This is a genomic window from Thiogranum longum (assembly GCF_004339085.1).
In the GTDB taxonomy this organism is placed as follows: domain Bacteria; phylum Pseudomonadota; class Gammaproteobacteria; order DSM-19610; family DSM-19610; genus Thiogranum; species Thiogranum longum.
In genome coordinates this window covers 736,266-851,608 of the sequence record NZ_SMFX01000001.1, presented here as the reverse complement: position 1 = coordinate 851,608, position 115,343 = coordinate 736,266, and the positions used below count along the sequence as shown (strand labels likewise).

The window sequence follows — 115,343 nt, the reverse complement described above, 5'->3', positions numbered from 1 at the left end:
TTATAAAGAATTAACTGGCAAAAACAATTGAACATTCGATCCCTGCTTCCCTGGCCCGGTCTGGTGCTTGCCGCACTGATGGTACTGTACCCTTCTGCTCAGGCCTCCCCTGCAGCGTTCCCCACCAACCTTTTCGGCTACCAGCAGACCCTTCAATCCGACACCGCTATCTTCGGACAATGGGTCCAAGCGCTTGAAAGGCATATATTAATCGATGTGCCGGAAGGCGACTGCTCAAGCGCAAAACTGGATCGCTGCCACTTGCGGAACTGGCTGACATTTCTCGAATCTCTCAAGCATTTGCCACGCGACAAACAGCTGGAGGCCGTAAACCGGTATGCCAACAACAAGCCCTACGTGCTGGACATAGACAACTATGGCATCGAAGACTACTGGGCGGTCCCAAAGGAATTTCTCTATAACAACGGTGACTGCGAGGACTACGCCATCACCAAAATGTTTTCGCTGCTATGGCTCGGATTTGACCAGGACAGCCTGCGCATTGTGGTATTGCAGGACACCAACCTGCGGATTCCACACGCGGTACTGGCCGTTGCGGACCATGATGATATCCTGATCCTGGACAACCAGACCAGCGAAGTCATCTCGCACCGGAAAATCGTGCACTATGCACCGGTATACTCGATCAACGAATCACACTGGTGGATCCACCTGAGTAACTGACACGGACGCAACGATCATTTGAACCAGACAGATACACAACAGATCCGCAAAGGCATACTGATACTGGCCAGCATACTGCTGGTGGGCGGTCTGCTGATCAATGCCTATGTCAACAGGGAAAGGCAGCGTGACCTGGATGACTGGGCCATTCGCCTCGGGCTGGTGGCCGAAACACGCGTTGAAGCTATCGAAAGCTGGCTGGGCAAACAACGTGGAACACTTGGCGAACTGGCCAACAATGCCTCCGTGCAACTCTACCTGTGGCAACTCTCGCAACGCGAACAAAAAGAAAATTCCGCCGAGCCCGCACAACTGACCTACCTGCGCAATCTGATTATCGCCAGCGCCGAACGTTCCGGACTTGCTCCCGATAGCGGACAACCGGCCATTCCGGCCAATCTGCCGCAGCGCCATGACACGGGACTTGCACTGTTCGATAACAACCGGCGTCTTGTTGCCGCTACCCGGGGCATGCCGGAGATCGGCAAGGCCTTCCAGCTTGCCCTCGACAAGGCACTACAAACCGGCGAAACACAATACTCTCAACTGGTCACCGACTCGCACGACCGTGTACTGTTTGGTATCGCCGTTCCTGTTCCGGTCGTCATCGGCGCCGAATCCGGCCAGAGCCACAGCGGTATTGTGTTCGGTGTGTATAGTGCAGCACGCAGCATCTACCCGTTGCTGCGCCGCGGTGTACCGGTGGCGCCCAGCGATGAATCGCTACTGGTTACAAAACAGGACGCGCAGGTCGTCTACCTGTCGCCGACAGCCTCGGGCGGCATCCCGACACGCAAGACACTCCCTCTCGATCGTGAAGGACTTGCGGCCGCCCGCGCGGTCATGCAACCTGGTCAGTTCGGTGAATTTACCAATTACCGGGGTGAACCGGTACTTGCCACCAGCCGCCCGCTACGTTCACTGCCATGGGTTCTGGTGCAAGAGGTCAACGCCGCCCAGGCACTGCAGGAGTCCAACCGCCACCGCCGTTCGCTGATTATCACTTTCTCGCTGTTGCTGTTTTTCATTGCCGCCATTCTGGTCGCCGCCTGGCGGCATGGCAGCAGCGTACGCGCCATGCAGGATGCCGATGAACTGCGCGCAAAAACCCACGAACTCCAGAACCAGACCGAACTGCTGCACGCTGTAACCGACAATACCGAAGCGCATATCCTGCTGCTCGACGAACAGCAGCAGGTTCTGTTCGCCAACAGCCTCATCGCCAGCACGACAGGCGCAAGGCCACAGGAACTGGTTGGAAACTCCCTGACAGGCGTACTGGGACCGGCGAATGCCGCGCCGTTAAACCGTCTTGTTGAACAGGTGCAGTCAGACCGCAAAAGCCATCACGATACGCTTGAACTCACGCTCACCGAAACAACACGAACCTTTCAGTGCTCCGCGATTCCGGTCGATCGGGTTGGCAAACGCGACAATGCCGTATTACTGGTACTGCACGACATCACGGACTTGCAGCAGGCACAGCAGAAACATGCCGAACTGCTACGCCGCCTGGTCGCAACCCTCATGCATGTCGTCGATCTGCATGACCCCTACTCCGCCGATCACACCGCACGCATGGTGGAAGTTGCCAATGCAGTAGCTGCCGAGCTGAACCTCGACGAACAACAACGGCAATCCCTCGACCTCGCCGCAAGCCTGGCCAACCTGGGCAAGATATTTGTTCCAAAGGAAGTTCTGACAAAACGTTCGCCACTGACCGAGGCAGAACAGGCACTGCTGCAGCGCCACGTCCAGTTTGGCGTGGAGTTGCTCGAGGACCTGGACTTCGATGGCCCGGTACTCGACACCATCCGCCAGAAGCAGGAACATATGGATGGCAGCGGTTATCCCGATCACCTGCGTGGCGACGAGATTATTCTGACCGCACGCATACTGGCGGTAGCCAATGCCTTTGTTGCGCTGGTCAGCCCGCGCGCCTACCGGCAGGCTGTGAGCATCGAACAGGCACTGGACCAGTTACTGCAGGAAGCCGGCAGCAAGTATGACCGTCATGTGGTTGCAGCCCTGTTCCATGTCGCCGAGAATCGCAGCGACTGGTCGGACTGGGTTGATAATACGAACCAGGACTAATCGTCATTGCGAGCGTAGCGCGGCAATCTCACACAGACTGGCACCTGGCCAGAAAGATTGCCGCGCTACGCTCGCAATGACGAATTATTCCGGCCTTGCTTATAATTGCAGCCCGCGCAAACGCTGCCGCATGTCCCGATGAATCCCTTCCAGGCGTTCGCGATTCTCGCCGGGTAAAGTGTCCAGCGCTCCGACTCGCTCGCCATAACCTGCCGTCACCTCCAGCAGACGTTCTACACAACGCCCCAGGTCTGCACGCCGCAGGCCGATGTTATGCGCAAACTGTATACACGCTGCCTGCAGGGGGTCGTCCTCGTCCGGGTGTTCACCGTATTCCCCGAATGTCACGGCGCACAGCATGTTGTGCATACTATAGGCCCGCATGGGCGTCGGATCGTAGACAGGTGAAAATTGCGCCTTGCCTTCCGCGCCGATAAGCGACAGGTTCTCGAGGTGCATATCACCGTTGCCCGTTAACAGGGCCAGCAACAGACGCTCCAGCAGATGTATTCTTGCGGTTTTTTTATCCGCCATCAGCAAGGGTTCCGCCAGGTCTATCACTTTGCCGATGCGATCCAGGGAACCGTCCGTGTGCCGGACAATATCTCTGGCACCGGAGGCCAGCAGTGAATACAGGCTTTCCATCGGTAACGGGTTCCCGTCATCACTGCGGTCGAAGCGCTCCACCGCCAGCGCCGGTAGCCCGCCAACTTCGGCAAACCAGTAACGCGGCGTTTTAAAACCGGCTTCGCGATGCAGATCGAGCGCCAGCGCCTCGAGTGCAGCAAGCCCGGGGTACGCCTGGGTACGTTCGATCTTGAGCACCACATCGATACGATCATCGCGCGCTATACGATTTGGCAGACTGATGCGGCCGTCCCAACCTTCCGCCGGTATCGCCACCAGTAACTTGGGGATTGCACCACCCACCGACGGTGTCGGTCCCAGGCTTTCGAGAATAAATCGTGCATCCGCATCCAGCCAGGAAATCATGTCCTTGAGCGAGAAACCGAAACGATCGCCGATCGGTACCAGTGGACCGCTATCATCGCTGGTATACCAGCGCTGCGCGGCATCGTCATCGGGGAATACATCGACATGACCGATCCCGCCGTGACCGGTATGGGCCAGCAAGGCAAGATCCGCCGCAAAGCCACTGCCCGGCTCAACACCCTTCTCACGTAAAAAAGCCAGCATCAGCTTGCGCTGGAAATTCTGCTCATCGGCGGGAGGTATTAATGCGCGAAAGCGCGGATGCAACGAACCACTCTGGTGGTGAACTATGGTTGTTTCTGCAAACAGTTGTGGTGAATAAACCAGGCTCAGGCCAGGCAGACCACTGTCCACGAAGTCCGCCGTATAGGAAAAGCGTGCCTCGGTGTCTGTGACATAGAGACTACCCATCTTCACCGCTTGCCCGCCGGCCCGGGTCCAGATACTGAACTGCACATCCTGCATCAGAACAGATCACCCCGCGTCAGTTTTTCCGTAAAGTCACTGTCCGGTACCAGCGTCAACCTGAGCCCCACCGCACTGGCCAGTCTGGCCAACGTGGCGAGATCCGCGCGCCCTGTTCTTTTAATACGGGAAATACTGGAATCGGGAACCGAAGCGCGCTCGGCCAGCTCGCCCTGCGACCAGCCACGGTCCTGTGCCTGACGAAGAATATCCTGCATCAGACCAGCAACCACGGTGTCATGTTTTTGAATAGATATGGTCATATGTGACAAGTATAGCCCAGATTTATACTTGTCAATACTGCTAAATTTAGTATTATTTTATATAGTTTTAGCGTTATTGCTAATTTATATGGCGAAAATTAAGAAAATTTCCGCACGTATACACGATATTACCTACTGGGACTGACGGCGCTGACGCCGACGCTGACGTATCTGGTAGAGCGTCAATACCGGCCCGGAGATTACATATAACAGGAAACCGAAAAACAGCACACTGGGCGGGTGGCTGGAAATCACTACAAACACGAAAACCGTAAGCACCAGTGCCACGAACGGCACCCGATTCTTGAAATCGATTTCCTTGAAGCTGTAGTAGCGCACGTTGCTGACCATCAGTGCACCCATGGCGGCGGCCAGTACTGCACCAACCATCCACATATCCTCACCACTGAGGTTATTGTCTTCACTGAACCACACCAGTCCGGCCAGCACAGCGGCAGCCGAAGGACTCGGCAATCCCTGAAAATAGTGTTTGTCTGCACTGCCAACCTGGGTATTGAATCGTGCCAGGCGCAGTGCTGCACCGGCGGTATACACAAACGCCGACAACCAGCCTAACTTGTTCCAGATCCAGCCCTGCTCGATCATGCTGCGCAGCGCCCACTCGAAAATAATCAGTGAAGGCGCGAGTCCGAAACACACCATGTCCGACAGGCTGTCGTACTGGACACCGAATTCACTCTGGGTATTGGTCAGGCGTGCAACACGGCCATCGATTCCGTCCATAACCATGGCAACAAAGATGGCGATCGCCGCCACCTCGAAGTTACCGCTCATGGCCGACACAATGGCGTAGAACCCGGCAAACAAACCTGCCGTGGTAAACAGGTTGGGAAGGAGATAGATACCCCTGCGACGAGGTCGGGTCTGCTGTTCTTCGTCCATACTGTTGCCCGGGCGCGAAGCCTATTTGTGGACCAGAAGGGCTATTACATCAGATCCGGCCCGTACGTGCGAGCCGGCCTTTACCTGCACACGACTGTTACACGGCAAATAGATCTCGACCTGTCCGCCCATCGGGATAAATCCACAGCGCTGCCCCTGCCCGAGCCGTTCTCCTATACCCACATAGCAGCGCGGCAGATTGTGCAAGGGACTGCGATGCATGACAATCACCAGGTCATCATCCTCGTCGGTTTTCAGCCACACGCCGTGTGGTCGGTCGGCACCCCCATCGTATGGCGGCTTCATGACTTTTCCTTCCACCGGACTACGCGTGCTGTACACACCAATATGGCTCATATTGATCAGGACGCGAATTGCATCACGATCCAGATACGGATCACGAACGTTTTCCACCTGAGAAACAATACCATCGGCAGGGCTCACAACGGCAAGCGGACTCGCCGGTATATCGCGATACGGATCCCGGTAGATAAACAGGACAAACAGGCAGAGCAGCCAGAAAGGCGACGACCAGAGCCAGCCGACGGCATTTCCGACAACAAACCCGGTAATGGCAAACAGCAGAAACGGCAACCAGCCGGCACGGGAAAAGTAGGGGTAACGGCCTGTCGCCATAGCGTGGGGCTCGGAAAGAAAAGGGGCTGCAACGGCAGCCCCTGTGATTACGGGTTAGTTGACTTTCTTGTCGACAATCTTGTTATCACTGATCCAGGACATCATGCTGCGCAGCTTCTGGCCAACCTGTTCGATCTGGTGCTCACGACCCAGGCGACGCTTGGCCTTCAACGTGGCGGCGCCGGCCTGGTTCTCCAGGATAAACTCGCGGGCAAACTCGCCGTTCTGGATTTCTGTCAGGATGCGTTTCATCTCCGCTTTGGTTTCCGCGGTAACAACGCGTGGACCACGGGTCAGGTCGCCGTACTCGGCGGTATTGGAAATCGAGTAACGCATATTGGCGATGCCGCCTTCGTACATGAGGTCGACGATCAGCTTGAGTTCGTGCAGGCACTCGAAGTAAGCCATTTCCGGCGCATAACCCGCTTCGGTCAGGGTTTCAAAACCGGCCTGTACCAGCGAAGTCGCACCACCACACAGCACAGCCTGCTCACCGAACAGGTCCGTTTCGGTCTCTTCCTTGAAAGTCGTCTCGATCACGCCTGCACGGCCACCACCATTTGCCGAGGCATACGACAGGGCAATATCCCTGGCCTTGCCACTGGCATCCTGGAATACTGCAATCAACGACGGTACACCGGCGCCCTGTGTGTACATGGAGCGCACCAGGTGGCCGGGCCCCTTGGGTGCGATCATGATAACGTCGAGATCGGCGCGCGGTTCGATCTGCTCGTAGTGAATATTGAAACCGTGCGCAAACGCCAGTGCCGCGCCCTTCTTGATGTTGGGTTCGATCTTGTCGCGGTACAACTTTGCCTGGTGCTCGTCAGGCGCGAGAATCATCACCACGTCGGCGCTCTTGACGGCATCTTCAATCGACTTCACGGCCAGGCCGGCGTTCTTCGCCTTGGCTTCGGAAATCGAACCTGCGCGCAAACCGACAGTAACGTCCACGCCGGATTCCTTCAGGTTGTTGGCATGTGCATGCCCCTGTGAACCGTAACCGATAATGCTGACCTTTGAACCCTTGATGATGGAAAGGTCTGCATCCTTGTCGTAATAAATGTTTAGTGCCATAGCTCTGTACCCTGACTGGATTTTAAATGTGTTTAAACATGCAAGGCGCGTTCACCGCGCGCTATACCCGTTACACCCGAGCGCACCACTTCGATGATGTCGGTCGCCGGGATTGCTTCAATAAAGGCATCCAGCTTGCCGCTGGTGCCGGTGACTTCGATGGTATACAGGGCGTCGGTGACATCGATGATACGTCCGCGGAAAATATCCGCCATCCGCTTGATCTCCTCGCGCCCGTTGTCCACGGCGCGCACCTTGATCAACATCATTTCACGCTCGATGTGCTCGCCTTCGCACATATCCATCAGCTTCACCACGTCGATCAGCTTGTTCAACTGTTTGGTGATCTGTTCGATGATCTGGTCGGTGCCGGTGGTCACCAGCGTCATGCGCGACAGCGAGGGATCTTCAGTCGCCGCCACCGTCAGTGACTCGATGTTATAGCCACGCGCCGAAAACAGCCCGGCCACACGCGACAGTGCGCCCGCTTCGTTTTCCATCAGTATGGAGATGATATGCCGCATCGTTACACCAGTATCATTTCGTTCAGGCCGGCGCCGGCCGGGATCATCGGGTATACATTCTCGTTCGGGTCAATCAGAAAATCCATGAACACCAGGCGATCTTTCAGCTTCATGGCTTCCTTCAGTGCGCCCTCGACATCTTCCGGCTTGCTGATCTGCATGCCGACGTGCCCGTAGGCCTCGGCCAGCTTGACAAAATCCGGCAATGACTCCATGTACGAACTTGCGTAGCGCCCCTGGTAAAAGAATTCCTGCCACTGACGCACCATACCGAGAAACCCGTTATTCAGGTTAATGATCTTGATTGGCAACCCGTACTGCAGGCAGGTCGACAGTTCCTGGATGCACATCTGGATGCTGCCCTCACCGGTGATGCAGGCCACGGTGCTTTTGGGATGCGCGATCTGCACGCCCATCGCCGAGGGCAGGCCGAAGCCCATGGTGCCCAGCCCACCTGAATTGATCCAGCGGTTCGGCTTGTCGAACTTGTAGAACTGCGCGGCAAACATCTGGTGCTGACCCACGTCCGAGGTCACAAAGGCATTGCCCTTTGTCACCTTGTACAGGGTTTCGACCACCGCCTGCGGCTTGATGTGCTCGCAATCGGTACTGTATTTCAGGCAATCCATGGCGCGCCATTCGTTGATCTGCTTCCACCAGGCCTTGAGCGCTGCCGCATCCGGTTTCACCTTGCTGGTAATCAGCTGGGCGATCATTTCCTTAAGGACCTGGTCAACCGGTCCGACGATCGGTACATCGACACCGACATTCTTGGAGATACTGGCCGGGTCGATATCGACGTGAATGATCTTCGCCGAGGGACAGAATTTTTCAACATTACCGGTGACACGGTCGTCGAAGCGCGCGCCGATCGCAATCAGCACATCGCAGTTATGCATGGACATGTTGGCTTCATATGTCCCGTGCATGCCCAGCATGCCGACAAACTGCTTGTCCGTCGCCGGGTAGGCGCCAAGACCCATCAGTGTGTTGGTAATCGGGAAGTTCAGCAGCTTCGTCATCTCCACCAGCTGCTTACTGGCATTACCAACCACCACACCACCACCGGTGTACAGCATGGGCCGTTTCGCCGACAGCATCAGGTCAACAGCTTTTTTGATCTGCCGCGGGTGCCCTTTGGTGACCGGGTTGTAGGAACGCATTTTGACGCGCTTCGGGTAATGGAACTCCGCCTTCAGCGTACTGACGTCCTTGGGAATATCGACCACCACCGGGCCAGGTCGACCTGTGGTCGCGATATAAAATGCCTTGCGGATGGTGAGCGCAAGATCCTTCACATCCTTGACCAGGAAGTTGTGTTTCACACAGGGGCGCGTGATGCCGATATTGTCGACTTCCTGAAAGGCATCGTTACCGATCAGCGCCGTCGGCACCTGGCCACTGAAAATCACCATTGGAATTGAATCCATGTAGGCGGTGGCAATACCTGTCACCGCATTGGTCGCACCGGGACCCGAGGTCACCAGCACTACGCCGGGACGGCCGGTGGAGCGCGCATAGCCATCCGCGGCGTGTGTGGCAGCCTGTTCGTGGCGCACCAGGATGTGCTCGACCTTGTCCTGCTGGTCAAGTGCATCATAAATCGGCAACACCGCGCCGCCGGGATAGCCAAACACATGCTTGACCCCCTGCTCTTCGAGGCTACGTACAAAAATTTCCGCGCCAGTCAGCTCCACCTGTTTTGTCTCCCGGGTGCAGGCAAAAAATAAAAACCAGAAAAAAAGCCCGTATATCGGGCACATGCACAAAAGTGCAGGTTCAGAACTGGCTAATATTGCCACCCTTTTCAGACAGAATCCAGACCTGTTTTTGATGAATTCACCCGCCCCCCTCAACGTTTTCCTCCCGCGGCCGTGAACCCATTACTTGCCGCGCACGTATCCGCGTGGTAAGTATCTGAAATACGACGACAACCAAGGGGATTTACATGATTGCTAAGACACTCATCGGAGGCATCCTGTTACTGGCCATGGCCGGTGCCCAAGCCGCCATGTATAAATGGAAAGACGAACATGGCAACACCCAGTTCGGCCAGTTCCCGCCTGCCGGGGTCGAAGCCAAACGGATGAAAACACCGCACGCCCCCGCTTCGTCGTCCGGTAAATCCGGCCCCGGCCTGCAGGACCGCGTCAAGGCGCTGGAGGAAAAACAGGGCCAGGATCGGGAAAACGCACAGATGGCGAACCAGGAAAAGGAACGTGCCGCGCAGCTGAAACAGAATTGCGACAACGCGCGTAAAACCGTGCAACTGCTGGAACGCGGTGGTAACCGTCGTTATCGCATGCCGGACGGCAGCGTCCAGCGACTTGACGAGAAAGAAACCCGTCGCCGTATCGATGAATCAAAGAAATATCTCAAGGATAACTGTTCCTGAAGCCCGGCCATGACGGAGGAGACCGAACATGCCCCTGCTTAAAATCCAGACCAATCAGGCCATTGATGAAACAACGGCAAAAACCCTGATCAAAGACGCCTCTGCACGCGTCGCCGAACTACTGGGCAAACCCGAGCGCTATGTCATGGTCAGCCTCGAACACAACCCTGACATGGTATTCGGCGGCAGCGACGAGCCGCTCGCCTACCTGGAGCTGAAAAGTATCGGCCTGCCAGAATCACGGACGGGCGAACTGTCGAGCGGCCTTTGCAAGCTGCTCAATACCTCCCTGGACCTCCCCGCCGATCGTGTCTATATCGAATTCGCCGATGCAGCCCGCCACATGTGGGGCTGGAATGAAGGGACCTTCCAGGAATGACGATGTGTTTCAAGCACAGGGCCACAACTCGAAGCCACCTGACTCGAAGCCACCCGGATAAAACCTATACTCCCCCAACCCCGACCGCTACAATCCCGCCCCTGACCCCTACTAATTGATAAAATCCGAATGAAAGTCTCCCGCTTCCCTCTCTCCACGGTAAAAGAAACCCCCGCCGACGCCGAAATCATCAGTCACCAGCTGATGATGCGCGCCGGCATGATCCGCAAAATCGCTGCCGGCCTGTACAGCTGGCAACCCCTTGGCCTGCGCGTGCTGCGCAAGGCCGAAGCCATCGTACGTGAGGAGATGAATGGCGCCGGTGCGCTGGAGCTGCTGATGCCCGCCGTGCAACCGGCAGAACTCTGGCAGGAATCCGGCCGCTGGGAACAGTATGGACCGGAACTGCTGCGTTTCACCGACCGCCATAACCGTGAGTTCTGCATCGGCCCGACCCACGAGGAAATCATCACCGACCTGGTGCGCCGGGAAGTGCGCAGCTACAAGCAGCTACCGCTCAACTATTACCAGATCCAGACCAAGTTTCGTGACGAGATTCGTCCGCGTTTCGGCATAATGCGCGCGCGCGAATTTCTTATGAAAGATGCCTACTCCTTCCACATCGACAAGCCCTCGCTGGATGAAACCTACCAGCAGATGTACGACACCTATACCCGCATCTTTACCCGACTGGGACTCGACTTCCGCGCCGTGCGTGCTGACAGCGGTTCCATCGGCGGCGCCCTGTCGCATGAGTTCCATGTGCTGGCGGATTCCGGTGAAGACGCCATCGTATTTTCCAGTGCAAGTGGCTATGCCGCCAACCTGGAACTGGCCGAAGCCTTGCCACCTGCCGGGGAACGCCCCGCACCGGGTAAAGCAATGCAAACTGTCGATACGCCCGGCGTACATAGCATCGAAGACGTCTGCAAGGCACTGGATGTCAATCCGGAACAAACCATTAAAACGCTATTGGTTGAAGGTGCCGACGGCGGCGTAGTGGCACTGTGCCTGCGCGGTGATCACACCCTGAATGAAATCAAGGCGGAAAAACTGGAGCAGGTGGCGCAACCCCTGACCCTGGCCAGCGACGAGCAGATTCGCGCAGCCGCCGGTTGCGGTGCCGGTTCACTCGGGCCGGTCGGAGTGGATATCCCCGTCATCGCCGACCGGGCAGCTGCGCATCTGGCCGATTTCGTGTGCGGCGCCAATGTCGATGGCCAGCACCTGACCGGCGTCAACTGGGGCCGTGACTGCCCGGAGCCACAGGTCGCCGACATCCGTAATGTGGTTGAGGGTGACCCCAGCCCGGACGGCCAGGGTGTGGCAAAAATCGCCCGCGGCATCGAGGTAGGCCATGTATTCCAGCTCGGAGACAAGTACAGCCGTGCCATGAAAGCCACTGTACTGGACGAAAATGGTAAGGAAATCATCATTCAAATGGGCTGCTACGGGATTGGCGTGTCACGCGTCATCGCCGCTGCCATCGAGCAGAACCACGACGAGCAGGGCATTCGCTGGCCTTCGGCGTTGGCGCCCTTCCAGGTGGCGCTGCTGGGCATGAACCGCAAAAAGTCCCAGCGGGTACGCGAAGCCTGCGACGCGCTCTACGAGGAAATGCTGGCCGCCGGCCTGGATGTCATTTTTGATGACAGAGAGGTAAGGCCCGGGGTCATGTTTGCCGATATGGAACTTATTGGCATACCGCATCGGGTGGTAATTGGTGAAAAAAATCTGGACAAGGGGCTGGTGGAGTACAAATCGCGCCGTGGTGGCGACAACCAGGATATTGCGCGTGACGGGATTATTGACTTCCTCACGTCACAGCTGGCCCAGGGAAGATCTGATTAATTCGTTATCCCGGCGTATTAAATCGTCATCACGGCGCATGCCGGTTTTTCTGCTGCCTTTGCTCACCCTCCTGTACTGTAGTCTTGCCGGTGCCGCCACCCAGGAACGCCCCGATGACGAAATGCGCGAGCTCCTGATTCACGCCGTGCAATCTTCCGACAGCTTCGAGGACCGTTTCCACGCCGAGGTCTGGCTGACGGACATGTCGAAGCGGCTGGCACGCAAAATCCCCGACCCTGAAGAACGCTTGCTGATCCTGAAAACCGCGCACTATGAAGCGACTCGCGCCAACCTGCCCCCTGAAATGGTACTGGCGCTGATCGAGGTGGAAAGTAACTTCGACCACTTCGCGATATCACACGCCGGCGCGCGCGGCCTGATGCAGGTGATGCCATTCTGGCTGGACGAAATCGGCCGTCCCGATGATGACCTGTTCGATATTCATACCAACCTGCGTATGGGTTGTACCATTTTGAGGCTTTATCTCGACCGGGAAAAAGGTGACCGCACGCGGGCGCTGGCGCGTTACAACGGTAGCGTGGGAAAGACCTGGTACCCGCAACGGGTGTTCAGCGCCCTGTCAAAACGCTGGTATCGTCTGTAATCAAGGGCTCCGATCGACTAACCACTTTTTGTAATTCCAGGCCCTTACGCTAAGCTAGGTCTAACGCACAGGATGTAGCAGGCACAGGAAGTTGTAATAAATGCCTAAAAACACGTTTCGTATGCTCATGGCCGCATTGGCCGGCAGTGTCGCTTTTATTGCAGCACTGCTGCTACTGGATATCCCTGCACGAATCATAACGGGTAACCACGCGCAAATCGCTATCCAGTTCCTCGATGCCATGCGTCCGCCCATGCTGGCTATCGAGAAAGCCGAAGGCTCCTCGTCAATGCCTGCCGCCATGGCGACATTCACCCAGTCTGCCACTGAACTGAGAAAACGCGTCGCACAATACCTCGAAGCTTCACAATACAATCAGGTATTGCATGAACATGTCATACAGCTCTCCCGGGTCATCGACAAATGGCTGAATAATGAAAAAGCCCTGTGGGAATATCGTATCAGCCTGGTTGAAGCAAGAGACAGTCTGGAGAAACTGAAACAGCTGGAACTACGGCATGAAGCGGCCATCGACGAATTCCTCAATGCCATGGAAGTCCTCGCGCTTGGTGAGCAACCCATCCACCAGGATATAGACCGCGGCCGGCAGGCCAGTCAGATACTGCAGATACTTGCCATTCTGCTTGTCCTTTACCTGCTGTCGCTGATTATCCTTTTCCAGCACATGACCCGGAAAGCCCTGCTCTCCTCGTTTCACGAAGTCCAGCAAGCCCGACATAATCTTGCACAACAGGTCAGTGTTCGCACACAGGAGCTGGAACGGAGCAACAAGGAACTGGAATCCTTCAGCTACGCAGTCTCGCATGACCTGCGTGCACCGCTACGCAGCATCAACGGTTTTTCGGAAGCGCTGCTGGAAGACAACAGCGATCAGCTGGATGACACCGGCAAGGATTACCTGAGACGCGTGTCCGCTGCCGCACGGCATATGGGTGAATTGATCGATGCCATGCTGGTCCTGTCACGTGTAACACGCAAGGACATCCGTCACTCCGATGTTGACCTGTCAAAGGCCGTGACGGAGATTGCCGGGGAACTGCACAATCAGGACCCTTCCCGCACGGTTGAATGGCGGATCAGTGATAACCTGCACACCGAAGGTGATATTGATCTGCTACACATCGCGCTGGAAAACCTGCTGGGTAATGCCTGGAAGTACAGCAGCAGAAACACCGGCACTACCAGTATTGAATTTGGCGCCATGGAACAGAAGGGCGAACAGGTTTTCTTTGTCCGGGATAACGGTTGCGGCTTCAACACCGACTACTCTGACAAGCTGTTCATGGCTTTCCAGCGCTTGCACGGCAAGGAATATGAAGGCACCGGCATAGGGCTTGCCACTGTCCAGCGCATCATCCAGCGTCACCAGGGGCGCGTCTGGGCTGAAAGCACGATGGGAGAGGGGTCAACGTTTTACTTTACCCTGGGCTGAAGTCGATACACCACCCATCAACCGTATAAACGACTGTACAGACCGTCCGACCTGAGTAACTCCCCGTGCGTACCCTGCTCGGCGATCTGACCATTTTCGAATACGTAAACATGGTCTGCCTGTTTCACCGCGCTCAGGCGATGCGCAATAATCAACACGGTTCGACCTTCCAGGAACGGCTTCAACGCCTCGTGCAGACGCGCTTCGGTTTCGGTATCCAGTGCCGAGGTGGCTTCATCGAAAATAACCACCTGCGGGTCATTGAGCAGCAGGCGGGCAATCGCCAGACGTTGACGCTGACCACCGGACAGGCGCACACCCTGCCGACCCAGTTGTGAATCGAGCTGTTGTGGCATATCGCGCACCACATCCTCCATTTGTGCCGCTCGCAATGCTTCCCATAACGACTCATCCGGGTAGTCGCGCCCCAGTGTCAGGTTGTTACGCACTGTGTCATTGAACAGTACCGGGTGCTGCAACACCGTAGCCACATGCTCGCGTACTACTTCGAGTCCGATTTTCCGGACAGGCACACCATCAAAACAGATCTGACCCTGTTGTGGCTGATACAGGCCCAGTAACACCTGCACCAGTGTCGACTTGCCACCGCCACTGGCGCCCACCAGCGCGACACGCTGACCGGCCTCGATATTCAGACTGACACCGTTCAGCACCGGTTCATCGGGACGGTAGGAGAAATGAATATTGTCCGCCTGAACCGAGACGCCACGTCTGCCCTTGAACGGATTCCGCTCTGTGGGATAGCGGGGCTCCTCGCGCAAATCGAGCAGGCTGTTGATGCGCTCCAGTGCGGCGCGCGCACTGTAGAAGGCATACTGGATATTCAATACTTCCTGGACCGGTCCCATCATAAACCACAGATAGGCGAATACCGCCATCATCTCGCCTATGCTGAGTCCTGAATAAAGCACCATCAGCATACTGACTGCGCGAAACAGGTCGAAGCCGACCAGAAAAACAAAAAATGACAGGCGGCTGGCGGCATCGCTTTTCCACGAGAAGGCGGCTGAATCATGCTTGATCTGCCGTGCACGCTCGATGACGCGTTTCAGGTAGTAACCTTCGCGGTTGGAAGCACGTATCTGTTGAATGGCATCCAGCGTTTCCGTCAGCGCGCCCTGGAAAACTTCGAAGGCCTGGTTCTCACGACGTTTGAGCTGTTTGACCTGCTTGCCCAGTGATACAGTGAAGTACACGACAACCGGGTTCAGGAACAGGATCAGTAACGCCAGCTTCCAGTGCATCCACAACAACACCCCGGCGGCGCCAATCAGTGACAGCACCGCGATCAGGAACTTGCTCACCGACATGCCGATGAAGGTATCGATGGCATTCAGGTCAGTCACGAAATGTGACGTCACCTCGCCGCTCCCCATAGCCTCGTACTCGGCCAGTGAAATTCGCTGCAAGCGTAACAACAGATCACGCCGTATACGGAACACAACATCTTTGGAAATAAAACTGAACTCGCGTAATTGCCACACGGTAAATATCACGCTGGCGAAACGCATCGCGATGGTGGCAAGTAATATTGCGGTGATATATAGCACCGGCCCGTGCCAGCCTTCCGGGAACAGCCGGTTCATTGTGCTGACCAGCGTTGCAGGCTCCTTGAGCAATACTTCGTCAACCAGTAACGGCATCATCAGGGGCAATGGCACACTGACCAGCACGGCCAGCATGGCAATAACATTCGCCCACACCAGCTCACGCCGGTGTTCACGGACAATACGCATCACACGCTCCCAGGTGTAATGCTCGTCTGTGGTTTCTGTATTACCCGCTTCAGCCATGGCTCTTCTCGAACATGGCCATGGACTCCACGTGCGCCGTATGCGGAAACATGTCCATAACACCGGCTGCAACCAGCCGGTAACCGTGTTCGTTGACCAGCAGACCGGCGTCACGTGCCAGTGAGCCGGGATGACAGGATACATAGACAATACGTTCGGCACCCAATGCCGCGATATGTGGCATCATTTCCTGTGCGCCGCTGCGTGGCGGATCGAGCAGGATACGGTCGTATTGTTGTTGCATCCAGCCCTGGCCGGCCGGATCCTGTGTGAGATCGACAGCATGGTATTCGACGTTATCGATGTCGTTTCGCGCGGCATTTTCCCGTGCGCTTTTCACCAGCCTGACATCACCTTCCACACCGGCAACCTGTGCAGCGTTTCGCGCCAGTGGCAAGGTAAAATTACCCAGCCCGCAGAACAGGTCCAGCACCTTGCTGTCACTGTCCGGTTCCAGTAGTTCCAGCGCCTGGCGAATCATGGCGCGGTTGATGTCAGCATTGACCTGGGTGAAATCCGTTGGCTGGAACTGCATCTCGATATCATGGTCCTGCAAGTGATAGGACAGTTGTGAATCCTCCGGCCACAATGGCGCAACCGTGTCCGGCCCGCCCGGCTGCAACCAGACATGCAGACCGCTTTGTTCTGCATAGTCTTTCAGACGCTGTGTATCACTGTCTGACAGGGGGTCGAGGTTGCGAAATACCAGTACCGTGGCCTGCTCCCCGACCGCTACTTCGATCTGCGCAATACGTTCACGCGCCTGCAGGCCCTGGATCATCCCGGCCAGCTCGTCGAGACGTTCACCGACCGAAGGGTGCAGGACTTCACAGCGCCGGATATCGGCAAGATACGGTTTACGCTTTTCCCGGAAGCCGACCAGCACCCGACCCTTCTTGCGCACGAATTTCACACCCAGCCGCGCCTTGTTACGATAACCCCAGGCTGGCCCGGTCAGTGCTTCGAGCACCCGCTCGGGCGTGACTTTACCGATACGCTCCAGGTTATCCAGCAGGGTCTGCTGCTTGGTCAGTATCTGGCTGGCGGGTGCCTGGTGCTGAAGGCTGCAACCGCCGCAGATTTCAAAATGCGCACACTTTGGCTCGACACGCTGATCCGAAGCCTGGAACAGTTCGCACAGCTTGCCTTCATCGTGTTTGCGTGATTTGGCCGTGTACAGAAAACTCAGTTCCTCACCTGGCAGAGCGCCATCAATAAAGACCGCCTTGCCCTCGACGTGCGCTACGCCGCGCCCGTCGTGGGTCATGGATTCGACCGTGACCCGCACCGGGTAGTTGGGCAGTTTGGGTTTTCTGCGACGTTTACTCATGGCTGCCAGTGTTGCAGAAATTCAGTAAAGTGCGGCTTGTCTTCCTGCACCAGTGTTTCCCGCAGCAATTCCAGCTCCTGCTCGTAGGCCTTGTGCGTCAGGTGGCCGCGGATCAATTGAAAACGCAGGTAAACCAGCCAGGTGTTCAGCACATCGGTTTCGCAATAGTTGCGGATTCCCTCGACCTCGCCGGCGTGAAAGGCGTCCCATACTTTCGCACCGCTCATCCCCATCTTGCCGGGAAAACCCAGCATGGTCGCCACCTCGTCGAGTTTGGCACTGGCCCGCATCTGGTAGCCGGCCAATACATCCATCAGGTCAGTATGACGCGCGTGGTAGCGACTGAGGTAGTTATTCCACTTGAAATCCCGGTCATCTTCACCGGTATCCCAGTAGCGCGGCGCCTGCACGCCGTGTAATAAGGAACGATAGTGCAACACGGGCAGGTCAAATCCACCGCCGTTCCAGGACACCAGGGTGGGCGTAAACTTCTCTACACCATCAAAAAACCGCTGTACCAGTTCCGCCTCACCGGCATCCGGCTCACCCAGTGACCAGACCTTGAGCTTGTCCTTGTGGCGCAGCACGACGGAAATGGCGCAGATCCGGTGCAGGTGCAAGGGCAGAAATTCACTGCCGGTGGCTTGCTGGCGCAGGTGAAACATGGCCTTGGCGACATCGGCATCATCAAGATCGGGCAAGTCATACAGCTTGCGGCCACTCTCGATGTCCGGAATGGTCTCGATATCGAAAACAAAGATATTATTCATACGAGGGTCGGCAAGCTCTGTTGCCCGCTTCCTTTATGTGACCGGTTACTTCCAGCAGGCCTGCCATTATAAGGCCAAATTCATACTTGCGGTAATCAGCGCCGGTTACCCGGGTGCCGGAGTCAGCTTGACCTAAATCAATGACAGGAGTGGCCGGCCGGCGCTTAAGATAGCCATTAATGATTGACACACACCAGTCAAGGGAGTGTGCTACGGATGGTTTTTTCATAACTCATGCTGAATTCACCAGTAATACATCATCGAGCACAGCTGTTTTACCGGCAGTTCGTCGCTGTTCCAGCCTGGCTGGCTGGCTGCTTGCTGCTGCTGGCGGCTACGATCAGTACCGCTTTCGCTGACCCTGTAGACGACCTGGCCCGAACCTTTTTCCCGCAGGCAGACCAGGTCGGTGAGTTCCAGGGTGATCCACTCGCGGCACCGGTCTACAAGGGTGACCGCCTGCTGGGCTACGTACTGCGCACCACAGACATTGCAGCCATCCCTGCCTATTCCGGAAAACCGATCACCCTGCTGGTCGGCCTCGGACTCGATGGCCGGATTACCGGCCTTCAGATCATCAAGCACTCCGAACCCATCCTGGCCGCCGGCATCTCCGAGAAGCAGCTGAAACACTACGTTGACCAGTACCGTGGAATATCGGCCCGCAAACGGGTCAAGCTGGGAGGCGTGGAGCGAAAGGGTTACGTGACCATAGACGGAATTACCGGTGCGACCATTACGGCCATGGTCATGAACGCAACCGTAATGAAAGCGGTCAACAAGGTTGCCCGTTCACGTGGAATACCCGTGCCGACCAGTGGCTCAGCGTCGACAGCGCCGGTGGTCGCGCCTGCTGCCGAGGCAACAGAAAACCACCCGGCCCCGGCCTGGTGGATGGGTGCGACCCATGAGCCTTTCTGGGTCTCCGTATGGCGTGTACGCCTGTGGCAGATCACGGTACTGTGTGTCGCACTTGGCGTGCTGGTTTTTATACTGTTGTTCCAGGACTGGCTGACCCGGCGACCAGCACTGCTGAAGTACATCCGTACCGGGTACCTGGTTTTCACCCTGTTTTTCATCGGCTGGTACAGTCTGGCACAGCTTTCAATTATTCACGTGTTGACTTTTATCAATGCCATTCTGCATCAGTTCAGCTGGGAAGCCTTCCTGGTCGATCCCCTGATATTTATTCTGTGGGGTTTCGTGGCACTGACACTACTGCTGTGGGGACGCGGTGTGTATTGCGGCTGGCTGTGCCCGTTTGGCGCCCTGCAGGAATTGATCAGCAAGATAGCCCGGTGGCTGAAAATTCCTGAGTATCACTTTCCGCCAGTTGTACATGAACGCCTTACCGCACTGAAATATATTATTTTTGTGGCACTGTTTGGCCTGTCCCTGCAATCCATCGGCTACGCCGCCATGGCCGCCGAAGTGGAACCTTTCAAGACCGCGATTGTGTTGCACTTCAACCGGGATGGTGTGGTACTGGGCTATGCCCTTGCCCTGCTTGTTATAGCGGCTTTCAACCGCAAGTTTTACTGCAAATACCTTTGCCCGCTTGGCGCGGCACTGGCCATCCCGGCACCCCTTCGCATCTTTGACTGGCTGCGACGTCGCAAGGAGTGTGGCCGACCCTGCCAGATCTGTGCCCGGCAATGTGAAGTCCAGGCGATACGGCCAACCGGCGAGATCAACCCCAATGAGTGCCACTACTGCCTGGATTGCCAGGTAACGTATTGGGACGATCACAAGTGCCCGCCACTGTCGGAAAAACGTATCAGAAGGGAGAAAAGTAAAGCGGCACTGGAACGCATCAGAGGCATGGAGAAATGATGCTTGTGCAGCCGATGCTGTTTCACCGGTCAATTGATATAGATCAAGGCCTGCAATATTGATCTATGTAGGATGCCTGCAGTAAGTCAACCTGAAGAAAGGGAGAGAACGATGGACAGATCAGCAGTTTCCCGTATTGCGGCCATGAGCGTGCTTTTGCTCAGCTCGCTTGGCGCACATGCCAAGGATTCCGAACACCCGGGAACCACGCCGGGAGAAATGCGCTACAAGGGCGCACCTGTTCCGGAACAGATGCAGTCAAAAGATGTGATCACCCCCGGCGCCCCTGCCCTGACAGAGGCAGAATTTTCCAAGGCCAAGAAGATCTACTTCGAGCGTTGTGCCGGTTGTCACGGTGTACTGCGCAAGGGCGCGACCGGCAAACCGCTGACCCCTGACATTACCCGGCCCAAGGGTCTTGATTACCTGAAAGTGTTCATCAACTTCGGTTCCCCGGCCGGTATGCCGAACTGGGGATCATCGGGTGCGCTCTCGCCTGATGAAGTCACACTCATGGCCAAGTATCTTCAGCACGAGCCTCCGATTCCGCCTGAGTTCGGCATGAAAGAAATGAAGGCGACCTGGAAGGTGCTGGTTGACCCGGAGAAACGTCCGAAGAAGAAGATGAACAAGTACAATCTGGACAACATCTTCTCGGTGACGTTGCGTGATGCCGGACAGATTGCACTGATTGATGGTGATACGAAAAAAATCATCAACGTGATCGATACCGGTTATGCGGTACACATCTCGCGTTATTCAACTTCAGGACGTTACCTGTTTGTGATCGGGCGCGATGCCAGGGTCAATCTCATCGACCTGTGGATGAAGAAGCCTGATAACGTGGCCGAAATCAAGATCGGGCTCGAAGCGCGTTCCGTGGAGACCTCCAAGTACAAGGGCTATGAAGACAAGTACGCCATTGCCGGCGCCTACTGGCCACCACAGTATGTCATCATGGATGGCGACACCCTGGAGCCGCTGAAAATCGTATCCACCCGCGGCTACACGGTTGATACCCAGGAATACCACCCGGAACCACGCGTGGCTGCCATTGTCGCCTCTCACGAGCACCCCGAGTTTATCGTCAACGTGAAGGAAACCGGCAAGGTACTGATGGTCAACTACGAGGATATCAACAACCTCAAGGTCACCACCATTGGTGCAGCACGTTTTCTGCATGATGGTGGCTGGGACTCCACGCACCGTTACTTCCTGACAGCGGCCAACAAATCGAACAAGATTGCAGTCATCGACTCGAAGGAAGACACGCTGACAGCCCTGGTCGATGTCACCAAGATCCCGCATCCGGGTCGTGGCGCCAACCTGAGTGATCCAGAGTACGGTCCGGTCTGGGTAACCAGTGCACTGGGTAATGATCATGTCACCATGATTGGTACAGATCCGGTGACCCACAAGAAAAATGCCTGGAAAGTGGTACGCACCCTGAAGGGCCAGGGCGGTGGTTCCCTGTTCGTGAAATCACACCCAAAATCAAAGAACCTTTGGGTTGATTCACCACTGAACCCGGACAGCAAGATCAGCCAGAGTGTCGCCGTGTTTGACGTGGACCACCTCGACAAGGGCTATGAGGTCCTGCCGATTGCTGAATGGGCCGGTATCAAGGGTGACGGACCGAAACGTGTTGTTCAGCCTGAGTACAACAAGGCCGGTGACGAGGTCTGGTTCTCGGTGTGGAGCGGCAAGGAGCAGGAATCCGCCATCGTGATCGTGGATGACAAGACCCGCAAACTGAAGAAGGTGATCAAGGACAAGCGTCTGGTTACACCGACCGGCAAGTTCAACGTGTATAACACCATGCACGATATCTACTGATCCGGCTTGCGCTGAAACAGACGGGAAGGGGAGGTCACTCCCCTTCCCGTTTTTTTATGCGTTCAGATATCCCATTTCCTGTCTGATTTCGACATATCGAATGTATCGAGCTGCTGTGAAATTTCTTCCCGGCTGGCGTCCAGTATATGACTGGCCATGGGTAAAAAGAAATCCTCCTCCTTTTCATGATGTTTGATCATCCGGTCTTCCAGCCGAGTCATACAATCCAGAACAAGGTCCGAGTTCCTGGACTTGATGACCTGCGCCATGTCCGTAACAAGACGGACGATGTCATCATGCTCCTCCCGAAGGGCCACTGTCGGTCCCTGGGGAGCATGGCTTGCCGCTTCATAGGCGGAGTACAGCACTTCCTCTTCCAGGGCCATATGGCGCTTCAGGTGGGCAACCATTTTCATGAATAGCACGTCAGTTGTCTGCCAGTCCTCGACTTCAATCGCTTCCATACAACGGGAAATGAGATTCTCGTACAGTGAATGTTCGTGTGTCAGCCAGTTGTCTGTGCTGCCCATGGAGCCCCCTCCCGTAATTGCATGGTGCTATAAGAATCCCCCGGGCCGGACGAGTCAAGGGGACGGCCGCGAACCTCCGGGTGTTGCCCCTTCCCGAACGGCTTTCAACATCCTGTATTAGACTCAATATAAACCCTTGACCTATATCAAGGACAGCAAAAACCCCCACCTCCAATATAAGCCCAATAGTGCCGCATGGGCGGGCGGGAGTTCGTCACCACAGACAATGGGGTATTCGGGAGATATCGGTTGAGCATACAGGCAAAAATTTATCTGGTTGGTGCAGGACCTGGTGATCCGGATCTTCTCACGGTCAAGGCACAGCGTTTGATCCGGTCAGCTGACACTGTGGTTTACGACCGGCTGGTGTCACAGGAAGTTCTCGACCTGATACCTCACTCCGCTTCCAGAGTGTACGTCGGTAAAGTAACCGGTCACCACACCCTCAGCCAGAAAGAAATCAATGCCCTGCTGGTAGACCTGGGCAGGAAACGCCAGCGTGTGGTGCGTCTGAAAGGGGGCGACCCCTTTATTTTCGGTCGTGGCGGTGAAGAGGCACTGGCGCTGGCACGCAACGATATCGCTTTTGAAGTGGTACCGGGCATTACTGCGGCACAGGCCTGTGCTGCTTATGCGGGTATCCCCCTGACCCATCGCGGTCTTGCCCGGGGGGTGCAATTCGTCAGCGGGCACAGCAAGAATAACGAAACACTGGTACTTGACCAGGCGGCCCTGTCTGACCCGGAACAGACACTGGTGATTTATATGGGTCTCGCAAACCTGTCCCGGATCATCCGTGATCTTGTCGAAGCCGGCCGGCCCGGAGATACACCGGCGGCGATTGTCGAGCGCGGCACCACCTCAAACCAGCGCACTGTCATTACCACTGTCGATGAACTACAGCAGGCTGTAGAACAGCACGCGATCACGTCACCGGCCATGCTGATTATCGGCCAGGTCGTTTCACTGGCGGAAGAACTGGAATGGTTTATGCCGTGGGCGAAGGAAATGGAACTTAAATATGCCTAGGGTGATTCTGTTTATCACCATGTGCACCTTGACGATGTCTGCTACGGCGGAAGCCGTTACCGCGCAACGCCAGACCGAACTGCGTAACCTTGTCCACCAGGACTGCGGTTCCTGTCACGGGATGCGATTGACCGGCGGACTGGGGCCTGCGTTAACACCGCAGGCACTGCAGGGCAGGAACCACAAATCCCTGTTTACGACCATCCGTTCAGGACGGCCCGGAACGCCCATGCCGACGTGGCAGCCGTTACTCACCGACGCAGAGATCAACTGGATTGTCGACTACCTGAAAACACCGGAGACAACACAATGAGATCATTGCTGGCTACCCTCCTCGCGTTTTCCCTTGCAGGCAGCGCACTGGCCGGCGATCTGCGCGGCACGGGTGATCTCGGCGTAGTGGTGGAACGTGCCAACGGTAAACTGCTGGTCGTTGAACACACCGGCGATACCCGTCTCTCGGAAATCGAGGGGCTCGGCGACCTGTCTCATGCTTCTGTCGTGTTTTCACGAGATGAACGCTACGCCTATGTGTTCGGCCGCGATGGCGGGCTGACAAAGGTGGACCTGCTGAAGGGCCGCATAGTAAAGCGGGTGATGCAGTCCGGCAACAGTATCGGTGGTGCTATCTCACAGGACGGGAAGTGGGTCGCAGTGTCCAACTACAAGCCGGGGGGGGTGCGAATCTTCGACGCGACTACACTTGAGATGGTCGCCGATATCCCCGCCGAATATACCCCGGGCAAACTCTCCAAGACAGTCGGCCTGGTGGATGCACCCGGCAACCGGTTTGTGTTCAGCCTGTATGATGGCGACCAGATCTGGCTGGTGGATATGAAAGACCCCCACAAGCCCGCGATAACACGCTTCGAACATATCGGAAGGGCGCCCTATGATGCCCTGATCACACCGGACGGCCGCTATTACATTGCCGGCCTGTTTGGCGAAGACAGCATGGCGTTGCTGGACCTGTGGCACCCGGAAAACGGGGTGCGGAAAATACTCAAGGGTTATGCAGAGCACGATGAAAAACTGCCGGTCTACAAAATGCCGCACCTGGAAGGCTGGGCGGTTGCCGGCAGCAAGGCTTTCGTCCCCGCTGTCGGGCAACACAAGGTGCTGGTTATCGATACAGCTGACTGGACCATACTGGATGAAATCGATGTGCACGGCCAGCCGGTATTCGTCATGGCGCGTCCTGACGGACGCCAGGTGTGGGTGAATTTTGCACACCCGGACAACGATACCGTCCAGGTCATCGATGCCGAATCGCAACACATCATCAAGACCCTGAAACCCGGCAAAGCTGTTCTGCACATGGAGTTCACACCCCGTGGTGAAAAACTGTGGCTGTCCGTGCGTGACGACAATCGTGTCCAGGTATACGACACAGCAACAATGACGCTACTTAAAGAACTGCCGGCTGAAAAACCCAGCGGGATCTTCTTTACCGACCGCGCACACCGGACGGGGCTGTAGCTATGGAAGTCCTGACTGAACGTCTGCTCAACAACTACCAGCGGAATTTCCCGCTGCTGCCGGCACCGTTTGAACATATTGCGCAGTCACTGAACACTGATTCAGGCACCGTACTGAAACGCCTCAGGGAATTGCAGAAAAACGGCGCCGTGAGCCGTGTCGGCGCTGTCTTCAAGCCTAATACCGTGGGTGTCAGCACGCTGGCGGCAATTGCCGTACCGGACAACCTGCTGGAGAGCGTGGCGCCGATTATCAGCGCATTTCCGCAGGTAAACCATAATTATGAACGCGAGCACGAATATAACCTGTGGTTCGTGGTCACCGCCAGGGACCAGCCGGCACTGGTACAGAGCCTGCGACAAGTCGAGGAACGCGCAGGCTACCCGGTGCTTTCCCTGCCACTGGTCAAGGATTACCACATCGATCTGGGTTTCCCTATGCAGCTTGATCAGCAACCCGAACCTGTCACGCTGGAAGAGACACCTTTCATACCGAACCAGGCTATCACCCCCACGGACCCGGCCAGTGCCGAGGACCTGATCGATGCCATCCAGGACGGGCTGCCGCTGGTCGCGCGGCCTTACCGGGAGATTGCCGAACGCCTGGGCTGGTCGGAACAACAGGTGATCGAGCGGCTGCAACAAATGCTGGAAAGCGGCGTCATCAAGCGACTGGGTGTCGTCGTGCGGCATCATGAACTGGGTTACCGCGCCAATGCCATGGTGGTCTGGGACGTGCCGGACGAGTTTGTCGATCAGCTGGGTTACCAGCTGGGCCGGCAGGACTGTGTCACCCTGTGTTACCAGCGTCCGCGCCGTCTTCCGCAGTGGCCCTACAACCTGTTCTGCATGGTGCACGGCAGGGACCGCGACGATGTGCTGGCCTGCGTCGAACGGATGGTCGAAGGACTCGGGCTCGAGCAACTCGACAAATCGATCCTGTTCAGCGGCCGACGCTTCAAACAACGTGGTGCACGCTACCGGGGTACGCAGCTGAATGGATGATCTCGATCGCCGCATCATTAATCAACTACAGGGCGGGTTCCCGGTCAGCGCACGCCCGTACCGGGATGCGGCGCGCAAACTGGATACCAGTGAGAGTGAGCTGATCACCCGTATCCGCTGCATGCTCGATGACGGACTGCTGACACGCTTCGGCCCGTTGTTTCATGCAGAACGTATGGGTGGGGCCCTGAGTCTTTGTGCACTGAAAGTGCCTCAGGCAAGATTTGATGAAGTGGTGGGAAAAGTAAACAGTTTCCCTGAAGTCGCGCACAACTACCAGCGCGAGCATGAAATGAATATGTGGTTCGTACTGGCCACTGAAACGCCACAACAACTGGACGAGGCCATTCAGAATATTGAACGCTGTACCGGTCTGGAAGTTTACAACTTCCCCAAGCAGACGGAGTACTACGTTGGTCTGAACCTTCAGGTATGACATGACGGATTCTGCAGCACACAGTGAGATTATTGAAACGCCGGACGACCTGGACCGGCGGCTGGTGCTTGCCACCCAGGCCGGGCTGCCACTTCATGCAAGACCCTGGCACTGGCTGGCGACCGAACTCGGCGTCGAACCGGAGCAGGTCATGGCGCGCGTACAGGCCATGCTCGAAGATGGCCGTATCCGGCGTATCGGTGTACTGCCCAATCACTACCGGCTGGGGTATGTCGCAAACGGTATGTCAGTGTGGGATATACCCGATGATATTATCGACGATGTCGGTCGCCAGGTCGGGCAATTGCACAGTGTCAGCCACTGCTACCAGCGGCCACGGCATCTGCCGGACTGGCCCTATAACCTGTTCGCCATGGTGCATGGACACGACCGCCAGGAAGTCATGGAGGAAGTGGATGCGATTGCTGATCTGCTGGGTGAACGGGCGCGTAGCCATGATATCCTGTTCAGCACCCGCATCCTTAAAAAAACCGGCTTGAGAATAGGAGGCTGATATGTTCCGCATATCACAGTACATGAAGGAACTTGAACAGCCGCTGGATAACCCGGTGTCACGCCAGCCGCCGGGGCCGGTGGTCATCTGGAACCTGGTGCGGCGCTGCAACCTGACCTGCAAGCACTGTTATTCCATTTCCGCTGACATTGATTTTCCCGGCGAGCTGTCTACCGATGAAGTCTTCACCACAATGGATGATCTTCGCAACTTCGGCGTGCCGGTACTGATCCTGTCCGGTGGTGAGCCACTGCTACGCCCGGATATTTTCGATATCTCACGGCGCGCAAAGGAGAAAGGCTTTTATGTCGGCCTGTCGACCAACGGCACCCTGATCAACGAAGGCAATATCGCTGACATCGCTGCCATGAACTATGACTATGTCGGCATCAGTATCGACGGTATCCGCGAAACACACGATCGCTTTCGCCAGAAAGAGGGTGCCTTCGAGGCTTCAATGCACGCCATCCGTCTGTGCCGTGAAGCCGGAATCAAGGTCGGCATGCGCTTTACGCCGACACAGGATAACGCCCACGAGCTGCCACAGATGCTGGATGTCATGCGCGAGGAGCAGGTCGACAAGCTGTATGTCTCACACCTGAACTACGGCGGGCGTGGTAACCGCAACCGGCGTTCGGACGTTGTCCACCAGGCTACCCGCCGGGTGATGGACCTGCTGTTCGAACGTTGCCGGGAAGATATCCAGGCCGGCCGGTCGACCGAGTATGTCACCGGTAACAACGATGCAGACGGTGTCTACCTGTTGCAATGGGTAAAACGTAACCTGCCGGAGCGCTATGATTACCTGCACCAGCGCCTGGTACAGTGGGGCGGTAACTCGTCCGGCGTCAACATCGCCAATATCGATAATCTTGGCAACGTACACCCCGACACCTTCTGGTGGAACTACAACCTGGGCAATGTAAAGGAAAGGCCGTTTTCTGAAATCTGGCAGGATCGCAACGACCCGTTGATGGACGGGCTGAAACAATCGCCGCGCCCACTGAAGGGACGTTGCCGGGTGTGCCATTACCAGGATGTCTGCGGCGGCAACACCCGCGTGCGAGCTTTCCAGCTGACCGGCGATCCCTGGTGGGAGGACCCGGCCTGTTACCTGGACGATGAGGAACTGGGTATCTCCGAAGCAGACTATAGCGACGACAAACCGGAACCGTCAGAACTTGAAATTCGCACCATAAGGCGGGCCAGTTGAAGCGGATCGTCCTCGCCTGCTCAACGTTTCTGCTGCTGACATCGGGACCGGCCCGGGCCGACGCTGCGCCTGATGCGCCAAAACTGTTTCAGTCACAGTGCGCCCGTTGCCACGGTGATAACCGCCTGGGCGCCATGGGTCCCGCCCTGCTGCCGGAGAACCTGCACCGCCTGCGCAAAAACAAGGCTGCCGGTGTAATTGCCAACGGCCTGCCCGCCACACAGATGCCGGCCTTTGGCAAAAAACTGACTGACACACAAATCACCACGCTGGTCGACTACATTTATTCACCGCCGGAACACCCCCCGGTGTGGGGCGAGAAGGAAATCCGCGCCAGCCATATTGTCTACCCGGCGGCTGAACAGGCAAGCCCGTCCGACAAGCCGGTGTATGACGCCGACCCGCTGAACCTGTTCCTGGTGGTAGAAGCCGGCGACCACCATGTCACGGTACTCGATGGCGACCGCCTGGAACCCATTAAACGTTTCAAATCACGCTTTGCCCTGCACGGCGGCCCCAAATTTTCTTCTACCGGACGTTATGTGTATTTTGCCTCGCGCGATGGCTGGATCACCAAGTACGATATGTACCGGCTGGAAGTCATCGCCGAAATACGCGCCGGTATCAATACCCGTAATGCAGCCGTGTCTGCGGACGACCGCTATGTCATGGTCGGAAACTACCTGCCGCACAGCCTGGTGCTGCTGGACGCGAAAGATCTCAGCCTGATCAAAATCATTGATGTTAAAGATGACTTCGGCCACAGCTCACGTGTCAGTGCCGTGTATACTGCACCACCCCGGCAGAGTTTTGTAGTCGCACTGAAAGACCTGAAGGAAGTCTGGGAGATCAGCTACGCCGATGATCCGGAGCCGGTCTATAACGGTCTGATGCACGACTACCAGTTGAAAGAAGGCCTGGCCGAAACCGGGCGCTTCCCGGTACGGCGCATCCGTCTGAATGATTATCTGGATGATTTTTTCTTCGACCCCTCCTATGAACACCTGATCGGTGCGGCGCGGAACGCCCGTAACGGCCAGGTGGTCAACCTGCTGGTCGGGCGCAAGATTGCCGATATCGACCTGTCCGGTATGCCCCACCTCGGGTCCGGCATCACCTGGAAATACGCTGACACGCGTGTACTGGCGACGCCCAACCTGAAAGACGGTGTGGTGACCATTATCGACATGCATAACTGGAAAACGATCAAAAAAATCAACACCGACGGCCCGGGATTCTTCCTGCGCAGTCATGAGAACACCCCTTACGCCTGGGTCGATGTGTTTGTCGGGCCACATCGCGACGAAGTCCACGTTATCGACAAGAAAACCCTGGAAATCGTAAAAACCCTGAAACCCGTGCCTGGCAAGACCTCCGGGCATGTCGAGTTCACCCGTGACGGCAAGAAAGCCCTGCTGAGTATCTGGGAAAAAGACGGTGCCATCATCGTCTACGATGCCAGCACGCTCAAAGAGATCAAGCGCCTGCCCATGAGCAAGCCGGTCGGGAAATACAACGTCTACAACAAAATCACCCGTTCTGAAGGCACCAGCCACTAACCCCCCTGCCATTGCGAGCGCAGCGCGGCAATCTCCCACAGTCTCACACCAGATCAAACAGATTGCCGCGCTGCGCTCGCAATGACGGTGTGTGAGGTCGCTTGATGTATATCAAGGACAAGCCACGGCCTGCATCGTTAAATCGCCCACAGGTTCCCGGAAAAAAGAGGTGAGTCAGCCATGAGTGATGTATTCACAAAAAGCATGGCGAGGAATATCTACTACGGGGGAAGTGTGTTTTTCTTCCTGCTGTTCCTCGCACTAACGTTCGACACCCTGGGCGAAGTCCCGAATCGCGACAACCACGAGGCCATCACGGAACAGGTTGCCCTGGGCAAGAGAGTGTGGGAACAGAACGACTGTATCGGGTGCCATACCCTGCTGGGTGAGGGCGCCTATTTCGCACCGGAGCTGGGCAATGTCTACAAGCGCTTCGGCAACTCGACCGATGCCATCGTGGCCTTCATCAAGAGTCGCCCGGTAGACGGGATCCCCGGTCGCCGCAGCATGCCGCAATTCAACCTGTCGGATGAAGAGCTGGAGGCAGTCGCCGCCTTCCTGAAGTATGCCAGCGAAATCAATACCGATAACTGGCCACCGAACATCCAGGGCTGAGGGGTACATCATGAAATATTCTTCACAAGCTGTTGCCAAACTTTACTTTATCGCAGCCATCGGCCTGTTCGTGGGACAGATTCTGTTCGGCGTCATTCTCGGACTGCAGTATGTCATCGGTGATTTCCTGTTTCCGGAGATCCCTTTCAACGTTGCCCGAATGGTGCATACCAACCTGTTGATCGTCTGGTTGCTGTTCGGCTTTATGGGCGCGTCCTATTACCTGGTGCCGGAAGAAGCAGAGCGTGAACTGCACAGCCCGTTACTGGCGAAAGTGCTGTTCTGGATATTCCTGGTCGCCGGCGCGCTGACCATTCTGGGTTATCTGCTGGTGCCTTATGCGAGGCTGGCCGAACTCACCATGAACGACCTGCTGCCGACCATGGGACGCGAGTTCCTGGAGCAGCCGACGATTACCAAGATCGGTATCGTGATTGTCGCGCTGGGCTTCCTGTATAACATCGGCATGACCATACTGGCAGGCCGCAAGACCGTGGTTAACCTGGTATTGCTCACTGGTCTGGTCGGCCTGGCAGTGTTCTTCCTGTTCTCCTTCTACGTACCGGACAATCTGGTCACCGACAAGTACTTCTGGTGGTGGGTTGTCCATCTGTGGGTGGAAGGTGTCTGGGAACTGATCCTCGGCGCCATCCTGGCCTTTGTGCTGATCAAGGTCACCGGTGTTGACCGTGAGGTCATCGAGAAATGGCTGTATGTGATTATCGCCATGACCCTGATCACCGGTGTTATCGGTACCGGTCACCACTTCTACTGGATCGGTACGCCCGAATACTGGCAGTGGTGGGGATCGATCTTCTCCGCCATGGAACCGATTCCGTTCTTCATGATGACGGTATTCGCCTTCAATATGGTCAATCGCCGTCGCCGCGAGCATCCCAACAAGGCGGCCGTGCTCTGGGCGCTGGGAACGGCGGTCATGGCATTCCTGGGCGCGGGCGTATGGGGGTTCCTGCATACACTGGCCCCGGTGAACTACTATACTCACGGCACACAGATCACCGCAGCACACGGGCATATGGCCTTCTATGGCGCCTACGTGATGATCGTGCTGACCATCATTTCCTATGCCATGCCCAAACTGCGCGGCCAGGAAGCCGCCAACCCGCGCGCGCAGGTGGTAGAGATGTGGTCGTTCTGGCTGATGACCGTGTCGATGGTGTTTATCACCCTGTTCCTCACCGGCGCCGGCGTGTTGCAGGTGTGGATGCAGCGTTACACAGAAGTACCGGAAGCGTTCATGGTCGTTCAGGAGAAGATCGCCATTTTCTACTGGTTACGTGAACTCGCCGGTGTTGTGTTCCTGCTCGGCCTGATCCTGTATGTCATCTCATTCTTCGTCAAAGGTGGCGAGCGTGAGATGGCGACCGACAATGTGGCCAACACCGCCTGATGGAAGCGATCGCCAGTCACCCGGCTGTTCGGGAAAAAAGCAGTCTGCCGGGTGATTTCGCGATCTGGATATTTATCTACGCCGAACTGCTGGTGTTCGGCGTTTTTTTTCTGGCCTATGCTTTCACACGTGCGCGGCATGTCGAACTCTTCAATACCTTTCAGCAGACGCTGGATCGTGAAAGCGGTGCTATTAACACCCTGGTACTGATCACCTCCAGTTACTTTGTGGTAATGGCGGTCAATGCCATACGCCGTAACGCAGCACGTCGCTGCAGCCTGTGGCTAACACTGGCTATACTCAGTGGGAGCGTATTTGTTTTCCTGAAACTGGCCGAATTTTCCGCCAAACAGGCAGAAGGCGTGACACTCAGCACCAACACCTTCTACATGTTCTACCTGTCACTGACCTTCTTTCATTTCATGCACGTGTTAATGGGAATGGTCATTCTGTCAGTGGTCGCCGTGAAAGCCTACCGGGGCGACTACAGCGCGCAGCAACACACCGGTGTCGAGACGGGCGCATCCTACTGGCACATGGTAGACCTGGTGTGGATTGTGCTGTTTCCACTGGTCTATGTCCTGCACTGAAATGGACAGGATAGCTTACAAGGGATTGCAGGTATGGCTGATCCTGGTGGCGCTAACGCTGGTGACCTATGCCGCAGGACGAGCCGGCCTGGGTGGTCGACTGGTGATTACCGGACTGCTGCTGTCGGTGGTCGTGAAAGGACAGTTGATTGCAGATCATTTTATGGGCCTGAGGGACGTACGCAACCCCTGGCGCTGGATCGTAACGGGCTGGCTGCTGGTCGTGGTAACGTTGATCGGTGTAGCCTTTACCCTGGGAGAAAGCTGACATGGTAACCGAAGTGACTCAATTTCCGGCCTCTGGCGAGGAGCTGCCTTTCTACCAGCCACAGAATCGCGAGGTGGAACTGTTTAGCTACGCCTGGCGCAACCAGCTGCCGATGCTGCTCAAGGGGCCGACCGGTTGTGGCAAGACACGGTTTGTCGAGCACATGGCGGCTCGACTGGGGCGTCCGTTATACACGGTTGCATGCCATGATGACCTGACCGCGGCGGACCTGGTCGGACGCCACCTGATTGGCGACGGTTCCACCTACTGGAATGACGGCCCGTTGACCCGCGCCGTGCGTGAAGGAGCCATCTGCTATCTCGACGAGGTTGTCGAGGCGCGCAAGGACACAACTGTCGTATTGCACCCGCTCTCGGATAACCGGCGCATCCTGCCTATCGAGCGTACCGGTGAAACGCTGCACGCACCCCCGGAGTTCATGCTGGTGGTTTCCTACAATCCCGGCTACCAGAACATGCTCAAGGGTATGAAACCATCCACCCGCCAGCGCTTTGTCTCTGCACGTTTCGACTTCCCGGACGCGCAAACCGAGCAGGAGATCGTGGTGCGTGAAACCGGTATCGGGCCGGAACTTGCCAGGCGCCTGGTCGAGCTCGCCCACGGCCTGCGCGCCCTGAAAGACCACGATATCGAGGAATCAGCCTCTACCCGCCTGCTGATCTATACCGCACAGCTGATACGAGACGGTTTTGAAGCCACGGAAGCCTGCCGCGCCGCCCTCATCGAACCGCTCACCGATGACGAGGCCACCGTAGAAGCTCTGATGGATGTGGTACAGGCCAGTTTCGGAGACTGACGTGGACAGCAACCGCGGGAAATCACTGGCGATACAGGCCGAGGCCTTGTACCTCGTCAACCTGATGCTGGCACCCGGACTGGCGTTTTTCCTGCTGCTTGGCCTTTACTGGCTTAACCGCGGCAAGGCCGATGCACTGGCCGTGAACCACCTGTCACAGACCGTTGGCGTCAGTGTTACAGGCGGGGCATTGATTATTCTCGCTTTTGGTATTTTCCTGTACACGGGGGGTATGGAGTCGGGATACACCCTGATGACTATCGTGCTGTATTTCACTTTCATTCACAGCAGCCTCATTTTCATGGGGGTACTGGGCCTGGTGAAGGCCATGGCCGGCGAGCACTATGTCTACCCGCTGATTGGCCGGTTTTTCCGCGCATGAACCGCACACAACGACAAAGGCTGTTCTGGCGCAGCGCCTTCTTTGCCCTGTTTGTGCTGGCACCACCGCTGGATCTTTTTCGCCTGGACCTCTACCAGGGGCACTTTATTTTCCTCGGTATGCCCTGGACACTCGGCGTGCATGATGCCGGCACCGTGCAGGCCAGTGTCAATCTTGTATTGCGTGTCTTCGTACCACTGCTGACCCTGATCGGTTTCGGCCTGTGGCTGTCGTGGCGTTACGGGCGACTCTATTGTGGCTGGCTATGCCCGCACTTCTCCGTGGTCGAGGCCATTAACAGCCTGATGCGACGTGCCAGCGGAAAAGTGACCCTGTGGCAGCGCGAGCCGTTGCCGGAGGTGCAACGGGATGGTACGGAAATTCACCCGCGTAAAACGGCATGGGTAGCGGTTATGCTGGCGATCGCTGGCTTCTCGTTACTGTGGGCGGTGACTTTTCTGACATACCTGCTGCCACCGGACGAAGTCTGGGGGAATCTGGTACGCGGTGAACTGACCCGCAACCAGTTTATTTTTATCACGGCTGCCACCTTGCTGCTGACGATTGAATTCAGTTTTGCCCGCCACCTGTTCTGCCGCTACGGTTGCGCCGTGGGCCTGTTCCAGAGCCTGGTGTGGATGGCCAACCACAAAGCTCTGGTGGTCGGCTTTAACCGCGCCCGTGCCGCGGACTGCGCGAGCTGCGACGCTTCCTGTGAGCATGCCTGCCCGATGCGCCTGCAACCACGCCAGATCAAACGAAAAATGTTTACCTGCACCCAGTGCCAGCAGTGCGTACAGGCCTGTGAGCGGGTCAACCTGCCAAAGGGGAAACCTGGCCTGCTGACCATGCTGGACGGCCAGTGTGCGCTGGACGTTTCCGAGCGTGACTTCGGGCGTCGTCCCGATGTGCCGGCCAGTTGCTTCCCCAAAGTACCAACGGACGGCGGCTGAACGCGATGGAGGAATGGGTCGGCCAGCTGTGGCACAACATGATTACCCGCGCGGCGCGGCAAACATACCCGCAAGCCGCTGTCAGCCTCGATGAAATCCGTCGCCCGGCTGCAATGCTGTTCAGGGCGCTGGGCGGTGATGGCGGCTTGCGTATCGAAACCGCTAACCAAACCGAAACCGGCGCACGCAGAAGCCTGCTCAGCCGTATCGCGGGCAGTAACGACCGCACTGAACTGGCCTGGCGCGATGAAGACACCCTGCGCCTGCCGGCACGCATTGCCTGGTTTCCCGAGCGCACACTCAATCGCGAGCTGTACCTGTGGCTGGCGGCACTGGCCGCACGCAGCACGCAACAGCACGGCGAATGGCTACAGGAAAATGCAGCGGCCAGTACCACACTGCTGGTATCCCACCCCGGGCTGAGAAAGCGTTACCAGCGACTGGTCGAGGCACACCTCGAACAACGGCCCGATCCCCGCAAGCTTAAAAATGACGAAGCCGAACAGGAACGGGCGATCCGGCATGCCCTGCTACAGCCGCAGGATGTTACCGCACCACTTCCTCCTGCGGCCGTCTCACCACTGCCGGTTCCCCTGTGGCTACACCCCGACCCACCGCTTACCGCTGCAGGATCTCCGCCGGCCCGGGAAGATGACAACAGCGATGAGGATACACAGCAACAACACAGCGAACAGGTCGATTCCGGTAAACGCCGCCGCGGCGAACGTGTCGATACACCGGAGGGTAAAGGCGGCCTGCTGGCGTTCCGGCTGGAAAGCCTGTTTACCCGTGCTGAGTTTGTCAATGTCGATCGCACTACGGAAGAAAACGAGGATGAAGACGCCGGTTCGGCTCTGGAAGATATGGAGGTGGTCAGTGTAGCGCATGACCGTGGCCGTGTGGCTTCACGCCTGCGCTTTGATCTCGACCTGCCCCCGGAGGACAACGACGATCTTTACCTCGGTGAGGGTATTGCCCTGCCCGAATGGGACTATCGTAAACAGATACTGCAACCGGATCACTGCCGCCTGCAACGCATGCAGGCACGTGACGCGGAGCCATCCCCCCTGCCGCAACACCTCCAGCTCAAGGCACGACGCCTGCGCAGGCTATTCGAGGCCTTCAAACCAAAACGCCAGTGGCTGAATGCCCAGGCCGACGGCAGTGAGCTGGACCTTAATGCCCTGATCGACCATGCAACAGACCGCTTGCGGGGCATTAAAAGCACCGAGGCCAGCCTCTACCGCCGTTTTGAAAATGCCGAGCGCGATCTTTCCTGCCTGCTGCTCGCCGACCTGTCACTGTCGACCGATGCACATGTCAATAATAAACAACGTATCATCGACGTGATCCGTGACAGCCTGTTCCTGTTTTCCGAAGCCTTGCAGGCAACCGGTGACCGCTTTGCCCTGTATGGATTCTCCTCGCGTCGACGTGACCACGTCCGCTTCCATGTACTGAAAGACTTTACATCGCACTACGACAACCAGGTTCGTGGCCGTATACAGGCCATACGACCGGGCTACTACACACGCATGGGTGCCGCCATTCGCCATGCCACCAACCTGATAGACAGGGAGCCGTCCCGGCAAAAGCTGTTACTGTTGCTCACGGATGGCAAACCCAATGACCTGGACAAGTATGAGGGTCGTTATGGCGTGGAAGATACACGCAAGGCCGTGCACGAAGCACTGGAGCGTGGCGTGCGCCCTTTCTGTGTCACCATTGACGAGAAGGCCGGTGATTACCTGCCTTACCTGTTTGGCAGCGCGTCCTATATCCTGGTGCGCAATGCCAGCGAACTTCCGTCAAAATTGCCGCTGTTGTATGCACGCCTGACCAGCGAATAGCATGAATTACGCATTCCCTCCCCTGGCATAATTCCGCAACTGGCCAACATCCCGCAGCACCATCCCGCTATCATCAATATCAATCAGGCCGTCACGGTTCAGTTTCGAAAACGTGCGCGACAGGGTTTCCGGCGTTATAGACAGGCGTGAGGCAATAACGTGCTTGGGAATATTCAGCTGAACACGCGATGCTCCACGGTCTGTACTGGGCACCTGGTCGAGCAGATAGGCCACCACACGAAAGGTCGCATTGTGCAGCGTCAGGCGATCGATCTCGGCAATCTGCCAGTGCAGCCGGCGACTCATCTGCGCCATGATGGAAAAACAGGCCTCTGTCGACTGGTGAAGGATATCGGTGTATATACCGGCATCGAAGCACAGTACCTGGCTGGCCTGTAGCGCGGTCGCCGTTACCGGGTACAGCGGTTGCAGTGAAAACATAATCGCTTCAGCAAAAGTACTACCGGGCGTAATAAGATCAATCACCTTCTCATGGCCTTCGGGTGACAGGCGCGCCAGCTTTATCTGACCGGACTCCAGCATAAAAATCTCACTCGCCGGACGCTCCTGCTCGAACAGTACCTGACCTTCATCCAGTGATGCAGCCTGGGTACTTTGTACAATGGTATCCAGTTGCCCTTCATCCAGTTTCTGGAACAGAATGGACTCACGCATGAAAACCAGCGCGTCGTTCCTTGCTTGATCACTCAGCTGTATTCGATTACTCATACCGCCACGCGTCCGGGTTTAACATTCTGATGCTCAACAGGCCTCATTCAGGAAACACACCTGTCGACAGGTACCTGTCACCACGATCGCAGATAATAGCGACAATGACAGCGTTTTCGACCTGTGCACTGAGTTGCAGCGCGGCTGCAACCGCTCCGCCGGAAGAAATGCCGCAAAATATTCCCTCCTGCGCCGCCAGTGCCAGTGTTGTCTGTTCTGCTGCTTGCTGACTTACATCAATGGTTTCGTCCACACGACTGGCTTCAAAAATACTTGGCAAGTATTCCTTTGGCCAACGGCGGATACCGGGTATAGAGGCCCCTTCCACGGGTTGCACGCCGACAATGCGCACATCAGGGTTCTGCTCCTTGAGATAGTGCGAGGTGCCCATGATGGTACCCGTGGTACCCATAGCGCTGACGAAGTGCGTGATACGGCCGTGTGTGTCTTTCCAGATTTCCGGCCCCGTGGTTTCATAATGGGCACGCGGGTTATCCGGGTTGGAAAACTGGTCGAGCACCTTGCCCTTGCCTTCGGCTTCCATCTGCTTGGCAAGGTCACGCGCGCCTTCCATGCTTTGTTCGCGCGTAACAGGAATAATCTCGGCGCCAAACGCCTTCATGACCTTGCGGCGTTCAACACTCATGTTGTCCGGCATAATCAGTACCATACGGTAACCTTTCATGGCCGCCACCATGGCAAGGGCGATACCGGTATTACCACTGGTTGCCTCGATGAGGGTGTCGCCCGGCTTGATTTCGCCGCGCGCCTCGGCCTGCTGAACCATGCTCAGCGCAGGCCGGTCCTTGACCGATCCAGCCGGGTTGTTACCTTCCAGCTTCACCAGTATCCGGTTACGGGTAGCTCCCGGCAGACGCTGTAACTGCACCAGTGGCGTAGCACCGATAAACTGTTCTATGGTGGGGAAATCCATTAATACTTCCTGTCAGGCGGAACCCGCCAACCTCGTATGAAGCGGGCATTATGGCTGAAAGTGGGCTTTTGCGGGTAGTGAAAATAGCGATATGTCCACAACCACCTGAACGGTAGATACAGTAGGGTGTAAACAGGTCGCGTACCTCCCGAATATAACTGGCCATAACAGCATACTATGCTAGTCTGAGTGTAGACGGGCCTTACGCGCGCTGCTGCGGCAGTGACGCACAAAAGATAAGTCAATGATTGATAAAGATAACCCGCACGCTGGTCATCAGGACGAATCATCCACAGGGAAGGAAGAACGTGCCGCCGCCGAAAGGCTGATTCGACAGGCGGGTCGCTATGTACGTCTTCTGCATATCACCCACGAAGCTATTATCTGCATCGATGAAGATTGCCGAATTCTCATTTTCAACCAGGGCGCCGAGAGGATGTTTGGCTATGACCAGAAGGAAGTTACAGGCACCCGGGTACAACACCTCCTGTGTCCACGCTTCCGTAGCAAGGAAAAACACCGCCTGAGTGTGCTGACACGAATCGCCCGCGACAACCACATAGGTTTCAACACGGGTAACATTGTCTGCAAGCGTAAAAACGGGGATCGTTTCCCGGCTGAAGTATCGCTGTCACAAACCACCTTTTCCGGACAACATCTGTACACGCTCGTCGCACACAATTTGAGCGAACGATTACGCGCCGAGGAACAACTGGCGCATGCCGCGCGCCACGATGAACTCACCGATCTGCCAAATCGCACGCTGCTAAATGACCGGCTGAGTGCAGGTATCGCCCGCGCGGAACGTTACCAGCGCAAACTGGGAGTGGTGTACCTGGACCTCGATGACTTCAAACCCATCAACGACCACTACGGACATGAAACCGGCGACTGCCTGTTACAGGCCGTCGCAAAACGACTGCGCGATACCATGCGCCAGTCGGACACGGTTTCAAGGATCGGTGGTGACGAGTTTATTGTTTCGCTGGAACAGATCAAGGGTGCCGAGGATGCGCTCGCGGCCGCCGGCAAGCTGGACAGCGCACTGAGACAACCGTTCAGTGTGCTTGGAAAGAAAATCAATATCTCCGCCAGTATCGGGATTTCCCTGTACCCTGACCACGGGAGCGACCCGGCAACCCTGCTGCGGTGCTCGGACGAAGCCATGTACACCTCCAAGTCATCACACCTTGGCCCGCAGCTGTTCCGCTAACGTTCCCGTGCTGCCAGCAGCATCAGCTGTTTCATTTCCCGTACCGCATTGCCCAGCCCGGTAAAGACCGCGCGCGCAATAATAGCGTGACCGATATTCAACTCACGTATGGCGGGAAGCGCCGCTATTGGCCGCACATTGTGATAGTGCAGGCCATGACCGGCATTGACCTGCAAGCCGGTATTCTCACCCAGCTGAACAGCGGCACGGATACGCTCCAACTCTTTCTCCGCGGCCTCCGGCGTGGTGGCATCGGCAAAATGTCCGGTATGTATCTCAATACAGGGTGCACCTACGACCCTGGCTGCATCCACCTGCACCGGGTCGGCATCGATAAACAATGACACCCGCACACCGGCTTCGGCCAGTTGTGTGCAGGCATCCTGCATACGATCCACCTGCCCGGCTACATCCAGCCCGCCTTCGGTCGTCAGTTCCTCACGCCGTTCCGGCACCAGGCAACAATCGGCCGGCCGGATACGGGAAGCGATGGCCAGCATCTCGTCCGTCACGGCCATTTCCAGGTTCATGCGCGTTTGCAGGATATCTTTCAGCATCTCCACATCACGGTCCTGGATGTGACGACGGTCCTCGCGCAGGTGCAGGGTGATACTGTCGGCGCCTGCCTGCTCCGACTCGATGGCGGCCTGTACGGGATCCGGGTAGCGCGTACCGCGCGCCTGGCGCAGGGTGGCGACGTGATCGATATTAACGCCGAGCAGGATATTGCTCATGGAAAAACCCCTTGTTCAGTCAATGGCCGGTGCTGCCGGGAAACGACGCGCATGATCGGCAATTGGAAGGAATTTGGCAACCGGGCAACAAAAAAGGCGGCCACTGGCCGCCTTTTGCGTCTTGTCAGAAAAGCTGTTCAGGCCGCTTTGCGACGCGCCACACCGACCAGACCCAGCAGACCGGAACCGAACAGCCAGACGGCGGCGGGTACCGGAACTGCGGTAGGTGTTAGTGTGATGCCGGTCCAGGTCGCATTCACAAAATTAAAGCTGTCGTCGATGGCGTCAACATTAAGCAACACCGAAGTTAAGCTGCTAGAACCGGCATTTCCTCCATAATTCAGTTCCGTCAACGCCCCACCGGAAAGTGATAATCTTGGCGCAAGCGATGGATCAGTACTGGTGTAATTAACATCAGCAGAATTCAGAAAGCTCAGACCACCAAACAAAATCGTCAAGCTGTTCCCGGAAAGATTGTTAAACAGGATGGTGCCTTCGCCCGGGCCTGTAAATGCGCTATCGTCAAATTGACCAGACGCAGATAGCGTAAGATCACCAAGCGCGGTTCCGTTAAAAGATGGGTCGGACACTAACGGATCAGTGTTAACAGTACCGTCAATCGTAAAATTCACCAATGCCGCATTCGCAACACTTCCCCCAAAGAATAATCCGGCCAAAGCCAGCTTCAATAGCGTTTTCATGTTCTCTCCACCCACACCTTGGTCATTATTTGTGTGTTTCATTGCACATTCTATACCCGAAATATATTTCATATATATAACAACAGGTTAAGCACTAACAATCAAGAAATGACTTATCAGTATGTAAAGTTGGTCGACGGAAATCTTGACCGCACTTGATAGTAATTATAATTATTTCAATTAGTTACAGGTGGTGCTGGGATAATATGGATTGTAAATAATGTCGACAGCCACCATCCCGTGGCATCACGCTTTAACAAATAACTCACGTGATTTCAGAGGCTTCCCTCCAAGGTACAGGGACAGGGCGGCCCGCATCAGTCGCTTGGCATCGCGCAGTACTACCTCATCAAGGTTACTTTCCTGTGCCAGCGCCAGGAGACTGGAGCCCGGAAACAGGAAACCTTTTGTCGATCCGGGGATCGAGGCCACCGGCCCGGCTTCCAGGTGATAATCGTAGAACCTGTCGGCCTGCACCGGTTCACCGGTTTCACAGTCCACGTCCAGCAACAGGCCGTAGCCGGTTTCCTGTAACAACTGTTTTTCGAACAATCGTAGCGTCAGCTCAATTCCGGCCGGCTGATCAGACAGTGCCTGCAGTGCCTGCCGGTATCGCTCATACAATAGAGGGTGGGGGTCATGACGTACCAACAAGCGCACCAGCAATTCATTCAGGTAAAAGGCGCTGTAGAGTGCCGCGCCGGCCAGACTGACGCCCGGTCCGTCTGATTCAACCCCGGTCAGGGTCCCCAGTTCGCCACGTTCATTCCAGGACAGGCGCAGGGCGCGGAAAGCCTGTAACTCACCGCGCCGACGTGACTTTGGGGCATATACACCCCGTGCCACCAGTCCGACGCGGCCGTGTGTCGGGGTGAAGATTTCCAGCAAGGCACTGGTTTCCCGGTAAGGCCGCTGGTGCAGCACGAAGCCGGGCGTCAGCTCGACGCGCGATGCGGACCCCACCGGCATATCAGTTGTCCTGGTACCCCAGGCTGCGCAGGGCGCGGTCGTTATCCGCCCAGCCTTCCTTGACCTTCACCCACAGTTGCAGGAAGACTTTCCGGTCAAAGGTTTTTTCCATGTCTTCACGCGCTTCCTTGCCGACAGCCTTGAGCAGCGCACCTTTGCGTCCGATCACGATCGGTTTCTGACTGTTCTTCTCGACCCAGATGAGCGCATGGATAGTCAGCAGGTTCTTTTCTTCCTTGAAGCTCTCGATTTCCACGGTGAGACCGTAAGGGATTTCCTCACCGAGTTTACGGAACAACTTTTCACGCACCAGCTCAGCCGCAAGAAAGCGCTCACTGCGATCGGTTACCTGGTCTTCGGGATAGAATGGCACGGACACCGGCAGGTGCTGGTGAATGGCCTTTTCCAGTTCATCGAGATGGTCACCGCGTCGCGCACAGACCGGGATGATGGCGGAGAAATCACCCCGCCCCGCCAGCTCCTGCATGAACGGGAGCAGGGCTTCCTTGTCTTCCAGGCGGTCGATCTTGTTAATGGCGACAATGACCGGGCAGGGCACGTGTTTGAGTTTTTCCAGCACCCATTCGTCGTCCTTGTGCCAGCGTGTGCCTTCCACGACAAATACCACGACATCAACATCCTTCAGACTGTCGGTGGCGGCGCGGTTCAGGTAGCGGTTCATGGCACGCGGCTGTTTGGCATGCAGGCCTGGCGTATCGACGAAAACAATCTGTGCGTTGTCGTCGGTCTTGATGCCGCGAATACGGTGACGGGTCGTTTGCGGCCGTCGCGAGGTGATACTGATTTTCTGACCGACCATGTGGTTCATGATGGTCGACTTGCCGACATTGGGGCGGCCAACCAGGGCCACGTAGCCACTACGAAATTCAGTCACTGGAACCCACCGCATTTAACATATTTTGTGCTGCGGCCTGTTCTGCACCGCGCCGGTTACTACCCTCACCCCTGATGGACATATCCAGGTCTGCGACCTGGCACTCCACGACAAAATGTTGCTTGTGCGCCTTGCCACTCACTGACAGGACATGGTAAACCGGCAGCCCGAGTTTGCGGGACTGGAGCAGCTCCTGCAGCAGGGTCTTGGGATCTTTCAGCTCGTCGGCGGACGACAACCCGGCCATCTTTTCCGCAAACAACCGGTGGATAGCGGCATGCACTTGCGGGTATCCGCGGTCCAGCAGGATTGCGCCAAGGATGGCTTCCAGCGCATCGGCGAGTATCGAGTCGCGACGAAAGCCGCCGCTTTTCAACTCACCGGAGCCCAGTCTCAGGTAGTCGCCGATATCCAGACCCCGGGCAACCTCTGCCAGCGTTTCACGCTTGACCAGCGTGGCGCGCAGGCGGCTTAACTGGCCTTCACTGGCCTCGGGAAACTTTTCGTATAACCCTTCGGCAATGACAAACCCGAGCGCGGCATCACCCAGAAATTCCAGGCGTTCGTTATTGTGACTGCCGGCACTTCGATGGGTAAGCGCCGCTTCCAGCAATTCCGGTTGCCGGAAGTCATACTCGAGTGAACGGGCCAGGCCGTCCAGCGGGCGGTTCAACGACTCGGCACCTCGATCTCTTTGCTGAAACTGGCGACCACATCGAGGTTGGCCATCAGGTGCTCACGGCGTTCGTAGTCGATGGATATCCGCGTTATGCCCTTGTCCTTGCTCAGCTTGACCAGTTTGGGGGAAACCTTGCGCACGTCATTTATATCGAAGCGCTTGTTGACCAGCTTGATAATTTCGCTGCGCGGCTTGGCACCGATACCCGGCTCGTTGGCCAGTGATTCAAGGACGGATACGACTTTCGAGTATTCGAGATATATTGGAACCAGGCGAAGGGTAATCAGGGTAAAGAATGCAATCAGACCCAGCACCAGCAGCCAGCCGATTGCCGTCATCCCACGTTGGTGATGCCATTTCCTCATCGTTATTCTCCACAGACTAGTTGATGGAGTCCCCGATACGATCCCAGGCAATACCACCCGCCGCAGAATCCCAGTTCATCCAGATCATGAATGCCTTGCCGACCAGGTTCTGGTCCGGCACAAATCCCCAATACCGACTGTCATTACTGTTGTCCCGGTTGTCGCCCATGACAAAATAGTGCCCTTCGGGCACCACCACGTCAGCCGTCACACCCTTGATGCGCGGCATAACCAGGATCTCGTGCTCAACATCACCCAGTATTTCGCGACGCACACTGGCACCCGACATCGACAGGCCGGAGCCCTTGCCAATATAGGTACCTGCGGGTATCTGCGCAACCTTCTGGTCATTGATAAACAGGGTTTTGTTGCGATAGACCACGTGATCGCCCGGCAGGCCAACCACGCGCTTGATGTAATCAACGCTCGGATCCCTGGGGAAACGGAACACCATGACGTCACCCCGCTCGGGCTCGCCCATATCAGCGACCTTGCGGTTCAGTACAGGCAGGCGAATACCGTAGGCATATTTATTGACCAGGATGAAGTCGCCGACCAGCAGCGTTGGCATCATGGAGCCGGATGGAATACGGAAGGGCTCCACCAGGAATGATCGTAGCAGCAGGACGGCGAGGATGACCGGGAAAAAAGACTTCGCATATTCGACAACAGTTGGCTCTGCGAATGCTATGCCTCCTTCCTGTTCGGCTTTTTTTCGTCGCTTCGGCGCCCAGACAAGTGCATCTGCCAGCCAGATAAAACCCGTGATGAAAGTTGCCGCGACCAGTATGGCCGGAAAATCGAAGTTCATATTATTTTTTCCCTACCTGGAGGACGGCGAGGAAGGCTTCCTGTGGAATCTCGACCCTGCCGAATTGTTTCATGCGTTTTTTACCGGCCTTCTGCTTCTCCAGCAACTTGCGCTTGCGACTTATATCTCCGCCGTAGCATTTTGCCGTGACATTCTTGCGCAGTGCCTTGACCGTGGTGCGCGCAATAATCTGTGAACCAATGGCCGCCTGAATGGCAACATCGAACATCTGCCGGGGAATGATCTCTTTCATCCGTTCAGCCAGATCGCGGCCACGGGTATTGGCAAACTCGCGATGCACGATCACCGACAGGGCATCGACGCGCTCACTGTTGATGAGTATATCAAGCTTGACCAGCGAAGCCGCCTGGAAACGTTCGAAGGTATAGTCGAAAGAGGCATAACCCCGACTGACGGATTTTAGCCGGTCGAAAAAGTCCAGCACCACTTCACTGAGCGGCAATTCATAGTTCAGCGATACTTGCGTACCGAGGTACTGCATATTGCGCTGGACGCCGCGTTTTTCCACACACAGGCCAATCACCGCGCCCAGGTAATCCTGCGGCACAAGAATATTGGCCAGAATAATGGGCTCGCGAATTTCATCTATCTGGTTGGCGGGCGGCAGACTGGCCGGGTTATCGATTTCCAGCACTTCGCCTTTGGTGTCCAGCACCTGGTAGATAACCGTTGGCGCCGTGGTAATCAGGTCGATGTCGTATTCGCGTTCCAGCCGCTCCTGGATGATCTCCATGTGCAGCATACCGAGGAAGCCACAGCGAAAACCGAAACCCAGAGCCGTCGATGTCTCCGGCTCGAAATGCAGCGAGGCATCGTTAAGCCGCAACTTCTGCAGGGCTTCGCGCAGATCCTCGTAATCGTCGGAGACCACCGGGTATAGACCCGCAAACACGCGCGGCTGGACTTTCTGGAAACCGGGCAGTACGTCCCCGGCCGGACGGTCTGCCAGGGTAATCGTGTCGCCGACCGGCGCACCGTCTATTTCCTTGATACCGGCAATCACATAACCGACATCACCGGCGGTCAGCAGCTCCCTGTCCTGGCGATGCGGCGTGAACACACCGACCTTCTCGGCCGGGTGGTCACGCCCGGTCGACATGATGCGAATTTTTTTACGACGCGGCAGCGTACCCTGCATAACGCGCACCAGCGAAATAACGCCAACATAGCTGTCGAACCAGGAGTCGATGATCAGCGCCTGCAATGGCGCATCCGCGTCACCTTCCGGTGGCGGGATACGCTCAATCAACTGCTCAAGCAGGTCATCGATACCCAGGCCGGTCTTGGCACTGACTTCGATGGCATCCGTCGCGTCGAGGCCGATAATGTCTTCTATTTCCTGCTTGACGCGATCCGGCTCGGCAGAAGGCAGGTCGATCTTGTTGAGCACCGGCACCACTTCCAGTCCCTGCTCGATGGCGGTATAGCAGTTCGCCACGCTCTGGGCTTCCACACCCTGAGCGGCATCGACGACCAGCAGCGCACCTTCGCAGGCGGCCAGCGAACGCGATACTTCGTAGGAGAAATCCACGTGCCCCGGTGTATCGATAAAATTCAGCACGTACTCCACACCATTCTTCGCCCTGTAGGGCAGGGACACGCTTTGTGCCTTGATGGTGATGCCACGTTCACGCTCGAGGTCCATGGAGTCCAGCACCTGGGCCTCCATCTCGCGCTCGCTCAGGCCACCACAACGCTGGATGAAGCGATCCGCCAGCGTGGATTTACCGTGGTCGATATGCGCAATGATGGAAAAATTTCGAATGTGGGACAGGTCAGTCATTTTCATCCCTGTCTACGGGTTTCGTGGGCACGTTTAACAACCTGATTTATAAAGCAGAATGGCGCCAAAACGGCGCCATCCGGAAAAGTCTGGACAGTGAGTCACTCTCGAGGGCGACAGTATACACGCTATTCCCGGGACACCCCACTGTGGCGCACGTTCAGAAAAGCTTCCAGCGCCGCCTGGTCAAGGTGGTAATGGCATATCTCCTGATCCCCGCCCAGCAGCACCGGCACCCACTCATCATAGCGTCGGCGCAGGTCAGGATCACGGTCGATATCGACCAGGCGGATGTCAAACCCCGGACGTAATTGCAGGCCCCGAAGGGCCTGCAACATGGTTTCACACAAGTGACAGCCTTCGCGGTAATACAGCGTCAGCGTCGGTCTTTCAGGCACCCGGGTCAATCGTCCCTGGGCACCTTGAGGGCGAGGAAAATCGGGCCACCACGCCGCTGGACCAGCACCGGAACTGATTTACCGGCAGGCAATTCCTTGATCACCTTCTCGAACTGCTCGACATCCTTGATGGTGGTGCTGTTGATGCGCACGATAATGTCACCCTGGCGAACGCCTGCATCGGCTGCCGGACCTTCACCAATGCCGTCCACCAGCACACCACCTTCCAGGTCCAGCTCTTTACGCTGGTCGGCGGTCAGATCAGCGACCTGGACACCCAGGCGGTTGTCGCTGGCCACCTTGCTCTCGGCCGCCTTGGCAACCTTCTTGTCCTTGTCGGGCAGTTCACCAAGCTTGATCCACAACGTCTGGGTACGTTTGTCACGCATCACCTTGATCGGTACACGCTTGCCTACCGGTGTACTGCCGACCACAGGTGGCAGACTCGATGAACGATCGATTTCCTTGCCGTTGAATGCCAGCACAACATCACCGACCTGGAGGCCTGCCTCCTGAGCCGGGCTGTCCGGCATTACCTTGGCAATCAGCGCGCCCTGCGGCTTGCTCATACCAAATGACTCGGCCAGGTCCAGCGTGACGTCCTGTATCAGAACGCCCAGCCAGCCGCGACTGACCTTGCCGTGCTCCTTGAGCTGGTTGGCCACATCCATGGCGACTTCAATCGGGATGGAGAACGACAGCCCCATATAACCGCCGGTACGACTGTATATCTGTGAATTGACACCGACCACTTCACCATCGAGGTTAAACAACGGCCCACCTGAATTACCCGGGTTGATCGCCACATCGGTCTGGATAAACGGTACGTAATTCTCACGCGGCAATGCACGGCCCAGGGCGCTGACGATTCCGGCTGTTGCAGAGTAATCAAAACCAAACGGCGAACCGATGGCCAGTACCCACTTGCCGACTTTCAGCTCCTCCGACTTGCCGATTTTCGCTACTGGCAGATTCTCGGCATCGATCTTCAGCAGCGCGACATCACTGCGATCATCGGTTCCGACCACCTCGGCCTTGAGTTCACGACGGTCAGCCAGCCTGACAATGACTTCATCCGCGTCCTTGACCACGTGGTTGTTGGTCAGCACATAACCGTCTTTCGAAATAATGAAACCCGAGCCGAGCGACTTGGCTTCTCTTGGAGGGGGTGGTGCACCACCGCCACTACCGCCCTGCTCGCCAAAGAAATGTTTGAACAGGTCATTAAACGGGGAATCCTCGGGCAGGTTGGGAATCTCGATACCTTCCGGCAACTGCATACCACCCGATTTCACTTTCTGCGTGGTGCTGATGTTGACCACAGCCTTACTGGCGTTTTCCACCAGATCGGTAAAGTCCGGCAACTCGCCTGCCTGCAAACTGCCGGCAAACGCCAATACCAGAACAAAAACCGATCCCGCTCTCTTCAACAAAGACATAGTTACTCCTGAATCACTGTGTCGTAATTTTAATGTCCGGATGCCCGGACAGCTTGCGTAACACGACCGGCTGGTAATCCGCATCATGGCGAATATGACGGGTAAACCGCCTCAACCAGAACAGCCCGGCTACAAACCCCGAAATACCCAGCACAAGGCTCCCCGCTTCGGCACTTTGCCACAGAAAGCGTTGTGCGCCTAACTCACCGAGCAGAGCACCCAGCAAAAGCAGAATGATCGGAACGGCATAGACGGCCAATGAGCCCTTAACGAGGGCCCGCTCACGAATTCCGATAATGACTTCATCCCCGATCTTCAGCGGCATGCTGGCAAGAACCCTGACCAGGCTGCGCCGGTTACCCACTACGCGGGAAATCGCCGCTGTCCCACATCCCTTGCTGGCCGCACAGGAACCACAGGTCGAGCGACGCTGCGTCTCCACCCAGATGGCGTCGTGATCAACATTAACAACACGGGCTGTTTCTTCCAGCATAACGGGTTAGCGGATTTGTACCGAATTACCGATTAATTCGACGGTTTTCATCGGCACTTCTCCCACAACGGTAACGTAGTGCCCCTCAATCATCGTGCCATAGGCATTGAGTGCACCACGGTGTGTGACTCCCTGGTAACTGCCGTGTTCACGGGGAGCCTTTTCAATATAGACCGAAACGCTGGCAAGGCCATCACTGTATACCCAGTGTTCTACACCCGGGTCATGGGCAGACAGCTGGTGCCAGTTATGATCGGTCAGTACAAAACCCTCCGGCACCTGGATCACTTCCCAGCGCGTATCATTTTCGTCGCTGCCGGGTTCTGCCTGCGCGACCTCCGGCTCAAGCTTCCAGGTATAATCTGCGCCACTGAGATCGGGCAGAAGCTCTTTCTCACTGATATGTTCCGGAAAGTTTACCGAAGTGAACATCATCTGTTCGATCGTGTCACTTTGAAAATCCGTGAGTTCAGACCTCAGCATCATATAGCTATCGCCATGCACACAAAGCCGCCTGCCATAGCGATAGGTGTCGCGTGGCCTGATCTCAATCATACGACACATCAGACCGGCAACACGGTCCTCGCTGCCCAGCCTGAAACTGTAAAGTTGCTCGAGCCCCGCGAGGCTCTTGGGGAAACTGGCGGGAAATGGAGAACGTGGCCGGCTGCGATTCACGTAAACCGACTCGCTGTCACCCAGGATACAGGTGACAACCTGATTATCGCGCAATATTTCACGCTTGGGCCCGGTCAGAGACATCAGGCGTTCGCGCTCACCACCGCTTTCCCCCGAGTGAATGATGCGCATGGCATCCAGTTGCCCCTGATGCTGGTAAACAAAAGTCCCTGAATAATTCAGGGTGCGGGCCGCCATGGACATGCGTTCAAGCAAGTCACGCGCATCTGAATCAGCCCTTGCCGGTGTTGTTCCGACAAGGGCTGCAAAAAGAACTGTCAGGTAAGCGACAGGTATTCGCTTCATCACGGATGGGTGTCAGATACGACGCGCGCATAGGGCATAACACCCTGAAAACCGCGGCTGGCTGCATACTCGCTATGGTTGACCAGATAGCCCGACAGGCGTTTTTCAACCTGGGGTTCGATACGATTCCAGCGCAACTGCGGATCCTCACTGGCCAGCGTTGTATCCGGTGTCGTCTCTGTTACCGCTACCACGGGTTCGCCGGCATCATCGTTACGTACTGTCGTTACCGCCAGCACAGCAACCAGCGCGACCGAAGCCGCTACCGCAAGGCCTGCAAACGGCTTCCACCAATACGTCTTGTGTGGCGCCTTCATCGGCGTATCACTTTCCATCGCCTGCTGAACCCGCTTTGCGACACCCAGTCCGGCCGAAGCACCGGCACCACGCATCACTTCACCAATCAACTGGTAACGTCCAAGGCATTCACGAAGCAGGCTGTCACGCTGCATCCGTCCCAGCAACAGGGGACGCTCCAGCTCGTTCAGCTCATCATCGGCCAGTGCAGACAGTTGCTCGCGGATTTCGTCGTTCATCGTTCTTCACCTGTATCTTTGTCAGTCAGCAGGGGACGGATACGTGTATCGATGGCATCGCGCGCCCTGAAAATTCTTGATCGAACCGTGCCAATCGGACAATCCATGGCAGAGGCAATCTCTTCATAACTCAGACCATCCAGTTCACGCAGCACGATCGCGGTACGCAACTCCTCCGGCAAGTCATCGATGGCGGCCTGGATCGTACTGGCCAACTCACTTTGTAATGCCATGCGCTCCGGTGTAGCGTACTCCTTAAGACCCGTACCCGACTCGAATTGTTCCGCATCCTGGGCATCGATATCATCATTCGGCGGTCTGCGGTTGGAAGCCACCAGGTGGTTCTTTGCCGTATTGATCGCTATGCGGTAAAGCCAGGTATAAAAAGCGCTGTCGCCACGGAAGTTCGGCAGCGCGCGGTAGGCCTTGATGAAAGATTCCTGCGCCACATCGAGCACCTCACTGGGATCACGGATATAGCGGCCGATCACATTGGCGAGTTTGTGCTCGTATTTGCGCACCAGGATGTCGAACGCCGCTTTTTCGCCGTTCTGCACCCGTTTGACCAGTTCCTGGTCGAGGTTTTTGTCGCCCATTCGGGCTACCCTCTCTTTTTCCTGGATAGCATGCATGGCTGCTGTAGACCGGAGAAATTCACAAGAGTTCGCCAGAAACCGGGGCTTGGGGTAAAATAACTGTGCAAAGCGCTTTAATCTGAATGAGTTAACCTGGGCAACCATACCCGATTCCGGCACAGGCGACCACCGTCCATGCATACCCAGCACCAGTATGATGTCCTTATTATCGGCAGCGGGGCCGCCGGCCTGACGTTGGCGCTGCGCCTGCCCGTCCCTGTACGTGTGGCCGTGCTGTCGAAAGGTCCGGTGCAGGAGGGCAATACCTGGTACGCGCAGGGCGGGATTTCTGCCGTGCTGGATCAGCGCGATTCCATCGAATCGCATGTACAGGACACCATGGATGCCGGTGCCGGCCTGTGCGACCCCGACGTGGTGCGGTTTACCGTCGAAAGCGGGCCGGAAGCCGTACAGTGGCTGGTCGATATGGGCGTGGCGTTCACCCGCGAACATAGCAGCCCGGAGAACGGCTTCCACCTGACACGAGAAGGCGGCCACCAGCACCGCCGCATCATCCATGCCGCCGACGCGACCGGCAAGGCCGTGGAAACCAGCCTCATCGAGGCCGTAAGAGCGCGCGACAATATTGACCTGTTTGAACAGCATATTGCCGTGGATCTGATTACGGCGGAGCGTATCGGCGAAGCATCCAACCGCTGCCTTGGGGCCTACGTACTGGATCGCAGCAGCGGCCGCGTCGAGGTATTCCGGGCCAAATGTGTCACCCTGGCGACCGGCGGCGCCAGTAAGGTGTACCTGTATACCAGCAACCCCGACACCTCCACCGGTGACGGTATCGCCATGGCCTGGCGCGCCGGCTGCCGGGTGGCAAACATGGAATTCAACCAGTTTCACCCGACCTGCCTGTACCACCCGCAAGCCAAGTCATTCCTGATCACCGAAGCGGTGCGCGGTGAAGGCGGGAAACTGTTGCTGCCGGATGGCAAGCCTTTCATGCAACGTTTCGATACACGCTGCGAACTGGCGCCACGCGATATCGTGGCGCGTGCCATCGACCACGAGATGAAACGCCTTGGTATTGATCACGTACTGCTGGATATCTCGCACAAGTCTGCAAAGTTTATCCACAAGCACTTCCCTACCGTGCAACAACGTTGCCTGGAACTGGGTATCGACATCACCCGCGAACCTATCCCGGTCGTGCCGGCCGCCCACTACACCTGTGGTGGCATCCCCACCGACATGAAGGGGCACAGCGACGTCGAAAACCTGTACGTGGTCGGCGAGTCGGCCTGTACCGGTCTGCACGGCGCCAATCGCATGGCCAGTAACTCGTTGCTGGAATGCCTGGTATTCGCGACCTCAGCCGCAGCGGATATCGAGGCAAGGCTTGCAAACCACCCGATGCCGCCCGAACTGCCGGAGTGGGATGAATCAAAAGTCACTGATTCCGACGAGGAGGTGGTGGTCAGCCATAACTGGGATGAATTGCGCCGCTTCATGTGGGACTACGTCGGCATCGTACGTACCGACAAACGGCTAGAACGCGCACTGCGCCGTGTCGCCACACTGCAGCTTGAAATCGAGGAATACTACGGTAACTTCCGCGTCACCAACGACCTGCTGGAACTGCGCAACCTGGTGCAGGTCGCCGAACTGATTATCCGCTCGGCCCAGATGCGCAAGGAAAGCCGCGGTCTGCACTACACGCTTGACTATCCGAAACCTGACGACCAGCACCCGCCGCGCGACACCATACTGGCACCACAAAAAGCCAGTCGGGAACCTGGCCATAATGTCGCGGTGGGGAAAGTAGAACAGCTACAGATTGCACCGCGTCAAGGGCGTGCCTAGCCCGATACACCCAGTGCCTTTTCCAGTGCAGCGAGAAAACGGGTATTTTCATCCGCTGTACCGACGGTCACACGCAGGCAATCCTGCATGCGGCCACCGGCAGGATTCAGGTTCTTGATCAAAACACCCTGTTCGCACAACGCACCGAACACGGCGTCGGCCGTACCCTTCGCGACACGAAACAGCACAAAGTTTGCCTCGCTCGGATACACCGTCAGCTCTTCGAATGCTGACAGTACATCGAGCATCCGGCGGCGTTCCTTGCGGATCAAACCGGCCTGCTCATCCAGCATCGCCTTGTGCTCCAGCGCAAACATGGCACTGGCCTGGGTCAGTACATTGATGTTGTAAGGCAACCGTGTCTTGTTGATTTCGTTCAGCCATTCCCGCGAACCGGCCAGCAGGCCAAGGCGCAGACCGGCAAGGCCCATTTTGGATACCGTGCGCAACACCAGCAGGTTGGGAAATTCATCAAGCCTTGGCATAAAGCTGGCGTCTGTAAACGGCGCATAGGCCTCGTCGACCACCACCAGGCCCGGGGAATGTTCAATTATGGATTCGATGGCAGCATGGTCGAAAAGCGTGCCGGTCGGGTTATTGGGATAGGCCAGAAACACAATGGCAGGCTGGTGCAGATCAATGGCGTGCAACATGGCATCGAGGTCCAGCGAAAAGTCGTCTGCCAGCGCTACACTCTCGTAACACAGACCCGCTACGTCCGCGATCATCCGGTACATAACGAAGGTCGGGTCCGGCGACAGGATCACGCGATCCGGCTGTGCCACGGCCAGCGCGAGCATCTGGATCAGCTCGTCAGAGCCATTACCCAGCACGATCTGTGCATTGTCCGGCACCTGCATGGCTTCGCGCAGGCGTTCGGTCAGCGCACGCGCGCCAGGATCCGGGTAACGGTTCAGTTCGACATCACGCAGGACTTCGAGCCATTCATCGACAAGCGGCTCCGGCCAGGTATAGGGGTTCTCCATGGCGTCCAGCTTGATGCTGTCGCCGGGGTCAGGTACATGGTAGGCCTTTAACGCCTGGATTTCGGGGCGTATCCAGAACTGTGGTGATTTAAGCCTGGCGCTCATGCGTCTTTCATCACCCGGTATTCTGCCGAGCGGGCGTGCGCCTCCAGTCCTTCACCACGGGCCAGCGTTGATGCCGTACGTCCCAGGTCATTTGCGCCCTTTGCCGAGCAATGAATAATGCTGGAGCGTTTCTGGAAATCATACACACCCAGCGGTGAGGAAAAGCGCGCGGTGCGCGAGGTCGGCAACACGTGGTTTGGACCGGCACAGTAATCACCCAGCGCCTCGGCCGTGTAGCGGCCCATAAAGATTGCGCCTGCATGACGAATACGTTTCGCCATACTCTGCGGGTCTTCAACGGAGAGCTCCAGGTGTTCGGGTGCTATGTGGTTGGCAACTTCGACAGCCTCTGCCAGGTCCTTTACCTTGATTAGTGCACCGCGCCCCTGCAGAGACTGACGGATAATGTCCTTGCGCTGCATATCAGGCAGCAGTTTTTCGATGCTGGCTGCGACCCGATCGAGAAATACTCCATCCGGACTGACCAGGATGGACTGCGCATCCTCGTCGTGCTCGGCTTGCGAAAACAGGTCCATGGCAATCCAGTCAGGATTCGTCTTGCCGTCGCACACCACCAGGATCTCTGACGGACCGGCAATCATATCGATACCGACCTGACCGAATACCATACTCTTGGCTGTGGCAACGTAAATATTACCCGGGCCGACAATCTTGTCGACTCCCGGGATGGTTTCCGTGCCATAGGCAAGCGCCGCCACGGCCTGCGCACCGCCAATTGAAAACACCCGGTCAACACCTGCCACAGCCGCAGCTGCCAGCACCAGCTCATTAATCACACCATCCGGCGTCGGCACCACCATAACCAATTCATTCACGCCGGCCACTTTTGCCGGCACAGCATTCATCAACACGGATGACGGGTAGGTGGCCTTGCCACCCGGCACATACAGCCCGGCCCGATCCAGTGGCGTTACCTGCTGCCCCAGTACCGTGCCGTCGTCTTCGGTATAAGACCAGGAATCCATTTTCTGTTGTTCGGCATAGGCGCGCACGCGCGTGGCAGCATGTTCCAGTGCCTCGCGCTGATCAGCGGGAATAGTGGCCAGCGCCTGTCTCAGACGGTCGGTAGAAATTTCCAGTTCCGCAACACTGTCAGCCTGCAAGCAATCAAATTGTGTGGTGTATTCCAGCAGGGCCGCATCACCACGCTGGCGGATGGCCACAATAATTTCGCGCACAGTGCTTTCTACTGCTTCGTCGGCGGAAGCTTCCCAGGCCAGCACCTGGTCGAGTGCGGCATAAAAATCGTCCTCACGGCTGTCGAGTCGTTTGATATCTGTCATGGTCAAGCCGCCTGCTGTCGTTCTACCGCTTCGGATACCCGTTCGATGAATGCCTGCACTCGTGTGTGTTTACGCTTCATGGAAGCCTTGTTGACTACCAGCCGTGAGCTGATATCCGCAATGTGATCGAGCGGTTTCAGGCCATTGGCCTTGAGCGTATTGCCTGTATCCACCACATCGACGATCAGGTCTGACAACCCGACCAGCGGTGCCAGTTCCATGGAGCCATACAGCTTGATGATCTCCACCTGCTGGCCCTGTTCAGCAAAGTACCGGCGTGTGCTGTTGACGTACTTGCTGGCGATACGCAAACGGCGTGACTGCGGTTTCCAGGCTTCACGACCGGCCACCATCAGCCGGCAACGTGCAATGCGCAGATCGAGTGGTTCGTACAATCCTGCACCACCGTGTTCCATCAACACATCCTTGCCGGCAACACCCAGGTCAGCAGCACCGTATTGCACGTAGGTCGGCACATCCGAGGCACGGATAATCACCAGTTTTACGTCGTCCTGGTTGGTATCGAGAATCAGCTTGCGGCTGGTCTCCGGATCATCGACCGGCTCAATACCGGCGTGCGCCAGCAGCGGCAGGGTTTCCTTGAAAATACGTCCCTTGGACAGGGCGATGGTCAGCTGTTCAGACATGGGTCGGACCTGGGGTTAGAGTGTCAGTGTGTTACCGGATCAGAGCTGTTTGCTCCAGTCTTCCGGCGTGAAGGTACGGAATGACAACGCATGTACGGCACCCTGCATCAGGTCGCCCAGCGCCGCATAGACTATCTGGTGTTGCTGTACCTTGTTCCTGCCCTCGAATTCAGGGCTGACAATTGTCGCCTCAAAATGATCGCCATCGCCCTGCACTGTGACCTGTGCCGAAGGAATGCCATCTTCGATGATTTTTTTCAGTTCGTCTGCCTGCATGATTCCACTCATCCTTAACACTTCAGATGTCAGATCATACTATAAGTCCGGCGGGGTCTCTTCCCTGTAAAGCCTGCGGTAGCGACCTGCCGGCCTTGATTGTCTAATCCCTGTGCAGGGGCAGAATCCGGTCCAGGCCACTGGCACGGGCCATTTCCAGCATTTGTGGTGGAATATTGAAGAAACGCAACCGGGCGCCGCTGCGCTGGGCCTCACGTAACCACTCGATCAGCAACGCCAGTCCGGCGCTGTCAGAGCGCTGCACCTGTCCAAGATCGATATCGACATCATCACCGGCGACGCAGGTTTCCCGACAGTCGCGCCACAGACCGGGTACCGAGTCGAAACTCAACTCGCCATGGACTTCAAGCCGTCCATCACGACCTGGTTGTATGGTTGGCGGGTTAGTGGTCACGCCTACTTGCCGCTCGCCTTGTCCATGACAAATTTGCTGATCAGTTTTTCCAGCACAATCGCGGACTGGGTCAGTCCCTCGTCGATTTCGGAACCATCCGCCAGGTACTCATCGGAACCACCGGATTCAAGACCGATGTACTGCTCACCCAGCAAGCCGGCTGTGAAAATACTCGCCGAAGTGTCATCACTGAAACGGTTGTAGCGCTGGTTGATATGCAGCTTCACCACGGCGACCTGGCTGTCGTTATCGAAGTCCACACTTCCCACCCGCCCCACCAGCACACCGGCGGCTTTTACGGCTGAACGCACCTTGAGCCCACCGATATTATCGAAGCGTGCTGTCAGGGTGTAGGTTCCGTCCTCGGTAAAACTGCTGAGATTACTGACTTGCATCGCCAGTACAAATAAAGCCGCTATACCGGCTGCGACAAACATTCCCACCAGCATTTCTGTTGTTTTGGTCTGTTTCATGCTCAGCTATCTCCGAACATTAATGCGGTTAATACAAAATCCAGCCCAAGCACAGCAAAGGCCGAATGCACAACGGTACGTGTGGTGGCGCGGCTGACGCCTTCTGAAGTCGGTATTGCGTCATAACCCTCGAACACGGCAATCCAGGTTGTGACCACACCAAAAACAACACTCTTGATCACACCGTTCAGAATGTCATCGAAAAAGTCCACCTTGTCCTGCATCTGTGACCAGTAGGCGCCCTCATCGACCCCCAGTAGCCCGACACCGACAAAATATCCACCCCAGATGCCTACAGCGCTGAAAACCGCTGCCAGCAAAGGCATGGAAATTACACCTGCAAGGAAACGTGGTGCTATGACCCGGTGCAGGGGGTCTACTGCCATCATTTCCATACCCGACAGCTGCTCGGTCGCTTTCATCAGTCCGATTTCCGCTGTCAGTGCGGAGCCGGCACGACCGGCAAACAACAACGCCGTTACTACCGGGCCCAGTTCGCGCACAATCGACAGTGCCACCACCACACCCAGCGATTCTTCTGCGCCGAAATCGACCAGCGTGTTGTAACCCTGCAAGGCCAGCACCATGCCGACGAACATACCGGAGATGGCAATCAGCGCAAATGACAACACACCCACAGACGACAGTTGTGCAATCAGCAGGCTGGGCCGCGCCAGCACTTCCGGTACACCGGTCAGTGTCTTCACAAGAAACAGGTTGCCACGACCGAGCTTTTCAAAAAACGCACTGCCATCAGCGCCCAACCGTTGAATCCACTTAAACATTTTCAGCCAGCCTCTCCGCCCTGCAAAAGATCTTCCCGGTAATCCGGCGCCGGGTAGTGGAACGGCACAGGGCCATCGGGCAGACCTTGCATAAACTGCTTCACCCATTCCGAGTCCGTTTTCCCCAGTGCCTCGGGAGTGCCATGGCCTACCACCTTGCCTTGCGAAATGACATAGATGTAGTCCGAGATCGCAGCCGTTTCCTGCACATCATGGGAAACAATGATACTGGTCAGACCCAGCGCATCATTGAGCAGACGAATCAGCTTTACCAGCGCGCCCATGGAAATGGGATCCTGACCGGTGAAGGGCTCGTCGTACATGATCATCATCGGGTCCAGAGCAATGGCGCGTGCCAGCGCAACGCGTCTTGCCATACCGCCCGACAGTTCGCTTGGCATCAGCCGGCGGGCACCGCGCAGACCAACAGCCTGAAGCTTCATCAGAACCAGGTCGCGTATCATGGACTCCGGCAAACCGGTATGTTCGCGCAGCGGAAAGGCAACATTTTCGTACACATCAAGGTCAGTCAGCAGGGCCCCGGACTGGAACAACATACCCATACGCTTGCGCAATTCATAAAGCTCGCCGCGCCGCAGTGATGGCACTTCCTCATTATCCACCTGCACACTGCCCTGGTCCGGGTATAACTGCCCACCGATCAGCCGCAGCAGGGTAGTCTTGCCGGTACCACTCGGTCCCATGATGGCAGTGATTTTGCCACGCGGAATATCCAGATCGATACCGTCAAAAATCATGTGCTCGCCACGCGAAAAATGCAGGTCACGTATACGCACCAGTGTGTCGGATTGTGATGGGTTGGCTGCTTCCGCCATGGCTTTATTGTCAGTTCTGTCCCTGTTGATTGGCGGGCATTATACGGAAACCGCCGCAATAGTCCCCGTCCAATACAGAATCCCTGTCAGACCGACTCGTTTTTTTCCTTTCCACAGCGCTCACAGCGGTAGCTGGTGACCAGCCTGCCCTGTTTGACGTCAAAGGGCTTGTTGATGACAGCCCATTTATGAAATCCACGCCGGCACAGGGTATTGCCCTTGTGCTTCTTCGGGGCTTTTGGCCGCCTGAAATCAACGATATCACCCATGCTCCGCTCCTCGTATGCAAACGGATTTGTCCCCGCCGGTCCTTATCCCTACTATACGCCACCTATGTGGACTCAGCTTGTGGCCCTGCTGGCCGGATTTGCGCTTCTGGTATGGGGCGCCGAACGTTTCGTGATGGGCGCAGCCAGCACTGCGAGACTGCTTGGCGTGTCACCGCTGCTAATCGGCCTGACGATTGTCGGCTTTGGTACGTCCGCGCCGGAAATCCTGGTTTCGTTGATGGCCTCACTGAACGACAATCCCGGTCTGGCCGTCGGCAACGCAATCGGTTCGAATATCACCAACGTCGCCCTTATCCTGGGCGTCACTGCGATTCTTGTACCCCTGTCGGTACATTCAGGCACCGTACATCGCGAGCTACCTATCCTTCTGGGTACCACGGTCGTCGCCTGGCTGTTGTTAATCGACGGCCGGCTGGATTTTGCCGATGGACTGATTCTGCTCAGCGGCCTGATCATCATGCTGACCTGGGTCATCTGGCTGGGCTTGCATTCTCGCGACAAGGACCCGATAGAGGCCGAGTACGCCGCTGAAATTCCCACCAACATGACGCTGGGGCGGTCGCTGTTCTGGTTACTGTTCGGTATTGTGATTCTGGTTGCCAGTTCCCGGTTGCTGGTTTGGGGTGCCGTGGAGATTGCCGAGGCATTTGGCGTAAGCGACCTGGTGATCGGCCTGACAATTGTCGCACTTGGCACCAGCCTGCCGGAACTGGCAGCTTCGATAGCCAGTGCGCTGAAAAACGAGCCTGACATCGCTATCGGCAACGTCATCGGGTCCAATATGTTCAACTTGCTGGCGGTACTCGGCATTCCGGGCATCATCCGGCCTGATGCGGTAGATGCCGCCGTATTGTCACGGGATATGCCGGTCATGGTTGCCCTGACCGTCGCATTATTGATTATGGCCTGGGGCTTCCGCGGCGAAGGCCGCATCAACCGCCTTGAAGGCACTGTGCTATTGGCCTGCTATATCGGGTACCAGAGCCTGCTATACTTCACCACCGTTCGCTAAGCGGCGGATACGCGACCACAAGCAGAAAATTCAATGACTGATGCAACTCTGAAAAAACTGGGCCTGGCAGTGCTGGATACCGAAGCCACTGCCATCGACGCACTGAAATCCCGCGTCGATGATGATTTCGTGCGTGCCTGCCATTACATGCTCGAGTGTGAAGGCCGCGTAGTGGTTATTGGCATGGGTAAGTCCGGGCATATCGGAAGCAAGATCGCCGCCACCCTGGCCAGCACCGGTACACCGGCTTTTTTTGTCCACCCCGGAGAAGCCAGTCACGGTGACCTGGGTATGATCACGGCAAAAGATGTCGTCATTGCCCTCTCCAACTCCGGCTCGACAGAAGAAATACTCACTATTCTGCCTATCATCAAACGCCTTGATGTGCCGCTGATTTCGATGACCGGAAACCCGGATTCACCTTTGGCCAGTGCCGCCAGTGTCAATCTCGACGTCAGCGTGGAGAAAGAAGCCTGCCCGCTGGACCTTGCCCCGACCGCCAGCACCACGGCAGCACTGGCCATGGGGGACGCCCTGGCGATATCACTGCTGGAAGTTCGCGGCTTCACCGCCGATGACTTTGCCCGCTCTCACCCGGGCGGCAAACTGGGTAGACGTTTGCTGCTGCTGATCGATGACCTGATCCACACCGGCGACCGCGTTCCCTACGTGCCTAAAGGCACGATTATATGTGATGCACTGCTGGAAATGACCCAGAAAGGTCTGGGCGCGACTGCCGTGGTAAATGACGAAAACCGGGTCGAAGGCATTTTCACCGACGGTGATTTACGCCGCGCACTGGATAACGACATCGACCTTCATAAAACCCCCATCGACGAGGTCATGACCCGTAACTGCACCCTGATTTCCCCCGGTCTGCTGGCGGCAGAAGCCCTGAAGATCATGGAGGACGGGAAATTCAACGCCCTGCTGGTGGTCGATAATGATAATCACCTGATCGGCGCGCTCAATATGCACGACCTGCTGCGCGCAGGCGTGGTATAGGCCCACAACATGAAAGACATCCTGGAAAAAGCCGCCCGCATCAAGCTGCTGATATTCGATGTCGATGGTGTATTGACCGACGGCAGTCTGTTCATCGGTGATGATGGCCAGGAATACAAGGCCTTTCATTCCCAGGATGGCCACGGCATCAAGATGCTGCAGAAGTACGGTGTTCGCTGCGCCATAATTACCGGACGCACCTCGAAAGTCGTGGAACACCGCATACGCAACCTGGGTATAGCGCCGGAACTGGTCTGGCAAGGTCAGCACGACAAGCTGCAGGGCTTTGCCGAGTTGCTGAAGCAAACCGGCCTGCAGGCGGACGAAATTGCCTATCTTGGCGATGACGTAGTCGACCTCCCCGTCATGCAGAAAGTCGGCCTGGCCATTGCAGTCGAGGATGCCCACGCCTTTGTGCTGAAACACAGTCACTGGCAAACACCACGCGCAGGCGGCCGCGGAGCGGCACGCGATGTCTGCGAAATGCTGATGGAAGCACACGGCGTTTTACAACAGGAACTGGAAAGTTACCTCTGATTACAGGTAACGTATACGCATGACGCGCATCATTCATCTCATTCTCGCCACTTTACTGGCTATACCTTCCTGGAGCCACGCCCTTTCCAGCGACCGTGACCAGCCGATGATGATCGAGGCAGACCGCGTTGAACTCGATGATACAAAAGGCGTCAGCATTTACACCGGTAACGTCAAGGTCACCCAGGGCACACTGGTGCTGACCGGTGACCGCATGGTCGTCCATAACAAGGGCAACGACATCGATAAAGTCCTGATGGACGGCAACCCTGCCACCTACAAGCAGCGTCCGGACGGCAAGGAGCACGATGTCCACGCACAATCCAGGCGTATGGAGTACTACACCAACCCGGAGCATATCATTCTGCTGCAGCAAGCCGAGGTCAACCAGGCCGGTGATGTGCTGCGCAGTGAACGTATTGTCTATGACGTGGTAAAAGACCAGGTCAATGCAGGCACCGACAAGCCGGACGACCGCGTCATCATCACCATTCAGCCAAAGCCCAAAAAAGAAAACAAGGCCACGCCTGCACCATGAGTCGACTGGAAGCCCGGGAACTTGGCAAGAGCTATTCGGGGCGCAAGGTCATCGAGTCTGTATCGCTCCATGTCGACAGTGGCGAAGTCGTAGGACTGCTCGGCCCCAACGGTGCAGGCAAAACCACCTGTTTTTACATGATAGTAGGCCTGGTGCCCAGTGATGGCGGCAGCGTATGGCTGGACGACCAGGACCTGACACCCTTCCCCATGCACGTACGTGCTCGCAAGGGCGTCGGCTACCTCCCACAGGAAGCCTCGGTGTTCCGCAAGTTAAGCGTTGCCGACAACCTGCTCGCGGTCCTGGAATTACGAAAAGATTTAAGTCGGCGGGAACGTGCCGATAAAATGGAAAACCTCCTGCAGGAACTGCACATAGAACACCTGCGGGAACAAAAAGGCGTGAGCCTGTCCGGTGGAGAACGCCGGCGCGTGGAGATTGCACGCGCCCTGGCCATGGAGCCTCGCTTTATCCTGCTGGACGAACCTTTTGCCGGTGTCGACCCGATTTCGGTTATCGACATCCAGCGCATTGTTGAACACCTGACCGAGCGGAATATTGGCATCCTCATCACCGACCACAACGTACGTGAAACACTGGGCATTTGCTCACGGGCCTATATCATTGGTAACGGCCACACGCTGGCCGAGGGCTCGCCGGACGACATCCTGCAGAACCAGAAAGTGCGTGATGTTTACCTTGGCGACCACTTCCGTATGTGATCGGGAAAATAATTTAACAAAACACTACAATGGCACAATAAATGCAGTAGAATATCACTCTGTAACCGGCTGTCACACCCTTCAGCCGCTGCACAACAGAGACCGGTGACACATAGACCTATGAAGCAGTCCATTCAGCTCCGGCTTGGCCAACACCTGACTATGACGCCCCAGTTGCAGCAGGCGATTCGTCTTCTGCAACTATCGACGCTCGAACTGCAACTCGAAGTACAAACCGTTCTCGACTCCAATCTGATGCTGGAGCGTGACGAGAATGACCAGGACACCAAAACCGAAACAGCAGCAGAGTCCGCACCGGACCAGGCCAGCGCCGCAGATGCCGACCCGGCTGCAGCAAAAAATGAAGCTGTCGATGCCGAAGTCACCAGCAGTACCGAAACCATGCCCGACGAACTGCCCGGCGATACCAACTGGGAAGACACCTACGACATGGGCGCCACCAGCTTCAGTGCCCCCGGCGGGGACAATGATCGTGACTTCTTTGAAACCCACCTGGGCAGCAGTGAAAGCCTGCACGAACACCTGTACTGGCAGCTCGACCTGACGCCCATTCAGTGATGTTGACCGCACCATTGCAGAAGCTGTCATCGATTCAATCAATGATGACGGTTACCTGAATATTTCACTCGAGGAGCTGTGTGAAAGCCTGGATATGGCCCCGGAACTGGAAATCGGCATCGAGGAAATCCAGGCTGTTCTGCGCCGTATCCAGCATTTTGACCCGGTTGGCGTGGGCGCCCGTGACCCGGCAGAATGCCTGCTGATCCAGCTGCTTGCACTGGAACCCGAGACGGCGTGGCGTAAACAGGCGCTGCAATTGGTGCAGGAACACGTCACTCTGTTAGGAAATCGGGACTATAATCAGATTATGCGGCGCATGAAGCTCACCGAGTCCGAGCTTCAGGATGTGCTAAAGCTGGTTCAGTCGCTCAACCCGCGGCCAGGTTCCCAGATCACCAGCGCGACGCCGCAGTATGTGGTGCCCGATGTATTCGTCGTCAAAAGAAAGGGCAAGTGGCAGGTGGATCTGAACATAGAAGCAACGCCCAAAATCCGCATCAACAGCCAGTACGCCAGTATGGTGCGGCGCGCTGACAACAGTGATGACAATACCTATCTGCGCAATCACCTGCAGGAAGCTCGCTGGTTTCTCAAGAGTCTGCAAAGTCGCCATGAAACCCTGCTCAAGGTGGCGCGTTGCATCGTCGATCGGCAACGCAACTTCTTCGAGTACGGCGACGAAGCCATGAAACCCCTGGTCCTGCGTGACATTGCAGAAACGGTAGAGATGCACGAATCCACCATCTCCCGCGTCACCACACAGAAGTACATGCACACCCCGCGCGGCATATTCGAATTCAAGTATTTCTTTTCAAGTCATGTTGGCACCGCCGACGGCGGTGAATGCTCGGCTACCGCCATACGCGCCATCATCAAGAAACTGGTCGCGGCGGAAAAGGCCAACAAGCCTCTCAGCGACAGCAAAATCGCCGCCCTGCTCGCCGACCAGGGTATAAATGTCGCTCGACGCACTATCGCCAAATATCGCGAAGCAATGAACATACCACCTTCCAATGAACGCAAACGCCTCGCTTGAGGCCATGGACGAGGAGTACCTCCATGCAAATCGATATTACTGGACACCACGTAGAAATAACCGAACCCATGCGCGCCTATGTCGCTGAAAAGTTTCAGCGACTGGAGCGTCATTTTGACCACGTCACCGATGTACACGTGGTACTCAGTGTAGAGAAGCTGCGCCATACTGCCGAGGCGACCATCCACATTACCGGTGGCAAGCTGTTTGCCGAGGATACTGAAGAAAACATGTATGCCGCAATCGATGGCCTGACGGACAAGCTGGACCGCCAGATCAAGAAACACAAGGAAAAGCTCACCGACCACCACCGCTCGGAAGGTGCAGAGAACAAAAAGCAGGCCCTGTAGTACTGATCCATACGGGAGACGCAAACACGCCTCCCGGAGTTAATAACCATGCATATTGCCAAACTCCTTGATCCAGAACGTATCGCCTGCCAGCAAGAAGGCTCCAGCAAGAAACGTGCACTGGAAACACTTAGTAAACTGCTGGCAAGCGGTCTGCCGGACTTTACGGACGGAGAGATCTTCGACAGCCTGATCGGGCGTGAACGGCTCGGCAGTACCGGACTCGGCAAGGGTGTCGCCTTGCCACATGGACGCATGAGCGGGCTGGATACCCCGATAGCGGCACTGCTGACCCTTGAGAAGGGCATTGACTATGACGCCATAGACAACCAGCCGGTTGACCTGCTGTTTGCCCTGCTGGTACCCGAAGAATCGACAGATGAACACCTGAAAATACTCGCCCTGCTTGCAGAAATGTTCAGTAATGCCGACTTCTGCAGCCAGTTGCGCAAAAGCAGCAATGCAAAAGACTGCCTTGACCTGATCAACCACTGGAACACGAACCAGCAACTTTCTGCATGAAAGTCACTGATACCTCGGTCGGCACCCTGTTTGACACACTGAGTGACAAGCTGGAGCTTGAATGGGCTGGCAACCGGCTGGGCGAAAACCGTGAAATACAAAATATTGAACCGGACAACGCCAAAACATCACTTGTCGGCCACCTCAACCTGATACACCCCAACCGTATCCAGGTGCTTGGCGCCACAGAAATTCAATACCTTGACCGGCTCAACGAGAATTCACGGCGAGACCTTGTCGATCAGCTATTCGACGGTAATACAGACCTTGTCATCGTCGGTAACGGGCAAGCCGTACCCGCTGATATCCATCAACGCGCAGAGGCCAGCTCCATACCGTTGATCACCTCACCCCGCCCGACTGCGCAACTGGTCAACTACCTGCAGTATTACCTGACTAACCTGTTTGCCGAGAAAATTACCCTGCACGGGGTGTTTATGGAAGTTTTCAGTCTCGGGCTGTTGCTCACCGGTGACCCCAGTGTCGGCAAGAGTGAACTGGCGCTGGAACTGGTCGCCCGCGGGCACCGGCTGGTTGCCGACGACGCACCGGAATTCGCCCGCACATCGCCTGACACGCTAAACGGACGCTGCCCGGAGGTCCTGCGCGATTTCCTTGAGGTACGCGGCATCGGCGTTCTTAATGTACGCGCCATGTTTGGTGACAGTGCGATCAAGCAAAGCCGTAACCTTCGGCTTATCCTGAGGCTGGTGCCAATGAACGAAGCGCAGATGCACACCATCGACCGTCTGCATGGCGCCCGCTCCACCCAGACCATCCTTGGTGTCGAGATCCCGGAAATCACTTTGCCGGTGGCACCAGGTCGCAACCTCGCCGTACTGGCCGAGGCCGCTGCACGTAACCATACCCTGTTGTTAAAAGGTTTCGACTCTGCGCAGCTGTTTGTGGAACGCCAGACGCGTTTCATGGAAAATAACACTCCGTGAAACTGATCATTGTCAGCGGACTCTCCGGCTCGGGGAAAAGTGTGGCGTTGCACACGCTCGAAGACCTCGGCTATTACTGCATCGACAACCTGCCAGCCGGGTTGCTGAGCGCCCTTGCGCTCGAACTCGAGCAGGCTGCCAAACCCGTCGAAAAAGTTGCCGTAGGTATTGACGCGCGGAATCTCCCCCAGTCGCTGCAACAATTCAATGACATACTGGACAAACTCAAATCCCGGGGCATCAGTAACGAAATCCTGTTTATTACCTGTGATCCTGCAACATTGATCAAACGCTTCAGTGAAACCAGACGCCGCCACCCGTTAAGTGACACACATATATCACTGGCCGAAGCCATCGAGCTGGAACGCCAGCTACTTGAGCCCATTGCCCGGCGCGCCGACCTGTTCATCGACACCAGCCAGACTACTGTTCACCAGTTACGCGACATGGTCCAGCAGCGCGTGGAACGCCGCGAAGACAACCATCTTTCCCTGATGTTCCAGTCCTTTGGCTTCAAGCACGGTATACCCGGCGATGCAGATTTTGTCTTTGACGCACGCTGCCTGCCGAATCCGCACTGGCGCCCCGAGTTACGCCCACTTACCGGACGTGACGAAGCTGTTGCACAATACCTGGGCAATGAAGCGCAGGTTACTGCAATGGTGGATAACCTGACTGCATTTCTCGACACCTGGATTCCGGCTTTTGAAGCCGACAACCGCAGCTACCTGACTGTGGCCATTGGTTGCACCGGTGGCCAGCACCGTTCTGTCTATCTTGTCGAACAACTGCAGCATTACTTCAGGACGCGTTACCCCAACGTCACCACCCGCCACCGGGAGTTACCGTGAACGTCGGAATCCTGCTTATCACGCATGGCAATATTGGTGCGGTACTGTTGCAATCCGCGATTGATGTACTGGGCGTCTGCCCGCTGCAAACATCCACCCTGTCTGCACCTACGGACTGCGATCCGGAACGGGTGCTTGCAGAAGCCGTCACCATGGCAAACCGGCTCGACAGCGGGGATGGTGTGCTGGTACTGACTGATCTGTATGGATCGACGCCCAGCAACATTGCCTGCCGCCTGCAGGAACAGCACGCCGTTCGCGTAGTTTCCGGCGTCAATCTCCCCATGCTGATACGGGTACTGAATTACCCCGGCATGGACCTTGACGAGTTGACACACAAGGCAGTAACCGGCGGCCGGGACGGCGTTCTAACCTGCAACCTGGAAGGTCCGCTGCATGCTGGATAAAAACATAACCATCGTCAACAAACTTGGACTGCATGCACGCGCCGCTGCGAAACTGGTCACCCTTGCATCATCCTTTGCCAGTGACATAAAACTTGCCCGCAACGGACAAGAGGTCAATGGCAAAAGTATTATGGGCGTCATGATGCTGGCAGCGTCAAAAGGCACTGAGATACGACTCATTGCTGATGGCGATGATGAGCATGAGGCAATCAGGAAACTGACCGAACTGATCGAAAATCGCTTTGGTGAGGAAGAATGACCATCACCATCTCCGGTACGGGAATTTCACGCGGTATCGCTATTGGCCGCGCGCAACGGCTGGATGATGGTGAGCTGGAAATCTATGAAGCAGCTATCCCGAAAGAACTGATCGAAGACGAAGTGGCACGCTTCCGCCGTGCTGTTCACACAGCTCGCCAGCAACTCAAGGCAATTCGCAACAGCATCCCCGAAGCCACATCCGCAGATATTACCGACTTTATCGACACCCACCTGCTGATGATGGAGGACAGCATGCTGACCGCCGCGCCTATTGAGCGAATTCGCCATGAGCACTGCTGCGCAGAATGGGCACTTAAATCACAGCGCGACGAACTGGCGCAGGTTTTTGATGAAATGGATGACCCTTACCTGCGCACCCGAAAGGATGATATTGATCACGTTGTCACACGTATCCAGCGCATTCTGATCGGGGAGAAGGCAGCTGGTGCAGCTGATGAAAAGCATACACTGGAGGGCACCATCGTCCTTGCCCATGATCTCAACCCGGCCGAAGCAGCCCTGCTGCAACACCAGGGTATAGCCGGCTTTGTCACTGAATCAGGCGGCCCGCTGTCACATACAGCAATACTCGCTCGCAGCCTGGGTATGCCAGCCATCGTCGGCACACATATCACCCCGCAACACATACGCGATGGCGATACTGTCATCCTTGATGGCAGCCGTGGCCTGTTGCTTGCCGATATCGATGAAGATACCCTGAAAGACTATCATCGTCAGCAGCGACAACAGAAGAAACACCAGGTCGAGCTTAAGCGGCTTAAAAACGAGCCGGCAGTAACGGCAGACAACATCCCGGTCAACCTCTTTGCCAACGTTGAACTACTTGAGGATATACGCGCTGCACGCCAGTCCGGTGCCGATGGAATCGGCCTGTTCCGGACCGAATTTCTGTTCATGAATCGTAATGATATCCCGGACGAGGAAGAACAGCTGAAACACTATCTGGCGCTAATCAGATCCATGAGGGGGCTACCCGTCATCATTCGCACCCTTGACCTCGGTGCAGACAAGGAATGCGGCGCCTCGGAAAAGCGTAACTGCCCCAACCCGGCGCTCGGACTGCGCGCCATACGTCTGTGCCTGAACAATATTGAACTTTTCCGCCCACAACTACGTGCCATTCTGCGCGCCTCGGCAAAGGGACCTGTGCAAATGATGATTCCGATGCTGTCCAGTTCCAGCGAACTGGACCGCGTCATTGAGCTCATCGAAGAGGTCAAGCAACAACTCCAGGATGATGGGCTGGCATTTGACAGGAACCTGCCGGTCGGCGGCATGATCGAGGTACCGGCTGCTGCACTTTCCGCCAGCCTGTTTGCGCGCAAACTGGATTTCCTGTCAATTGGCACCAACGACCTGATTCAGTATGCCCTCGCCATCGATCGCACCGATGACAGTGTCACCTACCTGTACGATCCACTTCATCCCGGTGTCCTGAAACTTGTCCGCATGGTTATCGATGCCTGTCAGCAGCACCTGACCCCGGTTGCCATGTGCGGTGAAATGGCCGGTGACCCGCGCTACACCCGCCTGCTGCTGGGCATGGGGCTGCGCCAGTTCTCGGTGCCGCCAACGTCACTGTTCGAGGTCAAGGACGCAATTCGCCGCTGCGACACCCGACTACTGTCCGTGCACATCGATAAAATCCTCGCCAGCGACGATCCGCAGCAAATTCACGCTGCTGTCGATGACCTGAACACCCTCCACTAACAGCCGGTACCACCGATAAAAGTCGGCAGCTGCGGTTTTGCGCCGGCAAGCACCCTGTTACACTGCGCAGCGATTATCCGTTGAACCGCTTGTGAGGCCCTACACGTGGAATCTGCCGAACAGAAAAACACCCAACAGCGCCTGGAAGCGCTTACGGATGCCTTGCACAGCGGTGCGGCAGATAAAGTGCGGCAACTGCTGTCGGTCCTGCACCCGGCAGAAATCGGCGATTTGCTCGAGTCACTCCCGCACGGCCCACGTGAATTGCTCTGGGAACTGGTTCCCAGTGAAGAGCAGGGTGAAGTCCTCGTCGAAGTCAACGACGAGGTGCGTTCCGGACTGATCGATGAAATGGAGACCCATGAACTGGTTCAGGCCACCGGCGGACTGGACACCGATGACCTTGCCGACCTGCTGCACGACCTGCCGGGCGCAGTCATCCATGAACTCCTGCTGTCCATGGACAAGCAGAACCGCCAGCGCCTGGAAGCGGCACTCTCTTACCCGGAAGATACCGCCGGCGGCCTCATGGATCTCGACGTGGTCACGGTGCGCGCCAATGTTTCGCTGGACGTGGTATTACGCTACCTGCGCCTGCGGGGCGAGATCCCGGAGCTGACCGACAGCCTGTTCGTAGTCAACCGCTTTGACCATCTTCAGGGCCTGCTGCCCCTCAGCACACTGCTGACCAATGACCCAGAAGCCAGCGTGGCGGAAGTCATGAACCGCGATGTCGAAGGTATTCCCGCGACCATGAAAAGTATCGACGTTGCGCGCCTGTTCCAGGATCGTAACCTCGTATCCGCACCGGTCATTGACGAAAACAACAAACTGCTCGGTCGTATAACAGTTGATGATGTCGTGGATGTCATTCGCGATGAAGCCGAACATAACATCATGAGTATGGCCGGCCTGGATGAAGAAGACGATATCTTCGCACCGGTGGTTACCAGCGCACGACGCCGTGCTGTATGGCTGGGCGTCAATCTCGCCACAGCTTTCCTCGCTTCATGGGTCATAGGCCTGTTCGAGTCCACGCTTGACAAGGTCGTAGCGCTGGCCGTTCTGATGCCGATTGTCGCCAGTATGGGCGGTATTGCCGGCAGCCAGACACTGACCATCATGATCCGTGGACTCGCCCTGGGCCAGGTCGGCTCCAGTAACGCACGCTCTCTTATGCTCAAGGAAATCCAGGTCAGTATCATGAATGCCCTGATCTGGTCGCTGGTGGTGGCCGTTATTGCAATGGCCTGGTTCCAGAACATGGATCTCGGCCTGATTATCGGCGCTGCGTTGATCATAAACCTGATTTTCGCAGCCGTAGCGGGCTTCACTATTCCGCTGATTCTCAAACGTGTCGGTGTAGACCCTGCACTGGCGGGGACGGTACTGCTCACCACAGTAACCGACGTAGTCGGGTTTGTTGCCTTCCTCGGTCTGGGAACCTGGTACCTGACCTAATCGCGTATACCGAAATTCATCCCGACTGAGAGGCGGATTTCCTTACCAAGGTTCTGTGTCACATGATGCAGCACATCGGGCGGGAACAGCACCAGCATACCGGCTTGCGGACGAATTCGTGTGGTAACACACCCCTGCTCAAGCACCAGGTCGCCGGAATTTTCCGGTACATCAATGTAGTACACCCCCGACAGCAGTTCGTCATCCTCATCGTGGCGGTGCGCCAGCGTGACGTGACCGGGGGCCATTTCGTTTAGCCAGAACCCTGGTTCCGGCAATACTTCTGTTTTCAGAAAGGCTGCCGCCTCACGGCGAGCAATATCAAGCACAGGCTGGATACCGGTCAGCACCGAGGCTGGTACATAGGTGTTTTCATAGCGGCCTTCAAAATAATGGCTATGGGTAATAGCTGCTGAATTCGCTTGTTTTAATGCCCTGTACTGGGCCCGGACCGCCTCATTGAGCCGCACGCTGTCAGCCAGCTGGACAAGACCATAGTGAATATCGAGATTCTGTTGTTTGCTCATAATTGCATTAGCCACCCGCGTTACACTGCCCCATAATACGCAATGAATGTGACAAGCTGAATATTGAGCCGATTGTGGAACAAGACGAATTTGACCCTGCCGACCTGCCGCCAAGCAAGACCCGGCGAAAAAAAGATGCCGATGCGCTGCAACAGCTTGGCACCGACCTGCTTGAATTACCTGAAACGGACTGGGTGAAACTGTCGCTACCCGATTCGTTGATCGATGCCCTGCGCGAAATGAAACGAATCCACTCGCGCAGCGCCCTCAAGCGTCAACGCCAGTTTATCGGGCGCCTGATGCGCGATGTCGACCCTGAACCTGTCCAGCAACACTTCGAGCAACTGCGCCAGAAGACCCGCCAGCAGGTACAGGCACATCACGCACTGGAGGAGTGGCGTGACCGTATGATCGGGGAAGACGATTCAGTGGTCGAGGCGTATTTGCAGGAGTATGGCAACGCCGACCGTCAGCACCTGCGACAGCTGGTGCGCCAGGCGCGTAAAGAACGCGACCAGAGTAAACCGCCAAAGTCTGCGCGTGCGCTGTTTCGCTACCTCCGTGAGATGGCAAAGTAGCACAGGCAACAATCAGACCCGGCAAACGATATTGCGATGCTCCAGGCAGGGGAAGCTGCGACGTATGCTGTTCAGCCGATCCAGATCCATCTCAGCACACACCAGCCCCGAACCATTGGCCAGTTCATTCATGATGTTACCCCAGGGATCGACGATCATGCTGTGTCCATAGGTCTCACGCCCATTAACGTGATACCCGCCCTGGCCTGCCGCCAGCACGAAACACAGGTTCTCGATAGCACGTGCGCGTACCAGCGTTTCCCAGTGCGCCTTGCCGGTAATGGCGGTAAACGCGGAAGGCAAGGCGATAATCTCCATACCCTGATCCAGCATGGTGCGGAACAGCTCGGGAAAACGCAGGTCGTAACAGACGGCCAGTCCGAGGCGACCAAACGGTGTATCGACAACAACTGCCTCATCACCGGCTTCAATGGTATCGGACTCGGTATAGCGCTCGCCGTTATCCATGACCGAAACATCAAACAGGTGAATTTTATCGTAGCGCGCAACACGCTTTCCCTTGTCGTCATATAACAGACATGCGGCGCGAATCTTGTCATCGACCGAAGCCTGCATGGGTACCGTTCCGCCCACCAGCCAGATCCCGTGCTTCGCCGCCTGCTGGGAAAGGAAGTCCTGGATCGGCCCACCTTCATCCGACTCGCGCACGGCAACCTTGTCACTCTCTTCCTTGCCCATAATGGCAAAATTTTCCGGCAACACCACCAGCCTGGCGTCTTTATCCGCCGCCAGACCAATCAGCCTTTCGGCCTCAAGCAGATTGGCGCCAACATTGGGCCCTGAGGCCATCTGAATACAGGCTGCTATTGTCACGACTCCACTACCTCGTCAATTCCAGTTCGATTTGATCCGGCTGGCTACTGCCTGCCACCAGCTCCTGCTGTCCGGAAGGGATCCCGAGGGCGACCAGCCAGGAGCGCAACTCGTTAGCCCACAGCAGACCCTCTTCTCCGCCCGGGTAGCGTATCACCAGGTGCAGATCAGGCTTCCCCTTCCATGCTTCGACAACGTCCGGAAGCGGCGGCATCTGCACCATGACCGCACCATCTCGCGGCCGCGCCCACTCATCCGCACCCAGTAGCCAGACCTGTCCGGCGGCAGACACCCCGCATGCCACAATACCGGTAGCCGCGACTATGATGATACGCAGAAAATACATCGGCAAAGCATAACACAAGGCCCGGGCAGGCCTGCCACCCCATGACGGATCAGGGGTTCTTTTCCTCCACCGACGGATCCGCTTGAGGTTCGGATTCAGCATCAGATTCCGTTTTCAGACGTGTATAAACCGGATCATCCCAGCTTCCCGTAACTTTGTAGCTCACCTGTGCCATGCGGTTAAAATTCTTGCCGACCAGCCGCTCTGCAAGAAATACGGCCGCACCAACTGCAGGGCCACCTGCTATGGCCCCGGCCAATGGAAGACTGGAACTCACCTGCGGTATCACCTGGACCAGCTGATCATAATCCCGGCTGGCCAGGCCTGTCCGCCCCGATATTATGATAATGGCCGATGACCCTTCTATCACAAAATCTTCCGTGTAGGCGTTTCCATCACCGATAACAAAAGTACCCTTCATCTTGTCGAAACTGAATCCCTCTTTGGTCAAGTCAGTAAAATCCAGGGAAAGGCGTCGCTGCAACGAATTGAGATTGAACAGGTTGAGCAGCTTGCCTGCTCCCTCCTTTACCTCGACCAGGCGGCCTTTGCCGGTTTCCAGTCCGACCTCGCCCTCCATGGACGTGAGGCTGATATCGGCCGGGTTACCTGGCCAGTTGAGTGAAGCATGGCCCTGCATTTCACCGCCCTTGATCGAACCACGATCACCAAACATCTTCACCAGCTTGCCAAGCTCTCCACCTGTGATATCCGCACGGAAACGCGTGCTCTGCTGCGCACCTGACTGCAACCAGGCACCATCACCCTTGAAAACAATGGCCCGGGAGTCAACCTCCAGCACCGGGAATGTCATACCCTCTGTTCCCCGCTGGCCACGTACGACAATCCTGCCAAAGTCACGTGCGCCAACCTGCAACTGCCCGACTTCTATGTCCAGATCTGGCAAGCGTTCAGGTGTCGGCGCAGTACGCGATTCCGGTACAGCACTGTCCTCTACCTTTTCTGCCGTCAGCTTTTCCAGCCGCAGGGCAAGTAACGGGGCGGCAGCGCCTGTTGGTGGAGTCCATTCAACTTGTCCGGCCATATCACGTCCACTGACGGTAAAATGCCAGGGATTCGCTGCAAGACTGGAAACATTCAGTACCTGCGCCGTATAGCCGAGAAAGGTTGCCCGCTCTATATGCAATTCTGTCGATACTGCCGGGGCCGGCGTGGCACCCTCCACCCCGGGTTTTACAATATCTCGCAGAAGGTCTATCCATGCGTCAAGATCCAGTGCATCCAGCGAGCCATCAATATGCACAGTATCGGAAAGTGGTAACGTCACACTACCTTCGCCAAAGTGAATGCCCGCCTTGCGCAGTCCGCCACCATTTTCACGTAGCAGCAGACTTAGCAACACATCCTCGTCCAGCGTAACTTCAAGCGGTTCTTTCGACAGCTGACCAGGCACCCAGGCAACTGACAGCGAACGGGCATCATCGGCAAGCTTGGAAAACGGATGCGGCAAGCTCGTTGCTACACCTTTAAGGTCCGAGCGCAATTTCAGTACTACAGAGCGACCCGAAATATCCCTGCCCGCAGGTATCTGCAACAGTGCATGCCAGTACGCTGCGCCGTCTACGTAGGGGGCAATACGCGGGAACTCCTTTTCCAGCATCCCTTCCAGGCCAAGATTTCCCTCGATATCGACAGTTGTACGTTGTGTATCCGCCGAGCCCTCCGGGTAAACAGAAACCTTGACCGGGTGACCAAACAACTTCGCTCTCACGTCCCTGGCTGTCACACCTTTATCCGAGAACTTCAGGAATCCATTTACCTGTTCCAGTGCAATATCACTATCAACCACTTTTAACGTATCACCGTGAAACCCGACCGTGCCCTCCACTTCTACATGGACCGGTTTCCTGTGTAACGGAATGCGCAGGCCGAGTTGCAGGTCTGCATCGCCACGTGTCGTGGTGCGATCCACCAGCTGCCCAAAGCGGTCTCGTAAAGGACTGTAGTTGATATACGCCAGCAGACTTTCCAGCGTTCCACTGACTGTGCCGTCTATATCCAGGACCGGTTTGGAAAAATCATCAATACTGGCAACCGCACGGTCTACATTGGCATCCAGGATGGTGGCGGAATCGGCAGTGATACGCATGGAGCGCCCGGAAAACAGGGCCGAACCTCTTAATGCATCCAGCTGCCCCCACAAAGGGTGGTAGTCGAGCAGCACATCATCAAAATCAAAACGCACCTCAAGACGCCCATCTCCCTGGTCAAATGGCACATGATCCAGCGGCCCCTGCAGCAGAAAACGGACATCATGCACATTCCCTCGCCTGAAAGCACTACCCAGCCATTTCATCGCCTTTGGCCGCAACACCTTGTCAGGGAAATAAGGCCTGATATCTGTGACAGCAACATCATCAGCCTGCAGCTGCATATCAATCCATGGAACCGCCTGCCCCGGCACCCAGTCGAGCTGCAGGCGCGTCCATGTACGAAGCGGGCCTGACACAAGTAACAAGCGATCTGAATTGACACGAAAACGGTCTGTCAGGTGCTGCCATTCCAACCGACCTGACAAACGGGAAATGGTTGGTACCTCGGAGAAAATCCTCGGGAACTGCAAATTGACAGCTTCACTGTCGAAATCAATACGGCCGGCCTGCAAGTTGCCTTCCAGCCTACCCGAAAGACCTGTCGCCCCGGGCAGCCTGTCATCAGCCATCATGCCGAGATTATCAAAGCTTGAACGCAGTGACATATCCGGTGGCGCGTTATCGTGCAGGTAAAGCTCGAACTCCGTGTCCTTCAACTCACCACGTGGCTTTATACGTTTAATACGCTGCCGCATTTCAGCACCGACCCATGGTAACAGTGGCAAGATCCGGCTGACTTCTGACACAACAACATGACTGGCCCTGCCCTGGACAGACAGGGATGCATCATTTCTGACTGTCGCGCGCAAACTGGATTCCGGCCATGCCTCCACCTGGTCACGCATCAGGCTGAACTTCTGCAACTCCAGCGTCCAGCCCTGCTTTTTTGCGCGCAGGCTGAAACGGCTGGACAACTCATCAGCCGTATAAAGGGCTTCCGGTTCTTCAGGCCGTGACAACATGGGATGCGCCACATCAATCGAGCCTGCACTCCACAGCAGTTTGCGGTTGCGGATGTTGGCCCACACTTCAAAATCGACATCACCTTTCGCAATATAGCCGAGTGGCTTTATCCATTCAGCCACGGATGACACATGAAAGTCTTCTGTCTTTAAATAAAGCTGGCCAGTCCAGTCCTGCGGCCATTTAAGCGGACCGGAAAGATCAGCCGCCAGCTCAATCCGCTTGCCATACGCTTCGTTAATATCTGTCTGGACCAGTAACTGGTGTCGCCAACCATCGCTTTTCAGCTGTGCCGACAAATCAGTGAGGTGCACGGGTTGAGCAAACAGGCCTGGATCCTGCCAGTCGAGTGTTATTTGCTCCAGCGATACGCTTTCCTGATGCATTAGCCAGTAAAAGGCATCCAGGCTCGCATTCTTGTCCTGCTCCGCAGAAAGATCGGTTTGCAAAGCCAATTGCACGCCAATAATACGAATACCTGATGTCAGCCATTTTTGCCGTAACAGCGAATCGACAATATTCAGCCCGACCTGGACTTCACCGATATCCAGCCGCCCCCCGGGAAACCTGTCGTCATGTACAACAACCTGTTGCAGTCTCAGCACCGGTGAAAGTCGGTGCCATGCTGCATTCATCGAACCGATTTCCACCGGCCTGTCGAGAACCTCCTCAACCAGCGTTTCCACCTGTCCACGGTACTCGGCCATGCCGGGCAGTAACAAACGTGCCGCACTCAGCGCAACCGCAAGCCCGACAATAACGCTGGCAGCCACCCACCACAGCATACGTCCAAGGCGGCGCAGGGGCATCAGCCGGGACCCTGATGCCGCACGGGCAATACCGCGAGGAAAAGAAAGAAAAGCACCATGCGACTACAACAAGACAACGTCGAACAGCTCCTGGGAATACAGTGCCTCGACCTGGAACTTGATCGGCTTGCCAATGAACGCTTCCAGCTCGGCAAGACTGGTGGACTCCTCGTCCAGCAACAGGTCCACCACTTCCTGCGATGCCAGCACCAGCAATTGCTCAACATCAAACTGGCGCGCCTCACGCAGGATTTCACGGAATATTTCGTAACAGACTGTCTCGGCCGACTTGATCGATGCACGTCCACTACAGGTTGGACAGGTTTCGCAGAGAATATGCTCCAGGCTTTCACGGGTGCGTTTACGTGTCATCTGTACCAGGCCAAGACTGGAGATTTCGCTGATATGGCAATTCGCCTGGTCACGCTCGATGTGTTTTTCCAGCGCCCTGATAACCTGACGCTTGTGATCTTCATTTTGCATGTCGATAAAATCAACGATGATAATCCCGCCGAGGTTACGCAACCGCAACTGACGGACAATAGCCTGCGCCGCCTCCAGGTTGGTCTTGAAAATTGTTTCTTCCAGGTTACGGTGACCGACATAGGCACCGGTATTCACATCGATGGTAGTCATCGCTTCTGTCTGGTCAATAACGAGGTGGCCACCGGACTTGAGCTGCACCTTGCGCTCGAGGGCCTTCTGGATTTCATCATCAATGCCATACAGGTCAAAAATAGGACGCTCCCCCGGGTAGTACTCAAGCTTGTCCTTGAGGGCGGGTGTAAACTGTGCGACGAATTTTTCCACACGCTGGAAAGTTTCACGCGAATCAATGCGCAGCTTCTCAACTTCGGCATCGGATATATCTCGCAACACGCGTAAAGCCAGAGGCAGGTCTTCATGAACCACACCACCGGGGCCGACCTTGCCAATACCTTCCTGGATCGATGCCCACAGTCGCTGCAGGAACTCAAGATCAGAAGCGACAGCTTCTGATGTTGCATCTTCCGCCGCGGTACGCAAAATATAACCCCCTCCCTGTTCTCCACGGGCGCCCAGCACTGCCTCGCGAAGGCGCTGGCGCTCATCCTCATCCTCGATACGCTGTGACACGCCGACATTGCCCGCGCCCGGCATAAACACCAGGTATCGTGATGGGATCGTAATACGGGTTGTAAGACGAGCACCTTTGGTGCCGAGGGGATCCTTGATCACCTGCACCAGGATTTCCTGCCCTTCCTGCAGCAGGCGCGTGATGCTGTCCTCAGCATTTTGCTCGGCCTTCTCACTCTCTTCCGCGGAGGTGATATCCGAAGCGTGCAGGAAAGCTGCACGGTCCAGACCGATGTCAATGAATGCAGCCTGCATACCTGGCAGCACACGACTCACGATACCCTTGTAGATGTTACCGACCAGCCCGCGGCAGCGCGCACGCTCAATAAACACCTCCTGCAACATGCCATTCTCAACCACCGCAACGCGCGTTTCCTGCGGCGTCACGTTTACCAGCAGTTCAACTGTCATACCGATTTCCCGGAAGCCTGATACCAAATTCCTGTAGCAGCTGCGCAGTTTCAAACACCGGCAGACCCATCACACCGGAGTGACTGCCCTGCAGCTGCTCAATAAATATTGCGCCCATGCCCTGCACGGCGTAGCCACCAGCCTTGCCGGCCGGTTCGCCGCTACGCCAGTAGGCGGCGATCTCGTCTTCACTCAGCGTGCGAAACCATACCCGGCTCTCGCTGACGCGACAGGCCTCATGCCGCCCTACCAGGGCGACTGCGCTGAGCACCCGGTGCTCACGTCCGGAAAGCTGCCGCAACATGGCGGCAGCGTGCGCCTCATCACGTGGCTTGCCGAGAATTTCTTCATCGACCACAACCGCCGTATCGGCGCCCAGTACCGGGGCTTCATCATCGCCCAATCGGGCCTTGACCGCACGGGCTTTCTCCACCGCCAGGCGCGTGACATAAGCTTCGGGAGGTTCATTTTCCCGCGGTGTTTCATCGATTTCCGCGACCTGCTGATCAAACTGAACACCAATCTGGTGTAAAAGTTCCTGCCGGCGTGGCGAAGCTGAGGCCAGAATGATTTTTTCCATCTCAGCCCCGGTGGTAGGGATGACCGCTATTCAGTGACCAGGCCCGGTACAGCTGCTCGGCGAGGATGACCCGTACCAGCGGGTGGGGCAGGGTCAGGGGGGACAGGGACCAGCGCTGCGAAGCGGCCTGCAGGCAATCATCAGCCAGTCCATCCGGCCCACCTACCAGCAGGCTGACGTCACGACCGTCGCGCATCCAGTCCCGAAGCGCCCCGGCCAGCTGGTCGGTCGACCAGCCGTGGCCCTTGACGTCCAGCGCGATCACCTGGTGATTTTTGCCAATGACCGCCTGCATGCGCCTGCCCTCGTCTTCGATGGCGCGCGACAGCGGCTGTGATTTACTGCGCTTTGCCAGCGGTATTTCGTTGAGTTTCAGGCTGCATTCGCGGGGCAGGCGGCGGGCGTATTCAGCATAGCCATCGTTGACCCAGCCCGGCATACGGGTACCGACGGCAATAAGGTGAATTTGCATGCAAAGATCGTATAACGTGACGTCTGGATTGCCAAGTCAGCCCTGCATCCCGGCCTGCGCCGGGATGCGTACAGTAAAAACCCGGTCTGTGTTGGTTAAAGAGAGTCCTGACCGCCACTTTCCCGTTCGCGGCTTTCTTCTGTCACTGACCAGAGTTTCTCCAGTGCATAGAATTCACGGATACGCGGTTGCATGACATGTACGACCACGTCACCCAGGTCCACCAGCACCCACTCCCCCTCGCGTTCACCTTCTACGCCGAGTGGCGCAACACCGCCTTTTTTGCAAGCCATCACAACGGCGTCGGCGAGAGATTTCACATGCCGGTCCGAGGTACCGCTGGCGATAATCATCACATCTGTAACAGAGGTCATTTCGCGCACATCAAATTCGGTGATATCGATACCCTTGAGGTCTTCAAGTGCATTGAGCGCAGTCTTTTTCAGTGCTTCAGTTTGCATACCAGTTCTCTTGTGTAATACGTTCCAGCACGGCTTCCGGCAGAAGGTAGCGTGCATTTTTCCCTGCTGCCAGCAAGGCCCGGATGTCGGTTGATGAAATTTCCAGCTGCCTCACCGCCACGGCAGCCACCCGACCGGCCGATGTACCGTGCAATGCTGCCACATCATTTACACGTGCGCCTTGCAGCCAGTCTGCAATTTCACCGCTAACCGGCCAGTCATTGCCGGGTCGCTGCATAACCACCAGGTGGCAAAGCCCGGTAATATCATGCCAGCGATGCCAGCCGGAAAGTCCATGCAGCGCATCCATTCCCAATGCCAGGCAAAGAGGCTCGTCAGTACCGATATCATCACGCAATGAGTGCAGTGTGTCGACCATCCAGGACGGGCCTTCGCGTTTGAGTTCCCGCGTATCGACCTGCAAAGCCGGCTCATTCTGTATACCCAGCTGCAGAAGTTCCAGCCGCATGGCGGCCGACAACTGTGGCTCAGGTCGGTGCGGCGGTATCCGGCAGGGCAACAGGTGAAGTCGGGGAATAGCCAGCGCCTGCTGTACATCAAGCGCAGTTCGCAGATGACCGAAATGGACGGGATCAAACGTGCCGCCAAGAATGCAAATCATGGGCTGCCGTGGGTATGCGGTGTGTTATGTACGAATGTGACCATCACCCAGCACAATAAACTTGAGTGTCGTCAGCCCTTCCAGACCGACCGGTCCGCGTGCGTGCAGCTTGTCGGTGCTGATACCGATTTCCGCACCCAACCCGTATTCAAAGCCGTCGGCGAAACGCGATGAGGCGTTGACCATGACAGAACTGGAATCCACTTCACGCAGGAAACGACGCGCACGGGTTACGTTCTCGGTAACAATGACATCGGTATGCTGCGAACCGTAACGATCGATATGGTCCATGGCAGCGTCCATATCATGGACCACCCGGATCGACAGAACAGGGGCAAGATACTCTTCATCCCAGTCGGCTTCTGTTGCAGGCTTGATACCAGGGAGTATCTGGCAGGTTTTTTCGCAACCGCGCAGTTCCACACCCTCGTCCTGGTACATCTTGCCCAGCACCGGTAACACGCGCCCGGCAATGCCATCGGCCACCAACAGGGTTTCCATGGTATTACAGGTGCCATAGCGCTGGGTCTTGGCGTTGAACGCGACTTTCACTGCCTTGTCGATATCCGCCTGGTCATCAATATAGGTATGGCAAACACCGTGCAGGTGTTTGATCACCGGGATACGTGATTCCTGCATCACGCGCTCGATAAGACCTTTGCCACCGCGCGGCACAATGACATCCACGCTACCTTCCAGTCTTAATAATTCACCCACAGCCGCGCGATCAGTGGTTGCAACCACCTGCACAGCCGTCACCGGCAAGCCGGCTTTCTCCAGCCCCTGCTCTATACAACGCGCAATCGCCTGGTTGGCGTGCAGCGCCTCTGAGCCACCACGCAGTATGCAGGCATTTCCCGCTTTCAGGCACAGTGCCGCGGCGTCCGCTGTAACGTTGGGACGGGACTCGTAAATAATACCGATGACACCCAGCGGTACGCGCATGCGTCCGACCTGGATACCACTGGGTCGATAGTCGAGATCACTGATGGCACCGACCGGGTCCGGTAATGCAGCAACCTGGTGCAAACCTTCGGCCATGGCGTCGATACGTGCGTCTGTCAGTTCCAGGCGATCCAGCAAGGCAGCGTCCAGCCCGTGTTTACGACCGGCATCCATGTCCTTCCGGTTTTCGCTTTTCAGCACTTCGCGACTGGCCAGTATGGCGTCGGCAATGGCGTGCAGCGCTGTATTCCTCGCACCGGTTTCGGCACGGCTGAGCGCACGTGCAGCGACACGCGCCTGACGGCCAAGCGTTTGCATATAGGTGGCAACATCAAATTGTTCAGTTTGCGCAGTTTCAGTCATAACCCGGTATCTCTGCAGGACGGATCGGCGCACGACCCGCCAGTCGAAGTGCCAATTGTAACAGCTCATCCCATGCACTGCCCGCCGCACGGCCCTTGATCACCCGGTCGATCAGGGCACAACGTTGCAGCATGGCCCACCACTGGCGACCACGGATGCGCTGCAAAACCCCGCTGACAAGGGGTTTTCGTTTGTCCCAGACACGTCGCGCTGCCATGGCCTGACCTGGCGGGGTACCGGTCTGGATATCGCGCGCCATACCCGCCAGTGAACGAATCTCGCGTGTCAGCGCCCATAATACCAGCACCGGATCCACACCCTCGGCGCGCAGCCCGCCCAGTATGCGTTGGGTGTGCGCCGCATCTCCGGCCATGGCCATATCCACCAGGCCATAAATGTCGTAGCGGGCACTGTCTGTCACCAGTGATTCGATATCCTCCAGCGAAACCTCTCCGGGCCCATGCAGGAGAAACAGTTTCTCGATTTCCTGGTCAGCGGCAAGCAGATTACCTTCCACGCGATCAGCCAGCAGTTGCAAGGCCTCACGTCCGGCGTGCATGTCATGACGGCGCATGCGCGCATCGATCCAGCCCGGTAATTCACGTAAGCCTACCGGCCATACCGGCACACTCACTCCCGCTTTTTCCAGTGCCTGCACCCACTTGCTTCGGCGTGCGGCCGGCTCCAGCTTGCCGGAGACAATCAGCAGTACGGTGTCTTCCGGAGGGCGTTCTGCATAATCGCGCAATACCTGCGCGCCCTGCCGTCCCGGCTTGCCGGTTGGCAGGCGCAATTCCATCAGGCGCTGCTCGGAAAACAACGAGAGGCTGTCGGCGGCTGCCAGCAGGCAGTCCCAGTCAAAGCCGGTCTCAACACTGAACACCTGGCGGTCGGCATAGCCCTGGTCCCGGGTTGCCGTACGTACTGCATCGGCACACTCGTTGACCAGCAGCGTTTCATCACCATAGATGAAGTAAACCGGTGCCAGCCTCTTGCCAAGCCCGGCCGCCAACTGCTCAGGGCGCAGCTGGCTCATGCGCCTGCAGACTGGTGCGGATACGAGTGATAATCTGACGCGCAAGGGAACGACGCATCTGTTTGCGCAGCTCGTCGATTTCCGACACTTTGCCGAGCAACTGGTTTTCATCGAAAACCAGGTCGCGGGTCAGGCGCAAAGTCTGGGGCTCAAGGAGCACTTGCCCCTTGTTATCCTGTAGCGAGAATGTCACCTCCTCAAACAGTTCATATTCGCTGGCCTTGCCACCTCGTCCTACCGACAATACTCTTCGCTGTGAGCGCTCATTTTCCAGCCGCAGTATGGCTGTCGCTTCGTCAGCGTTTGTTGTAATACGGGAACCAGAGGATTCCAGTTCAACACGCAATGCAGCGGCAACACCCTCCCAGGGGTCTTTGGCTTGCAGCAAGGTGGATTTGAGTACGGGTGGTAATTCGACACTACCACGCAGTTGAAAGCCGCATGCCGATAATTGCACCAGCAATAAAGCCACCAGCGCAGGAACGGTGATGGATAAAAGGCGATTCATCAACATGGCACTACCCCACCACCAGGTTAACCAGACGTCCCGGCACCACAATCTGCTTTCGTATTGTCTTGCCTTCGACAAAGCGCTGCACATTGGGCTCCTGCACGGCAGTCTCTATAATGCTGTCATTATCTGCACCCGCCGGCACATTGATTTTTCCACGCATTTTTCCGTTGACCTGCACAACCAGTTGTACGCTATCCTGCACCAGTGCACTGGCATCAGCCTTCGGCCAGCGCGCATTGACGACTGGCTCATCCCGGTGACCCAGCGCTTCCCACAATACCTGGGCGATATGCGGCACAATTGGCGATAACATCAAAACAGAAGCTTCCAGTGCTTCCTGCACCAATGCCCGACCCTGCCCGGAATCGTCGGCAAATTTCCCTGTTTCGTTCAGTAGCTCCATATTGGCTGCAATCGCGGTGTTGAACGTATAACGACGCCCGATGTCGTCGCTAACCTTGCCGATCGTCTCATGTAACTTGAAACGAAAAGCTTTCTGGCTGTCGTCCAGTGTATCTGTATCCAGCACGACTGTCGCACCTGCGGACACATGCCGGTAAACCGCCTTCCACAGGCGATTGAGAAAACGTGACGCACCTTCCACACCGGAATCCGACCACTCCAGCGATTGTTCCGGTGGCGCGGCAAACATCATGAACAGGCGTACAGTATCCGCACCATACTGCTCGATGAGCGATTGCGGGTCCACAGTATTACCCTTTGACTTGGACATCTTGGAACCGTCCTTGTTGACCATACCCTGGGTCAACAGGTGCGTGAACGGTTCATCGTGTTTGACCAGACCAAGATCACGCATCAGCTTGTTAAAGAATCGCGCATAAAGCAGGTGCAACACGGCGTGCTCAATTCCACCGACATACTGGTCGACCGGTGACCAGTAATCCACGCGTGAATCCAGCATGCTGTCTTTCGCATCCGGGCAGGTGTAGCGGGCGTAATACCAGGAGGATTCAAAGAAGGTATCAAAGGTGTCTGTCTCACGTTCTGCCTTGCCTCCACAAACGGGGCAAGCTACATCAATAAAACTCCGGTCCGTTTTCAGCGGCGAGCCGGTACCCTCGATGACCACATCGCGCGGCAGCTCGACCGGCAACTGCGCTTCCGGTACCGGCACCGGGCCACAGGACGGACAATTGATCATGGGAATCGGGCAACCCCAGTAACGCTGCCGGGACACACCCCAGTCGCGCAGGCGGAAATTGACCGTCTTCCTGCCCTTGCCGTGTTTTTCCAGCCACGCGGCAATGACATCAAAGGCCTGTTCCGAGGTCAGGCCGTCAAATTCACCGGAGTGCTGAAGGATACCCTTTTCGGTAAATGCTGCCTGACTGACGTCTGCCTCCACCGAATCATCCACCGGGTAAATCACCTGTTTTACAGGCAGACCATATTGTTGCGCAAACTCCCAGTCACGCTGGTCGTGGGCCGGTACGGCCATCACCGCACCCGAGCCGTATTCCATCAGTACGAAATTGGCTGTCCATACCGGCACACTTTCACCGGTTACCGGGTGAATGGCTTTCAGGCCGGTATCCACACCCTTTTTCTCCAGTGTGGCCATATCGGCTTCAGCTACCCTGGTGCGTGCGCATTCATCGATAAAGGCCTGCAGGGCAGGATTGTTCTGCGCCGCTTTCTTTGCCAACGGGTGTTGCGAGGCGATACCCACATAACTCACACCCATCAGCGTATCGGGACGGGTGGTGTAAACGGTCAACGGTTCTTCCTCACCTTCGATCCCGAACTGCAATTCCACGCCTTCAGAGCGACCGATCCAGTTGCGCTGCATGGTACGCACCTGCTCGGGCCAGCCGTCCAGCTGGTCCAGGTCATCGAGCAGTTGCTGGGCATAGTCAGTGATCTTCAGGAACCATTGTGGAATCTCGCGGCGCTCCACAGGGGCACCGGAACGCCAGCCCTTGCCGTCGATAACCTGTTCGTTGGCCAGTACCGTCTGGTCAACGGGATCCCAGTTGACCACCGCCGTTTTTTTGTAGACCAGGCCTTTTTCATAAAGCCGGGTGAAAAACCATTGTTCCCAGCGGTAATACTCCGGGTCACAGGTTGCCAGCTCACGCTCCCAGTCATAGCCGAAACCGAGGCGTTTCAACTGACCACGCATATAATCGATATTCTCCAGCGTCCATTTGGCCGGTGGTACCTTGTTCTTGATGGCGGCATTCTCGGCCGGCAGGCCAAAGGCATCCCAGCCCATCGGCTGCAGCACATTTTTACCCAGCATTCGCTGGTAGCGGGAAATTACGTCGCCGATAGTATAGTTACGCACATGCCCCATGTGCAGGCGGCCGCTGGGGTACGGGAACATGGACAGGCAATAGTATTTTTCCCGGGAATCGTCCTCCCTGGCGCAGTAGGTACCTTCCTGCTCCCAGTCTTGCTGGATCCGCGCCTCGATTTCCTGGGGGTTGTAACTCTCGTCCATCCGGTGTGCCTGTCTCTGGGTTCAAAGGCGGGAAGAATACCGTACCGGGTGGCCGGCAAACAACACAACTCACCGACCCTGGCCGGTTTATTCCATTGATCCCGGTCATAAACAGGGCGATAAAGGAGGACTAGACTCGTATCCACACCACCCGACCGGACAGGAAAACAGCCAGGATGACCGACAGAATCAGCGACAGGCTCCACGAACTCGTCCAGACACTGCAACAACCGGCGTTGTTTCCACACCCGGTGACGCGTTTCGAGACTATCGAGACGCATATTTCTATCGTCCTGCTGACCGGGATGTTCGCCTATAAATTCAAGAAGCCGGTCAATTTCGGCTTCCTGGATTTTTCCACACTGGAAAAACGCAAGCACTTTTGTGAAGAGGAATTACGCCTCAATCGTCGGCTGGCACCGGAGTTATACCTCGAAGTTGTCCCCGTCACCGCAGGACCGGAGCTGGGTGGTGAGGGCAAGGTCATTGAGTATGCCGTACGTATGCGCGAATTCGATCAGGCGTCGCAATTCGATCGTTTGCTTGATGCAGGCCAGCTGGGATCTGCTCACATGGACGCACTTGGCTTGCGCATCGCGAGGTTTCACATGAATGCCGCTGTCGCCACTCCGGATTCACACTATGGTACACCTGCAGCGATACAGGCACCGGTGGAGGAGAATTTCAGCCAGATCCAGGATTGCAGACAAGAAACCGGCGAGCAATCACGACTGTCATCCCTGCGCAACGGGTCGCGTGAAACATTCCGTAAACTTCAGACAATATTACAGACCCGAAAGAATACGGGTTTTATCCGCGAATGCCATGGAGACCTGCACCTGCGCAATATCGCACTGGTAAACGAGACACCTGTCGCATTCGACTGTATCGAGTTCAACGACAACCTGCGCTGGATCGATATTATCAGCGAGGTGGCTTTCCTGGTCATGGATCTGGACCATCGCGAACAACCCGGCCTGGCAAGCCGTTTCCTCAATACCTGGCTGGAACAAACCGGGGATTATGCCGGCATCACACTGTTGCGGTATTACCTTGTCTATCGCGCCATGGTACGCGCCAAGGTTGATTGCCTGCGGGCATACCAGGCAGGTATAGATAGCACATCAAAGGCATCCATGCTCAAGGAGTACCGTGCCTATCTTGCGCTGGCCGAACGCTATACCAAACCACCATCTCCCATGCTAATACTGATGCACGGACTCTCGGGGTCGGGGAAAACCCGTGTCAGCCAGGCACTTCTGGAAAGCCTGCCCGCCATTCGCCTGCGGTCTGATATTGAGCGAAAACGTTTGCACGGACTGGCAACAGATAGCCGTAGCAGCTCAGGGATCGACCAGGGTATTTATAACCGCACAGGCAGTGAACTAACCTACCGGCACCTGAAATCACTGGCTGCCGTACTGCTGGATGCCGGACACCATGTCATTATTGATGCCAGCTTTCTTCAACAAACGCGACTCGTGCCATTTATTGATCTGGCCAAAAGCCGATCGGCTCGCTGTTTGATTATCGATTGTCAGGCACCGGTGCAGGAACTGCGTGAGCGGGTAATCGCTCGCGAGAGCGACCAGAAAGAGGCCTCGGAAGCTGATATCGAAGTACTGGAGAGCCAGCTGCGCAATTACCACCCGCTGGGTACTTCATTCGCCGGAGCAGAGGTTGTTGTTACACATAGTGATGCATCGGCGATAAACCAGCTTCTTGTCAGCCTCTCACCGCAGCAACCCTGATCCGCCACAACAACACACCAATCAGCAATAACGCACCACTGACCACTGGCCAGTTACCCCAGCGAACATAGGGGGTAGCACCATGGCGTGGCTCGACCTCCGCGCTGATAGTTTCTGTTTCAAACTGCCGGCTGCGTGCCTTCAGTTTTCCATCAGGTGAAATAATCGCGGAGATACCCGTATTGGTGGCGCGTAACACATAACGCTCCGTTTCACGGGCACGCATACGCGCCATTTCAAGGTGCTGGTGTGGCGCCAGTGAATCACCGAACCATGCATCATTGCTGACGTTCACGAGCAGGGAAGCTTCCGGCAATGCCTTGATCAACTGTTCGCCGAAAGCGATCTCGTAACAGATAGAAACTCCCACGGGGAACCCTGCAGCCTGTAACGGCCGCTGATCGGGGCTGCCTGCACTGAAGTCGGACTCGGGGACAGGCAGGAAGCCAAGAATACCGGCCAGCCAGTCTCGTAATGGAAGATATTCGCCAAATGGTACCAGGTGCACCTTGTAGTAAAAGTGGTCCGGTGCATCCAGGCTAAGGACGGCGTTGTAATATTTCCAGTGATCACGGTCCAGCACCGGGATACCGGTAATCAGTGACACATCATTCGCACGGAGTTGTTCCGACAGCGGCTTGATGAAAGTTTCTGCAACCTCATCATAGAAGGCCGGGATTGCAGTTTCCGGCCATACCACCAGGTCACTGTCATAGTGGGCGCGAGTCAGGTCGACATAGGTTTCGAGCGTAGCGGCCTGTTGTTCCGGCCTCCATTTCATATCCTGGGGGATATTGCCCTGCACCAGGGTAACGTGTAGCGAGTCGGTGCCGAGATCCGTCCAGTCCTGATGTTTCAGCCCCAGGCCAGCGAGTACAATCAGGGCCATTGCCGGCAGCGTGACAAACCTCGGCCAGCCCGGCGCCCGCAGCAACGCCGCCAGCAATCCGGCGAATAATGCTGTTATCCAGCCCACGCCATAGACGCCAAACACAGGGGCGAAGGCGGCCAGCAAACTGTCGATCTGACTGTACCCGAGGTTCAGCCAGGGAAACCCGGTGAATAGCCAGGAACGCAACCACTCCGACAAAACCCAGGCAGCCGGGAACAAACCAATATAAAACAGGGCGGCAGAACCTGCCTGTGCTTTCGCAAGCAGCCACGACATGAGCGCCGGGTAGAGCGCCAGAAACGCCACAAGCAAGAGCATTACGGCAAGCGACAGCGGAAGACCGGCATTGCCGTAGAGATAAATGCTGATATAGACCCAGGAAACACCGACGCCAAACTGGCCGAGACCAAAGCTCCAACCGGCCAGAAACGCCTCTTTGGGCCGCAGAGGAAACAGCAGCAAGGCAAAAGCGGCAAGCGCCAGGATCGGCACAAAATACAGGCCATAGGGTGCAAACCCCAGCGGCATCACTGCGCCGCACAGAAAAGCAGCGAACACGACCCGCAGTTTTGCCGCTATCGCCATCAGTCGGCGGAAGACGCTGCGCCGGTTGCGTTGGGGTTGAGCAGCAGGGTGACTTTCAGCAGGTTGATACGCCGGTTATCGGCATTGGTTACCTGGAAACTCTGGTTGCCCAGGATGATGGTTTCTCCACGTTTGGGCAGGTGTCCGAACTCGTGGGTGATCAGGCCGCCTATCGTGTCGAACTCCTCCCCGCTGAAGTCAGTACCGAAATATTCATTGAAGTCATCAATGGGTGTCAGTGCCTTGACCGTATAACTGACATCACTGTGCTTGCGAATAAACGTATCTTCATCGATATCGTGCTCATCCTCGATCTCTCCGACGATCTGTTCCAGCACATCTTCAATCGTCACCATCCCGGCAACGCTACCGTACTCATCGACAACAATCGCCAGGTGATTACGGCTGGCACGAAACTCTTTTAGCAGAACATTCAGCCGCTTGCTCTCCGGCACGAACACCGGCTTGCGCAAAATATCGCGAAGGGAAAACTGTTCACCGCCATTCCTTGAGGTGTAACGCAGCAAATCCTTTGCGAGCAGCACCCCGATGACATCGTCACGGTCATCGCCAATAACAGGAAAACGTGAATGCCCGGATTCGACTGCTACAGGGATGATGTCCTCCGGGCTGTCATTACGGTTGACCACCACCATTTGCGAGCGCGGGATGAGGATATCCCGCACCTGCATATCGGACACAGCCAGCACACCCTCGATCATGCTTTGCGCATCGGCATCGAACAGGCCACGCACCTGGGCCTCACGCAACAACTGGATCAGATGGTCCCGGTCCCGGGGCTCTCCTTTCAATAGCTGCCCGATCCGCTCGAACCAGGAAAGCTTGTTACCGTTAGACGTTTTTTCACTCATGGACTATCCCTGCTCCACTTCGTCAATTTGACGATACGGATCTTCGATACCCAGCTCCTGCAAAATAGTTCTTTCACGTGACTCCATCAATTGCGCTTCTTCTTCAGTCTGGTGATCATAACCGCGTAAATGCAAAAGACCGTGTACCACCAGGTGTGCCCAGTGGTCATTCAGCACCTTGCGCTGCTCCCCGGCCTCACGTGACACAACCGATGCGCAGATCACCAGGTCACCAAGGTGATGGCTCTCGACTTCAGGTGGTGCCTCAAAAGGAAAGGACAATACATTGGTCGGTTTATTCTTGCCACGGTAACGGTCGTTCAGTTCACGACCCTCTTCCTCGTCGACAATACGGATGACGAGTTCCACCGGCTGCCCGATATCGTCCAGTGCAGCCCGCACCCAACGCTCAAGATCCGCTGCTTCCGGCAAGGCCGTATCATCGCTTGCCCGCTGGATCTCAAGCATAACCGGGGAGTCAGTCATTGCCCTGACTCTTTTTCAAAACGGTGATAGGCATTGAGTATCTTCTGCACCAGTGGATGCCGCACGACATCCCGGGTATCGAAACGGGTAAAGCCGATAGCTGACACCCCTTCCAGTACTTCACTGGCATGGTGCAGACCGGACTTTACATGGCCGGGCAAATCAATCTGTGTCACATCACCTGTGATCACCGCTGTAGAACCAAAACCGATACGAGTCAGGAACATTTTCATTTGCTGCGTCGTGGTGTTCTGCGCCTCGTCGAGGATAACGAAGGAATCGTTGAGTGTTCGTCCGCGCATGAATGCCAGTGGTGCAATTTCGATAATATTGCGCTCAATGAGTTTTGCCACACGCTCAAAGCCAAGCATTTCGTACAGCGCGTCATATAGTGGACGCAGGTAGGGATCGACCTTCTGGGTCAGGTCGCCGGGCAGGAAACCAAGTCGCTCTCCGGCTTCGACAGCAGGACGCACCAGTACCAGGCGCCGCACAGTTTCATGTTCCAGCGCCTGTACGGCACAAGCCACGGCAAGGTAGGTTTTTCCGGTACCGGCAGGACCAATACCAAAGTTAACGTCGTACTCGATAATATTGCGAATATAATCCTGCTGGTGGCCGCCACGGGGCTTTATGGTGCAGCGGCGAGTGTGAATCAGCATGTCCTGCGGCTCATCATCACCCGGCGTGATATCACGCACGTCAAGCCCGGCCTGTTGCAGGTAGAGGTGCACACGCTCCGGCGTCAACGGCATTTCGCGCGTTGCATCGTAGAGATCCTGGAGCACATTACCCGCAAGATGCGGCGCCTGGTCGATACCTACGATATGAAAGCGATTGCCACGGTTGCTGATCTCGACGTGCAGGCGACGTTCAAGCTGACGCAGGTGCTCATCGAACTGGCCGCACAGGGAAGCCAGCCGCTGATTATCAGCGGGTTCGAGTGTCAGCGAATAGGAAGAGGGTTCAGGATCCAAGAGTCGTTGTATGTTGCGAGGCTTCAGCCCCAGTTAACCAGATTATCGGCAGCGAGCGGGTCATCCACAGCCAGGAATTCGCCTTGCAGGGAATTGGGCAACGCCTCAACAATGCGTACACGCACAAAGCGACCAATCAGCTCGCTACCACCATCGAAGTTTACCACCCGGTTGTTTTCGGTACGACCGGCCATCTGCGCAGCATTCTTGCGTGACGGACCCTCTACCAGGATACGTTGTTCGCTTCCGACCATGGCTGTACTGATATCCGCAGCCATGCCGGCAATGCGCGCCTGCAGGCGCGCAAGACGCTGCTTTTTGACCTGGTGAGACACATCATCAGGAAATTCGGCGGCCAGAGTGCCGGGGCGCCGGCTATAGATAAAGCTGTAGGAATTATCGAAGCCGATTTCTGCAATCAGGTTCATGGTTGCCTCGAAATCAGCATCGCTCTCCCCGGGGAAACCGATAATAAAATCCGAAGACATGCTGATGCCGGGGCGCGCTTCACGCAGGCCGCGTATTTTCGACTTGTATTCCAGGGCCGTATGGTTGCGCTTCATGGCAGCAAGTATGCGATCAGAACCACTTTGTACCGGCAGGTGGAGGTGACTGACCAGTTCCGGCACTTCACCGTACACAGCAATCAGACTATCGCTCATTTCCTGGGGATGGGATGTTGTATAGCGAATACGATCAATACCCTCGATAGCGGCTATATAGGTGATCAGTAACGCAAGGTCGGCAAGCGAACCGTCGTCCATACTCCCCCGGTAGGCATTGACATTCTGGCCCAGCAGATTGACCTCGCGCACACCCTTGCTGGCCAGCGCCACGGCTTCTGCAAGAATATCGTCAAAGGGGCGACTGACTTCTTCACCGCGCGTATAGGGCACAACACAAAACGTGCAGTATTTGCTGCAACCTTCCATAACGGACAGGAAGGCCGTGGGGCCATCTACACGCGGCTCCGGCATGCAGTCAAACTTCTCGATTTCGGGGAAGGATACATCCACCACGGCACTGTGCCGTGAACGCACTTCAGTGATCATGGCCGGCAGACGGTGCAGGGTCTGCGGGCCAAACACCAGGTCTACAAAGGGCGCTCGCTTGCGAATGGCCTCGCCTTCCTGGCTGGCCACGCAGCCACCGACACCAATCAGAATATCCGGACGTTGTTCTTTCAGCTCACGCCACTGGCCGAGCTGGGAAAACACCTTCTCCTGCGCTTTTTCGCGGATCGAGCAGGTGTTCAACAACAACACATCGGCTTCCTCGGCCGAAGCGGCCAGCTCCAGACCATGAGCGTCAGCCAGCACATCCGCCATTTTCGACGAATCGTACTCGTTCATCTGACAACCGTGGGTCTTTATAAATACTTTTCCGCTCATGCACTCATCGTTTCATTTTCCGTCATGCCGGCGCAGGCCGGAATGACGAATTCAAAAAATTAAATGAAGCCGGCCTGTAAGCCGGGTTCTGTCGAGGACAATCATTCATCTGGGCCACACGTCACCGTGCACCTCAAGCGACCTACCCGGGAACGACGCGGGCCGCGCCAATGTTCCCCTATTTGGTCTTGCTCCGGGTGGGGTTTACCCTGCCACGACTGTTACCAGCCGCGCGGTGCGCTCTTACCGCACCTTTTCACCCTTGCCTGTGCCCGAAGGCCATCGGCGGTATGTTTTCTGCGGCACTTTCCGTAGGCTTGCGCCTCCCAGGCGTTACCTGGCACCCTGCCCTGTGGAGCCCGGACTTTCCTCTCTGGCGAAACACCACAGCGATTGTCCGGCCGGCTTCGGGGCGATTATAGGTGATATGGGCGAAAGTCGCAGAAAAAACCGGCCAATCCAGCGGGAAACACCCGCACCCGTCCTGCATATCGCGCATCTTCGGCCTCATTGGGCACATATCTGCAAATTTTTTGCTGAATTTCGTATACCCGGCAGCCTGGAAGGCAGCTTTACCGGTTAACGCCTTGCAACGGCATTCTTTGCCCGGCGGTAAGTCACCTTGCCCAGCCATTTGTTGAGCGGGTTATTGCGGTCAAGGAATACCAGGCAAGGTTGACGGCGCGCGCCCATATTTTTATGCAGCTTGAGCAGGCCGCGATGTTTCGGATCTATCATAAGACCACGCTTCACAGCCCCACAGGCACGCTTGCGATGGCGTAACTTAAGCTCGGCAAGTGCGAGATTCTGGAATACCGTGGCATCTATATTTTCATTCGCTGCCGCATGACGGCACAGGTTCAGGCCACTGACATCACCGCTGTATACCAGTGACACACCGTGCCACGCCTTATAGCACTGAAGGTGTACATCATCGCGGCTGCACTTGTGTTCCGCCTGTGAAAAATGTCGTGTTGCGGTACGCCACTGCTTTTTATGAAAAAATGCAATACCCAGCTGGTATTCGTCGCGAGCACGGCGCTCCCGCGTCTTTGATATAGATGATGAAATTGCCATAACGTCTCCTTGTTGGTCTCAATTTCCGGCGATTCCTTCGCCAACCCCCGTTACCCCTTTCCACGATGCAGGTAAAAATTCAGTAGCCCCTGAGTAGAACTGTCATGATGACCTGCAATACTGGCCTCGTCCAGCTCCTTCTGTACAACTTGCGCAAGCTGTTTGCCCAGCTCTACACCCCACTGATCAAAAGAATTGATCTGCCAGACAATACCCTGCACAAACACCTTGTGCTCGTACATGGCAACCAGCATTCCCAGCACTCCCGGCGTCAACTTTGGGTAGATAATCGAATTGGTCGGCTCATTTCCCGGGAATATCTTATGCGGTAGCAGCCTGCTGATCTCATCTTCGGAAAGCCCCTGCGCTTCCAGTTCGGCACGCGCCTCTGCGGCAGTTCTTCCACGCATCAGCGCTTCAGTCTGCGCGATAAAATTCGAAAACAGGATCTTCTGCTGCTCATCCAGTGTGTGGTGTGCCGTAGCCCCGGTCAGAAAATCCGCGGGCACCAGCAGGGTTCCCTGGTGAATCAGCTGGAAGAAGGCGTGCTGTCCGTTAGTGCCCGGCTCACCCCAGATGATCGGACCGGTACGGTAATCGACCACTTCTCCATCACGGGTAATGCGCTTGCCGTTACTTTCCATATCACACTGTTGCAGGTAGGCCGGCAAGCGGTGCAAATGTTCATCGTACGGGAAGATGGCATGACTGTCCGCATTGAAAAAATTGTGGTACCAGATACCCAGCATGGCGAGTATGACCGGTATGTTTTCTCTCAATGGCGCATGACGGAAATGTTTGTCCATCTCGTGTGCGCCTTCCAGCATTTGCTCAAATGCATCCATGCCGATATAGAGTGCAATCGACAATCCGATTGCCGACCACAAGGAATAGCGCCCACCAACCCAGTCCCAGAACACGAACATATTCTGCGGGTCAATGCCGAATGCCGTGACCTCTTTTACATTGGTCGACATGGCGACAAAATGTTTTGCCACTGCACTTTCGTCCACCGCACTGTCCAGCAACCAGCGCCGCGCCTGGTGCGCATTGGCAAGTGTTTCCTGGGTGGTGAAGGTCTTGGATGCCACCAGAAACAATGTCGTTTCTGGATCCAGTTCTGCCAGCGTGTCACAGATCTGGCTCCCGTCCACATTGGAAACAAAATGCACTCTCAGCGAACCGCTGTAAGGCTTTAGCGCACCCGTCGCCATCACCGGCCCCAGGTCTGAGCCACCGATACCGATATTCACGATATCCGTAATCGCTTTTCCGCTGCAGCCTTTCCATTCACCACTGCGTACAGACTCTGTAAATTCGCGCATTTGTGCCAGGACACGGTTTATGTCCGGCATCACATCCTTGCCATCAACACAGACCGGCGTATTGGAGCGATTACGTAGCGCTGTGTGCAACACCGCCCGGTTTTCGGTGAAGTTGATCCTTTCACCGGTGAACATACGCTCAATCCATTGCGGGAGGTCGCTCTGTTCTGCCAGTTGAATCAGCAAGTCGAGACTCTTGTCCGTGATGCGGTTCTTTGAGTAATCCACCAACAGTTCGCAGCATTGCAGGGTATAACGCTCGAAACGCCCGGGATCTTCCTCGAATAACTGGCGCATATGCAATTCGCCAATCTCGTCAAAGTGCGCCTGGAGTGCCTTCCAGGCAGGTTTCTCTGTCAATCGAATCATCTGGTTTTGTTTATCCGTTAACGATCAAAAATCGAATCCATGAAATCAGGAGGCTTCTTCGTCGTTGCCATCCAGCGTATTACGCCAGTACTGATCCTGACGCAAAAACAGTCGATCCGCCTCCGGCGGACCCCAACTGCCGGCGTTGTAACCGGTGATGTAGTCACGCTCTACAGACCAGACCTTGAGAATGGGGTCAACGACCTTCCATGCCCAGCTGACCTCGTCATAACGCAGAAACAACGAGTGATCGCCCTCGATCACATCCAGCAAAAGCGCTTCGTAGGCATCCAGTTGATCGGGATTGATGCCGCAATAACTGGCATCCAGGCGAGTGGTTTCAGTGCGCATTTCCAGACCATTCTGCTTGACCTGCATTTCCATACGGATACATTCGTTCGGCTGCAGGTTCATCAATATCCAGTTCGGTTCGAGCTGTTCAATCTGTGTTTCCCGGAACAACTGCTGCGGCGGGTGCTTGAAACGGATCGCCACCATCGAGTTACCCTTCGCCATGCGCTTGCCGGTGCGCAGGAAGAACGGCACATTGCGCCAGCGCCAGTTATCGATGAACAATTTCAAGGCGGCATAGGTCTCTGTGACACTGTGCTCCGGTACATCCGGTTCATCGAGATAACCCGGTACCTTTTCGCCATTTATCTTGCCGGCAGTATATTGCGCACGCACGGCGTGTGCATTTACAGCGCTTTGCGGGATCGGGCGGATGGAACGCAATACTTTCACCTTCTCATCGCGCAGCGACTCGGCATCCAGATTGGCCGGTGGTTCCATGGCTACCAGCGTCAATACCTGCAACAGGTGACTCTGGATCATGTCGCGCAGGGCTCCTGCACCATCGTAATAACCCGCACGCCCCTCGGTGCCGAGTGATTCGGAATGGGTGATCTGTACATGGTCAATATAATTCCGGTTCCACAACGGCTCGAGCATCAGATTGGCAAACCGGAACACCAGAACATTCTGCACGGTTCCTTTGCCAAGGTAGTGATCAATGCGGTAGATCTGTGACTCCCTGAAGTCACGACTCAGACTATGGTTAAGACTTTCCGCGCTCTCAAGGTCATAACCGAAAGGTTTTTCGATCACCAGCCTGCGCCAGCCACCTTTTTCACCGGCCAGTCCGCATTCACCAAGTTTCCTGCTGACTTTGCCAAATTCAGCGGGGCGGATAGCCATGTAGAAAACGATATTATGGGAAAAATCATTCTCTCCGAGCAGCATTTCCCTCAAGGCAGGGTACGCCGCCTCATCAGCCAGATCGCCCTGGCAGAAGTGAAAGCGGGCCAGGAAACGCTCCAGCACATCCGCTTCAGTCTGCTTTTCCGCCAGCCAGCCGCGTACCTGTGAACGCCAGGCCCCGTCATCCCAGTCACGGCGCCCGAAACCGACCACTTTCATGCCATCCGTCAAACGCCCGGCGGCATCCAGGTGATACAACGCCGGAATCAGCTTGATGCGTGACAGATTCCCGGTCGCGCCAAATATTACGTAGGTGCAGTCTTCCATGTCGTCCTGTTAACCTTTTCCAGGCCCCGTACCGACAGGGCACATCCGTTCCGGTACAGATATCCAGCTGCCGGAAACTATCCACACCAGCGCCGGAAACAATAGTCACATTGACGGCCGCACGCTGCAACTGCCGCACTGTGCCGCCTTGCGCTAGAATACGCTTCCCCGTCACCGAGACCTGCGTCCAATATTCATGGATATCCTGTTCGCCAGCAGTGAAGCGCACCCGTTGATCAAAACGGGAGGCCTTGCCGATGTATCCGGCAGCCTGCCACGCGCCATCCGTAATTCCAAGCAAGAAATACGCCTGATCCTGCCGGCGTATCCAGCAGCCGTGAAAGCCGCAGGTACGCTAAAGACTATTGCCACACTGAAGGTAACCGGTGCAAACAATCCGGTACGCCTGCTGCAGGGCCGCCTGCCACACACGCGGGTGCGGTTGTACCTGGTCGACTGCCCGCAATATTTCGACCGCGAAGGTGGGCCCTACAGCAAGCCGGATGGAACCGACTGGCCGGACAATGCCGATCGCTTTGCCCTGTTCTCACGCGTTATCTGTGCCGTGGCCATGAACCGCGCCGGGCTGGACTGGCAGCCACAGCTGGTGCACTGCAACGACTGGCAGACCGGCCTGGTGCCAGCGCTACTGTCACTCGAGGCGGAACGCCCGGCTACCCTGTTCACCATACACAATCTTGCCTACCAGGGACTGTTCGACAGGCCGGCATTCGAGCGCCTCGGACTGCCGCAAACGTGGTGGGCCATGAACTACCTGGAATTTTATGGCCACCTGTCTTTTATAAAGGGCGGCCTGGTCTTCGCGGACTGGATCAATACCGTCAGCCCGCGCTATGCCGAAGAAATCTGTACCCCTCAATTCGGCTGTGGGCTGGAAGGCCTGCTGACACGCCGTAAATCTCACCTGAGCGGTATCCTCAACGGTGTTGATTACCGGATATGGAGCCCCAGCCGCGACCCGTTGATTGCCCGCCGCTATACCGCACGCACCCTGCGCCTTAAGCTGGAAAACAAGCGCGTACTACAGGCGGCATTTGGTCTCCCCGATGACCCGTTTGTGCCGGTATTTGCGCATGTTGGCCGACTCGTCGACCAGAAAGGCATCGACCTGATCCTGGACTTGCTGCCCCAGCTGCTGCAACGTCACCTGCAACTGATTATTCTCGGAACCGGCCAGTCGGCACTGGAAGCCGCGTTGCGTGATGCCGGCAAACAATACCCGGAGCGGGTAGGTGTGCGTATCGAATATGACGAAGCGCTATCGCACCAACTGGAAGCCGGCGCCGATGCCTTCCTGATGCCCTCGCGTTTCGAACCCTGTGGACTCAACCAGCTCTACAGCCTGCGCTACGGTACCCCGCCGATTGTAAACAATACCGGGGGGCTCGCTGATTCGGTGACCGATGCCAGCAGCGAGAACCTCGCGGCCGCTACTGCCACCGGCTTTGTGTTCAACAAACCGGAACCAAAACCACTGCTCGGCGCCATCGATCGCGCCCTTGACCTCTATGCCGAACCCGACCGCTGGAAACAGCTGATGCAAACCGGCATGCAACAGGATTTCTCCTGGACGCGGAGTGCAGCCGCGTACCTTGACCTGTACACCAGACTGGCTCCCGCCAGCCCGTAAAGCCCCATGAAAACAATGTAATTAATTGTTTTAAATAATATTTCCTGGCTTCGCTCGCTCACTCCCGGAACACGGTATAATGGCGCGCCCTTTTCCGGGCAATTCGCCCTGTCTAGGTGGAAATTCTCCTTTTTAAACAAAGAAGTAGCTATATGCCAGCACAGTCACAGATCACGCCCCCGCCCCGCGACAAGGAACTGCGTTCCCGCGTCCGCCTGTTCGGCAATCTGCTTGGTGAAGTTCTGGCAAGTCAGGCAGGGCAGGATGTCCTTGGCGCCGTAGAAACATTGCGCAAAGGTTATATCCGCCTGCGCAAGGAGGACAACCCCCCACTGCGTGCGCGTCTGGCAAAAAAGATCGACCAGCTTGCACCGGATACCCTCAGTCACGTGGTGCGCGCATTCAACCTGTACTTCAGCCTCGTGAACATTGCCGAGGAAGCTTTCCAGCACAAGGAACGCCGTCGCCATGTGCGCCAGGGCGGCCCGTTGTGGCGCGGGTCATTTGATCACACCCTGCGGGAGTTCAATGACCAGGGTATCAGCGCTGATGAAATCCAGTCCCTGCTCGACCGCACACTGTATCTGCCCGTGTTCACCGCCCATCCGACTGAATCCAAACGTCGTGCTGTGATGCACGCGTTGCGAGGTATTTTTCTGACCGCCGAAAAACTCGACGGCCCGCGCATGGGCAAGATTGAACGGGAGCTGGTCATCAGTGACCTGCGAAACCAGGTCCAGGTGCTGTGGAAAACCGATGAAGTTCGCGTTCATAAACCAACGGTCGAGGATGAAATTCGTAACGGCCTGTTCTATTTCCGCGAGTGCCTGTTTAATGCCGTACCACGCGTCTATCGTTACCTCGACCAGTCGATACAGCGTGTGTATGGAAAAAAGGAAGGTGTGCAACTGCCCAGTATTTTGCAGTTTGGTTCCTGGATCGGTGGTGACCGTGACGGTAATCCCTTCGTCAAGCCTGCCACCACCGAATATGCCCTGCGCCAGCACATGAGCGAAGTATTGTGTGAATACCTGCGCCGGGTTGAAGACCTGCGTAGCAAGCTCACTCATTCCAGTCGCCTGGTAAAACTCAGCACTGCATTCATCAAGAGTATTGATCACGACCTGGAACGCTGGCCGGGTATTTCCGGCGAACACCCGAACCGCTTTTCGCACGAACCCTATCGGCGCAAGCTGTTCATCATCCATAACCGTCTGCATCACAATCTGGATCTTACCCGTGCGCGTATCGAAAACCCCGGTCAGGTGGACGAAAGTGATTTTCCCTGGCGCTATGTCAATGAACAGGAATTTCTCGCCGACCTGGAACTGATCAGCGATTCCTTGATTTCACATGGCGACGAGGCTATCGCCCGCGCCGATCTGCTGGACCTGATCCGCCTGGTGGAAACCTTTGGTTTCTTCCTGTTGCACCTCGATATCCGCCAGGAATCAACCCGTCACAGTGAGGCTGTTGCCGAACTGCACTCGCAACTACATACAGGCGTGGATTACACAGAACTGGATGAGAATGCACGTATTGCATTACTGTGCAAACTGATCAGTGAATCCGGCGCGCCGGCTGATCGCAGCAACCTGAGCGAGCCCACCCAGGAAACCCTGCAGGTGCTCGATGTAATGGCCAATATGCGCAACGAAGTCAGCGCCAAGGCATTTGGTACTTATGTCATCTCCATGACTCACTGCGCGAGCCATGTACTTGAACTGATGTGGCTGGCTTCATTGTGTGGGCTGGCCGGCAAACGTAATGGCGAATGGTTCTGCAATATACAAATCAGCCCGTTGTTCGAAACCATTGAAGACCTGACTCATATCGAGGAAGTCATGACCCGCCTGCTCGATGAGCCGGTGTACGTTAACCTGCTCAGCGCATCGGGTAACCTGCAGGAAATCATGCTCGGCTATTCCGACTCCTGCAAGGACGGCGGCATACTCGCTTCCGGCTGGAGTCTTTACAAGGCACAGCAGAAAATCATTCGTATTGCCGACAGTCACGGCGTCGAGTGCCGTCTGTTCCACGGTCGTGGCGGCACCCTGGGGCGTGGTGGCGGTCCGACCCACGATGCCATCCTGTCGCAACCGGCCGGCACGGTACACGGCCAGGTCAAGTTTACCGAACAGGGTGAAGTCCTTTCCTACAAGTACAGTAATGAAGAAACTGCCATCTACGAGCTGACGATGGGCGTAACCGGTCTTCTCAAGGCAAGCCGCCATCTACTGAAGCCGGAGCCGGCTGATGATAATGAATACGCCGACATCATGTCGCTACTGGCACAAAACGGCGAAGATGCCTACCGCGATCTGATTGATCGTACCGAGGGATTGCTGGACTATTTTTATGAGTGCACACCGGTGTCGGAAATTGGCTTGCTCAATATTGGTTCGCGCCCCAGTCACCGCAAGAAACTGGACCGCTCCAAGAGTTCCATCCGGGCCATTCCCTGGGTGTTCGGCTGGGCACAGTCACGCCACACACTACCGGCCTGGTACGGGATAGGCAGCGCATTGCACAGCTTTGCCAGCCAGAGTGAAACCAATCTTGTCAAACTGCGCGACCTGTACCGGGCATGGCCCTACTTCCGTGCCATGCTCGGTAACACCCAGATGTCACTGGCCAAGGCTGAAATGGAAATTGCCAGGCAGTATGTGTCACTTAGCGAACACCCGCAGCAGGCCCGGGCTATCTACCGGCAGATTCGCCAGGAACATGACCGGACGCTGGAACTGGTGAAAAAGGTTTCGGGTATCGATTACCTGCTGGAAGACATGCCGGCACTGGCCTTGTCCCTGTCTCGCCGCGATCCCTACCTTGATCCGCTAAATCACATCCAGGTCAAACTGCTCAGCCGGGTGCGGGATGACAATGCCGACGAGGACGAGCGGGAACGCTGGATGGAACCCCTGCTGCGATCCATCAACGCCATCGCAAGCGGTATGCGCAATACCGGATAAGCGAAGAAATGCCTGCTTCAGGTGGTTGCAATCCAGCCCGATTTCGCCCCAGAATGTACCGTAATCTGTCGTCACAACATAATCCGTACTGACGACAGCCCGGAACAGACAAAGAACCTGTTCTGTTTTAATAACTTAAAAAATTAGCAGTGAAAATCCCCGGCAAGCCGCAAAGCACCTAAAATTAACATGCGGATCCGGTGACGGTGCAATGCACCGAGGATACATCCCATGGGCATCAATCTGGAAAGCCGTACCATACAACGGCTCTACCAGCAGCACCCGGTTAGTAGCTGGAGCCGGGAGCCGACCGGTAAGCGCGGTGAAACACCGGTGCGTATTCATGCGCTGGGGCGTTTTTCTGTGCAAACTCATCACTACCCCATTGCACTGACACAACTTCGCCAGCAGAAGCCTTTCGAACTTTTACAGGCACTGATCGCTTTTGGCGGGCGTGATGTGCATCGTGAAACGCTTGCTGCCGCACTCTGGCCGGATGCCGATGGCGACCAGGCCCAGAACACTTTCGATGTCACACTCCATCGCCTGCGCCACATTTTTGGTATCAAAAATCTGTTCATGTTGCACGACTGCAAACTGACGCTTAGCAGCCAGATGGCATGGGTCGATGTCTGGGCATTTGAACGCACAGTCAACTTCAATGAACGCCTGCTCGTACGCGCCAGAGACCCCGCCATTCTACGCCAGTTATCGCGTTCCAGTGAACGCCTCCTGAATCTCTACCAGGGCGCTTTTCTGGAACGCGAAGCGGTACGCCCCTGGATGCTTTCACTTCGTGAACGCCTGCGCAGCAAGCTACTGAGATTTATCCTGGATTCCGGGAAGGTATGGGAAGCTCGCCGGGAATGGGGTCAGGCTATCCGCCTGTACCAGAAGGGGCTGGAAGTTGAACCCCTGGGTGAAGCCCTGTATCAACAGCTTATTATTTGTTACCGCGACTCCGGCAGATTTTCTGAGGCCATCAACACCTTTCACCAGTGCCGGAAACAGCTTGCGGAACAGCTCCACATTCAACCCTCCCCGGTTACTTTCAACCTCTACCAGTCATTGAAGTCACGTCCCACCGCCTCCTGAACAGCCCGGCAAGGCCTTCCAGCAAATAAGTTCTCCGCTTACCCGTTTTGTAAGTCTTCTGTAAGTTCGCATCCCCCACACTGCGCACAACAGAACACAAAAGAGGGAACCGGATGGAAAACTATATTGTGCGCATCTACCGCCGGGACAGCACCGATCCTGACCAGATCAATGGCGTACTTGAGTCAGTTGAACAGGAAATACAGCGTCCCTTCACCAGTTTCAACTCCCTGAAAAATATGCTGGCGACAAGCCCGGAAGCATTAAAGACCGGGGCTGCATCATCCGATAACACCTTACCGCCCACGCCCGCACTGGCGAAATAACAAAGCACCACGGAGGATATTATGCAAAAGCACTACTGGATACTGCCGCTGTTCTGCCTTGTCGCAACGCCGGTCAATGCCTCGTTAGTGAGTATTGATTCCAGTGAAAATAGCGACTTGCTGCACCAGGACAAAGGTAATTACGGCCGCCAGCATCACGATCATGCCCGGCATCACGCCTTGCGCCACATCCAAAACCCACACTTCAACAAAACCTTCGGAATTGAACATCCAGGCCTCTCGCAGGAGAAATTTGAAGACTGGGAGAATGCTCCACTATCCGGGCGGAAAATCGAATTTGCAACTGACAAACACAACATCTCAAGCCACCTCCTGGACCACCTCAGGAATAAAGACGGTTTTATTGTTGACGCAACACCCGGGAAACACGGGTTCAGTATATTTGCGAGAGAGCACAATAAAAACCACGACGATGATTTCTCTCTCGATGTTCCTCCGCATACAACCAGTGCCGTACCCCTGCCTGCCAGCGTATGGCTTTTTGGCTCGGGCCTGATCGGACTGATCGCTTCCGTACGGCGAAAAACGGCCTGAAAACCTTGCAGCACATCACAAGCCCCGCATAAGGCGGGGCTTGTTTTATTCGAAAGATTCAGCTTCCATCGACAGGTAGACCTGCAGGGCATTGCGCCGGTTGGCTTCACGGAAAGCGGGCAGGTCTTCGTACTGCGACCAGTCGATCGTGTCGTATACCTCATCGAACTGGATCATCTCTTCGACCGCTGCGCCCATCGACTCACGCAAATAGGCCAGGTAGCGGCGCATGTCAGAAATAGCACGGTTGGGGTCGCGCGCGGCGGCGCCGTGACCCGGCACCAGTGCCGTTAGCTTGCGCGTCTCCATACGCTCAAGCACTTCCAGCCAGTGCTTCGAATTGGCATCACCCATAAACGGAATACGCCCTTCGAAAATTATATCGCCGGAAAACAGTACGTCGTCGGGCTCGATATAGAGCGTAAGGTCACCGTCCGAATGCGCTGCGCCCACCGGAACCAGCGTGAACCTCACCCCGCCCAGTTCAAAGGTTTCCTGGCGGTCAATGTAGCGATCCGGTTCCACCAGCCGGGTAACATCATTGACCCAGGGATCCAGTGACAGGCGACGTTCTTCCAGTCGCTCTGCTGCGGCCTCGGAACGCAAATATGATTCCGCACCGGCCGGCGCCCAGACTTCCGCACCTTCCTCCTCGAATACCTGCAAACCATAAATATGATCTGCGTGGTAGTGACTGGTTATTACCCGCACGATCGGCTTGTCACTGATATCGCGGATCAGTCCCAGCAGCTTGTACGCCAGCGAGGGTGTGCCGAGGCTGTCAAATACCACGATACCGGCATCCGTAATAACAACACCGGCATTGGAGATAAAACCTTCATTATCAGTTGCTATACCTGCCCTGCCCTGCACAAAATAAACATGCTCCGAAACCTTCTGCAGTTTCATATCGACATGGCTGGGTGCATACGGTTCCTCACCAGCCAGAACTGACATCACCGGTTGTGCCAGCAGCACAAGCAGGAAGATAACAAACCGTTTGCGTAGATATTCAGACATGCAGCATTCCTGTTTTTGGTGGCTTCCGGGGTTTGACGCAAAACACGGCGTATTGTTCCAACACTCCCGCCGGAGGCTCACGAACAAAATTGCCGCAGAAACTCTCTGTGATTGTCGCGCTTGCGGTGCAGACTTTCACCTTCCCCCAGGTTGTAGCCACGACGCAACTTTGCGCGAACCGCTTCCAGTTTTTTCCTCCGGGCCCAGCAGGCACGTGATTCCTTTGCCGGTTCCGTCCTTTCGGCCATTGGCTTGCGGCGCCGTGCAGCATCCTTTTTCCGGTACTGCTTCAGCAGCGCCTGTTCACCCGGACGCAACGGTGACCAGCCACTGCGCCTGTCTTTTAACGCTATCGGCCTGTCTTCGCTGTGGCAGCGAATTTGCTGGTAACTGATGTGACCATTCGCCTGCACACAGCGATAAATATCGGCACGCACAGTGGACACCGGAAATAGCACAACAGCAAGAATAACCATGAATACAGGGAAGTGGTGTATACGCATTGTTTCCTCCATGAAACAATATCGGGAACAGGCTATCCAGCCTTCTGGCACCAGCGTAACAGATGTATCAGGAGATTTTCACTCCCTACGCCTGTCGCGGAAAAACCCCTGCAACAGGGCCGCGCTCTCATCTGCCAGCACCCCGCCTTCCGGTTCGATACGATGATTCAGTCCCTGCGTGTCGAGAGCGTGTGTTGTACTGTTGATGGCACCACGTTTGGGATCACTGGCGCCATACACCAGCCTGCCGATACGCGCATGAACCATCGCACCGGCACACATCAGACAGGGCTCCAGGGTGACGTACAGGGTTGCACCGGTGAGACGGTAATTGTTAGTACGTTTTGCCGCATCGCGCAGTGCGACCACTTCGGCGTGCGCAGTGGGGTCATTGGTGGAGATGGGTCGGTTCCAGCCTTCGCCGATCACCACACCATCACGGACAATAACGGCGCCAACCGGAACTTCATCCTGTTCCGCCGCCTGCTGAGCCAGGTTCAGCGCATGGCGCATCCAGTGGGTATCTTCATTTTCCTGCACGGTAACGCTCGATGGCTCGCTCTTTCAGGATCTATTGCTGATAGACACTGAAAATCAATGACTCAATAGTACCATTCCGCAGATAGAGAATTAAGGATTGCGGCCGATCCCACAATCAGGCTGGAATAGTCCTGTCGAACGCGATCTTGATTGCCTCGGCATGGCTGCCGTGATTGCGGCAGGTCGCATGGGGTACATCGCCGCCGCTGTAACCGACGCGCGTGCGCACCACGCCCGGCTGTTTGCGGATCAAATCCTGCATTCCCCAGAAACAGCCGCCTGCCAGAAACGCCTTTTCAATCGCCATGATTTTCTCCCGTGACCAGCGGAATAAATTCCGCGTAGCCCTGCGCCGCCATCTCGTCCAGTGGCACGAAACGCAAGGATGCCGAATTGATGCAATAGCGCAGCCCTCCGCGCTCCGAAGGCCCATCGGGAAAGACATGCCCCAGATGACTGTCGCCATGGGTCGAACGCACTTCGATACGAATCATATTGTGACCGGTGTCGCGTACCTCGTTGATGAAATCATCCGACACCGGCTTGCTGAAGCTGGGCCAGCCACAGCCTGCATCGAACTTGTCTGCCGAGGTAAACAGCGGCTCGCCGGACACGACATCAACGTAGAGGCCCGGCGCTCCGTTGTGCAGATACTCGCCGCTGCCTGGCCGTTCGGTGGCGCTTTCCTGGGTCACACGAAACTGCTCGGCATTGAGTCTGGCAATGGCTTCCGGGTCTTTTTTATATCGTTGTGCCATGTCCTCACCTGCTAATGTTCGGATTGATGCAGAAACTCCAGAAAAGTACGCGCAATGATTGTTAACTGTCGGCCCACTGGATAGACAACATACCACTGACGCAGTATCGGAAAGCCTTGCACGTCAAGAATGCAGATCTTCGTTGCGCGTGGTTCATGATGAAGTGCGTGACGAGAAAGTATCGATACGCCCAGGCCACCGATAACAGCTTGTTTGATGGCTTCGTTACTGCCCAGTTCCATACGCACGTTTAATTCCAGGCCATGCTCGTCAAACAAGCGCTTTACAACCTTGCGTGTACCGGAACCGGCTTCGCGCACCAGAAATGGCTCTTCTGAAAAGCGTTCCAGTGTAATGTTCTTTTCATCCGCAAGCGGGTGATCAACAGGCGCGAGCGCCACCAACGGGTTATCCAGAAATGGCTGAGACTCAACATGCAAATCTTCAGGCGGTTGGCCCAGTACGTATAAATCATCCAGGTTTTCTTCAAGCCGGATAAGCGCTTGTTCGCGATTAGTGACATTCAGCGATGCTTCAACTCCAGGGAATCGCTTGCAGAAGGTCCCAAGCAGGCTCGGCACAAAGTACTTTGCCGTTGTTACAATGGTAATCCTGAGCTTACCCTTCTTTAATCCCTGCAGGTCGGCGACCATCATTTCGTAACGATCAAGTTCCGAAAATATCTCAGTACACGTATGCAACAGCTCTTTACCGGCATCAGTGAGATAAAGCTGGCTGCCAATGCGTTCAAATTGTGGCGTACCGATGTGGTCGGTTAGCTTCTTCATCTGCATCGACACGGTGGGTTGGGTAAGAAACAGCTCCTCCGCTGCACGCGTAAAGCTCATGTGCCTGGCGATGGCCTCGAAAATCTGCAGTTGTCGGAACGTGGAACGACGCATACACCCCCCTTTCTTTCAATAGCCTATCATCTATGTTGTGTATTGAAAACATCTACTTTTACTTATCGCTTAATGCAGTAAGAATGATTGGCACTCGAGTTATGGGGCGGTCGTAAATCATTTTTGCCAGCTTACTCACTGTCGTTTCAACTGGTTAAAGGTGATTACAGAAAATAGCGTTGAGTTCACTTTAACCTAATAATCATTAGAGGCGTTTGTATATGGTTTCCGAAACAATGAAGGAAGGTAAGGAGCGCTACAAATCTGGCGTTATCCCGTATAAAAAGATGGGCTATTGGGAGCCCGATTACGAAATTAAAGACACAGACGTGCTCGCGGTGTTTCGTATCACACCACAAAAAGGTGTGGAGCCAGACGAATGCGCCGCAGCGGTAGCAGGCGAATCCTCCACCGCGACCTGGACCGTTGTCTGGACGGATCGACTGACGGCATGTGAAATGTATCGCGCCAAGGCGTATCGCGTTGACCTGGTGCCGAACACCGGACCGGGCACCGATAACGAGGCACAATATTTCGCCTACATTGCTTATGATATCGATCTGTTTGAAGGCGGCTCGATAGCCAACCTGACGGCTTCCATTATCGGTAACGTCTTCGGCATGAAAGCGGTGAAGGCCTTGCGCCTGGAAGACATGCGCATCCCCGTAGCCTACCTGAAAACGTTCCAGGGCCCCGCCACCGGTGTCATTGTAGAACGTGAGCGCATGGACAAGTTTGGCCGCCCGTTATTGGGTGCGACAACCAAACCAAAGTTGGGGCTGTCTGGCCGCAACTACGGACGCGTCGTCTATGAAGCACTGAAAGGCGGTCTGGACTTCATGAAAGATGACGAGAACATCAACTCGCAACCTTTCATGCACTGGCGTGATCGTTTCCTGTATTGCATGGACGCGGTAAACAAGGCCTCAGCTGCAACCGGTGAAGTCAAAGGGCACTACATGAATGTCACCGCTGGCACCATGGAAGAAATGTATGAGCGCGCCGAGTTCGCAAAGAACCTGGGTTCGGTCATCATTATGATCGACCTGGTAATCGGTTATACCGCGATTCAGTCCATGGCCAAGTGGGCACGCGCTAATGACATGATCCTGCATTTGCACCGTGCCGGTAACTCGACGTACTCACGCCAGAAAAATCATGGCATGAGTTTCCGGGTCATTTGCAAATGGATGCGCATGGCGGGCGTGGATCATATTCACGCCGGTACCGTCGTCGGAAAACTCGAAGGCGATCCATTGATGATCCGTGGTTACTACGACACCTTGCTCGATACCCATACGAAAATGCAGCTCGAAAAAGGTATTTTCTTCGATCAGGACTGGGCCTCATTGAATAAATGCATGCCTGTTGCCTCGGGCGGTATTCATGCCGGTCAAATGCATCAGCTCATCCACTATCTGGGCGAAGATGTTGTGCTGCAATTTGGTGGCGGCACGATCGGTCATCCGGATGGTATCCAGGCAGGCGCAGTGGCAAACCGGACAGCACTGGAAGTCATGATCCAGGCACGTAACGAAGGTCGTGATATCTGGAACGAAGGCCCACAGATACTGGATGATGCGGCTAAATGGTGTTCCCCACTCAAGGCAGGTCTGGATACATGGAAAGACATTACGTTTAACTATGAATCCACCGACAGCCCTGACTTTGTCCCTACCGCTACCGGCAGCGTCTAATCGAAAAGGAGAATCACGTTATGATGACCAATCAAGGCAATCGTGTTACCCAGGGACAGTTTTCCTTTTTACCGGACTTGACGGATGAGCAAATCACGTTACAAATCAAATACGCTCTGGACAAGGGGTGGGCGCTGAGTGTTGAATACACCGATGATCCGCATCCACGCAACACTTACTGGGAAATGTTTGGCAACCCGATGTTTGATCTGAAAGATCCCGCCGGGATCATGATGGAAGTCAATGCATGTCGCAAGACATTCCCCAATTACTATATCCGGGTTGGCGCATTTAGCGCAGTGCAGGGTGTAGAGAGTGTCACCATGTCTTACATCGTTAACAGACCCAAGAATGAACCTGGCTTCGGGCTGATTCGCCAGGAAACTGAAGGTCGAACCATGCGCTACACCATTAAACCGTATGTAACGGATAAACCGGAAGCAGAACGCTATTAGCAATGGCTTATTTCAAGCGGCATAAATAAAAACACAAAATGAACGATTACGCTGGCCGGTGAGCTGTTTCACCTGCCAGCGTTTTTTTAATCGGTTTAAACTGGAGCTGTTGGAATGAACGATATAGATGATTCAAATAGCGAGCAGGATAAAATTATTTTACCTGATGATGCGTCTGTTGATCTTAAGGCTGAATTCGAAGCCTCTAATGTAAAAGAAGTACTCGACAAGCTTGATCGTGAGCTCATCGGGCTGAAACCTGTAAAAACACGCATACGTGAAATCGCCGCACTATTACTGGTCGATCGGCTGCGTAAACAGTTTGCGCTGTCATCCGTGACGCCCACGCTGCATATGAATTTTACCGGCAATCCCGGCACAGGGAAGACAACTGTTGCCCTGCGTATGGCAGAAATATTACATCGTCTGGGGTACGTACGGGAAGGTCATCTGGTCTCTGTTACGCGGGATGATTTAGTGGGTCAATACATTGGCCACACTGCGCCAAAGACAAAAGAAGTTATAAAAAAGGCCATGGGTGGCGTGTTGTTTATCGACGAAGCTTATTACCTGTACAAACCCGAAAACGAGCGCGACTATGGCGCCGAGTCGATAGAAATATTACTGCAGGTCATGGAAAATAATCGTGATGATCTGGTCGTAATACTCGCCGGGTACAAGGACCGTATGGACAAGTTTTTCCACAGCAACCCTGGCATGCGCTCGCGTGTTGCACATCACCTGGATTTCCCCGACTACAGTGCTGACGAACTTCTCGCAATAGGCAAGTTGATGCTGGCTGATCAAAACTATCGATTAAGTCCTGATGCTGAAAAAGCATTTTTGGAATATCTCACCTTGCGTATGAATCTGGAGCACTTTGCCAATGCCCGCTCGGTGCGTAATGCCCTGGACCGTGCGCGACTGAGGCAGGCGAATCGACTGTTTAACAGCAATAGAAAAACACTGAATAAAACCGATCTCATTACGATAGAAGCGGAAGATATACTGGCAAGTCGGGTGTTCACCAATGGCACACTCGACGTCACTGATTAGCGTGCCGCTAAAATAACCTGACAGCTACAACTGCCCTATGGATACATCTGATGAACCCGTCCCGTTACATACCAGGCCCAAGAGAATGGAGGCAGCGTGCTTCAACCAGGCACGCCTTGCCTTGCTGCGTCTGGGAAATCCTTTACGGGTGGAATTGACGCGACATCGTGGCCTGGCAGTTATCCTGCATGACGATTACTGGCTCTGTGTAGACAGTAATGCGAGTGATCAGTTGGTTATGGCATGGCGTGAATTTGAAATTCAGGCCCGCACAAACCTGCATGAACCCATATCATGTAACCTGTACTTATATCATTATTGCGCCGGGCTCATTATGGGATCCGCTCTGGATGACTTGCATCAGGCTATCGACATGATGATACGAACGGTAAGGGACAGGCCACGGTTTGCTATCACCTGACAAACGGGAGCGGCCCGGCCCTTATAACCACATCATGAACAAGACAATGGGAGAATCACCGATGGACGTGGAATTCAACGCAGCCGGGTTTCTGAAGAATCCGGACGACTGGAACGAAGACGTCATGCGCTTCATCGCCGAACGGGAAGGCATCGAACTGACTGACGAGATCATCGACTATGTCACGTCTGCGCGACACTACTACCAGGAAAATGCCGTGGTGCCCCCGCTGCGCGAATTCTCCAAGATGCACGGCGGCGACCGCAAGGGCTCCCACCTCAACAAACTGTTCCACGGCGGCCCGATGAAGAAGATCGCCATGCTGGGCGGGCTGCCACAGCCGACGGGCTGCGTGTAATCACGCTCCGCTTCGGCTCTGACCGCGGTCAGCTCGTACTCGACCTCGGCCGGCGACCTGAGATATTGCAGGTGAACAGCAGGCTCCCTTTTAATGTTTATAGGTGCAATTATAACGACAGCATTTCTGCCACAAAATCAGCATCCTTGTCACCACGCCCCGACAGGTTAATCAAAATGTTTTTATCAACCGGCATGTCCTTTGCGATCTTCATGGCGTAGGCAACAGCATGCGCACTCTCAAGTGCCGGGATAATACCCTCGGTGCGTGACAGGGTCATAAAAGCTTCCAGGCATTCTTTATCGTCAATAGTTTCATAACGCACGCGCTTGATATCTTTCAAATAACAATGCTGTGGACCCACACCAGGATAATCGAGTCCAGAGGCAATTGAATAAACAGGCAGCGGGTTTCCGTTATCATCCTGCAGGCTTTAACACTCAAAGCCGTGAATCGCACCCTTGGTACCCCTGGTTAATGTTGCTGCATGATCCGGCGTATTCAGGCCTTTACCTGCCGGCTCAACCCCAATAAGTTCCACTGTCTCATCGTTGATAAATGCGGTAAACAGACCAATCGCATTAGAGCCTCCACCAACGCAGGCCATGGCAATATCCGGTAGTTTCCCATGAGAAGAGATAAATTGCTGACGTGCTTCGACTCCAACAATACTCTGGAAATCACGCACCATTTTTGGGAATGGATGTGGCCCGACAACAGAACCAATCGCATAAAAATAATTGGCCGGGTCTTTAAGATATTCTTCAAAAGCACTATCAACAGCATCTTTCAGGGTGCGCGTACCCCGGTCTACCGGTACCAGCTTACAACCCAGTATTTTCATTTTCGTGACATTGGGGTGCTCTTTTTCAATATCAATCTCACCCATGTGAATTTCACATTCGATATCGACCAGTGCGCAGGCTGTTGCCAGTGCCACACCATGTTGCCCGGCGCCGGTTTCGGCCAGGACTTTTGTTTTACCCATGTGCTTGGCAAGTAATGCTTCGCCCAGGCAGTGGTTGATCTTGTGCGCACCAGTATGGTTAAGGTCTTCACGTTTCAGAAAGATTTGCGCGCCACCCACCTTATCACTGAGCCTCTTTGCATGAAAAATCGGGCTCGGCCTGCCTACATAATTAGCATAGAGTGCGCCTAACTCATTTTTGTAGGCATCGGTATCTCGAATTTCTTCGTAAGCATCATTGATATCATCCATGACAGCTTTTAACTCAGGCGGAATAATCTGCCCGCCATATTCACCAAAATAACCGTTCTCATCTGGCATGGGTAGAAATTCAAGTGACATAGGACACACTCCTTAAAAGAAAGATAACCAGTAAGTCGACAATAGACAGTCTTTGTTTTTGCATTGAATATTAAAGCACGTTTTAAGTGATGTTTGGCTATCCATACAGAGAGGAAAATTACACCATCAAACACCGCTATTCCTATCAGCCAAATTCCGTGTCACTGGACCATGTTTACTCGTTTACATTTATTACTAGCTGGATGTATCGAGTACACATTGCCGACAACCCGCCCACTTTTCTCCACAGTCGGCTCCATTTCTGCCGCACGGCATTCTGCGCTCAATCTCTATGTTATTTCGGGAATCTATCGGTATGACACAACGACTGTGGAGTTTGGTGGCCTGATATTTGCATTGTTTAATTGGCGGCAAAACTGATGACCGTTCGTAAATAACGGGCTTACAAGGCGGAGAAATACCATGGCAACGCAGATGAACGGGAACAAGCTTGCGAAACTGTTCCGGCAAGCGGCAGCAGCTCACCAGGCTCAACAGTATCGTGAAGCGCAAGCGGGGTATCAGAAGATACTCAAATGGGTTCCGGATGATTCGGATGTGCTGCATTTGCTGGGGCAGAGTCTGATTCAGGATGGGCGTCCGGACAGGGCTATACGCTGGCTGAAAAAGGCGGTTGCAACGAATCCGGCCAGTGCCGATGCGTTTTACGACCTTGGCCTGGCTTATCGCAAGTCCGGGCAGAATGCCGAGGCTGTCCAGGCATATCAGCGTGTCCTGAAATTAAAGCCGGACACCCTGAACGCTCATCTCTCGTTGGTCGAAATCAAATTCCCGGGTGAACATTACACCGCTGTATTGAGAGATCTACATCGACACCTGAAACCGGAAACCTATATTGAGATAGGCGTAGAGACTGGTCAATCTATTGCACTGGCAGAACCCCGGACACTTTGTCTCGGCGTTGATCCGGAGCCTGAAATCTCACATGAATTACCACCAAAATGCAGGATATTCCCCCAGACCAGCGACTCATTCTTTGATGAACACAATGTAAGAGAGCTTCTGGGCCAGCGCGCGGTAGACTTTGCCTTTATCGATGGCATGCATGTATTTGAGGCTGCATTGCGTGATTTTATTAACGTTGAGCGACATGCCAGTCCGGGTAGCGTGGTTGCAATTCATGACTGTATACCGCTTGATGCAGTGACTTCCTCGCGCGAACGAACCACTAATTTCTGGAGCGGGGATATCTGGAAGCTCATACTCTGCCTCAAGAAGTATCGGCCGGATGTGAGTCTGGTCAGCGTTGCTACCAAACCGACAGGGCTTGGCCTGGTGACCGGACTGGATCCTGATAACAGCGTATTAAGCGAAAGCTACGAACAGATTGTGGCAGAGTTTGTGCCGCTGGGTTACGACGATATTGCCGCCCATGAAGTTGAATCGCTGAACGTGATCGATAATGATATGCAGCGGGTTATTCGCTGGATAGGTGAAAGCCGATCAATGGCAGCCTGACACCTTACGGCATAATTTCTATCAGCGTCTCGTCGGGATTGAGACTCTCCCCTTTGCAACCAGGCCAGCAAGACCGCGGTTGGATACATTTATGGCGCTGGTTAACAGATAGACATAACTTATGTCAGCCCGGCCTTACCTAGCCCCTCAATCAAATGCCGCCGCTGCACTGGATCCTGCAGCGGAATAATCTGTTCAATGTGTTCCAGTGAAACTTCTTCACTCGTAATCTTCGCGTATAGAAGATATGCACTTCAGGCCACAAGCGGTTCCGATACTTCTTTCAGAACTTCATCCTTGCGCTGCAGTACCGATTTGCACAGCTCGTCATAGTCTGCACCGACAGCTTCAAACAAGGCCTTTAGATTCAGTCCCATAGCATGGAAAGACCGGTTCAGCGTCTGGATGCGTTCCGGTAGGCGGCCGAGGAAAGCCTCGCGTTCAGCGGGGGCCATGTGTGACAGCTCTTGTTTCAGGCGATTCACGCCAAAGGCGATGTGATCAAGCTCGTCCAGCAGCGGAATGCGCAATGATTCTTTCGTGCCGGGATCGGCGAGCGGCACAACCTGTTCGACCGCATCACTGCCCAGCGCTTCGACACACAGGTACATGTCTGTCAGGAAGTCTCGCCAGTCAAGATGCCGGAAATGACCCAGGATAGTTGCTTCCTGCTGTTTTGAAATAATGGGCGCCTGGCGGGAGCCGAACTTTTCCATCCATTCGCGCTGTATGTTTACGTGCCGGGATTCATCACCGACCTGTTTGGCCAGTCCCAGCCTGGCCGCTTCATCCGGTGCGCTTGCGATACGTTCTGCACAGGCTTCCATAATCAGACGGTCAACCTGGGTGTATAGCACCAGTAGCTGACCCATTGCTGCCCGGTAATCGGAATTCTCTTTTCTATGTTGCAGGTTCATAACAATCTCCTCCGTAGGCCAGGAATACCCCAACTTGTCGTGGGGCGTCGAAATTTGCTGCGGCTGATCTGGCGCATCCAGGAATAACGCAGCAGGCGCCACAACGGACCAGATACGCCCAATGACCGCAGGATGCGCTGGCTGATCGGCAGTAA

General features: G+C 55.8%; 117 protein-coding genes, 1 other RNA gene and 2 pseudogenes (1 of these 120 only partly in view). 53 read left to right on the top strand and 67 right to left on the bottom strand.

Annotated elements, in window-relative coordinates; all coding sequences use genetic code 11:
- Positions 1-27: 27 nt before the first annotated feature.
- Both DFR30_RS04235 and DFR30_RS04230 read left to right on the top strand, forming a co-directional pair.
- Positions 28-684, top strand: coding sequence for a transglutaminase-like cysteine peptidase (locus tag DFR30_RS04235; protein WP_132971488.1), 657 nt, complete (start codon positions 28-30; stop codon positions 682-684).
- Between the two features lie 18 nt (positions 685-702).
- Complete coding sequence (locus tag DFR30_RS04230; protein ID WP_132971487.1) at positions 703-2,778, top strand: HD domain-containing phosphohydrolase; 2,076 nt, start codon at positions 703-705, stop codon at positions 2,776-2,778.
- A 99-nt stretch (positions 2,779-2,877) separates the two neighbouring features.
- Here DFR30_RS04230 and DFR30_RS04225 read toward each other — a convergent pair whose 3' ends face one another.
- The 7 genes from DFR30_RS04225 to DFR30_RS04195 form a co-directional block, all read right to left on the bottom strand.
- Positions 2,878-4,236: a HipA domain-containing protein gene (locus tag DFR30_RS04225; protein ID WP_132971486.1), complete on the bottom strand. Its 1,359-nt coding sequence runs from the start codon at positions 4,234-4,236 to the stop codon at positions 2,878-2,880.
- The gene (locus DFR30_RS04220; RefSeq protein ID WP_132971485.1) at positions 4,236-4,499 is read right to left on the bottom strand and encodes a helix-turn-helix domain-containing protein; all 264 of its coding nucleotides are present in this window, start codon (positions 4,497-4,499) and stop codon (positions 4,236-4,238) included. The genes DFR30_RS04225 and DFR30_RS04220 overlap by 1 nt, the downstream gene beginning before the upstream one ends.
- A 132-nt stretch (positions 4,500-4,631) precedes the next feature.
- A complete protein-coding gene (pssA, locus tag DFR30_RS04215) occupies positions 4,632-5,402 on the bottom strand; it encodes a CDP-diacylglycerol--serine O-phosphatidyltransferase (RefSeq protein ID WP_132971484.1) in 771 nt (256 codons plus the stop codon).
- Positions 5,403-5,423: 21 nt separating this feature from the next.
- Positions 5,424-6,038 carry a phosphatidylserine decarboxylase gene (locus DFR30_RS04210; RefSeq protein WP_132971483.1) on the bottom strand — a complete coding sequence of 205 codons (615 nt, stop codon included), beginning with the start codon at positions 6,036-6,038 and terminating at the stop codon, positions 5,424-5,426.
- 54 nt (positions 6,039-6,092) lie between these two features.
- A complete protein-coding gene (gene ilvC / locus DFR30_RS04205) occupies positions 6,093-7,115 on the bottom strand; it encodes a ketol-acid reductoisomerase (protein ID WP_132971482.1) in 1,023 nt (340 codons plus the stop codon).
- A 32-nt stretch (positions 7,116-7,147) separates the two neighbouring features.
- Positions 7,148-7,639: an acetolactate synthase small subunit gene (gene ilvN / locus DFR30_RS04200; protein ID WP_132971481.1), complete on the bottom strand. Its 492-nt coding sequence runs from the start codon at positions 7,637-7,639 to the stop codon at positions 7,148-7,150.
- 2 nt (positions 7,640-7,641) lie between these two features.
- A complete protein-coding gene (locus tag DFR30_RS04195; RefSeq protein ID WP_165869083.1) occupies positions 7,642-9,336 on the bottom strand; it encodes an acetolactate synthase 3 large subunit in 1,695 nt (564 codons plus the stop codon).
- Positions 9,337-9,587: 251 nt separating this feature from the next.
- On the opposite strand from DFR30_RS04195, the gene DFR30_RS04190 reads away from it, so the two are divergent.
- The 5 genes from DFR30_RS04190 to DFR30_RS04170 all read left to right on the top strand — a co-directional run bounded on the left by DFR30_RS04190 (position 9,588) and on the right by DFR30_RS04170 (position 14,321).
- Entirely contained in the window at positions 9,588-10,034 is a 447-nt protein-coding gene (locus DFR30_RS04190) for a DUF4124 domain-containing protein (protein ID WP_132971479.1), read from the top strand.
- A 28-nt stretch (positions 10,035-10,062) separates the two neighbouring features.
- The gene (locus tag DFR30_RS04185) at positions 10,063-10,413 is read left to right on the top strand and encodes a phenylpyruvate tautomerase MIF-related protein (RefSeq protein WP_132971478.1); all 351 of its coding nucleotides are present in this window, start codon (positions 10,063-10,065) and stop codon (positions 10,411-10,413) included.
- Positions 10,414-10,542: 129 nt separating this feature from the next.
- Positions 10,543-12,264 (top strand): proline--tRNA ligase, encoded by a 1,722-nt coding sequence (locus DFR30_RS04180; RefSeq protein WP_132971477.1) that lies wholly within the window; start codon positions 10,543-10,545, stop codon positions 12,262-12,264.
- Between the two features lie 37 nt (positions 12,265-12,301).
- Positions 12,302-12,868, top strand: coding sequence for a lytic transglycosylase domain-containing protein (locus DFR30_RS04175; RefSeq protein WP_132974369.1), 567 nt, complete (start codon positions 12,302-12,304; stop codon positions 12,866-12,868).
- 100 nt (positions 12,869-12,968) lie between these two features.
- Complete coding sequence (locus DFR30_RS04170; protein WP_132971476.1) at positions 12,969-14,321, top strand: sensor histidine kinase; 1,353 nt, start codon at positions 12,969-12,971, stop codon at positions 14,319-14,321.
- Positions 14,322-14,338: 17 nt separating this feature from the next.
- Here DFR30_RS04170 and DFR30_RS04165 read toward each other — a convergent pair whose 3' ends face one another.
- Genes DFR30_RS04165 through DFR30_RS04155 form a run of 3 tightly spaced genes read right to left on the bottom strand, consistent with a single transcriptional unit; the run spans position 14,339 to position 18,235 of the window.
- On the bottom strand, positions 14,339-16,135 hold the full coding sequence (locus DFR30_RS04165; RefSeq protein WP_132971475.1) for an ABC transporter ATP-binding protein: 1,797 nt from the start codon (positions 16,133-16,135) through the stop codon (positions 14,339-14,341).
- Positions 16,128-17,465 (bottom strand): 23S rRNA (uracil(1939)-C(5))-methyltransferase RlmD, encoded by a 1,338-nt coding sequence (rlmD, locus tag DFR30_RS04160; protein ID WP_132971474.1) that lies wholly within the window; start codon positions 17,463-17,465, stop codon positions 16,128-16,130. The genes DFR30_RS04165 and rlmD overlap by 8 nt, the downstream gene beginning before the upstream one ends.
- On the bottom strand, positions 17,462-18,235 hold the full coding sequence (locus tag DFR30_RS04155) for a 3'-5' exonuclease (RefSeq protein WP_132971473.1): 774 nt from the start codon (positions 18,233-18,235) through the stop codon (positions 17,462-17,464). Before DFR30_RS04155 ends, rlmD begins: the two co-directional genes overlap by 4 nt.
- 234 nt (positions 18,236-18,469) lie before the next feature.
- Between DFR30_RS04155 and DFR30_RS04150 the strand changes: the two genes are divergently transcribed.
- Positions 18,470-20,068, top strand: a complete 1,599-nt coding sequence (locus DFR30_RS04150; protein WP_132971472.1) for a NosR/NirI family protein — start codon at positions 18,470-18,472, stop codon at positions 20,066-20,068.
- A 111-nt stretch (positions 20,069-20,179) separates the two neighbouring features.
- The gene (locus DFR30_RS04145) at positions 20,180-21,904 is read left to right on the top strand and encodes a nitrite reductase (RefSeq protein ID WP_132971471.1); all 1,725 of its coding nucleotides are present in this window, start codon (positions 20,180-20,182) and stop codon (positions 21,902-21,904) included.
- A gap of 62 nt (positions 21,905-21,966) precedes the next feature.
- Here the strand turns inward: DFR30_RS04145 and DFR30_RS04140 are convergent, their stop codons facing one another.
- The gene (locus DFR30_RS04140) at positions 21,967-22,434 is read right to left on the bottom strand and encodes a hemerythrin domain-containing protein (protein ID WP_132971470.1); all 468 of its coding nucleotides are present in this window, start codon (positions 22,432-22,434) and stop codon (positions 21,967-21,969) included.
- A gap of 249 nt (positions 22,435-22,683) precedes the next feature.
- On the opposite strand from DFR30_RS04140, the gene cobA reads away from it, so the two are divergent.
- From cobA to DFR30_RS04060, 16 genes are all read left to right on the top strand, one after another.
- Complete coding sequence (gene cobA, locus DFR30_RS04135; RefSeq protein WP_207891800.1) at positions 22,684-23,463, top strand: uroporphyrinogen-III C-methyltransferase; 780 nt, start codon at positions 22,684-22,686, stop codon at positions 23,461-23,463.
- Positions 23,456-23,776, top strand: coding sequence for a c-type cytochrome (locus tag DFR30_RS04130; protein ID WP_132971468.1), 321 nt, complete (start codon positions 23,456-23,458; stop codon positions 23,774-23,776). The genes cobA and DFR30_RS04130 overlap by 8 nt, the downstream gene beginning before the upstream one ends.
- On the top strand, positions 23,773-24,942 hold the full coding sequence (locus DFR30_RS04125) for a cytochrome D1 domain-containing protein (RefSeq protein ID WP_132971467.1): 1,170 nt from the start codon (positions 23,773-23,775) through the stop codon (positions 24,940-24,942). Before DFR30_RS04130 ends, DFR30_RS04125 begins: the two co-directional genes overlap by 4 nt.
- Positions 24,943-24,944: 2 nt before the next feature.
- Positions 24,945-25,946: a siroheme decarboxylase subunit beta gene (gene ahbB / locus DFR30_RS14525; protein WP_132971466.1), complete on the top strand. Its 1,002-nt coding sequence runs from the start codon at positions 24,945-24,947 to the stop codon at positions 25,944-25,946.
- A complete protein-coding gene (locus tag DFR30_RS04115) occupies positions 25,939-26,382 on the top strand; it encodes an Lrp/AsnC family transcriptional regulator (protein WP_132971465.1) in 444 nt (147 codons plus the stop codon). The genes ahbB (DFR30_RS14525) and DFR30_RS04115 overlap by 8 nt, the downstream gene beginning before the upstream one ends.
- A 1-nt stretch (position 26,383) precedes the next feature.
- Positions 26,384-26,896, top strand: coding sequence for a siroheme decarboxylase subunit beta (gene ahbB, locus DFR30_RS04110; RefSeq protein WP_132971464.1), 513 nt, complete (start codon positions 26,384-26,386; stop codon positions 26,894-26,896).
- A 1-nt stretch (position 26,897) separates the two neighbouring features.
- Entirely contained in the window at positions 26,898-28,109 is a 1,212-nt protein-coding gene (gene nirJ, locus DFR30_RS04105) for a heme d1 biosynthesis radical SAM protein NirJ (protein WP_132971463.1), read from the top strand.
- A complete protein-coding gene (locus tag DFR30_RS04100; protein WP_132971462.1) occupies positions 28,106-29,668 on the top strand; it encodes a nitrite reductase in 1,563 nt (520 codons plus the stop codon). Before nirJ ends, DFR30_RS04100 begins: the two co-directional genes overlap by 4 nt.
- 180 nt (positions 29,669-29,848) lie before the next feature.
- Positions 29,849-30,283 (top strand): c-type cytochrome, encoded by a 435-nt coding sequence (locus DFR30_RS04095; protein WP_132971461.1) that lies wholly within the window; start codon positions 29,849-29,851, stop codon positions 30,281-30,283.
- A gap of 10 nt (positions 30,284-30,293) precedes the next feature.
- Positions 30,294-31,694, top strand: a complete 1,401-nt coding sequence (locus DFR30_RS04090) for a cbb3-type cytochrome c oxidase subunit I (RefSeq protein WP_132971460.1) — start codon at positions 30,294-30,296, stop codon at positions 31,692-31,694.
- Positions 31,694-32,284 carry a cytochrome c oxidase subunit 3 family protein gene (locus DFR30_RS04085; RefSeq protein WP_132971459.1) on the top strand — a complete coding sequence of 197 codons (591 nt, stop codon included), beginning with the start codon at positions 31,694-31,696 and terminating at the stop codon, positions 32,282-32,284. The genes DFR30_RS04090 and DFR30_RS04085 overlap by 1 nt, the downstream gene beginning before the upstream one ends.
- The gene (locus DFR30_RS04080) at positions 32,271-32,552 is read left to right on the top strand and encodes a cytochrome C oxidase subunit IV family protein (RefSeq protein ID WP_132971458.1); all 282 of its coding nucleotides are present in this window, start codon (positions 32,271-32,273) and stop codon (positions 32,550-32,552) included. Before DFR30_RS04085 ends, DFR30_RS04080 begins: the two co-directional genes overlap by 14 nt.
- A gap of 1 nt (position 32,553) precedes the next feature.
- Positions 32,554-33,369 (top strand): CbbQ/NirQ/NorQ/GpvN family protein, encoded by an 816-nt coding sequence (locus tag DFR30_RS04075; RefSeq protein ID WP_132971457.1) that lies wholly within the window; start codon positions 32,554-32,556, stop codon positions 33,367-33,369.
- 1 nt (position 33,370) lies between these two features.
- Entirely contained in the window at positions 33,371-33,751 is a 381-nt protein-coding gene (locus DFR30_RS04070; protein ID WP_132971456.1) for a magnetosome magnetite crystal formation protein family, read from the top strand.
- Positions 33,748-34,704, top strand: a complete 957-nt coding sequence (locus DFR30_RS04065) for a 4Fe-4S binding protein (RefSeq protein ID WP_132971455.1) — start codon at positions 33,748-33,750, stop codon at positions 34,702-34,704. Before DFR30_RS04070 ends, DFR30_RS04065 begins: the two co-directional genes overlap by 4 nt.
- 5 nt (positions 34,705-34,709) lie before the next feature.
- The gene (locus DFR30_RS04060; RefSeq protein ID WP_132971454.1) at positions 34,710-36,554 is read left to right on the top strand and encodes a nitric oxide reductase activation protein NorD; all 1,845 of its coding nucleotides are present in this window, start codon (positions 34,710-34,712) and stop codon (positions 36,552-36,554) included.
- Between the two features lie 6 nt (positions 36,555-36,560).
- On the opposite strand, the gene DFR30_RS04055 is transcribed toward DFR30_RS04060, so the two are convergent.
- Both DFR30_RS04055 and cysM read right to left on the bottom strand, forming a co-directional pair.
- Positions 36,561-37,283 (bottom strand): Crp/Fnr family transcriptional regulator, encoded by a 723-nt coding sequence (locus DFR30_RS04055; protein ID WP_132971453.1) that lies wholly within the window; start codon positions 37,281-37,283, stop codon positions 36,561-36,563.
- A gap of 43 nt (positions 37,284-37,326) precedes the next feature.
- Entirely contained in the window at positions 37,327-38,217 is an 891-nt protein-coding gene (gene cysM, locus DFR30_RS04050) for a cysteine synthase CysM (protein WP_132971452.1), read from the bottom strand.
- Positions 38,218-38,461: 244 nt separating this feature from the next.
- Here cysM and DFR30_RS04045 point away from each other — a divergent pair, with 244 nt between their 5' ends.
- Positions 38,462-39,430 (top strand): sensor domain-containing diguanylate cyclase, encoded by a 969-nt coding sequence (locus DFR30_RS04045; RefSeq protein WP_132971451.1) that lies wholly within the window; start codon positions 38,462-38,464, stop codon positions 39,428-39,430.
- Here the strand turns inward: DFR30_RS04045 and pdxJ are convergent.
- The 14 genes from pdxJ to rpoE all read right to left on the bottom strand — a co-directional run bounded on the left by pdxJ (position 39,427) and on the right by rpoE (position 50,834).
- The gene (pdxJ, locus tag DFR30_RS04040) at positions 39,427-40,164 is read right to left on the bottom strand and encodes a pyridoxine 5'-phosphate synthase (RefSeq protein ID WP_132971450.1); all 738 of its coding nucleotides are present in this window, start codon (positions 40,162-40,164) and stop codon (positions 39,427-39,429) included. The genes DFR30_RS04045 and pdxJ overlap by 4 nt on opposite strands.
- 137 nt (positions 40,165-40,301) lie before the next feature.
- Entirely contained in the window at positions 40,302-40,907 is a 606-nt protein-coding gene (locus tag DFR30_RS14390; protein ID WP_207891799.1) for a VPLPA-CTERM sorting domain-containing protein, read from the bottom strand.
- Between the two features lie 204 nt (positions 40,908-41,111).
- On the bottom strand, positions 41,112-41,834 hold the full coding sequence (gene recO, locus DFR30_RS04030) for a DNA repair protein RecO (RefSeq protein WP_132971449.1): 723 nt from the start codon (positions 41,832-41,834) through the stop codon (positions 41,112-41,114).
- Between the two features lies 1 nt (position 41,835).
- Complete coding sequence (gene era / locus DFR30_RS04025) at positions 41,836-42,729, bottom strand: GTPase Era (RefSeq protein ID WP_243640671.1); 894 nt, start codon at positions 42,727-42,729, stop codon at positions 41,836-41,838.
- A complete protein-coding gene (gene rnc / locus DFR30_RS04020; protein ID WP_132971447.1) occupies positions 42,722-43,402 on the bottom strand; it encodes a ribonuclease III in 681 nt (226 codons plus the stop codon). Before rnc ends, era begins: the two co-directional genes overlap by 8 nt.
- Positions 43,399-43,773 carry a DUF4845 domain-containing protein gene (locus tag DFR30_RS04015; RefSeq protein WP_132971446.1) on the bottom strand — a complete coding sequence of 125 codons (375 nt, stop codon included), beginning with the start codon at positions 43,771-43,773 and terminating at the stop codon, positions 43,399-43,401. Before DFR30_RS04015 ends, rnc begins: the two co-directional genes overlap by 4 nt.
- A gap of 16 nt (positions 43,774-43,789) precedes the next feature.
- The gene (gene lepB / locus DFR30_RS04010) at positions 43,790-44,584 is read right to left on the bottom strand and encodes a signal peptidase I (RefSeq protein WP_132971445.1); all 795 of its coding nucleotides are present in this window, start codon (positions 44,582-44,584) and stop codon (positions 43,790-43,792) included.
- A 1-nt stretch (position 44,585) separates the two neighbouring features.
- Complete coding sequence (lepA, locus tag DFR30_RS04005) at positions 44,586-46,388, bottom strand: translation elongation factor 4 (RefSeq protein ID WP_132971444.1); 1,803 nt, start codon at positions 46,386-46,388, stop codon at positions 44,586-44,588.
- A 128-nt stretch (positions 46,389-46,516) separates the two neighbouring features.
- A complete protein-coding gene (locus DFR30_RS04000; protein ID WP_132971443.1) occupies positions 46,517-46,786 on the bottom strand; it encodes a glutaredoxin family protein in 270 nt (89 codons plus the stop codon).
- A gap of 5 nt (positions 46,787-46,791) precedes the next feature.
- Positions 46,792-48,225, bottom strand: a complete 1,434-nt coding sequence (locus tag DFR30_RS03995; RefSeq protein ID WP_132971442.1) for a DegQ family serine endoprotease — start codon at positions 48,223-48,225, stop codon at positions 46,792-46,794.
- A gap of 13 nt (positions 48,226-48,238) precedes the next feature.
- Positions 48,239-48,718: a SoxR reducing system RseC family protein gene (locus DFR30_RS03990; protein ID WP_132971441.1), complete on the bottom strand. Its 480-nt coding sequence runs from the start codon at positions 48,716-48,718 to the stop codon at positions 48,239-48,241.
- Between the two features lie 6 nt (positions 48,719-48,724).
- Positions 48,725-49,702, bottom strand: a complete 978-nt coding sequence (locus tag DFR30_RS03985) for a MucB/RseB C-terminal domain-containing protein (RefSeq protein ID WP_132971440.1) — start codon at positions 49,700-49,702, stop codon at positions 48,725-48,727.
- The gene (locus DFR30_RS03980; RefSeq protein WP_132971439.1) at positions 49,702-50,238 is read right to left on the bottom strand and encodes a sigma-E factor negative regulatory protein; all 537 of its coding nucleotides are present in this window, start codon (positions 50,236-50,238) and stop codon (positions 49,702-49,704) included. Before DFR30_RS03980 ends, DFR30_RS03985 begins: the two co-directional genes overlap by 1 nt.
- On the bottom strand, positions 50,235-50,834 hold the full coding sequence (rpoE, locus tag DFR30_RS03975) for an RNA polymerase sigma factor RpoE (protein ID WP_132971438.1): 600 nt from the start codon (positions 50,832-50,834) through the stop codon (positions 50,235-50,237). Before rpoE ends, DFR30_RS03980 begins: the two co-directional genes overlap by 4 nt.
- A gap of 174 nt (positions 50,835-51,008) precedes the next feature.
- Between rpoE and nadB the strand changes: the two genes are divergently transcribed.
- Entirely contained in the window at positions 51,009-52,688 is a 1,680-nt protein-coding gene (gene nadB, locus DFR30_RS03970; protein ID WP_132971437.1) for an L-aspartate oxidase, read from the top strand.
- Here nadB and hisC read toward each other — a convergent pair.
- The 9 genes from hisC to DFR30_RS03925 all read right to left on the bottom strand — a co-directional run bounded on the left by hisC (position 52,685) and on the right by DFR30_RS03925 (position 58,784).
- Entirely contained in the window at positions 52,685-53,779 is a 1,095-nt protein-coding gene (gene hisC / locus DFR30_RS03965; protein ID WP_132971436.1) for a histidinol-phosphate transaminase, read from the bottom strand. The two genes, nadB and hisC, sit on opposite strands and share 4 nt — an antisense overlap.
- Complete coding sequence (gene hisD, locus DFR30_RS03960; RefSeq protein ID WP_132971435.1) at positions 53,776-55,083, bottom strand: histidinol dehydrogenase; 1,308 nt, start codon at positions 55,081-55,083, stop codon at positions 53,776-53,778. Before hisD ends, hisC begins: the two co-directional genes overlap by 4 nt.
- Positions 55,084-55,085: 2 nt before the next feature.
- On the bottom strand, positions 55,086-55,730 hold the full coding sequence (gene hisG, locus DFR30_RS03955; protein ID WP_132971434.1) for an ATP phosphoribosyltransferase: 645 nt from the start codon (positions 55,728-55,730) through the stop codon (positions 55,086-55,088).
- 39 nt (positions 55,731-55,769) lie between these two features.
- Positions 55,770-56,018 carry a BolA family protein gene (locus tag DFR30_RS03950; protein ID WP_243640670.1) on the bottom strand — a complete coding sequence of 83 codons (249 nt, stop codon included), beginning with the start codon at positions 56,016-56,018 and terminating at the stop codon, positions 55,770-55,772.
- A 91-nt stretch (positions 56,019-56,109) separates the two neighbouring features.
- Positions 56,110-56,421 carry an STAS domain-containing protein gene (locus DFR30_RS03945; protein ID WP_243640669.1) on the bottom strand — a complete coding sequence of 104 codons (312 nt, stop codon included), beginning with the start codon at positions 56,419-56,421 and terminating at the stop codon, positions 56,110-56,112.
- Positions 56,422-56,423: 2 nt separating this feature from the next.
- Positions 56,424-56,894: an outer membrane lipid asymmetry maintenance protein MlaD gene (gene mlaD / locus DFR30_RS03940; protein WP_132971433.1), complete on the bottom strand. Its 471-nt coding sequence runs from the start codon at positions 56,892-56,894 to the stop codon at positions 56,424-56,426.
- Positions 56,895-56,896: 2 nt separating this feature from the next.
- A complete protein-coding gene (gene mlaE / locus DFR30_RS03935; RefSeq protein ID WP_132971432.1) occupies positions 56,897-57,679 on the bottom strand; it encodes a lipid asymmetry maintenance ABC transporter permease subunit MlaE in 783 nt (260 codons plus the stop codon).
- 2 nt (positions 57,680-57,681) lie between these two features.
- Entirely contained in the window at positions 57,682-58,515 is an 834-nt protein-coding gene (locus DFR30_RS03930; protein ID WP_132971431.1) for an ABC transporter ATP-binding protein, read from the bottom strand.
- A gap of 86 nt (positions 58,516-58,601) precedes the next feature.
- Entirely contained in the window at positions 58,602-58,784 is a 183-nt protein-coding gene (locus DFR30_RS03925; protein WP_132971430.1) for a hypothetical protein, read from the bottom strand.
- A gap of 79 nt (positions 58,785-58,863) precedes the next feature.
- Between DFR30_RS03925 and DFR30_RS03920 the strand changes: the two genes are divergently transcribed.
- The 14 genes and pseudogenes from DFR30_RS03920 to mgtE all read left to right on the top strand — a co-directional run bounded on the left by DFR30_RS03920 (position 58,864) and on the right by mgtE (position 70,767).
- On the top strand, positions 58,864-59,817 hold the full coding sequence (locus DFR30_RS03920; protein ID WP_341539290.1) for a calcium/sodium antiporter: 954 nt from the start codon (positions 58,864-58,866) through the stop codon (positions 59,815-59,817).
- A 33-nt stretch (positions 59,818-59,850) separates the two neighbouring features.
- Positions 59,851-60,822, top strand: a complete 972-nt coding sequence (locus tag DFR30_RS03915; RefSeq protein WP_132971428.1) for a KpsF/GutQ family sugar-phosphate isomerase — start codon at positions 59,851-59,853, stop codon at positions 60,820-60,822.
- Positions 60,823-60,831: 9 nt separating this feature from the next.
- Positions 60,832-61,359: a KdsC family phosphatase gene (locus tag DFR30_RS03910; RefSeq protein WP_132971427.1), complete on the top strand. Its 528-nt coding sequence runs from the start codon at positions 60,832-60,834 to the stop codon at positions 61,357-61,359.
- A gap of 19 nt (positions 61,360-61,378) precedes the next feature.
- Complete coding sequence (gene lptA / locus DFR30_RS03905; protein WP_132971426.1) at positions 61,379-61,897, top strand: lipopolysaccharide transport periplasmic protein LptA; 519 nt, start codon at positions 61,379-61,381, stop codon at positions 61,895-61,897.
- Positions 61,894-62,619 carry an LPS export ABC transporter ATP-binding protein gene (lptB, locus tag DFR30_RS03900; RefSeq protein WP_132971425.1) on the top strand — a complete coding sequence of 242 codons (726 nt, stop codon included), beginning with the start codon at positions 61,894-61,896 and terminating at the stop codon, positions 62,617-62,619. The genes lptA and lptB overlap by 4 nt, the downstream gene beginning before the upstream one ends.
- Positions 62,620-62,739: 120 nt before the next feature.
- A pseudogene (locus DFR30_RS03895) lies at positions 62,740-64,237 on the top strand (RNA polymerase factor sigma-54).
- 23 nt (positions 64,238-64,260) lie between these two features.
- The gene (gene hpf / locus DFR30_RS03890) at positions 64,261-64,587 is read left to right on the top strand and encodes a ribosome hibernation promoting factor (protein ID WP_132971424.1); all 327 of its coding nucleotides are present in this window, start codon (positions 64,261-64,263) and stop codon (positions 64,585-64,587) included.
- Between the two features lie 48 nt (positions 64,588-64,635).
- Complete coding sequence (gene ptsN / locus DFR30_RS03885) at positions 64,636-65,109, top strand: PTS IIA-like nitrogen regulatory protein PtsN (RefSeq protein WP_132971423.1); 474 nt, start codon at positions 64,636-64,638, stop codon at positions 65,107-65,109.
- The gene (gene hprK / locus DFR30_RS03880; RefSeq protein WP_132971422.1) at positions 65,106-66,056 is read left to right on the top strand and encodes an HPr(Ser) kinase/phosphatase; all 951 of its coding nucleotides are present in this window, start codon (positions 65,106-65,108) and stop codon (positions 66,054-66,056) included. Before ptsN ends, hprK begins: the two co-directional genes overlap by 4 nt.
- Complete coding sequence (gene rapZ, locus DFR30_RS03875) at positions 66,053-66,907, top strand: RNase adapter RapZ (protein ID WP_132971421.1); 855 nt, start codon at positions 66,053-66,055, stop codon at positions 66,905-66,907. The genes hprK and rapZ overlap by 4 nt, the downstream gene beginning before the upstream one ends.
- On the top strand, positions 66,904-67,314 hold the full coding sequence (locus DFR30_RS03870; RefSeq protein ID WP_132971420.1) for a PTS sugar transporter subunit IIA: 411 nt from the start codon (positions 66,904-66,906) through the stop codon (positions 67,312-67,314). The genes rapZ and DFR30_RS03870 overlap by 4 nt, the downstream gene beginning before the upstream one ends.
- Positions 67,304-67,573, top strand: coding sequence for an HPr family phosphocarrier protein (locus DFR30_RS03865; protein WP_132971419.1), 270 nt, complete (start codon positions 67,304-67,306; stop codon positions 67,571-67,573). Before DFR30_RS03870 ends, DFR30_RS03865 begins: the two co-directional genes overlap by 11 nt.
- Entirely contained in the window at positions 67,570-69,306 is a 1,737-nt protein-coding gene (ptsP, locus tag DFR30_RS03860; RefSeq protein ID WP_132971418.1) for a phosphoenolpyruvate--protein phosphotransferase, read from the top strand. Before DFR30_RS03865 ends, ptsP begins: the two co-directional genes overlap by 4 nt.
- Before the next feature lie 105 nt (positions 69,307-69,411).
- Positions 69,412-70,767, top strand: coding sequence for a magnesium transporter (mgtE, locus tag DFR30_RS03855; protein WP_132971417.1), 1,356 nt, complete (start codon positions 69,412-69,414; stop codon positions 70,765-70,767).
- Here the strand turns inward: mgtE and DFR30_RS03850 are convergent.
- Positions 70,764-71,294 (bottom strand): 2OG-Fe(II) oxygenase family protein, encoded by a 531-nt coding sequence (locus tag DFR30_RS03850; protein WP_132971416.1) that lies wholly within the window; start codon positions 71,292-71,294, stop codon positions 70,764-70,766. The two genes, mgtE and DFR30_RS03850, sit on opposite strands and share 4 nt — an antisense overlap.
- Before the next feature lie 74 nt (positions 71,295-71,368).
- Here DFR30_RS03850 and yjgA point away from each other — a divergent pair, with 74 nt between their 5' ends.
- A complete protein-coding gene (gene yjgA / locus DFR30_RS03845) occupies positions 71,369-71,872 on the top strand; it encodes a ribosome biogenesis factor YjgA (protein WP_165869082.1) in 504 nt (167 codons plus the stop codon).
- A gap of 12 nt (positions 71,873-71,884) precedes the next feature.
- Here yjgA and DFR30_RS03840 read toward each other — a convergent pair whose 3' ends face one another.
- The 12 genes from DFR30_RS03840 to leuS all read right to left on the bottom strand — a co-directional run bounded on the left by DFR30_RS03840 (position 71,885) and on the right by leuS (position 85,922).
- Positions 71,885-72,706 (bottom strand): carbon-nitrogen hydrolase family protein, encoded by an 822-nt coding sequence (locus DFR30_RS03840; RefSeq protein ID WP_132971414.1) that lies wholly within the window; start codon positions 72,704-72,706, stop codon positions 71,885-71,887.
- 7 nt (positions 72,707-72,713) lie between these two features.
- Positions 72,714-73,058 carry a hypothetical protein gene (locus DFR30_RS03835; RefSeq protein ID WP_132971413.1) on the bottom strand — a complete coding sequence of 115 codons (345 nt, stop codon included), beginning with the start codon at positions 73,056-73,058 and terminating at the stop codon, positions 72,714-72,716.
- 43 nt (positions 73,059-73,101) lie between these two features.
- Complete coding sequence (locus DFR30_RS03830; RefSeq protein WP_132971412.1) at positions 73,102-76,938, bottom strand: YhdP family protein; 3,837 nt, start codon at positions 76,936-76,938, stop codon at positions 73,102-73,104.
- A 63-nt stretch (positions 76,939-77,001) separates the two neighbouring features.
- Positions 77,002-78,465: a ribonuclease G gene (gene rng, locus DFR30_RS03825; protein ID WP_132971411.1), complete on the bottom strand. Its 1,464-nt coding sequence runs from the start codon at positions 78,463-78,465 to the stop codon at positions 77,002-77,004.
- Positions 78,455-79,045, bottom strand: coding sequence for a Maf family protein (locus DFR30_RS03820; protein ID WP_132971410.1), 591 nt, complete (start codon positions 79,043-79,045; stop codon positions 78,455-78,457). Before DFR30_RS03820 ends, rng begins: the two co-directional genes overlap by 11 nt.
- Before the next feature lies 1 nt (position 79,046).
- A complete protein-coding gene (gene rlmH, locus DFR30_RS03815) occupies positions 79,047-79,517 on the bottom strand; it encodes a 23S rRNA (pseudouridine(1915)-N(3))-methyltransferase RlmH (RefSeq protein WP_132971409.1) in 471 nt (156 codons plus the stop codon).
- A gap of 95 nt (positions 79,518-79,612) precedes the next feature.
- A complete protein-coding gene (gene rsfS / locus DFR30_RS03810; RefSeq protein ID WP_132971408.1) occupies positions 79,613-79,978 on the bottom strand; it encodes a ribosome silencing factor in 366 nt (121 codons plus the stop codon).
- The gene (nadD, locus tag DFR30_RS03805; RefSeq protein ID WP_132971407.1) at positions 79,968-80,600 is read right to left on the bottom strand and encodes a nicotinate-nucleotide adenylyltransferase; all 633 of its coding nucleotides are present in this window, start codon (positions 80,598-80,600) and stop codon (positions 79,968-79,970) included. Before nadD ends, rsfS begins: the two co-directional genes overlap by 11 nt.
- 24 nt (positions 80,601-80,624) lie before the next feature.
- Positions 80,625-81,908 (bottom strand): glutamate-5-semialdehyde dehydrogenase, encoded by a 1,284-nt coding sequence (locus DFR30_RS03800; protein ID WP_132971406.1) that lies wholly within the window; start codon positions 81,906-81,908, stop codon positions 80,625-80,627.
- Positions 81,901-82,944, bottom strand: coding sequence for a DNA polymerase III subunit delta (holA, locus tag DFR30_RS03795; RefSeq protein ID WP_132971405.1), 1,044 nt, complete (start codon positions 82,942-82,944; stop codon positions 81,901-81,903). Before holA ends, DFR30_RS03800 begins: the two co-directional genes overlap by 8 nt.
- On the bottom strand, positions 82,925-83,458 hold the full coding sequence (locus DFR30_RS03790) for an LPS-assembly lipoprotein LptE (protein ID WP_165869081.1): 534 nt from the start codon (positions 83,456-83,458) through the stop codon (positions 82,925-82,927). Before DFR30_RS03790 ends, holA begins: the two co-directional genes overlap by 20 nt.
- A 4-nt stretch (positions 83,459-83,462) precedes the next feature.
- On the bottom strand, positions 83,463-85,922 hold the full coding sequence (leuS, locus tag DFR30_RS03785) for a leucine--tRNA ligase (RefSeq protein WP_132971403.1): 2,460 nt from the start codon (positions 85,920-85,922) through the stop codon (positions 83,463-83,465).
- Between the two features lie 176 nt (positions 85,923-86,098).
- On the opposite strand from leuS, the gene DFR30_RS03780 reads away from it, so the two are divergent.
- A complete protein-coding gene (locus DFR30_RS03780) occupies positions 86,099-87,673 on the top strand; it encodes a bifunctional aminoglycoside phosphotransferase/ATP-binding protein (RefSeq protein WP_132971402.1) in 1,575 nt (524 codons plus the stop codon).
- On the opposite strand, the gene lnt is transcribed toward DFR30_RS03780, so the two are convergent.
- The 9 genes from lnt to zwf form a co-directional block, all read right to left on the bottom strand.
- Entirely contained in the window at positions 87,648-89,150 is a 1,503-nt protein-coding gene (lnt, locus tag DFR30_RS03775; protein WP_243640668.1) for an apolipoprotein N-acyltransferase, read from the bottom strand. The two genes, DFR30_RS03780 and lnt, sit on opposite strands and share 26 nt — an antisense overlap.
- Complete coding sequence (locus DFR30_RS03770; RefSeq protein WP_132971401.1) at positions 89,150-90,022, bottom strand: HlyC/CorC family transporter; 873 nt, start codon at positions 90,020-90,022, stop codon at positions 89,150-89,152. The genes lnt and DFR30_RS03770 overlap by 1 nt, the downstream gene beginning before the upstream one ends.
- A 3-nt stretch (positions 90,023-90,025) precedes the next feature.
- On the bottom strand, positions 90,026-90,508 hold the full coding sequence (gene ybeY, locus DFR30_RS03765) for an rRNA maturation RNase YbeY (RefSeq protein WP_132971400.1): 483 nt from the start codon (positions 90,506-90,508) through the stop codon (positions 90,026-90,028).
- Positions 90,505-91,485 carry a PhoH family protein gene (locus DFR30_RS03760; protein ID WP_132971399.1) on the bottom strand — a complete coding sequence of 327 codons (981 nt, stop codon included), beginning with the start codon at positions 91,483-91,485 and terminating at the stop codon, positions 90,505-90,507. The genes ybeY and DFR30_RS03760 overlap by 4 nt, the downstream gene beginning before the upstream one ends.
- Before the next feature lie 23 nt (positions 91,486-91,508).
- Positions 91,509-92,876 (bottom strand): tRNA (N6-isopentenyl adenosine(37)-C2)-methylthiotransferase MiaB, encoded by a 1,368-nt coding sequence (gene miaB / locus DFR30_RS03755; RefSeq protein WP_132971398.1) that lies wholly within the window; start codon positions 92,874-92,876, stop codon positions 91,509-91,511.
- A gap of 61 nt (positions 92,877-92,937) precedes the next feature.
- Positions 92,938-93,285: RNase P RNA component class A (rnpB, locus tag DFR30_RS03750), an RNA gene on the bottom strand.
- A 170-nt stretch (positions 93,286-93,455) separates the two neighbouring features.
- Positions 93,456-93,953, bottom strand: a complete 498-nt coding sequence (locus DFR30_RS03745) for a hypothetical protein (RefSeq protein ID WP_132971397.1) — start codon at positions 93,951-93,953, stop codon at positions 93,456-93,458.
- A gap of 50 nt (positions 93,954-94,003) precedes the next feature.
- Positions 94,004-95,647 (bottom strand): glucose-6-phosphate isomerase, encoded by a 1,644-nt coding sequence (gene pgi, locus DFR30_RS03740; protein ID WP_132971396.1) that lies wholly within the window; start codon positions 95,645-95,647, stop codon positions 94,004-94,006.
- A 45-nt stretch (positions 95,648-95,692) separates the two neighbouring features.
- The gene (zwf, locus tag DFR30_RS03735; RefSeq protein WP_132971395.1) at positions 95,693-97,174 is read right to left on the bottom strand and encodes a glucose-6-phosphate dehydrogenase; all 1,482 of its coding nucleotides are present in this window, start codon (positions 97,172-97,174) and stop codon (positions 95,693-95,695) included.
- A gap of 196 nt (positions 97,175-97,370) precedes the next feature.
- Here zwf and glgA point away from each other — a divergent pair, with 196 nt between their 5' ends.
- From glgA to DFR30_RS03710, 5 genes are all read left to right on the top strand, one after another.
- Positions 97,371-98,825 carry a glycogen synthase GlgA gene (gene glgA, locus DFR30_RS03730; RefSeq protein ID WP_132971394.1) on the top strand — a complete coding sequence of 485 codons (1,455 nt, stop codon included), beginning with the start codon at positions 97,371-97,373 and terminating at the stop codon, positions 98,823-98,825.
- Positions 98,826-98,977: 152 nt separating this feature from the next.
- Entirely contained in the window at positions 98,978-101,797 is a 2,820-nt protein-coding gene (gene ppc / locus DFR30_RS03725; RefSeq protein ID WP_132971393.1) for a phosphoenolpyruvate carboxylase, read from the top strand.
- Positions 101,798-102,028: 231 nt separating this feature from the next.
- Positions 102,029-102,892, top strand: coding sequence for an AfsR/SARP family transcriptional regulator (locus DFR30_RS03720; protein WP_132971392.1), 864 nt, complete (start codon positions 102,029-102,031; stop codon positions 102,890-102,892).
- A 113-nt stretch (positions 102,893-103,005) separates the two neighbouring features.
- Positions 103,006-103,218 carry a hypothetical protein gene (locus tag DFR30_RS03715; protein ID WP_132971391.1) on the top strand — a complete coding sequence of 71 codons (213 nt, stop codon included), beginning with the start codon at positions 103,006-103,008 and terminating at the stop codon, positions 103,216-103,218.
- Between the two features lie 21 nt (positions 103,219-103,239).
- Positions 103,240-103,773: a PEP-CTERM sorting domain-containing protein gene (locus DFR30_RS03710; protein ID WP_132971390.1), complete on the top strand. Its 534-nt coding sequence runs from the start codon at positions 103,240-103,242 to the stop codon at positions 103,771-103,773.
- Positions 103,774-103,818: 45 nt separating this feature from the next.
- Here the strand turns inward: DFR30_RS03710 and DFR30_RS03705 are convergent, their stop codons facing one another.
- The 6 genes from DFR30_RS03705 to DFR30_RS03680 form a co-directional block, all read right to left on the bottom strand.
- Complete coding sequence (locus tag DFR30_RS03705) at positions 103,819-104,793, bottom strand: MBL fold metallo-hydrolase (protein ID WP_132971389.1); 975 nt, start codon at positions 104,791-104,793, stop codon at positions 103,819-103,821.
- A gap of 77 nt (positions 104,794-104,870) precedes the next feature.
- Positions 104,871-105,296, bottom strand: a complete 426-nt coding sequence (locus tag DFR30_RS03700; protein WP_132971388.1) for a DUF4124 domain-containing protein — start codon at positions 105,294-105,296, stop codon at positions 104,871-104,873.
- A 78-nt stretch (positions 105,297-105,374) separates the two neighbouring features.
- On the bottom strand, positions 105,375-105,836 hold the full coding sequence (gene tadA, locus DFR30_RS03695; RefSeq protein WP_132971387.1) for a tRNA adenosine(34) deaminase TadA: 462 nt from the start codon (positions 105,834-105,836) through the stop codon (positions 105,375-105,377).
- A 115-nt stretch (positions 105,837-105,951) separates the two neighbouring features.
- A complete protein-coding gene (locus DFR30_RS03690) occupies positions 105,952-106,143 on the bottom strand; it encodes a peptide-methionine (S)-S-oxide reductase (protein WP_207891798.1) in 192 nt (63 codons plus the stop codon).
- Positions 106,133-106,594, bottom strand: coding sequence for a peptide-methionine (R)-S-oxide reductase MsrB (gene msrB, locus DFR30_RS03685; RefSeq protein WP_132971386.1), 462 nt, complete (start codon positions 106,592-106,594; stop codon positions 106,133-106,135). The genes DFR30_RS03690 and msrB overlap by 11 nt, the downstream gene beginning before the upstream one ends.
- A gap of 11 nt (positions 106,595-106,605) precedes the next feature.
- Positions 106,606-107,496, bottom strand: a complete 891-nt coding sequence (locus tag DFR30_RS03680; protein WP_132971385.1) for a LysR family transcriptional regulator — start codon at positions 107,494-107,496, stop codon at positions 106,606-106,608.
- Between the two features lie 221 nt (positions 107,497-107,717).
- Between DFR30_RS03680 and DFR30_RS03675 the strand changes: the two genes are divergently transcribed.
- From DFR30_RS03675 to DFR30_RS03655, 4 genes are all read left to right on the top strand, one after another.
- Positions 107,718-109,193 carry a ribulose-bisphosphate carboxylase large subunit gene (locus tag DFR30_RS03675; RefSeq protein ID WP_132971384.1) on the top strand — a complete coding sequence of 492 codons (1,476 nt, stop codon included), beginning with the start codon at positions 107,718-107,720 and terminating at the stop codon, positions 109,191-109,193.
- 20 nt (positions 109,194-109,213) lie between these two features.
- The gene (locus DFR30_RS03670) at positions 109,214-109,648 is read left to right on the top strand and encodes a ribulose bisphosphate carboxylase small subunit (RefSeq protein WP_132971383.1); all 435 of its coding nucleotides are present in this window, start codon (positions 109,214-109,216) and stop codon (positions 109,646-109,648) included.
- Positions 109,649-109,762: 114 nt separating this feature from the next.
- Positions 109,763-110,704 (top strand): CbbX protein, encoded by a 942-nt coding sequence (cbbX, locus tag DFR30_RS03665; protein ID WP_132971382.1) that lies wholly within the window; start codon positions 109,763-109,765, stop codon positions 110,702-110,704.
- A gap of 482 nt (positions 110,705-111,186) precedes the next feature.
- Complete coding sequence (locus DFR30_RS03655) at positions 111,187-111,483, top strand: TusE/DsrC/DsvC family sulfur relay protein (RefSeq protein ID WP_165869080.1); 297 nt, start codon at positions 111,187-111,189, stop codon at positions 111,481-111,483.
- A gap of 109 nt (positions 111,484-111,592) precedes the next feature.
- Here DFR30_RS03655 and trpB read toward each other — a convergent pair.
- Positions 111,593-112,771: pseudogene (gene trpB / locus DFR30_RS03650) on the bottom strand (tryptophan synthase subunit beta).
- Positions 112,772-113,215: 444 nt separating this feature from the next.
- Between trpB and DFR30_RS03645 the strand changes: the two are divergent.
- Complete coding sequence (locus tag DFR30_RS03645) at positions 113,216-114,271, top strand: tetratricopeptide repeat protein (protein WP_132971379.1); 1,056 nt, start codon at positions 113,216-113,218, stop codon at positions 114,269-114,271.
- A gap of 254 nt (positions 114,272-114,525) precedes the next feature.
- Here the strand turns inward: DFR30_RS03645 and DFR30_RS03640 are convergent, their stop codons facing one another.
- Both DFR30_RS03640 and DFR30_RS03635 read right to left on the bottom strand, forming a co-directional pair.
- Positions 114,526-115,188 carry a hypothetical protein gene (locus DFR30_RS03640; protein ID WP_132971378.1) on the bottom strand — a complete coding sequence of 221 codons (663 nt, stop codon included), beginning with the start codon at positions 115,186-115,188 and terminating at the stop codon, positions 114,526-114,528.
- Positions 115,185-115,343, bottom strand: the 3' portion of a protein-coding gene (locus DFR30_RS03635) for a lipid biosynthesis B12-binding/radical SAM protein (RefSeq protein WP_132971377.1). The gene runs 1,311 nt beyond the window's last position; 159 of the gene's 1,470 nt are visible here — the last part of the coding sequence; its start codon lies beyond the right edge, outside the window; its stop codon occupies positions 115,185-115,187. Before DFR30_RS03635 ends, DFR30_RS03640 begins: the two co-directional genes overlap by 4 nt.

Bases quoted from the DNA above. Each gene is read 5' to 3' on its own strand.
- DFR30_RS04225 (WP_132971486.1), bottom strand. From the start codon at position 4,236: ATGCAGGATGTGCAGTTCAGTATCTGGACCCGGGCCGGCGGGCAAGCG.
- DFR30_RS04220 (WP_132971485.1), bottom strand. From the start codon at position 4,499: ATGACCATATCTATTCAAAAACATGACACCGTGGTTGCTGGTCTGATG.
- pssA (WP_132971484.1), bottom strand. From the start codon at position 5,402: ATGGACGAAGAACAGCAGACCCGACCTCGTCGCAGGGGTATCTATCTC.
- DFR30_RS04210 (WP_132971483.1), bottom strand. From the start codon at position 6,038: ATGGCGACAGGCCGTTACCCCTACTTTTCCCGTGCCGGCTGGTTGCCG.
- ilvC (WP_132971482.1), bottom strand. From the start codon at position 7,115: ATGGCACTAAACATTTATTACGACAAGGATGCAGACCTTTCCATCATC.
- ilvN (WP_132971481.1), bottom strand. From the start codon at position 7,639: ATGCGGCATATCATCTCCATACTGATGGAAAACGAAGCGGGCGCACTG.
- DFR30_RS04190 (WP_132971479.1), top strand. From the start codon at position 9,588: ATGATTGCTAAGACACTCATCGGAGGCATCCTGTTACTGGCCATGGCC.
- DFR30_RS04185 (WP_132971478.1), top strand. From the start codon at position 10,063: ATGCCCCTGCTTAAAATCCAGACCAATCAGGCCATTGATGAAACAACG.
- DFR30_RS04180 (WP_132971477.1), top strand. From the start codon at position 10,543: ATGAAAGTCTCCCGCTTCCCTCTCTCCACGGTAAAAGAAACCCCCGCC.
- DFR30_RS04175 (WP_132974369.1), top strand. From the start codon at position 12,302: ATGCCGGTTTTTCTGCTGCCTTTGCTCACCCTCCTGTACTGTAGTCTT.
- DFR30_RS04170 (WP_132971476.1), top strand. From the start codon at position 12,969: ATGCCTAAAAACACGTTTCGTATGCTCATGGCCGCATTGGCCGGCAGT.
- DFR30_RS04165 (WP_132971475.1), bottom strand. From the start codon at position 16,135: ATGGCTGAAGCGGGTAATACAGAAACCACAGACGAGCATTACACCTGG.
- rlmD (WP_132971474.1), bottom strand. From the start codon at position 17,465: ATGAGTAAACGTCGCAGAAAACCCAAACTGCCCAACTACCCGGTGCGG.
- DFR30_RS04155 (WP_132971473.1), bottom strand. From the start codon at position 18,235: ATGAATAATATCTTTGTTTTCGATATCGAGACCATTCCGGACATCGAG.
- DFR30_RS04150 (WP_132971472.1), top strand. From the start codon at position 18,470: ATGCTGAATTCACCAGTAATACATCATCGAGCACAGCTGTTTTACCGG.
- DFR30_RS04145 (WP_132971471.1), top strand. From the start codon at position 20,180: ATGGACAGATCAGCAGTTTCCCGTATTGCGGCCATGAGCGTGCTTTTG.
- DFR30_RS04140 (WP_132971470.1), bottom strand. From the start codon at position 22,434: ATGGGCAGCACAGACAACTGGCTGACACACGAACATTCACTGTACGAG.
- DFR30_RS04130 (WP_132971468.1), top strand. From the start codon at position 23,456: ATGCCTAGGGTGATTCTGTTTATCACCATGTGCACCTTGACGATGTCT.
- DFR30_RS04125 (WP_132971467.1), top strand. From the start codon at position 23,773: ATGAGATCATTGCTGGCTACCCTCCTCGCGTTTTCCCTTGCAGGCAGC.
- ahbB (WP_132971466.1), top strand. From the start codon at position 24,945: ATGGAAGTCCTGACTGAACGTCTGCTCAACAACTACCAGCGGAATTTC.
- DFR30_RS04115 (WP_132971465.1), top strand. From the start codon at position 25,939: ATGGATGATCTCGATCGCCGCATCATTAATCAACTACAGGGCGGGTTC.
- ahbB (WP_132971464.1), top strand. From the start codon at position 26,384: ATGACGGATTCTGCAGCACACAGTGAGATTATTGAAACGCCGGACGAC.
- nirJ (WP_132971463.1), top strand. From the start codon at position 26,898: ATGTTCCGCATATCACAGTACATGAAGGAACTTGAACAGCCGCTGGAT.
- DFR30_RS04095 (WP_132971461.1), top strand. From the start codon at position 29,849: ATGAGTGATGTATTCACAAAAAGCATGGCGAGGAATATCTACTACGGG.
- DFR30_RS04090 (WP_132971460.1), top strand. From the start codon at position 30,294: ATGAAATATTCTTCACAAGCTGTTGCCAAACTTTACTTTATCGCAGCC.
- DFR30_RS04085 (WP_132971459.1), top strand. From the start codon at position 31,694: ATGGAAGCGATCGCCAGTCACCCGGCTGTTCGGGAAAAAAGCAGTCTG.
- DFR30_RS04080 (WP_132971458.1), top strand. From the start codon at position 32,271: ATGTCCTGCACTGAAATGGACAGGATAGCTTACAAGGGATTGCAGGTA.
- DFR30_RS04075 (WP_132971457.1), top strand. From the start codon at position 32,554: ATGGTAACCGAAGTGACTCAATTTCCGGCCTCTGGCGAGGAGCTGCCT.
- DFR30_RS04065 (WP_132971455.1), top strand. From the start codon at position 33,748: ATGAACCGCACACAACGACAAAGGCTGTTCTGGCGCAGCGCCTTCTTT.
- DFR30_RS04060 (WP_132971454.1), top strand. From the start codon at position 34,710: ATGGAGGAATGGGTCGGCCAGCTGTGGCACAACATGATTACCCGCGCG.
- DFR30_RS04055 (WP_132971453.1), bottom strand. From the start codon at position 37,283: ATGAGTAATCGAATACAGCTGAGTGATCAAGCAAGGAACGACGCGCTG.
- cysM (WP_132971452.1), bottom strand. From the start codon at position 38,217: ATGGATTTCCCCACCATAGAACAGTTTATCGGTGCTACGCCACTGGTG.
- DFR30_RS04045 (WP_132971451.1), top strand. From the start codon at position 38,462: ATGATTGATAAAGATAACCCGCACGCTGGTCATCAGGACGAATCATCC.
- pdxJ (WP_132971450.1), bottom strand. From the start codon at position 40,164: ATGAGCAATATCCTGCTCGGCGTTAATATCGATCACGTCGCCACCCTG.
- DFR30_RS14390 (WP_207891799.1), bottom strand. From the start codon at position 40,907: ATGAAACACACAAATAATGACCAAGGTGTGGGTGGAGAGAACATGAAA.
- recO (WP_132971449.1), bottom strand. From the start codon at position 41,834: ATGCCGGTGGGGTCCGCATCGCGCGTCGAGCTGACGCCCGGCTTCGTG.
- DFR30_RS04015 (WP_132971446.1), bottom strand. From the start codon at position 43,773: ATGAGGAAATGGCATCACCAACGTGGGATGACGGCAATCGGCTGGCTG.
- lepB (WP_132971445.1), bottom strand. From the start codon at position 44,584: ATGAACTTCGATTTTCCGGCCATACTGGTCGCGGCAACTTTCATCACG.
- lepA (WP_132971444.1), bottom strand. From the start codon at position 46,388: ATGACTGACCTGTCCCACATTCGAAATTTTTCCATCATTGCGCATATC.
- DFR30_RS03995 (WP_132971442.1), bottom strand. From the start codon at position 48,225: ATGTCTTTGTTGAAGAGAGCGGGATCGGTTTTTGTTCTGGTATTGGCG.
- DFR30_RS03990 (WP_132971441.1), bottom strand. From the start codon at position 48,718: ATGCTGGAAGAAACAGCCCGTGTTGTTAATGTTGATCACGACGCCATC.
- DFR30_RS03985 (WP_132971440.1), bottom strand. From the start codon at position 49,702: ATGAAGCGAATACCTGTCGCTTACCTGACAGTTCTTTTTGCAGCCCTT.
- DFR30_RS03980 (WP_132971439.1), bottom strand. From the start codon at position 50,238: ATGAACGACGAAATCCGCGAGCAACTGTCTGCACTGGCCGATGATGAG.
- rpoE (WP_132971438.1), bottom strand. From the start codon at position 50,834: ATGGGCGACAAAAACCTCGACCAGGAACTGGTCAAACGGGTGCAGAAC.
- nadB (WP_132971437.1), top strand. From the start codon at position 51,009: ATGCATACCCAGCACCAGTATGATGTCCTTATTATCGGCAGCGGGGCC.
- hisC (WP_132971436.1), bottom strand. From the start codon at position 53,779: ATGAGCGCCAGGCTTAAATCACCACAGTTCTGGATACGCCCCGAAATC.
- hisD (WP_132971435.1), bottom strand. From the start codon at position 55,083: ATGACAGATATCAAACGACTCGACAGCCGTGAGGACGATTTTTATGCC.
- hisG (WP_132971434.1), bottom strand. From the start codon at position 55,730: ATGTCTGAACAGCTGACCATCGCCCTGTCCAAGGGACGTATTTTCAAG.
- DFR30_RS03950 (WP_243640670.1), bottom strand. From the start codon at position 56,018: ATGAGTGGAATCATGCAGGCAGACGAACTGAAAAAAATCATCGAAGAT.
- mlaD (WP_132971433.1), bottom strand. From the start codon at position 56,894: ATGAAACAGACCAAAACAACAGAAATGCTGGTGGGAATGTTTGTCGCA.
- mlaE (WP_132971432.1), bottom strand. From the start codon at position 57,679: ATGTTTAAGTGGATTCAACGGTTGGGCGCTGATGGCAGTGCGTTTTTT.
- DFR30_RS03930 (WP_132971431.1), bottom strand. From the start codon at position 58,515: ATGGCGGAAGCAGCCAACCCATCACAATCCGACACACTGGTGCGTATA.
- DFR30_RS03925 (WP_132971430.1), bottom strand. From the start codon at position 58,784: ATGGGTGATATCGTTGATTTCAGGCGGCCAAAAGCCCCGAAGAAGCAC.
- DFR30_RS03915 (WP_132971428.1), top strand. From the start codon at position 59,851: ATGACTGATGCAACTCTGAAAAAACTGGGCCTGGCAGTGCTGGATACC.
- DFR30_RS03910 (WP_132971427.1), top strand. From the start codon at position 60,832: ATGAAAGACATCCTGGAAAAAGCCGCCCGCATCAAGCTGCTGATATTC.
- lptA (WP_132971426.1), top strand. From the start codon at position 61,379: ATGACGCGCATCATTCATCTCATTCTCGCCACTTTACTGGCTATACCT.
- lptB (WP_132971425.1), top strand. From the start codon at position 61,894: ATGAGTCGACTGGAAGCCCGGGAACTTGGCAAGAGCTATTCGGGGCGC.
- hpf (WP_132971424.1), top strand. From the start codon at position 64,261: ATGCAAATCGATATTACTGGACACCACGTAGAAATAACCGAACCCATG.
- ptsN (WP_132971423.1), top strand. From the start codon at position 64,636: ATGCATATTGCCAAACTCCTTGATCCAGAACGTATCGCCTGCCAGCAA.
- hprK (WP_132971422.1), top strand. From the start codon at position 65,106: ATGAAAGTCACTGATACCTCGGTCGGCACCCTGTTTGACACACTGAGT.
- DFR30_RS03865 (WP_132971419.1), top strand. From the start codon at position 67,304: ATGCTGGATAAAAACATAACCATCGTCAACAAACTTGGACTGCATGCA.
- ptsP (WP_132971418.1), top strand. From the start codon at position 67,570: ATGACCATCACCATCTCCGGTACGGGAATTTCACGCGGTATCGCTATT.
- DFR30_RS03850 (WP_132971416.1), bottom strand. From the start codon at position 71,294: ATGAGCAAACAACAGAATCTCGATATTCACTATGGTCTTGTCCAGCTG.
- DFR30_RS03830 (WP_132971412.1), bottom strand. From the start codon at position 76,938: ATGCCCCTGCGCCGCCTTGGACGTATGCTGTGGTGGGTGGCTGCCAGC.
- rng (WP_132971411.1), bottom strand. From the start codon at position 78,465: ATGACAGTTGAACTGCTGGTAAACGTGACGCCGCAGGAAACGCGCGTT.
- DFR30_RS03820 (WP_132971410.1), bottom strand. From the start codon at position 79,045: ATGGAAAAAATCATTCTGGCCTCAGCTTCGCCACGCCGGCAGGAACTT.
- rlmH (WP_132971409.1), bottom strand. From the start codon at position 79,517: ATGCAAATTCACCTTATTGCCGTCGGTACCCGTATGCCGGGCTGGGTC.
- rsfS (WP_132971408.1), bottom strand. From the start codon at position 79,978: ATGCAAACTGAAGCACTGAAAAAGACTGCGCTCAATGCACTTGAAGAC.
- nadD (WP_132971407.1), bottom strand. From the start codon at position 80,600: ATGATTTGCATTCTTGGCGGCACGTTTGATCCCGTCCATTTCGGTCAT.
- DFR30_RS03800 (WP_132971406.1), bottom strand. From the start codon at position 81,908: ATGACTGAAACTGCGCAAACTGAACAATTTGATGTTGCCACCTATATG.
- holA (WP_132971405.1), bottom strand. From the start codon at position 82,944: ATGAGCCAGCTGCGCCCTGAGCAGTTGGCGGCCGGGCTTGGCAAGAGG.
- DFR30_RS03790 (WP_165869081.1), bottom strand. From the start codon at position 83,458: ATGTTGATGAATCGCCTTTTATCCATCACCGTTCCTGCGCTGGTGGCT.
- leuS (WP_132971403.1), bottom strand. From the start codon at position 85,922: ATGGACGAGAGTTACAACCCCCAGGAAATCGAGGCGCGGATCCAGCAA.
- DFR30_RS03780 (WP_132971402.1), top strand. From the start codon at position 86,099: ATGACCGACAGAATCAGCGACAGGCTCCACGAACTCGTCCAGACACTG.
- lnt (WP_243640668.1), bottom strand. From the start codon at position 89,150: ATGGCGATAGCGGCAAAACTGCGGGTCGTGTTCGCTGCTTTTCTGTGC.
- DFR30_RS03770 (WP_132971401.1), bottom strand. From the start codon at position 90,022: ATGAGTGAAAAAACGTCTAACGGTAACAAGCTTTCCTGGTTCGAGCGG.
- ybeY (WP_132971400.1), bottom strand. From the start codon at position 90,508: ATGACTGACTCCCCGGTTATGCTTGAGATCCAGCGGGCAAGCGATGAT.
- miaB (WP_132971398.1), bottom strand. From the start codon at position 92,876: ATGAGCGGAAAAGTATTTATAAAGACCCACGGTTGTCAGATGAACGAG.
- DFR30_RS03745 (WP_132971397.1), bottom strand. From the start codon at position 93,953: ATGGCAATTTCATCATCTATATCAAAGACGCGGGAGCGCCGTGCTCGC.
- pgi (WP_132971396.1), bottom strand. From the start codon at position 95,647: ATGATTCGATTGACAGAGAAACCTGCCTGGAAGGCACTCCAGGCGCAC.
- zwf (WP_132971395.1), bottom strand. From the start codon at position 97,174: ATGGAAGACTGCACCTACGTAATATTTGGCGCGACCGGGAATCTGTCA.
- glgA (WP_132971394.1), top strand. From the start codon at position 97,371: ATGGATATCCTGTTCGCCAGCAGTGAAGCGCACCCGTTGATCAAAACG.
- ppc (WP_132971393.1), top strand. From the start codon at position 98,978: ATGCCAGCACAGTCACAGATCACGCCCCCGCCCCGCGACAAGGAACTG.
- DFR30_RS03720 (WP_132971392.1), top strand. From the start codon at position 102,029: ATGGGCATCAATCTGGAAAGCCGTACCATACAACGGCTCTACCAGCAG.
- DFR30_RS03715 (WP_132971391.1), top strand. From the start codon at position 103,006: ATGGAAAACTATATTGTGCGCATCTACCGCCGGGACAGCACCGATCCT.
- DFR30_RS03710 (WP_132971390.1), top strand. From the start codon at position 103,240: ATGCAAAAGCACTACTGGATACTGCCGCTGTTCTGCCTTGTCGCAACG.
- DFR30_RS03705 (WP_132971389.1), bottom strand. From the start codon at position 104,793: ATGTCTGAATATCTACGCAAACGGTTTGTTATCTTCCTGCTTGTGCTG.
- DFR30_RS03700 (WP_132971388.1), bottom strand. From the start codon at position 105,296: ATGCGTATACACCACTTCCCTGTATTCATGGTTATTCTTGCTGTTGTG.
- DFR30_RS03690 (WP_207891798.1), bottom strand. From the start codon at position 106,143: ATGGCGATTGAAAAGGCGTTTCTGGCAGGCGGCTGTTTCTGGGGAATG.
- msrB (WP_132971386.1), bottom strand. From the start codon at position 106,594: ATGGCACAACGATATAAAAAAGACCCGGAAGCCATTGCCAGACTCAAT.
- DFR30_RS03680 (WP_132971385.1), bottom strand. From the start codon at position 107,496: ATGCGTCGTTCCACGTTCCGACAACTGCAGATTTTCGAGGCCATCGCC.
- DFR30_RS03675 (WP_132971384.1), top strand. From the start codon at position 107,718: ATGGTTTCCGAAACAATGAAGGAAGGTAAGGAGCGCTACAAATCTGGC.
- DFR30_RS03670 (WP_132971383.1), top strand. From the start codon at position 109,214: ATGATGACCAATCAAGGCAATCGTGTTACCCAGGGACAGTTTTCCTTT.
- cbbX (WP_132971382.1), top strand. From the start codon at position 109,763: ATGAACGATATAGATGATTCAAATAGCGAGCAGGATAAAATTATTTTA.
- DFR30_RS03655 (WP_165869080.1), top strand. From the start codon at position 111,187: ATGGACGTGGAATTCAACGCAGCCGGGTTTCTGAAGAATCCGGACGAC.
- DFR30_RS03645 (WP_132971379.1), top strand. From the start codon at position 113,216: ATGGCAACGCAGATGAACGGGAACAAGCTTGCGAAACTGTTCCGGCAA.
- DFR30_RS03640 (WP_132971378.1), bottom strand. From the start codon at position 115,188: ATGAACCTGCAACATAGAAAAGAGAATTCCGATTACCGGGCAGCAATG.